Annotated in this window: 109 protein-coding genes and 2 pseudogenes (2 of these 111 running past the window's edge); 63 read left to right on the top strand and 48 right to left on the bottom strand. The window is 66.9% G+C overall.

The features are described 5' to 3' along the window. Positions 1–397, top strand: partial view of a PaaI family thioesterase gene (locus tag OG804_RS15575; protein ID WP_328387201.1) — the 3' portion only. Its footprint begins 65 nt before the window's first position; 397 of the gene's 462 nt are visible here — the last part of the coding sequence; the start codon falls outside the window, past its left edge; its stop codon occupies positions 395–397. 86 nt (positions 398–483) lie between these two features. Here the strand turns inward: OG804_RS15575 and OG804_RS15570 are convergent, their stop codons facing one another. Then, on the bottom strand, positions 484–846 hold the full coding sequence (locus OG804_RS15570) for a hypothetical protein (protein WP_328387199.1): 363 nt from the start codon (positions 844–846) through the stop codon (positions 484–486). Positions 847–1,369: 523 nt separating this feature from the next. Here OG804_RS15570 and OG804_RS15565 point away from each other — a divergent pair. Further along, positions 1,370–2,470: a CobW family GTP-binding protein gene (locus OG804_RS15565; protein ID WP_328398156.1), complete on the top strand. Its 1,101-nt coding sequence runs from the start codon at positions 1,370–1,372 to the stop codon at positions 2,468–2,470. Here OG804_RS15565 and OG804_RS15560 read toward each other — a convergent pair. Genes OG804_RS15560 through OG804_RS15550 form a run of 3 tightly spaced genes read right to left on the bottom strand, consistent with a single transcriptional unit; the run spans position 2,422 to position 5,154 of the window. Continuing rightward, a complete protein-coding gene (locus tag OG804_RS15560; RefSeq protein WP_328398154.1) occupies positions 2,422–2,877 on the bottom strand; it encodes a molybdenum cofactor biosynthesis protein MoaE in 456 nt (151 codons plus the stop codon). The two genes, OG804_RS15565 and OG804_RS15560, sit on opposite strands and share 49 nt — an antisense overlap. Next, complete coding sequence (gene moaCB / locus OG804_RS15555) at positions 2,870–3,934, bottom strand: bifunctional molybdenum cofactor biosynthesis protein MoaC/MoaB (protein ID WP_328398152.1); 1,065 nt, start codon at positions 3,932–3,934, stop codon at positions 2,870–2,872. The genes OG804_RS15560 and moaCB overlap by 8 nt, the downstream gene beginning before the upstream one ends. After that, positions 3,931–5,154, bottom strand: a complete 1,224-nt coding sequence (locus tag OG804_RS15550; protein WP_328398150.1) for a molybdopterin molybdotransferase MoeA — start codon at positions 5,152–5,154, stop codon at positions 3,931–3,933. The genes moaCB and OG804_RS15550 overlap by 4 nt, the downstream gene beginning before the upstream one ends. A 158-nt stretch (positions 5,155–5,312) precedes the next feature. Here OG804_RS15550 and moaA point away from each other — a divergent pair, with 158 nt between their 5' ends. Then, entirely contained in the window at positions 5,313–6,371 is a 1,059-nt protein-coding gene (gene moaA, locus OG804_RS15545) for a GTP 3',8-cyclase MoaA (protein WP_328398148.1), read from the top strand. Further along, a complete protein-coding gene (locus tag OG804_RS15540) occupies positions 6,364–6,606 on the top strand; it encodes a MoaD/ThiS family protein (RefSeq protein ID WP_328398146.1) in 243 nt (80 codons plus the stop codon). Before moaA ends, OG804_RS15540 begins: the two co-directional genes overlap by 8 nt. Before the next feature lie 10 nt (positions 6,607–6,616). Here the strand turns inward: OG804_RS15540 and nadE are convergent, their stop codons facing one another. Both nadE and OG804_RS15530 read right to left on the bottom strand, forming a co-directional pair. Further along, positions 6,617–7,441: an ammonia-dependent NAD(+) synthetase gene (gene nadE, locus OG804_RS15535; RefSeq protein ID WP_328398144.1), complete on the bottom strand. Its 825-nt coding sequence runs from the start codon at positions 7,439–7,441 to the stop codon at positions 6,617–6,619. Positions 7,442–7,452: 11 nt separating this feature from the next. Then, positions 7,453–8,082 (bottom strand): TetR/AcrR family transcriptional regulator, encoded by a 630-nt coding sequence (locus tag OG804_RS15530; protein WP_328398424.1) that lies wholly within the window; start codon positions 8,080–8,082, stop codon positions 7,453–7,455. 195 nt (positions 8,083–8,277) lie between these two features. Between OG804_RS15530 and OG804_RS15525 the strand changes: the two genes are divergently transcribed. The 8 genes and pseudogenes from OG804_RS15525 to OG804_RS15490 all read left to right on the top strand — a co-directional run. Beyond that, positions 8,278–8,847, top strand: a complete 570-nt coding sequence (locus tag OG804_RS15525) for an NAD(P)H-dependent oxidoreductase (RefSeq protein WP_328398142.1) — start codon at positions 8,278–8,280, stop codon at positions 8,845–8,847. A gap of 524 nt (positions 8,848–9,371) precedes the next feature. Next, positions 9,372–9,602 (top strand): glutaredoxin-like protein NrdH, encoded by a 231-nt coding sequence (gene nrdH / locus OG804_RS15520; protein WP_328398140.1) that lies wholly within the window; start codon positions 9,372–9,374, stop codon positions 9,600–9,602. A 118-nt stretch (positions 9,603–9,720) separates the two neighbouring features. After that, entirely contained in the window at positions 9,721–10,170 is a 450-nt protein-coding gene (gene nrdI, locus OG804_RS15515; protein ID WP_328398138.1) for a class Ib ribonucleoside-diphosphate reductase assembly flavoprotein NrdI, read from the top strand. Further along, positions 10,167–13,553 (top strand): class 1b ribonucleoside-diphosphate reductase subunit alpha, encoded by a 3,387-nt coding sequence (gene nrdE / locus OG804_RS15510; RefSeq protein ID WP_328398136.1) that lies wholly within the window; start codon positions 10,167–10,169, stop codon positions 13,551–13,553. The genes nrdI and nrdE overlap by 4 nt, the downstream gene beginning before the upstream one ends. A gap of 92 nt (positions 13,554–13,645) precedes the next feature. Continuing rightward, a complete protein-coding gene (locus OG804_RS15505; RefSeq protein ID WP_328398134.1) occupies positions 13,646–13,900 on the top strand; it encodes a type II toxin-antitoxin system Phd/YefM family antitoxin in 255 nt (84 codons plus the stop codon). After that, entirely contained in the window at positions 13,893–14,312 is a 420-nt protein-coding gene (locus tag OG804_RS15500; protein WP_328398132.1) for a type II toxin-antitoxin system VapC family toxin, read from the top strand. Before OG804_RS15505 ends, OG804_RS15500 begins: the two co-directional genes overlap by 8 nt. An 81-nt stretch (positions 14,313–14,393) precedes the next feature. Further along, entirely contained in the window at positions 14,394–14,939 is a 546-nt protein-coding gene (locus OG804_RS15495) for a hypothetical protein (RefSeq protein ID WP_328398130.1), read from the top strand. A gap of 281 nt (positions 14,940–15,220) precedes the next feature. Next, positions 15,221–15,526: pseudogene (locus tag OG804_RS15490) on the top strand (aromatic-ring hydroxylase C-terminal domain-containing protein); the annotation flags it as partial. A 92-nt stretch (positions 15,527–15,618) separates the two neighbouring features. Here OG804_RS15490 and OG804_RS15485 read toward each other — a convergent pair. Continuing rightward, on the bottom strand, positions 15,619–16,101 hold the full coding sequence (locus tag OG804_RS15485; RefSeq protein WP_328398128.1) for a MarR family winged helix-turn-helix transcriptional regulator: 483 nt from the start codon (positions 16,099–16,101) through the stop codon (positions 15,619–15,621). Positions 16,102–16,177: 76 nt separating this feature from the next. On the opposite strand from OG804_RS15485, the gene OG804_RS15480 reads away from it, so the two are divergent. From OG804_RS15480 to eccCb, 3 genes are all read left to right on the top strand, one after another. Continuing rightward, positions 16,178–16,684 carry a carboxymuconolactone decarboxylase family protein gene (locus OG804_RS15480; protein WP_328398126.1) on the top strand — a complete coding sequence of 169 codons (507 nt, stop codon included), beginning with the start codon at positions 16,178–16,180 and terminating at the stop codon, positions 16,682–16,684. Positions 16,685–16,952: 268 nt separating this feature from the next. Further along, positions 16,953–17,312 (top strand): effector-associated constant component EACC1, encoded by a 360-nt coding sequence (locus OG804_RS15475; RefSeq protein ID WP_328398124.1) that lies wholly within the window; start codon positions 16,953–16,955, stop codon positions 17,310–17,312. Then, positions 17,305–21,660: a type VII secretion protein EccCb gene (gene eccCb, locus OG804_RS15470; RefSeq protein ID WP_328398122.1), complete on the top strand. Its 4,356-nt coding sequence runs from the start codon at positions 17,305–17,307 to the stop codon at positions 21,658–21,660. Before OG804_RS15475 ends, eccCb begins: the two co-directional genes overlap by 8 nt. A gap of 135 nt (positions 21,661–21,795) precedes the next feature. Here eccCb and OG804_RS15465 read toward each other — a convergent pair whose 3' ends face one another. Further along, entirely contained in the window at positions 21,796–22,359 is a 564-nt protein-coding gene (locus OG804_RS15465; protein WP_328398120.1) for a TetR/AcrR family transcriptional regulator, read from the bottom strand. An 84-nt stretch (positions 22,360–22,443) separates the two neighbouring features. Here OG804_RS15465 and OG804_RS15460 point away from each other — a divergent pair, with 84 nt between their 5' ends. Together OG804_RS15460 and OG804_RS15455 are read left to right on the top strand one after the other, a co-directional pair. Then, a complete protein-coding gene (locus OG804_RS15460) occupies positions 22,444–22,872 on the top strand; it encodes a hypothetical protein (RefSeq protein ID WP_328398118.1) in 429 nt (142 codons plus the stop codon). 13 nt (positions 22,873–22,885) lie between these two features. Further along, complete coding sequence (locus OG804_RS15455) at positions 22,886–24,073, top strand: FAD-dependent monooxygenase (protein WP_328398116.1); 1,188 nt, start codon at positions 22,886–22,888, stop codon at positions 24,071–24,073. A 101-nt stretch (positions 24,074–24,174) separates the two neighbouring features. Here the strand turns inward: OG804_RS15455 and OG804_RS15450 are convergent, their stop codons facing one another. Further along, on the bottom strand, positions 24,175–25,170 hold the full coding sequence (locus OG804_RS15450) for an LLM class F420-dependent oxidoreductase (protein ID WP_328398114.1): 996 nt from the start codon (positions 25,168–25,170) through the stop codon (positions 24,175–24,177). Positions 25,171–25,867: 697 nt separating this feature from the next. Between OG804_RS15450 and mgtE the strand changes: the two genes are divergently transcribed. From mgtE to OG804_RS15405, 9 genes are all read left to right on the top strand, one after another. Next, positions 25,868–27,232, top strand: a complete 1,365-nt coding sequence (gene mgtE / locus OG804_RS15445; protein WP_328398112.1) for a magnesium transporter — start codon at positions 25,868–25,870, stop codon at positions 27,230–27,232. Between the two features lie 122 nt (positions 27,233–27,354). Continuing rightward, positions 27,355–28,206 (top strand): Fic family protein, encoded by an 852-nt coding sequence (locus OG804_RS15440; RefSeq protein ID WP_328398110.1) that lies wholly within the window; start codon positions 27,355–27,357, stop codon positions 28,204–28,206. Positions 28,207–28,654: 448 nt separating this feature from the next. After that, on the top strand, positions 28,655–29,038 hold the full coding sequence (locus OG804_RS15435; protein WP_328398108.1) for a hypothetical protein: 384 nt from the start codon (positions 28,655–28,657) through the stop codon (positions 29,036–29,038). Further along, positions 29,035–29,424: a hypothetical protein gene (locus OG804_RS15430; protein ID WP_328398106.1), complete on the top strand. Its 390-nt coding sequence runs from the start codon at positions 29,035–29,037 to the stop codon at positions 29,422–29,424. Before OG804_RS15435 ends, OG804_RS15430 begins: the two co-directional genes overlap by 4 nt. 294 nt (positions 29,425–29,718) lie before the next feature. After that, complete coding sequence (locus tag OG804_RS15425) at positions 29,719–30,720, top strand: AraC family transcriptional regulator (RefSeq protein ID WP_328398103.1); 1,002 nt, start codon at positions 29,719–29,721, stop codon at positions 30,718–30,720. 454 nt (positions 30,721–31,174) lie between these two features. Then, positions 31,175–31,732 carry a DUF3558 domain-containing protein gene (locus tag OG804_RS15420; RefSeq protein WP_328398101.1) on the top strand — a complete coding sequence of 186 codons (558 nt, stop codon included), beginning with the start codon at positions 31,175–31,177 and terminating at the stop codon, positions 31,730–31,732. A gap of 39 nt (positions 31,733–31,771) precedes the next feature. Beyond that, entirely contained in the window at positions 31,772–32,245 is a 474-nt protein-coding gene (locus OG804_RS15415) for a hypothetical protein (protein WP_328398099.1), read from the top strand. Further along, positions 32,242–33,381: a hypothetical protein gene (locus tag OG804_RS15410; RefSeq protein WP_328398097.1), complete on the top strand. Its 1,140-nt coding sequence runs from the start codon at positions 32,242–32,244 to the stop codon at positions 33,379–33,381. Before OG804_RS15415 ends, OG804_RS15410 begins: the two co-directional genes overlap by 4 nt. A gap of 126 nt (positions 33,382–33,507) precedes the next feature. Then, positions 33,508–34,284: an ESX secretion-associated protein EspG gene (locus OG804_RS15405; RefSeq protein WP_328398095.1), complete on the top strand. Its 777-nt coding sequence runs from the start codon at positions 33,508–33,510 to the stop codon at positions 34,282–34,284. 68 nt (positions 34,285–34,352) lie between these two features. Here OG804_RS15405 and OG804_RS15400 read toward each other — a convergent pair whose 3' ends face one another. After that, on the bottom strand, positions 34,353–34,943 hold the full coding sequence (locus OG804_RS15400) for a hypothetical protein (RefSeq protein WP_328398093.1): 591 nt from the start codon (positions 34,941–34,943) through the stop codon (positions 34,353–34,355). Beyond that, positions 34,940–35,185: a hypothetical protein gene (locus OG804_RS15395; RefSeq protein ID WP_328398091.1), complete on the bottom strand. Its 246-nt coding sequence runs from the start codon at positions 35,183–35,185 to the stop codon at positions 34,940–34,942. The genes OG804_RS15400 and OG804_RS15395 overlap by 4 nt, the downstream gene beginning before the upstream one ends. A gap of 302 nt (positions 35,186–35,487) precedes the next feature. Between OG804_RS15395 and OG804_RS15390 the strand changes: the two genes are divergently transcribed. Continuing rightward, a complete protein-coding gene (locus tag OG804_RS15390; RefSeq protein ID WP_328398088.1) occupies positions 35,488–36,360 on the top strand; it encodes a helix-turn-helix domain-containing protein in 873 nt (290 codons plus the stop codon). A 5-nt stretch (positions 36,361–36,365) separates the two neighbouring features. Continuing rightward, positions 36,366–36,551 carry a DUF397 domain-containing protein gene (locus OG804_RS15385; RefSeq protein ID WP_442941881.1) on the top strand — a complete coding sequence of 62 codons (186 nt, stop codon included), beginning with the start codon at positions 36,366–36,368 and terminating at the stop codon, positions 36,549–36,551. A gap of 253 nt (positions 36,552–36,804) precedes the next feature. Here the strand turns inward: OG804_RS15385 and OG804_RS15380 are convergent, their stop codons facing one another. The 8 genes from OG804_RS15380 to abc-f all read right to left on the bottom strand — a co-directional run bounded on the left by OG804_RS15380 (position 36,805) and on the right by abc-f (position 46,276). Beyond that, positions 36,805–37,179 carry a hypothetical protein gene (locus OG804_RS15380; protein WP_328398084.1) on the bottom strand — a complete coding sequence of 125 codons (375 nt, stop codon included), beginning with the start codon at positions 37,177–37,179 and terminating at the stop codon, positions 36,805–36,807. A 281-nt stretch (positions 37,180–37,460) separates the two neighbouring features. Next, positions 37,461–37,934, bottom strand: coding sequence for a GNAT family N-acetyltransferase (locus tag OG804_RS15375; RefSeq protein WP_328398082.1), 474 nt, complete (start codon positions 37,932–37,934; stop codon positions 37,461–37,463). Then, complete coding sequence (locus OG804_RS15370; protein WP_328398080.1) at positions 37,931–39,100, bottom strand: orotidine 5'-phosphate decarboxylase / HUMPS family protein; 1,170 nt, start codon at positions 39,098–39,100, stop codon at positions 37,931–37,933. The genes OG804_RS15375 and OG804_RS15370 overlap by 4 nt, the downstream gene beginning before the upstream one ends. A gap of 53 nt (positions 39,101–39,153) precedes the next feature. Continuing rightward, positions 39,154–40,965, bottom strand: coding sequence for a hypothetical protein (locus OG804_RS15365; protein ID WP_328398078.1), 1,812 nt, complete (start codon positions 40,963–40,965; stop codon positions 39,154–39,156). Between the two features lie 82 nt (positions 40,966–41,047). Then, entirely contained in the window at positions 41,048–42,532 is a 1,485-nt protein-coding gene (locus OG804_RS15360; RefSeq protein ID WP_328398076.1) for an FGGY-family carbohydrate kinase, read from the bottom strand. Between the two features lie 120 nt (positions 42,533–42,652). Next, positions 42,653–43,819, bottom strand: coding sequence for a macrolide family glycosyltransferase (locus tag OG804_RS15355; protein ID WP_328398074.1), 1,167 nt, complete (start codon positions 43,817–43,819; stop codon positions 42,653–42,655). 126 nt (positions 43,820–43,945) lie between these two features. Next, positions 43,946–44,560 carry a CatB-related O-acetyltransferase gene (locus OG804_RS15350; protein ID WP_442941880.1) on the bottom strand — a complete coding sequence of 205 codons (615 nt, stop codon included), beginning with the start codon at positions 44,558–44,560 and terminating at the stop codon, positions 43,946–43,948. A gap of 81 nt (positions 44,561–44,641) precedes the next feature. After that, positions 44,642–46,276, bottom strand: coding sequence for a ribosomal protection-like ABC-F family protein (abc-f, locus tag OG804_RS15345; RefSeq protein ID WP_442941839.1), 1,635 nt, complete (start codon positions 46,274–46,276; stop codon positions 44,642–44,644). A gap of 133 nt (positions 46,277–46,409) precedes the next feature. On the opposite strand from abc-f, the gene OG804_RS15340 reads away from it, so the two are divergent. Both OG804_RS15340 and rox read left to right on the top strand, forming a co-directional pair. Then, entirely contained in the window at positions 46,410–47,039 is a 630-nt protein-coding gene (locus OG804_RS15340) for a TetR/AcrR family transcriptional regulator (protein WP_328398068.1), read from the top strand. Positions 47,040–47,194: 155 nt separating this feature from the next. Next, entirely contained in the window at positions 47,195–48,619 is a 1,425-nt protein-coding gene (gene rox, locus OG804_RS15335; protein WP_328398066.1) for a rifampin monooxygenase, read from the top strand. 122 nt (positions 48,620–48,741) lie between these two features. On the opposite strand, the gene OG804_RS15330 is transcribed toward rox, so the two are convergent. Beyond that, on the bottom strand, positions 48,742–49,563 hold the full coding sequence (locus OG804_RS15330; RefSeq protein WP_328398064.1) for a mycofactocin-coupled SDR family oxidoreductase: 822 nt from the start codon (positions 49,561–49,563) through the stop codon (positions 48,742–48,744). A gap of 330 nt (positions 49,564–49,893) precedes the next feature. Between OG804_RS15330 and OG804_RS15325 the strand changes: the two genes are divergently transcribed. Both OG804_RS15325 and OG804_RS15320 read left to right on the top strand, forming a co-directional pair. Continuing rightward, positions 49,894–50,400 carry a nuclear transport factor 2 family protein gene (locus OG804_RS15325; RefSeq protein ID WP_328398062.1) on the top strand — a complete coding sequence of 169 codons (507 nt, stop codon included), beginning with the start codon at positions 49,894–49,896 and terminating at the stop codon, positions 50,398–50,400. 142 nt (positions 50,401–50,542) lie between these two features. Continuing rightward, positions 50,543–50,821 (top strand): hypothetical protein, encoded by a 279-nt coding sequence (locus OG804_RS15320; protein WP_328398060.1) that lies wholly within the window; start codon positions 50,543–50,545, stop codon positions 50,819–50,821. A gap of 122 nt (positions 50,822–50,943) precedes the next feature. On the opposite strand, the gene nrdF is transcribed toward OG804_RS15320, so the two are convergent. From nrdF to OG804_RS15300, 4 genes are all read right to left on the bottom strand, one after another. Beyond that, entirely contained in the window at positions 50,944–51,906 is a 963-nt protein-coding gene (nrdF, locus tag OG804_RS15315; protein WP_328398058.1) for a class 1b ribonucleoside-diphosphate reductase subunit beta, read from the bottom strand. A gap of 155 nt (positions 51,907–52,061) precedes the next feature. After that, the gene (locus OG804_RS15310; RefSeq protein ID WP_328398056.1) at positions 52,062–52,289 is read right to left on the bottom strand and encodes a hypothetical protein; all 228 of its coding nucleotides are present in this window, start codon (positions 52,287–52,289) and stop codon (positions 52,062–52,064) included. 119 nt (positions 52,290–52,408) lie between these two features. Beyond that, positions 52,409–53,335: a dioxygenase gene (locus OG804_RS15305; RefSeq protein WP_328398422.1), complete on the bottom strand. Its 927-nt coding sequence runs from the start codon at positions 53,333–53,335 to the stop codon at positions 52,409–52,411. A 296-nt stretch (positions 53,336–53,631) separates the two neighbouring features. After that, positions 53,632–54,711: an ABC transporter substrate-binding protein gene (locus OG804_RS15300; RefSeq protein WP_442941838.1), complete on the bottom strand. Its 1,080-nt coding sequence runs from the start codon at positions 54,709–54,711 to the stop codon at positions 53,632–53,634. Positions 54,712–55,005: 294 nt separating this feature from the next. Here OG804_RS15300 and ctaD point away from each other — a divergent pair, with 294 nt between their 5' ends. From ctaD to OG804_RS15255, 9 genes are all read left to right on the top strand, one after another. Beyond that, positions 55,006–56,745 carry an aa3-type cytochrome oxidase subunit I gene (ctaD, locus tag OG804_RS15295; RefSeq protein WP_328398052.1) on the top strand — a complete coding sequence of 580 codons (1,740 nt, stop codon included), beginning with the start codon at positions 55,006–55,008 and terminating at the stop codon, positions 56,743–56,745. A gap of 360 nt (positions 56,746–57,105) precedes the next feature. After that, a complete protein-coding gene (gene serB / locus OG804_RS15290; RefSeq protein ID WP_328398050.1) occupies positions 57,106–58,323 on the top strand; it encodes a phosphoserine phosphatase SerB in 1,218 nt (405 codons plus the stop codon). Positions 58,324–58,571: 248 nt separating this feature from the next. Continuing rightward, entirely contained in the window at positions 58,572–59,408 is an 837-nt protein-coding gene (locus OG804_RS15285; RefSeq protein ID WP_328398420.1) for an aminoacyl-tRNA hydrolase, read from the top strand. Between the two features lie 99 nt (positions 59,409–59,507). Then, positions 59,508–60,341 (top strand): ABC transporter ATP-binding protein, encoded by an 834-nt coding sequence (locus OG804_RS15280; RefSeq protein ID WP_328398048.1) that lies wholly within the window; start codon positions 59,508–59,510, stop codon positions 60,339–60,341. A gap of 130 nt (positions 60,342–60,471) precedes the next feature. Next, on the top strand, positions 60,472–61,305 hold the full coding sequence (locus OG804_RS15275) for an NUDIX hydrolase (RefSeq protein WP_328398418.1): 834 nt from the start codon (positions 60,472–60,474) through the stop codon (positions 61,303–61,305). Between the two features lie 11 nt (positions 61,306–61,316). Then, the gene (locus tag OG804_RS15270) at positions 61,317–62,105 is read left to right on the top strand and encodes an enoyl-CoA hydratase-related protein (protein ID WP_328398046.1); all 789 of its coding nucleotides are present in this window, start codon (positions 61,317–61,319) and stop codon (positions 62,103–62,105) included. 127 nt (positions 62,106–62,232) lie between these two features. Then, complete coding sequence (locus OG804_RS15265) at positions 62,233–63,210, top strand: class I SAM-dependent methyltransferase (protein ID WP_328398044.1); 978 nt, start codon at positions 62,233–62,235, stop codon at positions 63,208–63,210. Continuing rightward, complete coding sequence (locus OG804_RS15260; RefSeq protein WP_328398042.1) at positions 63,210–64,409, top strand: class I SAM-dependent methyltransferase; 1,200 nt, start codon at positions 63,210–63,212, stop codon at positions 64,407–64,409. Before OG804_RS15265 ends, OG804_RS15260 begins: the two co-directional genes overlap by 1 nt. Positions 64,410–64,468: 59 nt before the next feature. Beyond that, positions 64,469–65,080: a GNAT family N-acetyltransferase gene (locus tag OG804_RS15255; protein WP_328398040.1), complete on the top strand. Its 612-nt coding sequence runs from the start codon at positions 64,469–64,471 to the stop codon at positions 65,078–65,080. 35 nt (positions 65,081–65,115) lie between these two features. Here the strand turns inward: OG804_RS15255 and OG804_RS15250 are convergent, their stop codons facing one another. Then, positions 65,116–66,582 (bottom strand): hypothetical protein, encoded by a 1,467-nt coding sequence (locus tag OG804_RS15250; RefSeq protein ID WP_328398038.1) that lies wholly within the window; start codon positions 66,580–66,582, stop codon positions 65,116–65,118. Further along, positions 66,579–68,606, bottom strand: a complete 2,028-nt coding sequence (locus OG804_RS15245; RefSeq protein ID WP_328398036.1) for a hypothetical protein — start codon at positions 68,604–68,606, stop codon at positions 66,579–66,581. Before OG804_RS15245 ends, OG804_RS15250 begins: the two co-directional genes overlap by 4 nt. Before the next feature lie 448 nt (positions 68,607–69,054). Between OG804_RS15245 and OG804_RS15240 the strand changes: the two genes are divergently transcribed. Further along, entirely contained in the window at positions 69,055–69,597 is a 543-nt protein-coding gene (locus OG804_RS15240; RefSeq protein WP_328398034.1) for a DUF1697 domain-containing protein, read from the top strand. Positions 69,598–69,603: 6 nt separating this feature from the next. Here OG804_RS15240 and OG804_RS15235 read toward each other — a convergent pair whose 3' ends face one another. After that, entirely contained in the window at positions 69,604–70,344 is a 741-nt protein-coding gene (locus tag OG804_RS15235; RefSeq protein WP_328398416.1) for an acyltransferase, read from the bottom strand. A 144-nt stretch (positions 70,345–70,488) separates the two neighbouring features. Between OG804_RS15235 and OG804_RS15230 the strand changes: the two genes are divergently transcribed. Further along, positions 70,489–71,799: an outer membrane protein assembly factor BamB family protein gene (locus tag OG804_RS15230; RefSeq protein ID WP_328398032.1), complete on the top strand. Its 1,311-nt coding sequence runs from the start codon at positions 70,489–70,491 to the stop codon at positions 71,797–71,799. A 52-nt stretch (positions 71,800–71,851) separates the two neighbouring features. Here OG804_RS15230 and OG804_RS15225 read toward each other — a convergent pair whose 3' ends face one another. Genes OG804_RS15225 through OG804_RS15215 form a run of 3 tightly spaced genes read right to left on the bottom strand, consistent with a single transcriptional unit; the run spans position 71,852 to position 75,443 of the window. Then, entirely contained in the window at positions 71,852–73,105 is a 1,254-nt protein-coding gene (locus OG804_RS15225; protein ID WP_328398030.1) for a glycosyltransferase family 4 protein, read from the bottom strand. Further along, entirely contained in the window at positions 73,102–74,643 is a 1,542-nt protein-coding gene (locus OG804_RS15220) for a glycoside hydrolase family 57 protein (RefSeq protein ID WP_328398028.1), read from the bottom strand. The genes OG804_RS15225 and OG804_RS15220 overlap by 4 nt, the downstream gene beginning before the upstream one ends. Continuing rightward, positions 74,640–75,443 (bottom strand): class I SAM-dependent methyltransferase, encoded by an 804-nt coding sequence (locus OG804_RS15215; protein WP_328398026.1) that lies wholly within the window; start codon positions 75,441–75,443, stop codon positions 74,640–74,642. Before OG804_RS15215 ends, OG804_RS15220 begins: the two co-directional genes overlap by 4 nt. Positions 75,444–75,637: 194 nt before the next feature. Between OG804_RS15215 and OG804_RS15210 the strand changes: the two genes are divergently transcribed. The 5 genes from OG804_RS15210 to OG804_RS15190 all read left to right on the top strand — a co-directional run bounded on the left by OG804_RS15210 (position 75,638) and on the right by OG804_RS15190 (position 79,965). Beyond that, complete coding sequence (locus OG804_RS15210; RefSeq protein ID WP_328398024.1) at positions 75,638–76,423, top strand: electron transfer flavoprotein subunit beta/FixA family protein; 786 nt, start codon at positions 75,638–75,640, stop codon at positions 76,421–76,423. A 37-nt stretch (positions 76,424–76,460) separates the two neighbouring features. After that, positions 76,461–77,417 (top strand): electron transfer flavoprotein subunit alpha/FixB family protein, encoded by a 957-nt coding sequence (locus OG804_RS15205; protein WP_328398022.1) that lies wholly within the window; start codon positions 76,461–76,463, stop codon positions 77,415–77,417. A gap of 585 nt (positions 77,418–78,002) precedes the next feature. Further along, complete coding sequence (locus OG804_RS15200; RefSeq protein ID WP_328398020.1) at positions 78,003–78,569, top strand: hypothetical protein; 567 nt, start codon at positions 78,003–78,005, stop codon at positions 78,567–78,569. A 189-nt stretch (positions 78,570–78,758) separates the two neighbouring features. Then, complete coding sequence (locus OG804_RS15195; protein ID WP_328398018.1) at positions 78,759–79,601, top strand: SDR family oxidoreductase; 843 nt, start codon at positions 78,759–78,761, stop codon at positions 79,599–79,601. Positions 79,602–79,641: 40 nt separating this feature from the next. Then, positions 79,642–79,965: a hypothetical protein gene (locus OG804_RS15190; protein ID WP_328398016.1), complete on the top strand. Its 324-nt coding sequence runs from the start codon at positions 79,642–79,644 to the stop codon at positions 79,963–79,965. Positions 79,966–80,401: 436 nt separating this feature from the next. Here OG804_RS15190 and OG804_RS15185 read toward each other — a convergent pair whose 3' ends face one another. Together OG804_RS15185 and OG804_RS15180 are read right to left on the bottom strand one after the other, a co-directional pair. Continuing rightward, the gene (locus OG804_RS15185) at positions 80,402–81,256 is read right to left on the bottom strand and encodes a cupin-like domain-containing protein (protein WP_328398015.1); all 855 of its coding nucleotides are present in this window, start codon (positions 81,254–81,256) and stop codon (positions 80,402–80,404) included. 501 nt (positions 81,257–81,757) lie between these two features. Then, complete coding sequence (locus OG804_RS15180; protein ID WP_328398013.1) at positions 81,758–83,206, bottom strand: MFS transporter; 1,449 nt, start codon at positions 83,204–83,206, stop codon at positions 81,758–81,760. Positions 83,207–83,323: 117 nt separating this feature from the next. On the opposite strand from OG804_RS15180, the gene OG804_RS15175 reads away from it, so the two are divergent. Further along, the gene (locus tag OG804_RS15175; protein WP_328398011.1) at positions 83,324–84,211 is read left to right on the top strand and encodes a helix-turn-helix transcriptional regulator; all 888 of its coding nucleotides are present in this window, start codon (positions 83,324–83,326) and stop codon (positions 84,209–84,211) included. A gap of 24 nt (positions 84,212–84,235) precedes the next feature. On the opposite strand, the gene OG804_RS15170 is transcribed toward OG804_RS15175, so the two are convergent. From OG804_RS15170 to OG804_RS15145, 6 genes and pseudogenes are all read right to left on the bottom strand, one after another. Next, positions 84,236–85,150, bottom strand: coding sequence for an MsnO8 family LLM class oxidoreductase (locus tag OG804_RS15170; RefSeq protein WP_328398009.1), 915 nt, complete (start codon positions 85,148–85,150; stop codon positions 84,236–84,238). Further along, on the bottom strand, positions 85,147–85,665 hold the full coding sequence (locus OG804_RS15165) for a hypothetical protein (protein ID WP_328398007.1): 519 nt from the start codon (positions 85,663–85,665) through the stop codon (positions 85,147–85,149). Before OG804_RS15165 ends, OG804_RS15170 begins: the two co-directional genes overlap by 4 nt. Beyond that, a complete protein-coding gene (locus OG804_RS15160) occupies positions 85,662–86,471 on the bottom strand; it encodes an alpha/beta hydrolase fold domain-containing protein (protein WP_328398005.1) in 810 nt (269 codons plus the stop codon). Before OG804_RS15160 ends, OG804_RS15165 begins: the two co-directional genes overlap by 4 nt. Before the next feature lies 1 nt (position 86,472). Beyond that, positions 86,473–86,559 carry a hypothetical protein gene (locus OG804_RS15155; protein ID WP_328398414.1) on the bottom strand — a complete coding sequence of 29 codons (87 nt, stop codon included), beginning with the start codon at positions 86,557–86,559 and terminating at the stop codon, positions 86,473–86,475. Between the two features lie 244 nt (positions 86,560–86,803). Then, positions 86,804–86,881 (bottom strand): annotated as a pseudogene (locus OG804_RS15150) (short-chain dehydrogenase); the annotation flags it as partial. Between the two features lie 356 nt (positions 86,882–87,237). After that, the gene (locus tag OG804_RS15145) at positions 87,238–88,095 is read right to left on the bottom strand and encodes a LysR family transcriptional regulator (RefSeq protein ID WP_328398003.1); all 858 of its coding nucleotides are present in this window, start codon (positions 88,093–88,095) and stop codon (positions 87,238–87,240) included. Between the two features lie 111 nt (positions 88,096–88,206). Here OG804_RS15145 and OG804_RS15140 point away from each other — a divergent pair, with 111 nt between their 5' ends. The 3 genes from OG804_RS15140 (at position 88,207) to OG804_RS15130 (ending at position 91,537) form a co-directional block, all read left to right on the top strand. Further along, positions 88,207–89,511 (top strand): NAD(P)/FAD-dependent oxidoreductase, encoded by a 1,305-nt coding sequence (locus tag OG804_RS15140; protein WP_328398001.1) that lies wholly within the window; start codon positions 88,207–88,209, stop codon positions 89,509–89,511. 258 nt (positions 89,512–89,769) lie between these two features. Further along, entirely contained in the window at positions 89,770–90,597 is an 828-nt protein-coding gene (locus OG804_RS15135; RefSeq protein ID WP_328397999.1) for a GNAT family N-acetyltransferase, read from the top strand. A 76-nt stretch (positions 90,598–90,673) separates the two neighbouring features. Beyond that, the gene (locus tag OG804_RS15130) at positions 90,674–91,537 is read left to right on the top strand and encodes a lysophospholipid acyltransferase family protein (RefSeq protein WP_442941879.1); all 864 of its coding nucleotides are present in this window, start codon (positions 90,674–90,676) and stop codon (positions 91,535–91,537) included. Between the two features lie 108 nt (positions 91,538–91,645). Here OG804_RS15130 and OG804_RS15125 read toward each other — a convergent pair whose 3' ends face one another. Further along, entirely contained in the window at positions 91,646–92,218 is a 573-nt protein-coding gene (locus OG804_RS15125; protein WP_328397996.1) for a hypothetical protein, read from the bottom strand. A 282-nt stretch (positions 92,219–92,500) separates the two neighbouring features. On the opposite strand from OG804_RS15125, the gene OG804_RS15120 reads away from it, so the two are divergent. The 4 genes from OG804_RS15120 (at position 92,501) to OG804_RS15105 (ending at position 94,918) form a co-directional block, all read left to right on the top strand. Further along, positions 92,501–92,677, top strand: a complete 177-nt coding sequence (locus tag OG804_RS15120; protein ID WP_328397994.1) for a hypothetical protein — start codon at positions 92,501–92,503, stop codon at positions 92,675–92,677. A 113-nt stretch (positions 92,678–92,790) separates the two neighbouring features. Then, positions 92,791–92,937: a hypothetical protein gene (locus OG804_RS15115; protein ID WP_328397992.1), complete on the top strand. Its 147-nt coding sequence runs from the start codon at positions 92,791–92,793 to the stop codon at positions 92,935–92,937. Then, positions 92,931–93,803 (top strand): phosphatidylinositol mannoside acyltransferase, encoded by an 873-nt coding sequence (locus OG804_RS15110; RefSeq protein WP_328397990.1) that lies wholly within the window; start codon positions 92,931–92,933, stop codon positions 93,801–93,803. Before OG804_RS15115 ends, OG804_RS15110 begins: the two co-directional genes overlap by 7 nt. Positions 93,804–94,771: 968 nt before the next feature. Further along, on the top strand, positions 94,772–94,918 hold the full coding sequence (locus tag OG804_RS15105) for a hypothetical protein (RefSeq protein ID WP_328397988.1): 147 nt from the start codon (positions 94,772–94,774) through the stop codon (positions 94,916–94,918). Between the two features lie 333 nt (positions 94,919–95,251). Here the strand turns inward: OG804_RS15105 and OG804_RS15100 are convergent, their stop codons facing one another. Continuing rightward, entirely contained in the window at positions 95,252–96,583 is a 1,332-nt protein-coding gene (locus tag OG804_RS15100) for a competence protein CoiA (RefSeq protein ID WP_328397986.1), read from the bottom strand. 1,035 nt (positions 96,584–97,618) lie between these two features. On the opposite strand from OG804_RS15100, the gene OG804_RS15095 reads away from it, so the two are divergent. The 3 genes from OG804_RS15095 to OG804_RS15085 all read left to right on the top strand — a co-directional run bounded on the left by OG804_RS15095 (position 97,619) and on the right by OG804_RS15085 (position 104,021). Continuing rightward, positions 97,619–98,095 carry a hypothetical protein gene (locus tag OG804_RS15095; RefSeq protein ID WP_328397984.1) on the top strand — a complete coding sequence of 159 codons (477 nt, stop codon included), beginning with the start codon at positions 97,619–97,621 and terminating at the stop codon, positions 98,093–98,095. 725 nt (positions 98,096–98,820) lie between these two features. Continuing rightward, entirely contained in the window at positions 98,821–102,234 is a 3,414-nt protein-coding gene (locus OG804_RS15090; protein ID WP_328397982.1) for an AAA domain-containing protein, read from the top strand. After that, positions 102,231–104,021: a S1 RNA-binding domain-containing protein gene (locus OG804_RS15085; protein WP_328397980.1), complete on the top strand. Its 1,791-nt coding sequence runs from the start codon at positions 102,231–102,233 to the stop codon at positions 104,019–104,021. Before OG804_RS15090 ends, OG804_RS15085 begins: the two co-directional genes overlap by 4 nt. A gap of 754 nt (positions 104,022–104,775) precedes the next feature. On the opposite strand, the gene OG804_RS15080 is transcribed toward OG804_RS15085, so the two are convergent. The 4 genes from OG804_RS15080 to OG804_RS15065 all read right to left on the bottom strand — a co-directional run bounded on the left by OG804_RS15080 (position 104,776) and on the right by OG804_RS15065 (position 109,395). After that, positions 104,776–106,731: a DUF3732 domain-containing protein gene (locus OG804_RS15080; RefSeq protein ID WP_328397978.1), complete on the bottom strand. Its 1,956-nt coding sequence runs from the start codon at positions 106,729–106,731 to the stop codon at positions 104,776–104,778. Continuing rightward, complete coding sequence (locus OG804_RS15075) at positions 106,728–107,210, bottom strand: three component ABC system middle component (RefSeq protein ID WP_328397976.1); 483 nt, start codon at positions 107,208–107,210, stop codon at positions 106,728–106,730. Before OG804_RS15075 ends, OG804_RS15080 begins: the two co-directional genes overlap by 4 nt. After that, positions 107,197–108,423 (bottom strand): ABC-three component system protein, encoded by a 1,227-nt coding sequence (locus OG804_RS15070; RefSeq protein WP_328397974.1) that lies wholly within the window; start codon positions 108,421–108,423, stop codon positions 107,197–107,199. The genes OG804_RS15075 and OG804_RS15070 overlap by 14 nt, the downstream gene beginning before the upstream one ends. A 168-nt stretch (positions 108,424–108,591) precedes the next feature. Next, on the bottom strand, positions 108,592–109,395 hold the full coding sequence (locus OG804_RS15065; protein ID WP_328397972.1) for a hypothetical protein: 804 nt from the start codon (positions 109,393–109,395) through the stop codon (positions 108,592–108,594). A gap of 907 nt (positions 109,396–110,302) precedes the next feature. Here OG804_RS15065 and OG804_RS15060 point away from each other — a divergent pair. Then, positions 110,303–110,953: a DUF6192 family protein gene (locus OG804_RS15060; protein WP_328397970.1), complete on the top strand. Its 651-nt coding sequence runs from the start codon at positions 110,303–110,305 to the stop codon at positions 110,951–110,953. Between the two features lie 46 nt (positions 110,954–110,999). Further along, positions 111,000–111,407, top strand: coding sequence for a hypothetical protein (locus OG804_RS15055; protein ID WP_328397968.1), 408 nt, complete (start codon positions 111,000–111,002; stop codon positions 111,405–111,407). Between the two features lie 228 nt (positions 111,408–111,635). Here OG804_RS15055 and OG804_RS15050 read toward each other — a convergent pair whose 3' ends face one another. The 4 genes from OG804_RS15050 to OG804_RS15035 all read right to left on the bottom strand — a co-directional run bounded on the left by OG804_RS15050 (position 111,636) and on the right by OG804_RS15035 (position 113,992). Next, positions 111,636–112,490: a nucleoside hydrolase gene (locus tag OG804_RS15050; protein ID WP_328398412.1), complete on the bottom strand. Its 855-nt coding sequence runs from the start codon at positions 112,488–112,490 to the stop codon at positions 111,636–111,638. Between the two features lie 117 nt (positions 112,491–112,607). After that, positions 112,608–113,084: a DUF4254 domain-containing protein gene (locus OG804_RS15045; RefSeq protein WP_328397966.1), complete on the bottom strand. Its 477-nt coding sequence runs from the start codon at positions 113,082–113,084 to the stop codon at positions 112,608–112,610. Positions 113,085–113,088: 4 nt separating this feature from the next. Continuing rightward, positions 113,089–113,541, bottom strand: coding sequence for a hypothetical protein (locus OG804_RS15040; RefSeq protein ID WP_328397964.1), 453 nt, complete (start codon positions 113,539–113,541; stop codon positions 113,089–113,091). 151 nt (positions 113,542–113,692) lie between these two features. Then, positions 113,693–113,992 (bottom strand): hypothetical protein, encoded by a 300-nt coding sequence (locus OG804_RS15035; protein ID WP_328397962.1) that lies wholly within the window; start codon positions 113,990–113,992, stop codon positions 113,693–113,695. Between the two features lie 164 nt (positions 113,993–114,156). Here OG804_RS15035 and OG804_RS15030 point away from each other — a divergent pair, with 164 nt between their 5' ends. Together OG804_RS15030 and OG804_RS15025 are read left to right on the top strand one after the other, a co-directional pair. Continuing rightward, on the top strand, positions 114,157–115,014 hold the full coding sequence (locus tag OG804_RS15030) for a helix-turn-helix domain-containing protein (protein WP_328397960.1): 858 nt from the start codon (positions 114,157–114,159) through the stop codon (positions 115,012–115,014). A gap of 9 nt (positions 115,015–115,023) precedes the next feature. Continuing rightward, positions 115,024–115,343, top strand: partial view of a DUF397 domain-containing protein gene (locus OG804_RS15025; RefSeq protein WP_328397958.1) — the 5' portion only. 61 nt of this gene lie beyond the right edge of the window; only the first 320 of its 381 coding nucleotides appear in the window; it begins with the start codon at positions 115,024–115,026; its stop codon lies off the right edge, out of view.

Here is a 115,343-nt window from a genome sequence, read left to right as displayed (position 1 = left end):
GGTCGCGCACCGGATGGGCGTGCACGCCGAGGAGGTGCGGCGCGGTTATGCCGCGGCCACTGTGCCCGTCGAAGGGAACGGCAATCATTTCGGCGTCATGTACGCCGGGGTGCTGTTCACCGTCGGGGAGATCCTCGGCGGCGCCATCGCGGTGGCGAGTTTCGACTCCACCGCGTTCTATCCACTGGTGAAGGATCTGCGGATCGTTTTCCGTAAACCGGCGACCACGGCGGTGCGCGCTCAGGCGACGCTGGACGAGGCGGAGATCGAGCGGATCTCCACGGAGGCCGCGGCGAACGGCAAGGCCGATTTCACCTTGCGGGCGGTGATCACCGACGCCCAGGGCGTGGTGGTCGCCGAGACCGAGGGGCTGTACCAGCTCCGCGCCCATTCGTGACGGCCGGATCGGCTGCCACGACAGAGTGAACGCCGTAGCGGCCCGGCTCCCGATGAGGGGGAGCCGGGCCCGCTATCGGCGCGCGGTCAGAGTCCGGCCGAACCGGTCGGGGCCGGTGGCACCATTCGCCAGGGGCCGCAGTTCTCGGATTTGAAACCCGCGTCGGTCGGTTCGATGGTCACCCGGATCGGGCCCAGCTTCGTGTAGTTGTTCTCGATGATGTAGCTCATATTCGTGTTGTCGCCCTCGATCAGCCGTAGCCGCCGCCAGTCGCAGCTCGCGGCCGGATCGAGGGGTCCGGGCGACTCCCACGTTCCGGGCCGGATATCCACGCCGACCCGGTAGACGCCGTCGTGCGGTATGGAATCCGCGGGCTCAGCCGCCGCGATACCGCTGCCCAGCACGGTCGCCGCCGACAACACGGCGATCAGAAACGTGCCTGCACGCATTCGATTCTCCTCGGTATTTCTTTATCTTGTCTCTCTGCACAGCCGAGATCCCCCGAGATCTCTCCGGCACGTTTACCAGAGTCGCGCTACCGATTTCGGAGTTTCGACATATTTCGGTAGATCCCACGGGAAATGGCTGGTTATCGATCGGCACTATTCCGCCGACGCATTATTTGAAACATATCCAATTCTGTCGAAATGCAAGAGTGACCCCTTGCCGGATCACCCGCGGCCGGACAACACGGCAGTCGCATCACGCCGCCTCGCGCACGACACGGCCGTTCCCGTAGCTCCGGTGCGGATCCGTACACCGAACCGCCGCACCTTCCCTGCGCCGAGTCCAGCGAGGCCCACAAAGGTTGCGGCCCGGCCCGCGTTTCAGCGCCCGAAGCGCATGCGGCGCAGCCGCGAGTCTCGGGCGCAGAAACGCGGGCCCTCAGGGGCCGCAACCCGCGCGCCGCAGGCGCGCCAACAGACACAGCACCGGCGTCGCCGCAGGCGGCGCCGAACTACACTGCTCCGGGTGGCTGAGCGCATACCCGTGGTGATCGTGGCCGGTTTTCTGGGTGCTGGAAAGACCACGCTGCTCAACAACTTGTTGCGCAACAATCGGGGCACCCGGATCGGTGTGGTGGTCAATGATTTCGGCGCCGTGAACGTGGACGCGATGCTGGTGGCCGGACAGGTCGATGCGATGGTGTCGGTCGGTAGCGGTTGTGTGTGCTGCGCGGTGGATGTCACCGAACTGGACGAACTGTTCACCCGGTTGACCGACCCCCGGGCCGGGATCGACGTGATCGTGGTGGAGGCCAGCGGCCTGGCCGAGCCGCGCAACCTGGTGCGGATGGTGGTGGGCAGCGAGAACCCGCGCATCCGGTACGGCGGGCTGCTCGAAGTGGTCGACGCCGGGGAATTCGGCGCCAGCCGGGCCCGGCATCCGGAGTTGGCGAGCCATCTGCGCCTGGCCGACCTGGTGGTGGTGAACAAGGCCGACCGGGTCGGCGCCGACGAGCTGGCGTTGTTGCGCACCGAGATCACGGAGCTGACCGGTGGCGCGCCGGTCTATGTGACCTCGCGCGGCCGGATCGATCCCGGGCTGCTGTTCGATCCGGGGCGCCATCGCGGACCGCGGATCGGGGATCAGCTGAGTTTCGACGAGCTACTGCTCGACCACGACCAGCACGAGGGGGAGCACCGGCATCTGCACGACGACTACACCAGTGTGGTCTTCACCGCCGCGGCGGCGCTGCATCCGCGCCGCCTCATCGACTTCCTGGAGAACCCGCCCGCCGGGCTCTTCCGCGCGAAAGGGTTCGTCGCCTTCGCCGTGCCGGGTCACGGCCGGTTCGTGCTGCACCTGGTGGGGCGGGCGATCACCCTGGAGCCGACGAACCGGGCCCGGGGCGAGGGCACCGAGCTGGTGCTCATCGGCGCCGGTCTCGATACCGGGGCGGCGCTGGACCGGCTGGCCGGGACCGCGCACACCGGACCCGAACCTCTCGACGACAACGCGATGCTCGGCGTCTGGCGCTATGTTCCCGATTCCGGCCGGGATGAGCCCGCGCACATCGGTGTTCACCCGCAGGCGTTGACCCATTCGGACAGCCCGTCGGCGAACAGTTGACGCTTCCAGATCGGCACTTCGTGCTTGATCCGGTCGACCAGTGTCGAGCACGCCGCGAAGGCCTCGGCCCGATGCGGCGCGGCCACCGCCGTGACGATCGCCAGGTCGCCCACCGACAGCTCACCGATGCGGTGCACGGCCGCCACCGGCAGACCGGTCGATTCGGCTACCGAGGCGCAGCATTCGCGCAGGAACCGGATCGCGTCGGGATGCGCCGAGTACTCCAGTGCCGAGACGGCCTGCCCGCTGTCGTGGTCGCGGACCACGCCGCTGAACACCACCACGGCCCCGTACCGGTGTCCGCGGACCGCCGCGTCGACGGCTGCGGGATCCAGTGGCCGATCGCTGATCTCGGCGAGTCGGACGCCGCCGGTCGTTTCGGGGACTCCGGCCGATAGTTCAGGCATGTGCGCTCTCGTTTCCCGAATTCGTACCCGGATCGCGGCGCCCGCTGTCGTGCGCACCGCCACCCGCCACCTGCGCGAGCAGATGCGTGAGCAGTGGTTCCAGTACCGCGATACCGTCTTTCACGCCGCCGGGGGAGCCGGGCAGATTCACCACCACCGACCGGCCGGACAGGCCGGCGACACCGCGGCTGAGTGCCGCGAGCGGGAATTTCGCGGTACCGCGCTGCCGGATGGCCTCGGCCACCCCGGGCAGTTGCCGGTCCAGCACCGCCGCGGTCGCCTCCGGGGTGCGGTCGGTCGGCGAGGCGCCGGTGCCACCGGTGGTGACCACCAGATCCGGGGTGGTCCGCAGTGCGTCGGCCAGACCGTCGGCGATCCCGGCGTCGGGGTAGACGAGCGGTCCGCGCACGGTGTACCCGAGGTCACGCAGCCAGGACACCAGCTGCGGGCCGGTGGTGTCGGTCCGGGTTCCGGCCGCCGCCCCGGTGGACGCCACGAGAACCACGGCGGTACCGCTCGCGTCGCTGCGCGGTGCGAGCGCGGGTGCCTCGGGTTCGGTGTGCCGCACCGAAGGTCGGGCGGGTTCGTCGGTCCGGGTCCAGTGCCCCCGTTTGCCGCCGGTCTTGTCGAGCAGCCGGACGCCGTTGAGCACCGCGGCCGGGTCGAGCGCTTTCACCATGTCGTGCAGGGTGAGTCCGGCCACGGCTACGGCCGTCAGCGCTTCCATCTCCACTCCGGTGGGGCCGGTGGTCTTGGCCGTGGCCTCGATGGCGATGGTGGAGTCGGTGAATCCGAACTCGACCTTCACCGAGGAGAGCGCGAGCTGATGGCACAGCGGAATGAGGTCGGAGGTCTTCTTGGCTCCCGCGATACCGGCGAGCCGGGCGGTGGACAGTACATCGGCCTTCGGCATGTCGTCGGCGCGGACCAGCGCGACCACCTCGGCGGTGGTGTGCAGCTCACCGGCGGCCACGGCCGTCCGGGCGGTATCGGCTTTGGCGCTCACGTCCACCATGCGGGCGCGGCCCGCGGAATCCACATGCGACAACTCGCTCATAATGTCCACACTCGCACAGACGCTCCGGGCGGGAGTTCGGTCACCGCGGCCGGGATATCGATCAGCACATCGGCGGCCGCCATGCTCGCGACGAGATGGGATCCGGGTCCCGACACCACCTCCACCGCGTGCGGGCGCGCGCCGTTCCACACCAGGCGGCCGCGCAGGAACTGGCGGCGGCCCTCCGGCGAGCGGCGCACCGCGCCGAGCAGCGGCAATTCGTATTCCGGCGCCGGTCCCAGCCCGGACAGCCGGCGCAGCATCGGCCGGGCCAGCACCTCGAACGACACCACCGCGCTCACCGGGTTGCCCGGGAAACTGAGGACCGGCACCCCGTCCACCACCGTGAGTCCCTGCGGTCCGCCCGGTTGCATCGCCACCGATCCGAATTCGCCGCCGAGCGGGGTGAGCACCTCGCGTACGACCTCGAAATCGCCCTTGGAGACCCCGCCCGTGGTGATCACCAGATCGGCGGCGGCGGTCGCGGCGTGCAGCAGGCGCCGGAAGTCCGCGGGCTCGTCCCCGCTGTGCTCGACACCGGCCACCGTGACACCGTTGGCGGTGAGCGCCGCCGCGAGCGCGATCCCGTTGGAGTTGTAGATCTGTCCCGGCCGCAGCACGGTTCCCGCGGCGGCCAGTTCGCTGCCGGTGCTGATGACCACCGCCCGTACCGGCGTGAACACCGGTATCCGGTCCAGCCCGGCGGCGGCCAGCGCGGCGATATGCCGCGGCGCGAGCATGGTGGCGGCGGGCACCAGGTCGGCGCCGGCGCGGATGTCGGTGCCCGGTTCCCGAACGAATTCACCGGCCGAACGGCCCCGCGCGATGTGCACCGAGGTCGCGTCGGAGGTCGTATCCTCTACCGGGACAACACATTCCGTGCCACTGGGTAAGGGAGCGCCGGTCATCACCTTGCGTGCGGTACCGGGCGCCAGCGCTTCGCGTCCGGGATCGCCGGCGGCCACCACACCGGTCAGCGGAAGGGTCACGGGAGTGACCGCCACATCCTGGGCCCGCACCGCGTACCCGTCCATGGCCGAGTTCCGGAACACCGGGAGATCGATCGGTGCGCGCAGATCCTCGGCGAGCTGGCGGCCGAGTGCGTCGGCCACGGACACGTACTCGACCGGCCGGGCGGCGAGGGGGCGCAGCAGCTGCTCGATGGTGTCGCGGTAGTCGTCGGCCGACCGGACCGGACGACTGGCGGGCCGAGAAATCATAGATCCAGACTAGTGGCGCGGGCCCGACGAGCGCCGCCCTGTGGGCGTCGGATGGAGCGCGCGACGGCTCGTCGCCGCCGCCGGCTCGGCCGTTGCGAGAACGGCGGATCTCGGCGAGGCCCCGTGCCGACGGCGACCCGGTGTACATAATGGAGGGCGTGACGCTGGTCGAAATGGGGATTCCCACGGTGCGGTCGGGGCGCCCATCACTCGATGGACGTCCGGAAACGCCGCTGCTGGTGGACCGGTTCGGCCGCATCGCGCGGGATCTGCGGGTGTCCATCACGGAGAAGTGCTCGCTGCGCTGTACCTACTGCATGCCCGAGGAAGGTCTGCCCGCCATCCCGGCCGACGAACTGCTCTCGGCCGCCGAGATCGTCCGCCTGGTCGGCCTCGCCGTCCGTGAACTGGGTGTGCGCGAGGTCCGGTTCACCGGCGGCGAGCCGCTGATGCGCCGCGATCTGGAGGAGATCGTCGCCGGCTGCCACGCGGCCGTACCGGAGATTCCCCTGGCCATGACCTCCAACGGGATCGGGCTGCGCCATCGGGCTGCCGGTCTGGCCGCGGCGGGGTTGAGCCGGGTCAATATCTCCCTGGACACCGTGGACCGGGACGGGTTCGCCCGGCTGACGCGGCGTGACCGGCTGGACTCCGCGCTTTCCGGTATTCGCGCCGCGGTCGCGGCCGGACTGTCACCGGTGAAGGTGAACGCGGTGCTCATGCGGCAAACCCTCGACGGATCCGCGGACCTGCTGCGCTGGTGCCTGGACGCGGGGTGCGAACTGCGCTTCATCGAGGAGATGCCGCTCGACGCCGATCACGAATGGGCGCGGGCCAATATGGTCACCGCCGACGAACTGCTCGAGGTGCTCGGCGCCCGATACCGGCTCACCGCCGTCGGTCGCGCCGATCCGGCCGCCCCCGCGGAGACCTGGCTGGTCGGCGAGGGCCCCGCGACCGTCGGCATCATCGCGTCGGTGACCCGGAAGTTCTGCGATACCTGCGACCGCACCCGGCTCACCGCCGACGGTATGCTGCGGTCCTGCCTGTTCAGCGATCAGGAGTTCGACCTGCGCGCGAGTCTGCGCGCGGGCGCGAGCGACGACGAGCTCGCGCAGCTGTGGCGCGGGGCGATGTGGCAGAAATGGGCGGGTCACGGTATCGATGCCGCGGACTTCGTCCCGCCCGAACGCACGATGGGAGCAATTGGTGGTTGAGGTCCGCTACTTCGCCGCCGTCGCCGACGCCGTCGGCAAGAGCACCGAAACCCTCGACCTGCCGCCCGGTGCGACGGTCGGCGATCTCCGTACCCGGCTGACCGCGACCTACGGTCCCGGCCTGGACAAGATGCTCGCCGTCTGCGCGTACCTGATGGACGACGAGCTGACCCGGGACAGCGCGGCGACGCTGACCCCGCGCGTCGATGTCATGCCGCCTTTCGCGGGCGGCTGATCCACCGCGTTCAGCGCCACCAGTCGTCGAGCGGGGTGACCGGTACGGTCCGCTTGTGCCGGGTGTTGCGGAAGATCGTCTCGACCCGCTGCGCGACCTCGTCGGTCACATCCTTGCCTTCGAGATAGTCGTCGATCTCGTTGTAGCGCAGGCCCAGTGCTTCTTCGTCGGGCAGGGCCGGTCGATCGTCCTCCAGATCGGCCGTCGGCACCTTGGACCACAGCCGCGCCGGGGCGCCCAGTTCCTGCAGCAGTGCCGCGCCCTGTCGTTTGGACAAACCGGTCAGCGGGGTTACGTCCACGCCGCCGTCACCGAATTTGGTGAAGAACCCGGTTACCGCTTCGGCGGCGTGATCGGTGCCGACCACCAGCAGGTTCTCCTGCCCGGCGAGGGCGTACTGGATCACCATCCGCTCCCGGGCCTTGATATTTCCGCGGACGAAATCCCGTAGTTTGCCGACCTTGAGCGCCGAAGCCACCTCGGCCGCCACGGCATTGGCGCCGGGCCGGACGTTCACCACCACCGATTCGTCGGGGGCCACGAACGTCATGGCGAGCCGGGCGTCGGCTTCGTCGGCCTGCACACCGTAGGGCAGCCGGACCGCGACGAATCGCGTCTCGTGGCCCTCGGCGCGCAACTCTTCGGTGGCCAGCTGGCACAGCCGTCCGGTGAGTGCGCTGTCCTGGCCGCCGCTGATCCCCAGCACGAAACCCTTGGCGGGGGTGGCGCGCAGATAGGCCTTCAGGAAATCGATCCGACGCCGAACCTCGTCCTTCGGTTCGATCGCCGGCAGCACACCCAGTTCGGAGATGATCTGTTCACGCAGGTTTCCCATGCCGGATCACTCTACTGCGCGCCGGGTCCGGCGACTCGGCGAACCAGGGCTTCCCAGTTGTCGCCGATCTGTTCGCGGGTGTAGCCGAGGGTGCGGATCTGGTGCAGGACGAGGCCGGCGCCGAGCGCGGCCAGCAGAGTATCGGTCAGCAGGGCGATATCGCCCGGGGTTGCCGCGTCGCGCAGCAGCATCGCCACGTGGGTGTTCAGCACGCGGTAGGGCTTGCTGCTGTAGTGGTGTTCGGAGGACCCGAGTTCGGCCGCGCGGTGGAGTTCGCCCTCCACCTGGATATCGAGCAGCCGGGCCCGCCCGAAGGCGACCAGACGATCGATCGGTGGCGCTCCCGGGCCCAAGGGCGGCGGACCGAAGATGAACGCCTGCTGCGCGAGCGTCTCGGAATGGTCGAGCAGTGCGTACATCAGACCGGTCCGGTTGCCGAAGCGCCGGAACACCGTGCCTTTTCCGACTCCGGCGCGTTTGGCCAGGGCGTCCATCGTGAGCGCGTCGACTCCGTGTGCGCGGACGAGCTCCTGGGCGGCGTCGAGCAGTCGCCGCCGGTTGCGCGCGGCGTCGGCGCGCTCGGCGGGTTCGGCGGTGCCGGGTAGCTCGGGACCGACGCGATCGGCCGGGTGAACCCGCAAGGTCGGGGGCACGGTGGATTTCGCTGCGGCCGCGGGGGACGGCAGCGGTTCGCCGGGGCGGTCGGGTCCGGCGGGATCCGAACGGAGTGTGTCGTAGTTCACGGCGGCGCGCGTTCCTCCGAGGAATGTAGCGGACCGTGGTCCGGTTGATCAGGGCAGTGCGATCATCACACAACTAGTACCGCAGGAGTGAACATGAGCCAGGCCCGTATCGTCGTCCTCGTCGGCAGCCTTCGTGGCGCCTCGATCAGTCGGCAGATCGCCGAGGCGGCGGTCTCGACCGCGCCCGACGGCGCCGAGGTCGCCATCTACGAGGGTATCGGCGAGATTCCCTTCTACAACGAGGACATCGACACCGCGGGTTCGGTACCGGCCGCCGCCCAGGCGCTGCGCGACGCGGTCGCGGCGAGCGACGGGCTGCTGTTGGTCACCCCGGAATATAACGGCAGCGTCCCCGCGGTGCTGAAGAACGCGATCGATTGGCTGTCCCGGCCCTACGGCGCGGGTGCGATCGGCGGTAAGCCGGTGGCCGCCCTCAGTGGTTCGATCAGCCCCAACGCCGCCAAGTGGGCGCACGGCGACATCGTCAAGGTCGTCGGCGTCGCCGGCGGCAAGGTCGTCGAGGAAGCGCACCTGCACTACGCCGGCTGGGGCGAGCGTTTCGGCGCGAACCATCCGCGTGAGGACGCCGAGGCGCAGCGCGAGCTGGGCGAGGCGCTGAAGGTGCTCGTCACCGCCGCCAGCGGGGAGCTCGTCTCCGCCTGATCCCGCGGTACTGCGCGAGGGCCGCCCCGTCATCGGACGGGGCGGCCCTCGCGTGTGTGTCGGGAAGTGATTCGAGGGTCCACTGGGGTTCCGGCGACTGGTGTGACAGACGTACTCTCCTGCGTTTGCTGAAAAGGAACTGGCTCGGTCTGTTTGTGATCTGGACCACGGTGTACGCGGCGTGTCGAGTTGCTGTCCTGCGGCTTACAGCGGTGAAATCACATGGTTGTGACTCGCAACATCTCGTGTTGTTTTTATTGTCGGCCACTAGGTGTAGTGTCATCGATGCCTGGAGACGGCGGTGCAAGACTCCCGCCGGCGAGAGGCGGAACCGGCCCGGACATGGAGTTTCAGGGCTGGTCCTCGGAGTTTGCGCAGGATCATCCGATCGTGCCGATGGCACCGCACCCCATAGGGATCCCCGGCTGGATCGGGCGTGCGGGCAGCATCGGCCCGGAGGCCGGCGGTCCGTCAGCACGCAGGGCCACGCACCCCGCACATTGGCACAGGAGAGAGGGACTCGAATGATCACCGTGTACACCAAGCCCGCTTGCGTCCAGTGCAATGCCACCTATAAGGCCCTCGACAAGGTCGGGGTGGAGTACCGCGTCATCGATATCTCCGAGGACGCCGACGCCCGCGACTATGTGATGGCGCTCGGCTACCTGCAGGCCCCCGTCGTCGTCTCCGGCGACGAGCACTGGTCCGGCTTCCGGCCGGATCGCATCAAGGCGCTGGCCACCGTCGCCGCCTGAGTGCGTCGGGCCCGGAGGTGGCAGCCGAGCGTTGCCACGCAGGGCCCGCGCTCGGGCGCAATGGACACAGCCTGACCGAACACACGCCCGCATCGGGTCGGGGAGCAGGGGAGGTGAGATGTCGGAATCGAATACGCTGGTCTACTTCTCCAGCGCTTCGCAGAACACGCACCGATTCGTCGAGAAGCTGGACATCCCGGCTCTCCGGATCCCCCTGCACACCACCGACACACTGCGGGTCGACGACCCCTACGTGCTGATCGTCCCCACCTACGGGGGCGGTCGGCAGGTCCTGGGCTCGACGCGCTCGGACAAGGAATTCGTACCGCGCCAGGTCGCCAAGTTCCTCAACGATCCGCACAACCGCGCACTGTTGCGCGGGGTGATCGCCGCGGGGAACACGAACTTCGGCGACACCTTCTGCTTCGCAGGTGATGTGATCTCGCGCAAATGCGGGGTGCCCTACCTGTACCGCTTCGAACTCATGGGAACCGCTGAGGACGTCGCCCGCGTCCGCGAGGGATTGGGATTGTTTTGGCAGCAACAACGACAGCATCAGCAGGTATGACGGCCCGGCTCGAGCAGCCCGCGCAGCGCGAAGGCGTTCCCGGTGAGGTGCTGGACTACCACGCCCTCAACGCGATGCTGAACCTGTACGGACCGGACGGCAGCATCCAGTTCGACAAGGATCGCGAGGCCGCCAACCAGTACTTCCTGCAGCACGTCAACCAGAACACCGTCTTCTTCCACAACCTCGACGAGAAGCTCGACTACCTCGTCGAGGAGAAGTACTACGAACCCGAGGTACTGGACCAGTACAGCCGGGCTTTCGTGAAGAAGCTGTTCCAGCAGGCGTACGCCGCGAAGTTCCGGTTCCCCACCTTCCTCGGCGCGTTCAAGTACTACACCTCGTACACGCTGAAGACCTTCGACGGCAAGCGTTACCTGGAGCGGTTCGAGGACCGGGTGTGCATGGTCGCGCTGACGCTGGCCGCCGGTGACGAAGTGCTCGCGGGCAAACTCGTCGAGGAGATCATCGACGGCCGCTTCCAGCCGGCCACCCCGACCTTCCTCAACTCCGGCAAGAAGCAGCGCGGTGAGCCGGTGTCGTGCTTTCCGGCGGGTACCCCGATCGATACGAGTGACGGCCCGCGACCGATCGAAACCCTGCGTGCAGGGGATCGAGTTCTCTCACACGACGGCTCGTATTCGTTGGTCGAGGAACTGATCGAGAATCCCAACGATCAGGCGCTGGTATCGATTTCGCATTTCGGACACAAGGAGCCGATCCGGTGCACCCCGGAGCATCCGATCCTGGTCTGGACTGCCCGTGACGTGGAAACCCTGATCGACGGCGACGGCGCGGACCCGTTCAATGGGTTCGTGTGGCTTGCCGCGCAGGATGTTCAGCCGTCCGATTTCATTGTGACGGCGGCGCCGCTGGACACGCGGGACCCTCGCGTGTTCGATCTGATGGACTTTGTCGGTGCGGGCGTCTACGAAGAGGTCGACGGCCTGATCCACAAAGTCGACGTGGATGCGAAACATCGGAACAAGCAGCGTCATAGCCAACGCTTCGTCGCTGTCAATCGCCATGTCGAAGAGTCCTATGAACTCGGTTTGATTCTCGGCTGGTACCTCGCTGAGGGGCACGTGTCCAAGCGGTCGAGTGTCGAGGGCATCCAGCCGAACGGCGTCCACTTCACACTCGGTGCGCACGAAGTCGAATATCACGTCGAACTGGGCATGGCTTTCAAGCAGGTGTTCGGGGTCGATCTGTCACTTCACACGAACCACTCCGACCACTCCACCAGGATGGTGTGCAACAGCAAGGTCGTCGCGTCACTGCTGCTGTCGATGGCCGGAACCGGCTACAGCACGAAGCGGTTGGCACACGATGTGATGACTGCGGACGAAGATTTCCAGCGTGGTCTACTCGCGGGGCTGTTCCGTGGTGACGGGTGCAGTACCAGCGGTGGGATGGTTCTCGATCTCGTGAACCCCGAGTTGGTCGATCAGGTGCAATCGCTGCTGCGGCGGCTCGGCATCATCTCGGTTGTCCGGACCTACATCAATCAGGCCGGAAATCCGACTGGTCAGGTATTCGTGCCCGGCTTGCCCGGCACCAACGAAGAGTTCATCTTCGACACCGGCAAGAACCTGCACAACTACACCGGCCGCAAAGGCACGAAACGGTCGACCTACCAGACTGTGCACGGTCGCCACGTGTTCGGTATCCGTGCGATCGAACGCACAGATGAGACGCCCGAGAGGGTGTACAACCTGCACGTAGAGGGCACGCACACCTACGCAATTCGCGGTGCTGTCGTGCACAACTGTTTTCTTCTTCGCATAGAGGACAACATGGAGTCCATCGGGCGCTCCATCAACTCCGCGCTGCAGCTGTCCAAGCGCGGCGGCGGGGTCGCGTTGCTGCTCAGCAATATTCGTGAGCACGGGGCGCCGATCAAGAAGATCGAGAACCAGTCCTCCGGTGTCATCCCGATCATGAAGCTGCTGGAGGATTCGTTCTCCTACGCCAACCAGCTGGGCGCGCGGCAGGGTGCGGGCGCGGTGTACCTGCACGCGCACCACCCCGATATCTACCGTTTCCTGGACACCAAGCGGGAGAACGCGGACGAGAAGATCCGCATCAAGACCCTCTCGCTGGGTGTGGTGATCCCCGATATCACCTTCGAACTGGCCAAGAAGAACGAGGACATGTACCTGTTCTCGCCCTACGATGTGGAACGCATCTACGGTAAGCCGTTCGCCGATATCGACGTCACCGAGAAGTACTACGAGATGGTCGACGACAAGCGGATCCGCAAGTCCAAGATCAAGGCGCGTGAGTTCTTCCAGACCATCGCCGAGCTGCAGTTCGAATCCGGCTACCCCTACATCATGTTCGAGGACACGGTGAACCGGGCCAACCCGATCGCCGGCAAGATCACCCACTCGAATCTGTGCTCGGAGATCCTGCAGGTCTCAACTCCGTCGATCTACAACGACGATCTGACCTACTCGCAGGTGGGCAAGGACATCTCGTGCAACCTGGGGTCGCTCAATATCGCCAAGGCGATGGACTCCCCGGATTTCGCCCGCACCATCGAGGTGGCGATCCGGGCGCTCACGGCGGTCTCCGATCAGACCCATATCTACTCGGTGCCCTCGATCGAACAGGGCAACAACTCCTCGCACGCCATCGGCCTCGGGCAGATGAACCTGCACGGCTTCCTGGCGCGGGAGCGGATCTACTACGGGTCCGAAGAGGGTCTGGACTTCACCAATATCTACTTCTACACGGTGGTCTATCACGCGCTGCGTGCGTCGAACCTGATCGCCCGCGAACGCGGTACCTACTTCGGCGGGTTCCCGGAGTCGAAGTACGCGACCGGTGAGTACTTCGACAAGTACACCGACAGTGTGTGGGAACCGCAGACCGAGCGGGTCGCCGCGCTGTTCGCCGAGGCCGGTATCCGGATCCCCACCCAGGACGACTGGCGGGAGCTGAAGGCCGCGGTCATGGAACACGGTCTGTACAACCAGAACCTGCAGGCCGTCCCGCCGACCGGTTCGATCTCCTACATCAACCACTCCACCAGTTCCATCCACCCGGTGGCGTCGAAGATCGAGATCCGCAAGGAAGGCAAGATCGGGCGCGTCTACTATCCGGCCCCGTACATGACCAACGACAATCTGGACTACTACCAGGACGCGTACGAGATCGGCTACGAGAAGATCATCGACACCTACGCCGCGGCCACTCAGCACGTGGACCAGGGCCTGTCGCTGACCCTCTTCTTCAAGGACACGGCCTCCACCCGCGACCTGAACCGGGCCCAGATCTACGCCTGGCGCAAGGGCATCAAAACCCTCTACTACATCCGCCTGCGGCAGATGGCGCTGGAGGGCACCGAGGTCGAAGGTTGCGTGAGCTGCATGCTCTGAGTCCTCGGATCATCCATCCATTGCGGTCGCCGGCCCTGTGCTCGTACGGAGGAGCGATAGCAGCCGATAGCATCGGCCGCCATACTGGATGTATGACGAGGACGATCAGCCAAGCCGAGCTACGCAACGGCAGCGCGGGCGTGATGGATGCGCTGGAGGCGGGTGATGATTTCGTCATCACCCGCAACGGTCGACCTGTCGGCGAACTGCGTCCCATCACCCCGCGGCACAACCTGACGACCGCCGAACTGAAAAAGCGACTCGCCAGGTTTGCGAGCACCGCGGACGCCGCCGATGAACGTGCGGAAATCGACGCCGCATTCGGAGAGGACAGGCTCGATGCCTGAACCGGGTGCGAAGTTCCGCTACCCTGTCGGCCTGTTGGATACCTGTGTACTCATCGACTTGACCACCATCGACGATGCAGACCTCCCGATCCAGCCGAAAATCAGCACGGTGACGCTCGCGGAACTGGGCCTGGGCGTGGCGTTGGCATCGGATGTGGAAACTCTCGCGCTTCGTACCGAAAGACTCCTGGAGATCGAGCACGCTTTCGACGCACTGCCGTTCTCCTCCACGGCGGCGCGACGGTTCACCTCGATGGCGAAGTTGGTGCTCGCGGCCGGACGAAATCCCGAGCCACGCAAAATGGATTTGATGATCGCTGCCATCGCCTCGTCGAATGATCTGCCGTTGTTCACCCGCAACGCGGACGACTTCAAAGGTCTGGATCCGTTGCTGACGATGGTCGCGCTCTGAAGGTTCGGAACGGTAGGGCTCCTTATCCGTTGCGGCGGTTCCGGCGAGACCGGAACCGCCGCAACGGGATACGGTGCTCCCATGAACGACAGCACTGATGGTGGCGAGCCGTTCCCCGAAGTGTGCGACCCTGTCTCCGGAGCGCGCTGGCGCGGCCGGCTGTGGGACAACCCGGGTCTCGGCTGGGCCCCGAGGCTCGACTGGTACCTGAGAATTCCGGGTTGGCCCGACGGGAGCTCCTGGGTGAACGTCATGATCGACGGAATTCCGCTGGACGTACCCTCCTGGCGCGCACTCGAAGGGGCGCAGGTCGAATGCACCGAATTCGGGGAGCCGATCGAGGCCACGGCGTACGTCGGTTACCACAACGGCTTCGATTATGTGCGCATCCACGTTCTCCGTCAGGCCGGTGCCTGGGCGCGATTCGATATCGAGCTGGGTGGCTGCGAGAGCGACAGGCTCGAACTGCGCGAGGGCGAGATCATCGAGACAGGCTGGCTCAGCGCGATAGTGGATGCCGAGTTCGAAGGTATCGAGCCGGCCGCGGATCGGGAGCTGACCGAATTCACCGAGACCGGAGGTCTGGTGTTCGACGAGGACGCCGGTCTGTACAAGCCGGCGGCGTAGCGAGCCGATCCATAGCTGCTGTGTGTCGAATGCCGGGTGTGCTGCATGCTCCGAGCGGAGCGCGCGATCCGTTTTCGGCAGACGCAAAGGCTGTGGAATCCGTTGCGCACCATATTATTCAGCGGCCGCGGTAGGTACGCGCTCGTCTCGCAGCTACTCGGCAGAGGTGTCGTCGGTGAGGGTGTCCAGATGGGTCGAGAGATCGTCGACGAGGCGGCCGAGTAGGTGAACGATCTCGCGCTGGCCCGGGAGCGCACGACACCCGCGTTCGCCCCGGTGATCGAGCGCCCGACGCTGTCGGTGTGGATGCGTCGTCCGGCCGCGAGGTCCGGGTCTTCGATCTGCTGCGTGGCCCGCAGTGGACCCTGCTCACCTTCGACCACGGCGACCCGGCCCGCCGGATCAGGGGCTACGGTGCCTTGGTTACCGCGCCACGCCGGATCCGGATCACCACCGACCGCACCGCGACCGGCCGCGATACGATGATCGATACTGCCGGCCGTGTCCACCGCCACTACGACATCGCCGGCGACACCACGGTGCTCATCCGGCCCGATGGGTACATCGCCGCTCGCGACGCGGCCTGACGCCCCGGGGCGGGCGCCGGGCACAGCGGCCCTGCGGCGTCGAACTCTGCTGCCGCACGGTGTCGCAAGTTCACCCGGATCGAGTCGTCGGCTCATTCTCCCATCCATTGAGTCGCGTCCAGCCGGAATGCCTTCGGCGCCGCGACGGTGTGCAGACCGTCCTCGATCGCGCGCAGACCTTGCTCGCCCAATGTCTCCGACCATTGCGCGCGCAGCCGGTCGAAGATCGCGGCCGAGCGGGCGAGCATCTCGTGCCCGTGGGCGGTGAGCCGGACGAGCCGGCGGCGCGCGTCGGCGGCGTCGGCGGCGCGTTCGGCGTAGCCCAGGGCGACGAGGCGGTCGACCGTTTTGCCCGCGGCCTGCTTGGAGATGCCGAGGCGGCGGCCGATATCGCTGGCCGTCGCCCCGTCGGGTCCGATCGCCTGCATGGCGAAGCCGTGGGCGGGGCGCGCATCGGGGTGGCCCTGTCGGGCGAGTTCGTCGTGCAGTTCGTCGATGAGGGTGCGGAATCCGGCCAGTAGCAGCAGGGGGAGTTCGTAACCCGCCCTGGATCGGCCGGCATTCGCCCCGGTCATCGCACGACCTTGGCATAATGGACAACCTGGTTTACTATTATTTCGTCAACCATGTTGTCCATGTTAGGAGGGCGAGATGTTCGCCGCACACACAGTGGAAACCGCTCCGGAGGGATCGCGCCCGGTCATGGAGGCGTTGGCCGCGGCCTCGGGCGGTGTCGTGCCCGACGCTGTCGCCCGGCTCGCCGCCTCACCGGAACTGCTCACCGGTTTTCTGGATATGACCGCGCGCTTCGACCAGTGCACGCTGGATCCGGTGGCCCGGGAGGTCGTCATCATGACCGTCGCGGTACGCAACGACTGTCGTGTCTGTATCGCCATGCACACCGGAAAGCTGCGCAAGCTCGACGCGGCAGCCGATCTCGTCGCGGACCTGCGTGCCCAGCGACCGCTGGCCGACGAGCGCCTCGAGGCGGTCCGCGTGTTCACGCTCGACGCCCTGGCCACCGCCGGGGGTGTGGACGCACCGGCCGTCGAAGCCTTGACGGTGCACGGGTACACCGAGCGCAACGCGCTGGAGATCATGCTGGGCATCGGGACCTATACGATCTCGACCTTCGCGAATCGCCTGGTCGGAGCGTAGGAAGCCGTCGGCCGGCGGGGGCCGCGGAGTCGTACGCGCGGCTGTCGGCGGATGGGCGGGCGACGAACCCGATCCCGATGGTGAGGTCTCGATGCGCGCTTGCCCGGCGGGCGGCGGGCGGCGGACAATTTGTCCACGATCAGCTCCGGAGCCGATCTGATCGCCCGGGAGCAGCGAACAGCGCTCCGCGCCACGATCGTTCCGGGCCGGACAGCGGTCGGCGCTATTGTTGTCGCACAGTGAATGGACCGCGGGGAGGGGAGTGGCTTTGGCCGAGGTCTTGTTCGTCATCGACGGTGGTGCGCACCGGAGTCCGGCGCGGCTCGATCAGCTGACCGGCGAACTGCGTGCCGATCTGGAGGAGATCCGCGGGGTCGGTGTGCGCCCGGTGACCGGCCCCGCGGCCGCGGACGCGAAATCGGGTGTCGTCGAACAGATAGGCCAATTGGCGGTGTCCGGCGGTGCGCTCGGGACGGCGGCGTGGCTCATCCGCGATATCGTCGCGGCGTTCATCGCGCGCTCCGGGACGCGGTCGATCACCGTCAAGAAGGGCGACGCGGAGGTCACCATCACCGCGGCCTCGGCCACGCAGATCGACCGGCTGATCGACCTGCTCGGCGATGACTAGTCCGGCCGGTTCGCGTACCGCGCTCTTCATCGCCAACGACACCTATCATTTCAGCGGTCTTTCCCGGCTGTACGCACCCATCGCCGATGCCGAGCAGTTGCGTGAGCTGCTGCGCGACCCGGAGATCGGCGGCTTCCGGCCGACCGAGTTGCTGGTGAACGAGTCCAAGGCCGAGGTCGAGCGCAGTATCGAGCGATTGTTCCGTGGCGCGGGTCCTGAAGACGTCGTCCTGCTGTACTTCTCCGGACACGGGCTGCGAACCCGCCAGAATCTGTATCTGGCCACCACGAACACCGATCCGCAACTGCTGAGCAGTACCGGCACGTCGGCTTCCTTCATCCGGGAGCTGGTCAAGGAATCGGCCGCGGCGGCCAAGATCATCGTGCTCGACTGCTGCTACAGCGGCGCCTTCCTCGGCCCCGACGTGATGAAATCCACCCCGACCATCGACGACGTGGGTCAGGAACTCGCCGCGGGAGAGGGCATCTGCGTGCTGACCGCGGCGAGTGCGGTGGAGACCGCCGAGGACGGTTTCGTGACAGCGGAGCAACCCACTCCGCTGTCGGTGTTCACCGCGGCCATGGTGAAAGGAATCAGAAGCGGGCTCGCCGACAACGGCAGGGGACTCATCAGCACCCACGACCTGTGGAACTACGTCAGTGCCGAGGTACGCACCCGCACCAGCAGGCAGACACCGAACCACTACGGCGTCCTCGGCCGCGAGGTGCACATCGCCAGAGTGCGGCGTCGGTACCCGTACACCGCGGACGCCGGGGAACGGGTGCAACTCGGCGACCTGCTCGGCCGGCTCGAACGTGACCCGGCGCTGGGGCTGCGCGCCGAATCCTGGTGGGGTACCGGGCGATTACAGGTGCCGGTCGGTCAGGAACATCGTTCCGACGGCGTCCAGGGCGAGACGGTGTGGCTGGATCTCGCGGGTACCGACGGCAACCTCCTGGTGGTGGGCCGGGCGGGTGCGGGAAAGAGCACCCTGTTGCGGACGTTGGCCGGATCGCTGGCGCTGACGCATACGCCCAGCGAGGTGCAGATCTACGTGCTGGAGTCCAGCAATCGGTTGGGCTCGATCGCCGCGCTGCCGCATATCGACCAGGTGGCCGCGGACGACGAACCCGAACTGGTGCGGACCGTGCTGCACCGGATCGTCACCGAGATCGGTGACCGGAAGAAGCTCTACCGCGCCCACGATATCGACTCGCCGGCGAGTCTGCGCGCGGCGCGGTCGTTGCCCGCTGTCGGTGCGGTGGCCGATATCTTCCTGCTGCTGGATCGCTGGGGTGATTTCAGCGATCAGATCCCCAACTTCGCCGAGACCGTCCGCTACATCGCCGGCGCCGGACCCGAATACGGCGTGCACGTGGTGGCCGCGGCCCGGGACTGGGCCGAGATTCCCGACTGGCTCGCCGACCTGCTGCCGGCTCATATCGAGCTGCGGCTGCACCGGCCCGCGGAATCGCGGGATCATCCCGAACGTGCCGCGCACCTGCCGCCGGGGCCGGGATGGGCCCTGTACCGCCAGCGGCCGTTCCGCATCGCGATGCCCGATCTGCGCGAACTCGCCCCGGAGACCATGGGCACCGCGGATCTCACCGACGGCGCCGCCGAACTCGTCAGCCGGGTCGTCGACGCCCATCCGCGAAATATCGACGAACCGGCTCCGGTGCGCTCCCCGTTCGACGGCGAAGTCGATTTCGCGTCCCTGTTCGGCCTGTCCCACGGCGGTGCGGTCGATGTGGACAACGTCTGGCAGCCGCGCTGGCGCCGCCGGTTGCGCATCCCGATCGGGGTGGCGCCGGACGGGCATCCCGTGGAACTGGATCTCAAGCAGGCGGCCGAGGACGGGATGGGGCCGCACGGTCTGCTGGTCGGCGCCGCCGGATCGGGCAAGTCGAGTCTGCTGACCACCATCATCGCCGGTCTGGCGGTGACCCATTCGCCCGGCGCGGTGAATTTCCTGCTCGTCGAGACTCTGGGGGAGGGAGTGTACGACCGGCTGGCCGCGCTGCCGCACGTATCGTCGGTGGTCGCGCTGCACGATTCGGATCTGTCGCAACTCAACCGGCTGGAGCAGGCGATCGCCGGTGAGATCGCCCGTCGGCAACAGCAGTTGGCCGATGCCGGGCAGTTCGCGAGCCTGCTGGATTACGACGAGGCCCGGGGGCGAGGTGAGCGTCTACCGCCGATTCCGGCGCTGATCGTCGTCATCGACGGATTCACCAATCTGCTGGCGCCGCCGCATTCGGAGTTCATGGACACGCTCGTGACGATCGGCCGGGTCGGTAGATCGGTGGGCGTCCATCTGCTCTTGTCCACGGCGCGGCTGCACCCCGACACATTGCGGGGGCTGGACTCGTATCTGACCTATCGGATCGGTCTGCGCATGTATTCGGCCACCGAATCGCGCGTGGTGCTGGGCGTTCCCGATGCCTACGAGCTGCCGGGCTCCCCCGGGCACGGATATCTGCGCACCGAGGACGCCGGGTATCAGCGTTTCAAGGCCGCCTACGCGTCCTTGCCGGAGCAGCGTCCCGGCCGGATGACGGGTTCGGGCGCCGAACAGCGGACGATCGTGGAAGCGGTGGTGGCGCACCTGGCGACGAAAGAGCTTACGGCGCATCGTATCTGGCTCCCGCTACCCGAGCGGGTTTTGCTGAACCAGGTGCTCGCGCGCCCGGAGGTGGGCGAGCAGGGCGGCCCGGACGGCGGGAGCCTGCGGGCCGCGATCGGGCTGATCGATCGGCCCGATCGCCATCGGCAGGAGGGTCTGGTCGTGGACCTGTCCGGCAAACTCGGCAATATCGCGGTGGCGGGCGGGCGCGGCGCCGGGAAGTCGACGACACTGGCGACGATCGTGCTGTCCCTGGCGGCAACGCATACGCCGGAGCAGACCCAGTTCTATGTGCTGGATTTCGACAATGCCCTGAGCTCGCTGTCGGGGCTGCCGCATGTGGGAGTGGTGGCCGGGCGCGCGGATCTGGACCGGGTACGCCGCACTCTCACGGAATTGGAAACGCTGCTGGTCGAGCGCCAGCGGCTGTTCCGGACTCGGGGCATCGAGTCCATGGCCGAATTCCGCTCCCGTAGCGGCGAGCTCCCGGCGGCCGGTGCGAGCGGTGAAACCCGGCGCGCGACCCAGTTCGGCGATGTGTTCCTGGTCGTGGACGACTGGCGCTACACCCGCGGGCGTGACGATTCGCTCGACGAGCGGCTGGCGGGTCTCGTGGTCGAAGGTCTGCCGTACGGAATTCATCTGGTCGTCGCGGTGACCCGCTGGATCGATATCAGGCCCAGCCTTTTCGAGCGATTCGGCACCCGCGTGGAACTGCGCCTCGACGACCCGCTCGAATCGCTGTTCGACCGGAAGGCCGCGGCGCTGGTTCCGGCCGGCGCGGGGCGCGGTCTCGTCGGGACGGGGGACGAGGTCGCCACTGTGGTCGTCGCGCTGCCGGCACTGCGGACGCACGCGGGCGACCGGCCCGAGGATTCGGGACCGGCCGCGCTCACGGTGGCGGCCGGGTTGTTGACGGAGGCCTACCCGGGCCGCCGCGCCCCCGCGATCCGGATGCTGCCGGACCGGATCACGCGCACCGAGGTCCTCGCGATCGCCGAGGCGGCGGGCGTCGAGCGCGGCGGACTGCGCGTGGCCGCGGGGGTGCGCGAATCGGATCTGCGGCCGCTGGTCCTCGATTTCGCCGAACAACCGCATCTGCTGATCCTGGGTGACCCGGCGGCGGGCAAGACGACGATGCTCGCCACTGTCATCGCGGGAATCGCGCAGCAGGCCACCACGGACGAAGTCTCCTTCGTCGTCGTCGATCCGGCGCGCGGTCTGCTCGAGGCGTACGGCGCGGTGTCCAATATCGTCCAATATCTGCCGTCGCTGGGTTCGGTCGGCGCGACGGTCCAGCAGATCGCCGATCTGTTGGCGCGCCGCGTCCCGGGGCCCGACGTCACCGCGCAGCAACTGCGGGAGCGCACGTGGTGGACGGGCCCACGGATTTTCGTCGTCGTGGACGATTACGAACGAGTGGCCGCCGCGTCGGCCAATCCGCTGGCCCCGCTTGCCGCGTTCCTCGCTCAGGCCGCCGATATCGGCCTGCATCTGATCATCGCGCGGGCCGCGTCCGGCGCCTCCCGGGCCTTGCACGACCCGCTGCTGAGCCGGCTGCGTGATCTCGGCGCCGACGCGCTGATCCTCAGCGGTCCCGCGGACGAAGGACCGCTGATCGGAAATGTGCGTCCGGGGCCGCAGCCCTGCGGTCGCGGCACCTATATCAGCCGGTTTCGTCCACCGGAGCTGGTGCAGATCGCCGACGCCTTCGAGGTGTGAGCGGTACCCGCGGGGGGGGGGGGGGCTTCGACGACGCATTGTGCGCGGGGGGCGACCGCCGTCACGACCCCGGCGGACTCCGCGCCCGTCGGTAGGTGTGAGTTCCCGTCGGCAAGGTGGCGGGAGGTCGGCGAATCAGGTTCGGGGGTGCAGTCCGTCCATGGCGATGGCGATGAAGCTCTCGGCGAGCTGACGCGAGGCATCGTCCGATCGTGCGACTGCGTAGCTCATCTCGCCCAGCAGCACGGCGATGACGGAGGTATCGATGTCGCGCCTGACCGCGCCGTTCTGCCGGGCCCGGTCGATCATGTCGTGCAGGGTCTGGTGAAGGACGGCCCGGCGAGCGGTGGTCAAGGGGACTTTGAGCCCTCTGAGCTGCTCGCTTATGACCCAGTGCGCGGACTGGAACTCGATCATGTCCAGCAGAAAGACGCGCAGAGCCTGCCCGGGGTCGCGTTCGGACAGTGTGTCCTCGGCCCGCTGAATGAGCGGATCGAGGAGGTCGGCCACGGCGGCGTCGATGAGCGCTTCCTTGTTGCCGAACGCCCGTACGACGGTGCCGGCGCCTAGGCCGGCCTGGCGAGCGATGGCTTCCACCGTGATCGAGGCCTCGCGCTGGGCGAGCAGCGTCTTGGTGGCGTCGAGGGCGAGCCGCCGATTGCGCACGGCGTCCGCCCGCTTGGGTTGATCGCCTGTCACGGGAGGAGTTGACATCTGGAACGGCCCTTCCATATCTTTAACTGGAATGCTTATTCCAGTAATCTTATGAGTCCAGGAGAACCCGTGCAAGCTCTACTCGCCTCTCCCCATGCCTCGGCGGGCGTGACCTTCGGGGACGTCCCCGACCCCCGGCCGAAGCCGGACCAAGTCCTCATCGAGGTCGAACTGTTCCCGATCGTGGCCCGCGCCCTCGACCACGCCGCCACGCTGCCTGCGGGCAGCGTGCCCGGATCCGACGCGGTCGGCACGGTGGTGCATCCCGCCGCCGACGGCTCTGGCCCTGCTGTCGGGACCCGAGTGGCCACACTCGGCACGAGCGCCGCGTGGGCCCGGCTGCGCGCTGTGCCGACCGATGAGCTGGCCGTGGTGCCCGAGGGTTCGACCTCGTCGCGAGCGGTCGGCTCACATTGCTGGATGGCGAGCGCGCCGGGTGGGACGCCATCGAGTCGATCGCGCGGCGTCTGCGTGGCACGGACGCTCCGCGCCGGATGATCGTGAGTGCGCTGTGAACAAGCGGATTTTGATTTCAGGTGCCAGCATCGCAGGTCCGACTCTCGCGTTCTGGTTGGCCAGGTACGGCTTCCAGCCCACCGTGGTCGAACGAGCGCCTCGATTGCGCGCGGGAGGCAACGGCGTCGACGTGCGCGACCAGGCCATCGAGGTGGTCGAGCGGATGGGGATCATGCCGCAGATCCGGGCCGCGGGAGCCGACGTGGTGGGTATGGCCTTCCTGGACGGCACGGGCCGGAGCCGGGCCCGGATGGACCTGCAGGGCACCGGCGATGAGGTCGAGATCATGCGCGGAGATCTGGCGAGGATCCTGTACGAGGCGACCGGCGGCGACATCGAGTACATCTTCGGCGATTCGATCCAGTCGTTGGAGCAGGACGCCGACGGCGTACGGGTCACGTTCGAACGCGGTGAGAATCGACGGTTCGATCTGGTCATCGGCGCCGACGGAATCCATTCCACCGTCCGCCGGCTGGTGTTCGGCCCGGAGTCGCGATTCCTGAAATACATGGAGCACTACGTCGCCTTCGCCGAAGCCGATCCGGCCCTGGGGGAGAACCGCTGGGTCACCGCCTACAACGAGCCGGGGCGGATGGCGGGGGTTTACCGATCGGGCAACCATACGGGAGCCAAGGCCAACTTCATCTTCCACCGAGCCGAGCCGCTCGACTACGACTACCGGGACGCCGAACAGCACAAACGACTGTTGCGCGCGGCGTTCGCGGACATGTCCTGGCAGGTGCCCGAACTGCTCGCCGGCGCGATGGCCGACCCCGATCTGTACTTCGACTCCCTCGCGCAGGTCCGGATGCCGTCATGGTCGGCAGGCCGGGTCGCGCTGGTCGGGGACGCCGCCTACTGCGCCTCTCCGGTGTCGGGATGCGGTGCCCGCCTGGGACTTATCGGCGCTTACCGCCTGGCAGGGGAGCTCGCCGCTGCGGGCGGTGACCATCACCTCGCCTTTCAACGGTACGAGGAGGACTTCCGAAAGGCGGTCGAGCGGATGCAGCAGGTCGGCCCGAACCTCCGTCTCATGGTCCCCAAGAGCGCCGTGGGCGTCCGATTGAGAAACGGCGTCGCACGATCACGGATTCTGGATTCACTGGCGGGAATGGAACGCATCACGCGGCCCAAGACGGCCGATCCGCTGCCGGACTACCAATATCGATCCGGCGCCGCGTAGCCCTGTGACGTCCGAGACGCCCAGCACGCTGACATTCTGGTGGGAACCTCAGTGCGGACAGGTGCGTCGGTCACCGCGACCGGCGCACCTGGTCACGTGGGTCAAGCGAGGGCCGGGATCACTTCGCGTTCGAAGAGCTCGATCCCGCTGGTGTCGTAGGCCGCCTCCGGGAAGTTGAGGATGGTGTAGCCCAGACCGCGATCGCGCACCGCGGACAGTTTCTCCACGATCTGCTCGGGGGTGCCGACGGCCGCGCCGTCGTTGTACAGGTTCTCGACGTAGGCGCGGGCCTTCTCCGCGCCCAGTACGGGCGCGAGGCGCGCGGCGTGCTCGGTGCGCCGCCGCTCTACCTCGGCTTCGGTGGCGCCGATCGCGACATTGAAGTTGGCGCTGCGCACAATGGCGTCGAAATCGGTGCCGACGTCGGCGCAGTGCTGGCGCAGGATCTCCGATTTACGGGTGAACTCCGCGAGATCGTTGCCGGCGAAGTTCGTGTAGTTCGCGTATTTCGCGGCGATACGCAGGGTTTTCTTCTCCCCGCCGCCCGCGATCCACAGGGGCAGGCCGCCCTCCTGCGCCGGAAGCGGCCGCACGATCGCGCCGTCCACCTGGTAGTACCGGCCGTCGAGGGTGGCGACGCCGTCGCGCCAGGCCTGCCGGAAGATCTGCACGCCCTCGTCGAGGCGGCCCAGCCGCTCCCCGGCCGAAGGGAACCCGTAGCCGTAGGCCCGCCATTCGTGCTCGTACCAGCCGCCGCCGATCCCCATCTCGGTGCGCCCGCCCGAGATCAGATCGACGGTGGCCGCGACCTTGGCCAGGTAGGCGGGGTTGCGATAGCTGATCGCGGTACACATCTGGCCCAGTCGCACTCGCGAGGTGGTGGCGGCGAAGGCCGACATCAGCGTCCACGCCTCGTGGGTGGCTTCCTCGCTGGGCTCCGGGACGGTGTGGAAATGGTCGTACACCCACAGCGACTCCCATACGGGGTTGGCGTCGGCGCGTGCCGCGAGACCTCGCATCACCTCCCAGTGGGCGGCGGGTTCGATACCCACCAGGTCCAGGCGCCACCCCTGCGGGATGAAGATTCCGAAGCGCACAGCACTCTCCTCAGATGTCGGGCCCGGAGGCCGCAGATGAGACAACTCGACCTCCACTCTGTCGAGTGGTCGCCGTGTCGGCAACGGTTGCGCGCTGAACGCGCCCAATCCTGGGCATCGACAGCACCTCTGATACCGCGTCGTCTCCTGATCCGCACCGGCTCGTGTGGTTGCCCGAACTCGCCGGTCCCGCCGCGATCGACTTCGCAGAACTCCCTCATGGTGGGTGCGGATTCGGCTCCTTCGCGGTCGGAACCCGAAAGCCCGCGCGGTACGGACCGAACGGTGACCCGTCGCCGTCGACGAGCATGTCCGCTACCTCCGACCCGGAGTTCGGCCGGTGGGGCTGTTCGCCACCGACCGGACCTGCGGACACGCCCGGGAGGGAGAAACGCCGGTGGTGGAGGTCGCGATGCGGAATTCCCAGCGATGGGATGTATATTTCTCGGGAATACGTTCGTGTTCATAGGCTGTGTCGAATCCAGGCAATCGGGCGTGCACACGCACGCACGGTGACGACCGAGAAGGAGGTGGTGTTGCAATGCGCAGCGAACCTCCCAGTCGAAGGCCGCGCGGCGTCGTCCGCCCGCAATCCCGCTAGCAGCAGCGACTGCCGGCGGTAGCGGCCCGGCTCGGCGCCTCGCGGTGTGACTTCCTTCGAATCACTCGCTACTCACTGCTGTGCCGAGGACTTCTCATGTCGCAGATCGAACTCATCGAAGTGCCGACGACGCTGTCGGAATCCCTCCAGGACGTGGTCGAACGCCATCGCGTCGAGGCCGCCCTGAACTGGCTGGACAATCATCCGCCGCATGTCATCGCCGACGAACTCGCGCGCATGGACGCCGTCGCGGCCGGGGTGGCGTTCCGCCTGCTGGACAAGGATCTGGCGCTGGCCGTGTTCGAGGAACTCGAACCGGTCGACCAGCAGCAGATCCTGCAGGGGCTGCGCGACCAGAGCTTCCGGGAGCTCGTCGAGCGGATGGCCCCCGACGATCGGGCCCGGATGCTGCGCGAAGCGCCCGCCAAGGTCGCGAAGAAGGCGCTGGCCGGGCTGAGTCCGCGCGAGCGCCGGATGACCGCCGCATTGCTCGGCTACCCGGAAGGGTCGGTCGGGCGGTATATGACACCGGAAGTCGTCGCCATCCCGGGCAGCCTCTCCGTCGCCGACGCGCTGCGCACCGTACGCATCAAGGGCGGCAACGCCGAAACGGTCTACACCCTGCCCGTGGTCGACGCGAGCCGCCGCCTGCAGGGCATCGTCGAACTCCGCGAACTGGTGCTGTCGGGCCCCGAGAGCATGGTGGCGGATCTCGTCGTCACCGAACCGGCGTTCGTGCGGGCCACCGATTCGGCGGAGAAGGCCGCGCGGCTCATGCGGGAGACCAACGTCATCAACCTGCCGGTGGTCGACAGCGAGGACCGGCTGGTGGGGTTGCTCACCATCGACGACGCGGTCGAGGTGATCGAGGCCGCCGACAGCGAGGACGTCGCGAAGCAGGCCGGTTCGGCGCCCTGGGAGGGCCACTACATGGCCGCCGGAGTGTTCCAGCTGGCCCGCTATCGCGCCCTCTGGCTGATGCTGCTGCTGGTGGCGGCGACGCTGACGGTCAGCGTGACCGGTTTCTTCGAAGCGACGCTGGAGCAGGCGGCTCAGCTGGCGCTGTTCATCCCGCTGCTGATCGGCGCGGGCGGCAACGCGGGCGCCCAGGCGGCCACGGCCTGCGTCCGCGCGGTCGCGGTGGGCGAGGTGCGCGGCGGCGACCTGTTCAAGGTCATCTGGCGGGAATGCCGGGTGGGTCTGGTGCTCGGGACGATGCTGGCGGTGGTGGGTGTGGTGATCGGCGGTCTGTTCGTCGGGCCCCGGGTCGCCGTGGTCGTGGGCATCACCCTGGTACTGATCTGCGCCTGGGCCGCCACCATCGGCGGCACCATGCCGCTGCTGGCCAAGCGGCTGCGGATCGACCCGGCGGTGGTGTCGGCCCCCATGGTCACCACCCTGGTGGACGCGACGGGACTGATCATCTACTTCACCACCGCGAAACTGGTCCTCGGCATCTGAGCGCGCCGGGCGTTCCGTGGGTCGGGACGTCCGGCATGCTCCGCGTGGGCGTAGGTCGTGGACAGACGATCCCGGCCCGTACCTGCTCGGCTTGTACGCTGAATCCAGCCGGTTCAGGCCCGATGGCGTCTGCACTGACCGATGACGTGGTCAAGACCAGCGAGATCGAGGGCGACCTGCTCGACGCCGCCTCGGTTCGTTCTTCCATCGCGCGTCACCTCGGCGTTGATATCGGCGCGGTCGTTCCTGCCGACCGGCATGTGGACGGCGTCGTAGAGATGGTTCTCGACGCTACCGGGCGCCACGACCACCCGGTCACTGCCGAACGGCTCTTCGGCTGGCACGCTGGGTTGTTTCCCACCGGATACTCGGGTATCTCCCGTCTCCGTATCGGCGCCTGGCGCAACGACTCCGCCGGGCCCATGCAAGTGGTATCCGGCGCCTACGGTAGGCAGCGGGTGCACTTCGAAGCCCCGCCCGCCGCCGGGCTGGACGCCGAAATGCGGCAGTTCCTGGACTGGGTCAACAGCGACGCCACTGAACCCGCGATTGTCAAAGCCGGTCTCACGCATCTGTGGTTCGTCACCGTGCATCCCTTCGACGATGGCAACGGCCGTATTGCCCGCGCGCTCGGTGATCTGTGGCTGGCACGCGCCGACCACGGTTCCCGACGTTTCTACAGTCTCTCGGCGCAGATCCAGCGCGACCTGGCCGCGTATTACAAGATTCTGGAACGCACACAAAAAGGCACACTCGATGTAACAGAGTGGTTGATCTGGTTTCTCGAGGCACTACACCGCGCGATCATCCACTCCGACACCATCGTCGACGCGGTTCTGGTGAAGTCCCGGTTCTGGCAGAACTGGCGCTCGAGCCCATACGCGAAGCCGGGTATCGCCTTCTCTTGGCGGGTCGAGCAGGCCGCAACCGGCGTCCCGCTGATCTATACCTCGGCGCACCGCCCACCGCGGTAACAAGGGCGGACCAGAGCCGCTGTGTCCATACTCCGATCCCCGCGGCGGGGGAGATGTGGATGCCTCCGAGCGGGGAGATGTGGGCGGTATCGGATAAGCGCGGACCGGGCTCCCGGATAGGCGCGGGTGCGTAGCGCGCAGGCGGTCGGCCGCCGCATTCTTCTCCGCGGAGGGGATGTCCCCGGCGCGGTGTGACCGCCGATCACGGAATGCGAAGACGCAGAACATGATCCGCGCACTGCCCGCCGGGAGGAAGCGAGAGGGATATCAACAGGACGACAAGTGCGGCGACGCCCGGAGTGACGGGGAACGCGAGGACAGTGCTGAAACCGGGACGTGGTGCCTGCGAACCGGTCGACAGATCCGCAAGCATCGGCCCCACGCGGGCCGCCACCTACGACGCCTCTCGCCCGACGCCGCGCGCGGGACGAGGTTCAGGGAGTTCGAAATGACCGATCGATTGTTCGCCGGAATCGCCGGCGCGCTCGCGGTGACAGGCGCCGCGATCGTCTGCTCGGCCGGGCCCGCCGCGGCCGAGGAGTACGCGCTGCCGTGGAACGGCGTCGTCGGGCGGGTTTTCAGCGCCGCCACCGACGGACCCGCCCGCTGGACGGAGGCGACGGTGTGGGCGCCCGCCGACCGGGACGCCGTGCTCAAATACACGACCCACAACCAGTCGTTCACCGGATATCACTATCTGTTCGCGCACGTGAAGAACGATCCCGCTCTGCAGCACAGCGTGAAGGTGGACACCTGGATCACCGGGTTCATGATCTGCAAGAGCGAGGCCGCGAACGCCGAATGCTCGGCCTGGAAGGACTTGCAGAAATGACCGGGAAATCGGTGAAACTTGTCGCGGCACTGCTGTGCACGGGGGCCGCCACGGCGTGGTCGGCCGGGCCGGCGGCAGCGGCGGATCACGTTGTCGAATGGCGAGGGGTCGTGGTCACCGTGTCCGGCGCGAACTCGGAGGTGGTCCAGGTGCGGACACCGTTCGGGCTGCTCGGGCAGGCGAAATTCACCTACGCCCAGGACGAGCAGCACACTGTCTATTCGTACGCGGGCGCCCATTTCCCGTTCGGCTCGGATGTACGACAGGTGGTGCCCGGGCGGATCACCCAGGTGAGCGCTTGCGTAGCGCAACCGAGCTCCAGCTTTCAGGAGTCCTTCTCGGCGAAGCCGCCCGGCTGGAACTGCTCGCCGACGCAGGTCATCTAGCGATCCTGCCGTTCGGCGCGTAAGGGATCGAACCGCCGGGTGAGCCGCCTTGTCGTTGTCCGGGAGCCCGCGACAAGGTGGCAACCCATTGCCCCGCAGCGCACTTCGAGATGACGAGTAGGTGTGAAGCCCGTGCCCACGGCACCCCACGCGGTATTCTGCGTTTTCGTGGACTCTGCGGTGGCGGTCCGTTGCCCTGATGAAAAGCTCGCGGGACTCGGGCGGTGCCGAAAGAAGCGCGACCGTGTGACTCCGGGTGGTCGCACGTCGGGCTCGGGTAGTGGGGAATGAGACGTGAACAGAAGGGCGCTGCCGCTGGCCGGCCACAGTGTGCTGCGGACCCTTGATGTCGACGAAGCCCGTGACGTCATCGGCAAGGTGCTGCGCGCGCCCCACGATGTCCGGGTCACCGGTGGGGCCCGCAGGTTCGAAGCCCGGCAGAACGCGGTGTCGCTGGGACGGGTCGCGTTCGCCGCGCTCGACTACGGCGCCGGCGCCGAGGTGGTGGTGACCCCGCATCACACCGACAACATGTATCTGGTGCACATTCAGTTGGCCGGCGCCGTCGGCGCGGTCAGCGGCGCGGTGCGTGCGACCGCGACCCGGGCAGCGGCCACGGTGGCCCAACCCCGCGAACCGTTCATGCTGGATTGGCCGGCCGAGAGCCCGATGCTGCTGGTGTGGTTCGACGCGTCGTATGTGGAGTCGACATTGCGGCAGATGATCGGCGCCGAGTTGACACACCGGCTGCGATTCGAGCTGGGGCAAGACCTCACCACTCCCGCGATGCGGGCCTGGTGGGAGCAGGTGCGGTTGGTGGTCCGCGAAATCGACCACGGTCAGCGCATCGCCACCCACCCCCTCGCGGTACGTCATCTGCACGACCTGATGACCACCGGCCTCCTGCTCGGCGCCCGGCACTCGTATTCCGATCAGCTGCACCGCGATACGCCCACGCCGGTGGCGGCCACGGTAGCGCGGGCGGTCGATTTCATGCGGGTGCACGCAGCGGAACCGATGACCGTGACCCGGCTGGCGGCCGCCGCCGGAGTCGGGGTGCGCACCCTGCAGGAAGGTTTCCGCAGACATCTGGACACGACGCCCACGGCATACCTCCGGCGGATCCGGCTGGAGCACGTTCGGACCGAGCTGCAGCAGGCCGACGCGCGGGAGACGACCGTGTCCGCGATCGCACTCCGCTGGGGCTTCACACATTTCGGCGATTTCGCCCGGTCCTACCGGATGGCCTACGGCGAACGTCCCAGCGAAACTCTGCGGAAGTCGCGGCTCCGGTAGCGGGCACTGGCAGAGTCGGCCCTGCGGTCCCGGACCGTGGGCGCGCTGGCTCGGAGGTCGCCGCATACCGTTTACGGACAGCGGAGCCGGGCGGCCCTGGGCGCGAATCACGACGCCGCTCGCCCGCGACGCCGCAGCCACGGTCGGAATCTCCGGCGCGCCGCAACTACTGAACGACTTTCCTGGCCGGTGCCCGGGCGCTGAGTTCACGGCCGAGGACCGGCTCGCAGCGGTGTGAGGCGGCAACCATCTGCCGTGGCCAGCGTCGCACCGAACTCGAAGGCGTGCACAGCGAGGCATCCGACAAGGTGGCCGTGCAGGTCAGGGTGGGTGGGCGGTTGCGGTGAAATCGACGCGCCGGTAACGTCGGGCCGAGCCGGCAAGCTTGGGGGCGGAGACGCCGGTCCTCCCCGTACCGGACGAATGGTGTCATCGGCGGTGGAGGGCAGGGTTGATGGCCACATCGGGTCGGGGGCGCTTGATCGCGCTGGTGTGTGGAGCGGTGTTCGTGCTGGCGGGGTGTGAATCTTCCACCCAAGGTGAGACAACTACCGAGGGTTCGGCGACTCCGAGTATTGCTGCTGATGTCCCCGCAGGGTTCGATCCGTGTATCGACATTCCACAGGACGTCCTCGACTCCGAGGGCTTGGAAGATCCGATGCCGCAAAATTCGGATACGTCTGGCGGTAAGTGGGAAGGGTGCATGTGGGTACAGACCGACGGCTACACCGCCAGCATCCAGACCACCAATATCACTCTGGATATGGTGAAGGGCAAGAACTTTCCCGAGGCAACGGTGTTCACCGCGGGGGGCCGACAAGCGATCTCTGCGCGACAGTCTGAAGCTCACCCGAAGGCATCTTGCGTTGTCAATGTGGAGATGAACGGTGGCAGCCTGGAATTCGGTCTGACCAACCCTCCATCCCGGGACAAGACTGGCCATCTCGATACGTGCGATTTGGCACGCGCACTGGCAACCAAAATTGCGCCGACGATTCCTGCTGGTGCATGATGCGCCCCTTGTCTGGGGTCATTCCGTGGGAGGGAAGCTATGAGTGACGATCCAGCACCGCGGCCGATGACAAATATGCTCAATGCTGCGAACGAAGGTCAGATCTCGGTGAGTATGACGCCGGAGGACTTCATCTATCTTGATCGCGATTGCGACCATTTCAAGAAGACTATCCAGCAGATACAACGCCTTGCTGAAGCTGTTGCAACGCAAAGTCATTGGGGTCTGGGAGAAGCAAATGATGAACTCGTGTCTGCCCGGGCCATGGTCGGACGGTACAAAGTAAAGGCGCAGGGTGCACCTGACGGTAATGGTGTCTGGGAGATCATGGAGCAGCACTACCAGATCGTCGAGGACATTCAGAACGTCTACCGGACCATGCGTGATCAGATGATGCAGGCCGACAGCGACTGGGCCGCCACGTTCACGTCATTGAACACGACCCTCCCGGAACGTCCTCCCGTCGGACCGGTTCTCGGCCCGTACATCCTTCCCGATGGGACCGCCAGATGAGTAGACCTCCGGAACACGAGAAATCGACCATCCCGCACGGTGGGGAGAATCCCGACAAGTGGGAGCACCCTCAGATCAACGACGCGTTCAGCCCACTGATGGTGAAGGATGCGACGGATCAGGCCGACAAGTACTGGCAGATGCGTCAGCTGTGGGAGCAGGGTGTCGAGACCTTCATTCGGTCCACCCAGGCCTCGCTCGCGCAGGCGTGGTCCGGCCCGGCCGCCGAGCAGTCCAAGCAGGCGATTCAGGACTACATCGATAATCACGCCCGCCCGGTGACCCCGGCGTTGGAAGAGTTGTCGGGCGGCGTTCGCGCTGCGGCCGATGCCATTGTGAAGACCAAGAACAGCCTGGGCGACCCCCTGACCACTTCCGGATTCAAGGGCTTCCTCAACGAATTGTTCAACGACGGCGAGATCTCGCGGCGGACCCAAGAGGCGCGGGCGGCCATGACGACCAACTACGTCACTCCGTTCGCGGGCCTGGATTCCAAGGTGCCGGTGATTCCGGTGCCCGTCGGCCCGACCACGTCGACCGATATCCCGGCACCGCCGCCCGGCGGGTACAACAACGAATCGACGAATCCGACGTCGACCGATTCGGGCAACCCCAACGGCACCACCCCGGGCGGCACTCCTGAGGGAGAGACCCCGGCCGAGACCGAGGAGCAGCCGCAGTCCGAGACTCCCGGCGAGCAGACCGATCAGCCGACCACTGCTGATCCCGGCGACACCGCCACCGATCCGGCCGCCACCGAGACGCCGACCGGTGCTCCCACGATTCCGGCGAGTACCGCGCCCGCCGGGGTGAACACCCCGAGTGCCCCGGGTCTCTCGACTCCCGGTTCTCCCGGCGCCACGACCCCGGAGCCGGGACGTACGGTCCAGGGCGCGCCCAATGCCACGGGTACTCCGGTGGGTACCGGCGCGGCGGCCGCGAACGCGGCGGCCGGCACGCGCGGTATGAACGGTATGCCGATGGGCGGTGCGGGCGGCGGGCGCGGTGGCGGCAAGGACGACGAATCCGAGCGCAAGACACCGGACTACCTGGTCAATCAGGAGAACACCGACGAGTTGCTCGGTGAGATGCCCCGGACCATCCCCGGCGGTGTGATCGGTGCGAACCCCGACTAGCGCCGACGGTTTTCGCCGGAGCCGGTGAGCGGCCGGTGACAGGGTGGGTCCGCTCCGGCGCGGGACCACCCGGGTATCGCTGAACCGCCGGGAATTCTGCGCCGAACAAGAGAAGGTGAACGATCGATGCCCGAGTGGACCTGGGAGCCGGACGATTTCGCGGCGTTGTGGTACAGCGACGCCTACGATCGCTTCCCCAGCCCGCTGCGCTACACCAGCCGCTTCGCCTTCAACGACGACGCGCGGGCGCATCGTCTCGCGGTCCGCGCCGGGTATACGCGCGAGGAACTGGCCGGGATCCAGGTGGCTCTCGATACGCTGGGCGCCTCGGAGTTGCGGATCGAGATCCTCGGCGCCACCTCGGCGCACAAACGCAGCACCGGACCCGGCGATATGCGGAAATACCGGATCGTCGGGGCGCGTACCGAGGCGCACGCGGTGACGTTCAGCCAGGCCGGTACCGACACCGAGCACGGTCCGATCCACGTGCGGCTGTTCCGTCCGGAGACGCTGGCCGCGCGCCTGGTTTCGGCCCTCCCGGTCTGCGTGCCCGGCACCGCCGAACCGGCCACCTTCCACCCCGAGGATCTCGGACCGCGCGGCGACGACTATTTCGAAGACGGGCGGCGGACCCGGGCGCGTGAACAATACCGTCGGCTGCTCGGCCGGAAGGCCGACGGCGGCGGTTGCGCTGTCCTGCTCACCGGGCGTTTCGACGCGGCCGCCGAACCGAGCCGGGTGCTGGAGTGGTACGACATCGCCGGTGACGGCCGCTATACCGAACAGCGCGGCGCCCATGTGACGGTCCGGCCGGCCACGCCCGCCGAGTTCACCCGCCACTTCACCACCTGGCTGGACCGCGCCTGGCGGCTGCTGGAGGAGGACCGCGAACACTCCTGGTGAGCTGCGTACCGAACCGAATGTGCCGCAACGGATCTCGCTGTCCGCCGGGTCATCGCGCGACGATGCGTTCATCTGGTCGAGCCCGTGCAAGGCGGCGCGGCGCTTCGCAGGCGGAGCAGGGGGGCGTGGTTGGCGTCGTCGAGGGCGAGGGCGGCGGTCCACAGGGAGGAATCGAGCGATTCGGGAAGGCTCCAGTCCGCTGGGTCGAGGGCGGGCAGCCGCAGGCATACCGGGTCCAGCTCGGGCAGGTGGCGGGGCGCGACGGCCCACCACTGCCGTCCGGTGGCGTCGATGGTGGCCGCGACGAGAAGGTCGGTGGCGCCGGGGAGCCGTTCGGCCGCACGGCGGACCTGCTGCGGGATGTGCCGGTTCGCGGGCCGGTACGCCAACTGGTCGGCGAAGACCACGAAAACGAACCCGAAACCGAACATGCCGGGCCCCAACACCGTGCGCAGCTTCGCGGCGTGCACGTGGATCGGATTCGGCTCGTCCGGGCCGCGGTCCCGGCTGAAGTCGACCCGGACGCATTCGGCGTGGACAGTCGCACCGTCGTAGTGGAATCCGTAGAGGACGGGCAGCGGCTCGGTCGCCACGGACAGCAGATAGCGGGCGGTGATCTCCTCGACGGATTCGTCGTCGGGGTACCGGATCGGTGTCATCCGCACAGTCCTTCCGGGACGGCCCGGGCCCAGAACTCGTGCCGGACGGCGTCCCACAGCGTGGTGAGCTCCGGGAACCGCTCGCGCATATCCGCCAGATCCGGTGCGGTGGCAGGACCGGCGGCCGACAGCAGGATCTGTGCGCCGGAGGTGTCGCAGACCCGCAGCATCCGGATGCGCCGATCGAACCGCCACACCGCGAGCCACTCATCGGCCCGGGTGCGACGGACGGGCGGACGCACGGCCGAACCCCAGTTCCCGCCGAGCGGATACGCGCCTGCGGGCAGCCGATCCCGAACCGGTTCGAGGGTGCGGAGATTCGCTCCCAGGTGTGGTCGGCAACCGGGAAATTCCTCTATGTGCCAGGGGCTTCCGTGTGTTCGTGGCATGTGGTTATGTTGCTGCGCGTCAGGGGCTCGGCGAATCTCGACGAGAAGCATTCACAGGATCTGCGTATCGGCCCAGCACGTTTCTCAGTGCCTGCCTACGATGATTCTCGACCGGAGAGACGCCGAGCGGTTCACTCGAGAAACGGGGAGGCGCGATGCCGAGCAAGGCGGATCTCAGCGGTACGACATTGCCGCGCAGGCAGTTGGGGCGGGCGTTGCGCGACGCCCGCCACGCACGAGGGTCGACGCTCGAACAGGTGGCGGGGGAGACGGAGTTCAGCCGGGCGACGCTCAGCCGGATCGAGCTGGGGCAGTACGACAAGATCAAGGTCCGGGAGGTCGAATACCTTTCCAGGTATTACGAATTGCCGGAAGACCGGGTCGAATTTCTGATGTCGCTGGCGGCGCAATCGAATACGAAGATCTGGTGGCAGGGTTATCAACCCTATCTCCGCGAGAGTTTCGCCACGTATCTTGAATTGGAGACGTATGCGACGGAGTTCCGGTTCTTCCAACCGCTCGTAGTCCCCGGGCTGCTCCAGACAAGTGACTACGCCAGGGCTGTCTTCTGCGCCTATGCGCCGGAGGATCCGCCGTCGGAAATCGAAAAGCGGGTCGAGTTGCGAAGCCAGCGCCATAGGCGTCTGCTGCGTCGCCGGTCGAGGATGCAGCTCGAATGTTTGTTGCACGAAAGTGTGCTGTACGCGGTGGTCGGATCGAGTCGAATCATGGCTGCTGAGTGCCGATTCCTCGCCGATCTGAGCACCCGTGACGATGTCGCGATCCGAGTCGTACCCTTCTCGGCCGGACTTCCGACGGGAAGGGTTGTCCCGCCCTTCAATATTCTCGACTTTCCCGACCGTGAGCCTCCAGTGGTTTATGCCGAGGGAGCGATCGGCTCGATGACTTTCGAGGATGTCGACGATGTGAGGCGTTACCGCACCCTGTACGACGACCTCCGCAACGCGGCGCTCGGGGAACAGGAATCTCGAGATCGAATCAGGAAGATAGCAAGGAGACACGAGTAGTGGACATGGATCTATCCGGTGCACAGTGGTTCAAGTCGTCGCACAGTGGCGGTAATGATGATTGTGTCGAAGCCGCTTGGCTGGGCACAGAGCAGGTCGGCGTTCGGGACTCGAAGAACCCGACCGACCCCGCCCTGATCTTCACGCAGGCGGCTTGGCGGGCCTTCACCACGGCTGTACGGGGCGACTGATTTCTCACCGCCCGACACGGATTCGCGTCGATCACCACGCCGACATCGTGGGTCGGTGCGCTACGACTCCGTTCGATTCCGCACGCCGATTTCGTTCATTGCCGCATGACGACAAGGCATTTCGGAGCGGATCGGCGCAAGGGTGGTCAGTCCGGGGAACCCGTTCGGACTGCTGCGCCATCCGACGGCTGCTGAACGCGATCACTGCGCTCGCAGCCATATTGTCGACGACAGCGCCCGGGCAGGACGAACGTCAGGTACGCCATACAGCTGTGAACTCGTACCACGGGCCACCGAGGTGAGTCGCGGTGAAGTCGTCGAAACCGACCGGTGTGCCATCAGGTGAGTACGCCCAGCCACTGCTCACCGAGGGCCCGAGTCCGCCGCCCTGGATGAAGTAGACGGTTCCGTCGGGGTCCTTCCTGGCATAGCTGATGTCGAACCGGCCGATTTCGACATGGGAGCGTGCGGGTTCCGGACTCGCCAGCAGGTCCAGGGCCACCCGCTCGAACTGCGGACAGGTGTCTTCGAACGACGGGCGGGGCAGGAGCGTGACAGTGCCCGCGGCAGCGAGAATCATCGCGGGGGCCGCCGCGATCCACCATGACCATCTCCGGTCCCTGCCCACGACGCGCAGTGTGCGTATCGCCCACACGGCACCGCAGCTGAGGAGCACGAATACGGCCGCAGCGCCGAACAACAGCGGATCAGCCCAGGCGTGGGGGGCCGTAGCGGGACGGCCACCAGTCGTAGTAGAGGCACACCGACACAACAACTGCGACGAAAGTGATCGCCAAGTGGAGCGGGCCCGTCACCTGACGGAGCTTGCCGCACAATCGGATACCAGGGTGTGGTGGCAAGACCTCGTGCACTTCCTCGGCTTTCACACGCGGGCTGACCGGATCGGGATCAGAGCACCAGGTCGTAGACGGCTCGGTCCTTTCCGGGGCCCTTGAAATCGGTGACCACCGAAACTCCGTGCACGGTGTAGTCGCCTTCCACGTTCCGGAATCCGAGCTCGGTCCAGGTGGCGTGCGCGGCGGAATTCTCCGGTTCGGACGTGAGATACAAACGTTCGCACTGCCATTCGGCGGCACGGAACCGCACAGCCTCGATCAGTGCCCGGGTCACCCCGCGCCTGCGGAAGTCCGGATGTGTCATCACATCTTGTAGGTAGACCTGGCTCGGGTCTTCTTGGCTTCTGAACGCGATCACCGCCCCCGCCACGGTGTTGTCGATGAGGGCGACCGGGCAGGACGAGTGGAACAATCGAGCGTAGAGCCAGTAGTCGGATGGGGTGCGCGGGCGGATATACGGCTCACCGAGCTCCATCAGCGCCAGTACGTCGGGAATGAGTTCGACGGTCAGCGTGCTCACTTTCACCGGTTGTCCTCCTGCCCTTGGATCATCCTGACCATATGCTTCGCAGCCCGGGCTGGATCTACCGCCTCTGCGATGCTCCGGCCGATGACAATTATGTCCCAATCGGTGCTGTTGATGATCGGCTGGTCCCTGGTGCTGAAGCCGCCTGATACCGCTACGGGAAGTCGAGTCCAGCTGCGTACCGCCTGAGCCTTCCCCAATGGCTGTTGTCCTCGGACGCCTTGGTCGATGTTGGTGGTCACGGAGAACCCATCGACACCGGCGCGCTCCATTTCCTGCACCCAGGACTGAGTGGTTTGCGCCGATGGCACGTCCAGCAGTATCGGTGCACCGAGTCGCCGACCCGCGTGTACCGCCGCCGATACGCTCATCACGGTCGCCGGACCGATCAGGAAGACGACGTCGGCGCCGGCCTCTACCGCGAGCTCGACCTGGTCCTGCCCCCAATCGGCGGACATCATCTCAGCGACGACCAGCACGTCGGAAACCTGCCGCTTGATGCGTTCGACGGCCCCGACACCAGCGGCTTTGATCAGTGGATCGCCGACTTCGATGAAATCCACCCCCGCCTGTGCCGCCGCTACGGCGACCTCGACGGCACGGTCGAGGTCGTGCAGGTCCAGGGCGACCTGAATCGCACGGCCGCCACGCAGGCGTCGATATCTTTCTCGCGGGTTGAACGTCGCGGCCGCCCCACCGGCCGGATCGGTACGCGTCCGGCGGTGGATGGCCTCTGCCTCACGTCGGGCGAGCCAGTTCGGCGAGTCGAGACCCAAGGTCACGAGGCGACCGAGCTCGTCGTCGGGGAGCTGGATCCACTGAGTGCGCTGCTCCCGCAGCAATCGCGCCAAGGCCATATCTGTCGCCGTAGCGGGCACAACAGGGTTTCCGGCGTGATGAATGAGATGTAATCGCGCCACCAGCTTAGCGATCCGCTCTGGGCACTGGTTCCACGTACCGTCCGCTGTCAGGGCCGCGATCACTTCGGCGGCATGGGACGACAGTGGCACCTGGTTGCTGTCGAGGAGCCCTTGCATGACTGATCCCCGGACATGCCAGTTCGCATCGGAGAGCAACGCCTCGAATTGAGCCCTTCTGGCATCCGTAGGATTCTTGCCGACGGACCTCGCGGTGGCAGCACGCACCTTGTAGTCCTCGTCGGACACCAGCCGGTCGATAATATGCGATGTCAGGCTGTCGTTCAGTGTTCCGGCGTCGGCTATGCCCTCGTCTCGAGATCTCGGATGTCCAACGTCGCCTCCAGGTGGGCCACAGCGTCTGTCCAAATTCTTGCACCGAACCGGCTGAGAGCATTCAGCAGCCAAGGCGCGTACCCGTCACCCAGCGCTGCCACGATATTCGGGATTCTCAGCAGCGACCGTGCCACCTCGATCGCCTTATCGCTGGAGCAGCGCTTCGCACAGGAGATCAGCACCTCGTCACTGGCGAACTGAGTACCCGCACGGGCGAGCCGCAGCATTGTCGGCAGCGTTGTGGACACCCCGATGCTGGGCGCCAGCGCGAAAGCGGCCGCGAGTTCTGGTGAATGAGCGTCGATCGCGTAGACGACGAACTCGAACAGCCCTCGGGCGGTGGCCGACGTCGTGCTCTGAATCGCCAGCTCGTTCAACGCGGCGATCGTCGCACTGGTGCGCCCGCGCGCCACCATCAGCTGTGCTATGCGAGTCGCGAGCGCGTACTCACGAATGATGTCGTGACCGAAAGCCAAACGACCCGACGAGGCCGACTGCGTCAACGGTGACAGGTCGACGGCCGAAATCATTCGGGCGGAGACGTCATGACCGGGTGAGTCCGTATTCGTCGAATCGACGAGTTGGCCGGGCACCAGATGACCGAGCTCTCGTTCGGCGAGATCCTGCAGAACCTCGAGCGCCCGGTCCACGTCCTGGCCCGATGCTCGCAGGATGGAACGGACACAATGATCGATCAGGCGGAAGGCGTTGATTTCTCGAAGATCCGTGCCGCTGCCGGCCGTCTTGACCAACTCCATGTACAGCGGAAGGCGGGCCAGCTGTTGGATCGACTCGGGCAGGTCCGTGAACGACGGCTCGGCGTCTCCGCGCGACCTGTTCCACGCCTCTCTCGCGGTTCGCGTATCCCAGTCGGGGACCATATAAGAGGTGCCAGGAGACGGCTCGTACAGGGACGCGGCCAGAACTGGGAACGGGGAGAATTCGACATCGGGGGGTGTGCGAATCGCCAGGGCGAACCGAAATCTGACAGCGCTGACCTGCCGGAGGACGCTGTCGATCTGGCGGCCGATTCTGTCCAGCTGAGCTTGTGAACTGAGGCCGTCGATGATCACGACGAACGGGCGTGATAGGTGCGCGCATGCCCCTTCCAAGGTGAGCAGGGCATCGTCGCCGTCCGGGATCGATGCGTATCGAAGGATCTCCGAACCCAGGTTCGTGCGGGTGGTATCCCACGAGTCCAGAGTATGGAGCTGGAAGTCCGCCTCGTTCGCCACTGTTTGCGCGAGGTGGCCCACGAGCATGCTTTTTCCCCGGCCGCCGCCGCCTTTTATCGCGTAGACCCGGGACGGCGAGTCGAGGAATTCCCGGAAATGGTCGGAATCCGCACGGTTCGGGAGGTAGGGCAAGCGCTGCTGCCGGTGACCGATCGAATCCACGAGAATCCGGGTGCGCTCGGCGGAGTTGGCGCCCAGTGTGGTCGCACCGTCGTGTGAACTGTCTTTCAGCGCAAGGTTGCGGTAGGCCGGATTCGGCGCCAGGACGAGATCATCGATCCATTCGCTCGCGCGCTGATGGGGGCGCGGAACTCCACGAGCGGGCAGGACCCGGCCGAGGTATTGATAGGCATCGCGCAGCGTGAGCTCCGGTGGCCCCTGCGGATCCCCCTCGTTGAGCAAGCGGATGAATTCACCGGTGAACGCGGTGTGGGCTTCTCCTGCAGGAGCGAGAGCGAGCTCATCCCGTGCCGCAGAGGTGAGCACACAGCCGCCGTAGACCTGCGTGAGGTCGGGAACATCGGTGTTCGAGTCACCCAGCACATAGTGGGCGCCGCCCCCATAGGTTCGATGTAAGCATGAAACAGATTGTGCGACAACATCTCTCCTCAATCTGTTTCGCGCTCTATCGGGAGGTCCGGCCGGATGCCGCTCGGTGCTGCTGTTCCGCGAGGAAATGCGCAGTCTCGCTGGTGGTCTCATACAGCGAGCGATAGTGCCGGTAGAACGATGCGTAGTTCGAGCCTGTGCTCGGGTCGGGAACAACGGTATCTGTGATCGGGTTCCAGGCACTGGTATCAACGCCCATCGCCTCCGCTGCCAGCTTCGCATCACCGAGACACGCTCCGATGGTCTCGGCCGGGATCTGCTGGGCCGAGCCGGTGACGTCGCTGACGATTCGAGTCCATAGTCCGCCCCGGGTTCCGCCGCCCACCGCGACCAACCTGGTCGCCCGGGCTCCGGCCTCGGTCATGGCCTCGAGATTGTGCCTGACGCCGTACGCGATGCCCTCGAGTACCGCACGATAGAGCTCCGCGCGGCCGTGCGAAAGAGTGAGACCGGCGATCATGCCCCGGGCGTCGGGATCGAACAGCGGCGTCCGTTCGCCGGCGAAATAGGGCAGGACGAGCAACCCGCGACTACCCGCCGGAACGTCTGCGGCCGCCGCGCTCAGCTCGGCGAACTCACCGCCGAACAGGTTGCGAAGCCAGTCTGTGACGGCGCCCGAGGTAGCCATACCGGCCGCGAGCATATATGTCGCGGGCAGGGTTCCGTCGACATTCCACAGGCCAGGGTGCGGATGCGGAGTTGTGACGACCTGGCTGAGGAACATGGTCGTCCCGTACATGAGCATGGTGTCTCCGGGTGCGGACACACCCACGCTGACGGCCTCCGCCCACGCGTCTATAGCGCCACCCGTCACGGGCAGGCCCGCGGGTAGTCCGGTGGCGGCGGCAGCGGCATCGGTAACCCATCCGATCACCTCGTTGGACCAGCACAAATCGGGAAGCGCGATCCCAGGGGCGATCTTCTCGGCCCAGTCGATGGACCATTCTCGCCGGTGGAGGTCGTAGAGCGGATTGCACTGGCTCGCCGACTGGTGGTCGAGAACATATGCGCCGGTGAGGCGATGGATCAGAAATGAACCCGCCATCAAGATCAGCTCGGTACCGTCGAACACCCGCGGCTCGTGACGTGCCAGCCAGCGTAGCCGCGGACCGAGCGCCTGACTGGTCAAAGGCGATCCGCCGTGGGCCAGGATCGCGTCCGCGCCGAATTCTTCGTTCAGTTCGGCTACCTCGGAGGTGGCGCGGGTATCGATCCCGTACAGGATCGCGGGGCGCAACGGCGTGCCCGCGCGATCCGTCGGCAACAGACACGGCCCGATTCCACTGACAGCCAATGCGTCCAGTGGCTTACCGACCGCGATCAGCTCACCGACGATCGAGACGAAGTCCGACCACCAGACCGATTCCGCATCTTGTTCGGCCCAGCCGGGGAAGGGCGTCGATACGCTGTGCGCACGTACGGCCTCGGCGACGATAGTGCCGTCCGACGACACCAAGACACCCTTGGAACTGGAGGTGCCGATATCGATTCCGAGGAACACGTTATCGGCCGACCCTGTTGGCGAGCCCGCGCCGGACCGTCGTACGAATTCTCTTACCGCGGTGTCGACTCGGATTCATGGGGTCATTGTGCTCCCAAAGTTCGCTGCCCATGGCGATTGTCAGCTCAGCATGTTCTCGATGAGGTCGGCGGCACGCCCGGTGCCGCCCTCGGCTCGCGTTTCGGCGCGTAGCCGCGCCGACCGGTCGGCGACCTCCGGGTCGGTGACGAGCTCGTGCAATGCCGACCGAAGGTTCTCGGCGGTGGCGTCCTCCGTATCGATGCGCCGGGCCACGCCCAGTTCCACCAGCCGGTCGGCGTTCATGAACTGTTCGGCGCCCTGCGGTGCCGCGATCATCGGCACACCCGCCAGCAGTCCTTCGCTGGAGCCGCCCATCCCGGCGTGGGTGACGAAGGCGTCGGCCTTCTCCAGGATGGCTCGCTGCGGGACCCAGGAGTGCATTTCGATATTGCCCGGGATCTCGCCGAGTTCCGCTGGGTCGGTGTACTTGCCGATCTGGAGGACCACGTGCCAATCGGGCAGGTCGCCGAAGGCGGCCAGGCACTGACGGTAGAACTCCGGTTGCCGGGTGTAGGCGGAGCCCAAGGAGATCAGGAGGACGTTCTCGGCGTCGGCGGGACGGGTCCAGTCGTCGAGGGGGCCGAGACAGGGGCCGACGAAGGTGGTGATCTCGGTGTCGACCTGGTCGGCGTGCGGTTGCATCGCCCGGGGGATCAGGGCCAGGGCTCGGCTGGGCGGGCCGGAGAAGGCGTCCACATCCGTGGTCGTCGCCCCGCAGCCGGTCAGCCATTGTTCGAACTTCGCCCGGTGGGCGTCCGCGCCCGGCAACTGCCGGATCTGTGCCCCCACCTCGTCCTCGTAGCCCTTCCAGCCCACAAAGGTCGGGGACAGCTGCACCACGGGGCGGTTCTGCGATTCGGCGAGAGCGCGTGCGGCGTAGGCACCGATGTCGTAGAGGTAGAGGTCCGCCGGGTCCGCGTCGTAGGCCGCGCGCAACTGCGGGAGGGCCGGGACGGCGTTGTCCAGGAAGAGGTCCATTGCCGCGATGGGATCGTCGGGCCAGTTGTTGTCGGCGACCGGCAGGGTGGAGGTGCATTCGACCAGTTCGGCGCCGGTGGCCGCGACCAGATCGCCGACGGTGGGATCGTTGGCGTAGGTCACCCGATGGCCGCGGGCAACCAGCTCGCGGATGATCTCGAGGCTCGGCAGGACATGGCTGACGATCGGGATGCCGATCATGGCGATATGGGTACGGCGAACAGGCATGGGCGGTCCTCGTTTCGGGATCCGGGGTGACAGGGCGGGGCTCAGATCAGGGGACTCGGCGCGGCGGCCGCAGGCGCCGGAACGCGGGCCGTCGCCGGACCGGCGCACGGAGATTTCGGCTACCGCTCATCCGCGTGCGGTTTCCGGGGCGGCGGCTGCGAGATCGGCGACACTGCCGGACATGATCGTGGGCACATGCGCGGTGATGTGCTCGACCGGCCAGTCCCACCAGGCGATCGCGAGCAGTCGGGCGATATCGCCGTCGGGATAGCGGGTGCGGATGAGCTGGGCCGGGTTGCCGCCGACGATGCCGTAGTCGGGAACGTCGCGGGTGACCACGGACCCCGCGCCGATGATGGCGCCGTGGCCGATCCGCACGCCCGGCAACACCGTGACGCCGTAACCGAACCAGACATCGTTGCCGACGACGGTGTCGCCGCGGTTCGGCAGCTCCGCGAGCAGGTCGAAATGATCCGACCACGCGCCGCCCATGGTGGGGAACGGGAAGGTCGACGGGCCGTCCATCCGGTGGTTCGCGCCGTTCATGATGAACCGCACCCCGGTGCCCAGCGCGCAGAACTTTCCGATGACGAGCTTCTCCGGGCCGTAGTGGTACAGCACGTTGCGGGTTTCGAATGCGGACGGATCATCGGGGTCGTCGTAGTAGGAGAACTCGCCGACCTCGATCAGCGGCGAGGTGACCAGCGGCTTCAGCAGTATTACGCGGGGCTGGCCGGGCATCGGGTGCAGGACGGTCGGGTCGGGTAGAACATCGGGCACAGCGAACTCCTTCGGGTGAACGGATGATCGGGGCGGCGCACGTCAGACGGTGTCGGCCGGGACCAGCGCGCCCAGGTCGAGGTGGGCGCCGCGCCAGCGCTCGCGCAACCGCCGGTCGTGGCTGACGACCACGAGGGCGCCCCGGTACTCGGCCAGTGCGGCTTCCAGTTCCTCGACGAGACCGGGTGAGAGATGGTTGGTGGGCTCGTCGAGCAACAGCACCTCCGCCGGTTCGCTGACCAGCCGCGCCAGCGCGAGACGCTGCCGCTGCCCGGTGGACAGGTTCGCGACGTGCGTCGTGAACTGGGCCCGGGTGAAAAGTCCCAGCGACAGCAGTGTTCCGGTGTAGTCGGTGAGCTCGCCCGGCCGGCCCGCGGCGAACGCGGCCAGCAATGTCTGCCCGGGTTCGGCGGGGCGCGGCTCCTGCGCGAGATAACCGACCCGGCCGCGGCGCACGACAGCGCCGCTGTCCGGTGCGAGTTCACCGGCCAGAATGCGCAACAGCGTGGTCTTGCCCGCGCCGTTCGGGCCGGTGATCAGCAGGCGGTCACCCGCCGCGACGGTCAGATCGGTCCGGTCGAGGCGGCCCGCGACCGCGATACCGGTCGCGTCGAGCACCGCACCGTGCACCCGGCCGGCGCGTGGAGCGGCGGCGAACCGCAGCGGTTCCGGCGGCGGCGGGACGGGGTCGGCGAGCAGGCGGCGCAACCGTTCCTCGGCATTGCGGACGCGGCCGGCCAGCGACTGCTGTACCCGTCCGCCCGCTCGGTCGTAGGCCATCTTGTTGTTGTCCTTCATCGCCCGTCCCGGAGCAACCCGGCGCGCCGTGGTCGCGATGGTCTCGCGCAACCGGTCCGTATCGGCCTGCCATTGCGTATGCGCCTGGACCCACCGCTCCCGTGCGGCCGCCTTCTCGGTCAGGAATCCCTTGTAGCCGTTGCCATAGCGGACGACACGCTGCCGGTCCGCGTCGACCTCCAGCAGGCCGGTCGCGATCCGCTCGAGGAAGACCCGGTCGTGCGATACCGTCACCGTCGTGCCGCGGCGGGTCCGCAGATGCTCTTCCAGCCAGTTCAGGGCGTTGTCGTCGAGATGATTGGTCGGCTCGTCGAGCAACAGCACCTCGGGTGCGGCCGTCAGCACGGCGGCCAGGCGCAAGCGGACCTGTTCGCCGCCGGACAGCCCGCCGACCGCGCGGGCGCGGGGGACCAGCCCGAGTCCGAGGCCGTGCAGAGCACGTTCCACCCGGGCGTCGGCGTCGTAGCCGCCGCGCAGTTCGAAGATCGTGGACAGTTCGCCGTATTCGGCCAGTCCGGACTCGTCGCCCGCGGTCATCGCGACCTCGAGCCGGCGCATGCGCGCCTCCAGGTCGCGCAGGTAGCTCAGGGATCGATCGACGACCTGCTGGACGGTCAGGTGTGCGGGGAGTTGTTCGTCCTGCGCGAGGTAACCGACGCCGCCTTCGGCGTGCACGACGATCTCGCCCTGGTCGGGCTGTTCACGCCCGGCGAACAGGCGTAGCAGGGTCGTCTTGCCGGACCCGTTCTCGCCGACGATCCCGGTGCGTTCACCCGCGCCGAGCGAGCAGCTGACGGCGTCGAGAACGCACCGGCCGTGGAAGGACTTGCTGACCGCGAGCGCGGTGATCTGCGTGGGCACAGGGATTCTCCGAAGCATTCGAGGACGACGCGGCCGGGCGGGACCGCAGGGCCGGGGGAACGCTTCGGAAGAACATCGACAACCTCACTAGTGCGACGAATGTTGCATTAGGATGATGCCACAGCTTTTCCCACTGAGCAATCGGATACCGATGACGAGTTCACCCACCGCACCCACCGCCGCCGCGCGGTCCGTACCGCAACCCCGGCCGGGCGGCCGGACCGCCCGCATCCGCGCCCAGGTCATCGACGCTGTCCGCGCGGAGCTGACCGAACACGGATACGACGCGCTCACCGTGGACGCGGTCGCTGCCCGCGCGGGCGTGCACCGCACCACGGTGTACCGGCGCTGGCGTGATGTCGGCGGCTTGATCGCCGACGTCTTCGACGCGGCCGGCGGCGACGACTGGACCCCCACCGACACCGGCACCCTCCACGGCGACCTGGCGGCCCTCAACCAGGAGATCCAGGATTCGCTGACCGAAGAGCCGTCACTCGTCGCGGCCCTGATCGCGGTGTCGTTCCGGTCCGAAGAGGCCGCCCGCGCCCAGCAGCGACTCTGGGAAGACCGGTACACGCGGTGCGAGACGGTCGTCGAGCGCGCGATCACGCGCGGCGAGATCCCGCCCGGCACCGACGCGCGGGCCCTGCTGATCGCCGCGACCGCGCCGCTCTACCACCACCTGCTGTTGCTGGGCACCCCGGTCGATCCGGACCTGCCGGGTCGCGTGGCCGACAGCGCGGCGTTCGCCGCGGCCGCGGGCGCGTTCCGTACCCGGTAGCCGCCGGCGCACCGGGGGGCTTGCGGCCAGGGTCGGGTAGTGCTGCACAATCTCCCGCCATAGCAGGTGGTTGCGGGCACATGCGCGGGAGCACACAGGTGTGCTGCGATCACGCGCGGCAGCCGGCCGAACGCGACGTGTCGAATGGGGTTCTCATGATTGATGTGATCATCGCCGGTGGCGGGCCGACCGGCTTCGTGCTGGCGGCCGAACTGCGGCTGCACGACGTGCGGGTACTGCTGCTGGAGAAGGACGTCGAACCGACGAAGGTGGTCCGCTCGATGGGCCTGCACGCGCGCAGTATCGAGGTGCTGGACCAGCGTGGACTGCTGGAGCGGTTCCTCGCGCTCGGCCGGCGGTCTCCGGTGGGCGGCTTCGCCGGTATCCGCAAACCGGCGCCCGAACGGCTGGACACCGCGCATCCCTACATTCTCGCCATCCCGCAGCCCGTCACCGACCGCCTGCTCGCCGAACACGCCGCCGAAGCCGGCGCCGACATCCGCCGCGGCCACGAACTGTCCGGGCTGAGCCAGGACGACCAGGGGGTCACCGTCGAACTGGCCGACGGGACGCAACTGCGTTCGCGCTATCTCGTCGGCTGCGACGGCGGCCGCAGTACCGTGCGCAAACTGCTCGGCATCGAGTTCCCCGGCGAGCCCAGCAGAGTGGAGACGCTGATCGGCGAAGTGGAGCTCACCGCGCCGCCGGAGACGGTGAACGCGGTGGTCGCCGAAGTCCGCAAGACCCAGTTCCGGTTCGGCGCCGTACCTCTCGGTGACGGGCTGTACCGTGTCGTCGTGCCCGCCGCGGGGGTGGCCGAGGATCGCGCGGTCGCGCCGACACCGGACGAGTTGCGCCGGCAGCTGCGCGACATCGCCGGCACCGATTTCGGGATGTGCTCGCCGCGCTGGCTCTCCCGCTTCGGCGACGCGACCCGGCTGGCCGAGCGCTACCGGAGCGGCCGGGTACTGCTGGCCGGCGACGCAGCGCACATCCATCCGCCGACCGGCGGTCAAGGGCTCAACCTCGGTATCCAGGACGCGTTCAACCTCGGCTGGAAACTGGCCGCCGCGGTCGCCGGCTGGGCGCCGGAAGGACTGCTGGACAGTTACGAGACCGAACGGCGACCCGTGGCCGCCGCCGTGCTCGACAACACCCGCGCGCAGATGGAATTGATAGCGGCCGAGCCCGGCCCCCAGGCGGTGCGCCGACTGCTGTCGGAACTGATGGACTTCGAGGACGTGAACCGTTACCTGGTCGAGAAGATCACCGCAATCGGTATCCGCTACGACTTCGGTGCGGGCCCCGAGTTGCTGGGCCGGCGGCTGCGGGATATCGCATTGCGGCGCGGCCGCCTCTACGAACAGATGCACGCCGGGCGCGGTCTGCTGCTCGACCGGACCGGCCTGCTGTCGGTGGCGGGGTGGGCGGATCGGGTCGACCACATCGTCGACGACGCGGCAGAACTGGATGCTCCCGCGGTGCTGTTGCGGCCGGACGGTCACGTGGTGTGGGCCGGTGCCGATCAGCGGGAATTGCTCGGCCGGCTGCCCGCGTGGTTCGGCGCGCCGACCGGCTGATTCCGCGCAGGTCCGGGGAGGCCGACTCGGCCGAGACAACATGCCGGACAAGGGCATTCAGCTCCGGGATCTGTCCGCGCAGTTCGGCGAGGGCGGGGGTCCCTCGCCGCGCGCCGCCGCGCTCAGATCGTGCCGGCGCTCATCCCGCCGGAAATGGTGAGCGCCTCACCGTTGTATCGGCGGCCGGACTCGGAGACCAGCAGCAGGATCAGCTCCGAGACCTCCGCGGGCTGGATCAGCCCGCCCCCGGCCTCGAACATCGCCATCGCGTCCGCCTCGGTCGGATTCTCGATATCGGGCAGCAACTCCCGGTAGGTGGCCGGATTCAAGATCATGTCGGTCTGCACGCCCGAGGGCAGGACCGCATTGACGGTGATGCCGTGCTCCGCCACCTCCAGCGCCAGCGATTTCACCAGGCCGACCACACCCCATTTGGCGGCCGCGTAATGCCCCGACTTCCGGGCCCCCATCCGCGCCACGATCGAGGAGGTCGCCACGATCCGGCCCCACCCGCGCTCGACCATATGCGGCACGACGGCGTGAAAGCTGTGGAAGACGCCCGTCAGATTGACATCGATCATGTCCTGCCAGGTCTGTTCGGGCATCTCGGCGATCAGCCCGCTGGAGGCGACACCCGCGTTGGCCAGCAGAATATCGATTCGACCGAATTCGGCGATCGCGCGTTCGGCGACAGCGTCCATCTGCTCCCGGCTGCGCACATCGGCGGTGACGGGCAGACAACGACGTCCGGCCCGGGTCACCAGCGCCGCCGTATCCGCCAGGTCCTGTTCCGAAGCCAGCGGATAGGGGACGCTCGCGACGGGTCCGCCGATATCGCACAGCACGATATCGGCGCCCGCCGCGGCCAGCGCCGTCGCGTGCGCACGCCCCTGCCCCCGGGCGCCGCCGGTGATGACCGCGACCCTTCCGTCCAGCTCGCCCATGATCCTCCTTCGTCCGTTCCTTCTGCCCCATCGTCACATCCGCGGCAGCTGTCGCGCCGCAGGTTCGGGCCGGTCCCCGGCGAGTCCGGCTGTCCGCGTGCCGATCGGCGCGCTGGGACCGGTACAGCTCGGTGTTCCTGTCCCGCCCGGCGCCCGGCGCCCCGTCGCCGCTCGCCATCGGCCCGGCCGCAACGTCGGGGCGATATCCCACCAGCGCAACGACAGTGACCTGCGCAACGAGCGGTTCGACGCAGGGCCGGACCGATACACTGCGCGAAGTCCGAACCCCCGGCTCCCGGCAGCCGCTCGAACCTTCCACGAGGAGGCCGCATGTCACGCGCACCCCGACCGCAGTCCACGGAAGCCGATCTGGCGCAGCGGGTAGCGCGGTTGGAGGCGGTCGAGGCGATCAAGGCCCTCAAACACCGCTACCTGCGGGCCTGTGATGCCAAGGACCCGAAAGCGTTCCGGGAGTGTTTCGTCGCCGCGGGCGCCGCGGTCGACTACGGCGTGCTCGGTTCCTTCGACGCCGACGGTATGGCCGCGGTGTTCGAGAAGATCGCGTTGCACAAGGTCGACGGGAAGAACGTCATCCTCGATATGCATCACGGGACGCATCCCGATATCACCGTCCACGACGACGAGCACGCGTCCGGGCGGTGGACGCTGAAGTTCCGTCAGGTGAACCTGATCGAGCAGACGGAGACGGTGATGACCGGCGAATACGACGACGAATACCGCGTCGAGGACGACCGGTGGAAGATCGCGGCCTGCCGGTTCCGTCAGAATTGGTCGATCACCCGGCCGGTCGACGACACCTGTCGCGTCGCGCAATAGGGTCGTCGCCCGGCGCGCTTCTCGTCAGCGACTCACGGGACGGGAACGCCTTGTCGAAACTCGATACACGACGCGCCGAAGATCCGAACTCACCGAACTCGGCCTCGGCAACACCCGAGCCGCGAAAACCTGGAGCAAACTGATGAGCGTGGACCTGTCGTTCTACCGTTCGAAGACGTCCCAGCGGCTGCGCGCCGAGGGTCGTGTCGAAGGCCTTGTCGAGGGTCGTGTCGAAGGCCGCGTCGAGGGTCGTGTCGAGGAAGTGGTCGACAAGATCCTGCGGCTATTGGAGGCTCGCGCGATCGTCGTCCCCGAGTCGGCCGAGGAACGCATTCGACACTGCACGGACCTCGAGGTGCTCGACCGTTGGTTCGACCGCGCCATCACCGTTTCGGATATCGCGGAAGTTTTCGCGGAGTAGCCGGGTCGGGGCGGATCCCGGGTGACCTCCGGTCGAGGACCGGCCGTGCGACATTCCAGTCCACGGCTCGGTCCACCTCCGGGTCCGGTTCATCCACGGACCCGGCCCGGCATCCGTTCGGATCAGAAGTTCCAGTCCTCGTCCTCGGTATTGACCGCCTTGCCGATGACGTAGCTCGACCCGGAGCCCGAGAAGAAGTCGTGGTTCTCGTCGGCGTTGGGGGACAGGGCCGACAGGATGGCCGGGTTCACCTCGGTCTCGTCCTTCGGGAACAGGCCCTCGTAGCCCAGGTTCATCAGCGCCTTGTTGGCGTTGTAGCGGAGGAACTTCTTGACATCCTCGGTGAGCCCGACCTCGTCGTAGAGATCCTGGGTGTACTCGACCTCGTTGTCGTAGAGCTCGAACAGCAACTCGAAGGTGTAGTTCTTCAGATCGTCGCGTTCGGCCTGGGTGACCTGCTCGAGTCCGCGCTGGTACTTGTAGCCGATGTAGTAACCGTGCACCGCCTCGTCCCGGATGATCAGGCGGATCATATCGGCGGTGTTGGTGAGCTTCGCCCGCGACGACCAGTGCATCGGCAGGTAGAAGCCCGAGTAGAACAGGAAACTCTCCAGCAGAGTGGAGGCGACCTTGCGCTTGAGCGGATCGTCGCCGCGGTAGTAGTCCAGCACGATCTCGGCCTTGCGCTGGAGGTTGCGGTTCTCCTCCGACCAGCGGAAGGCGTCGTCGATCTCGCGGGTGGAGCACAAGGTCGAGAAGATGGAGCTGTAGCTCTTCGCGTGCACCGATTCCATGAACGCGATATTGGTGAGCACCGCCTCCTCGTGCGGGGTGAGCGCGTCGGGGATCAGGCTCACCGCGCCGACGGTGCCCTGGATGGTGTCCAGCAGCGTGAGACCGGTGAACACCCGCATGGTGAGTTGTTTCTCGTCGGGAGTGAGCGTCGCCCAGGACGGGATGTCGTTGGACACCGGGACCTTCTCCGGCAGCCAGAAGTTGCCGGTGAGCCGATCCCAGACCTCGGCGTCCTTCTCGTCGGGTACCCGATTCCAGTTGATGGCCGAAACCCGATCGATGAGCTTCATCCTGCCTCCACACCCTTCCCAGCGACTCCGACGGACTCGTAACACTACCCCTTGGGGGTGAAATCATCGAGCAGCACCACCGGTTGTGTTCAACGCGTCGAAAGGACTGGAAGATCCGGATTTTCGGCGCACGGCGACCGCGGCGCCGAGCGTACTCAATCGTCCGTGGGAGGTTCCTGGCGGCCACCGTCTTCGTGCTCGCCGGACGGTGACGGCGACATGGCCAGCCCGAAGGCGATTCCGAAACCGGCGCCGAGGGCGATGCCCAGGGCGAGATTGTTCAGGACCGCCAACCCCAGCGGAACCCCGATCGCCATGCCGATGGCGATCCCGACGCTCAGGCGGTACGCCAGTGAGCGATGACCGTGCGCCTTGTCGCCCATAGCTCGACGGTACTCGGGGAATGGGCTTCCACCTGCGATTACGGTCCCTCGAAATGGTGAAGGCCGGTCGGAGCGGGGTGAGCCCGGTGCGCGTGTCGCGCGCCGGGATCACCGCGGCGTCAATTACTCGGCGGCGGGCCGGGAGGAGCACCCGAAGGCCGCTGTCCGCCGGGCGGGCCTCCGTTGGGCGTGCCTCCGTTGGGCGGGCTCCCGTTGGGTGGGCCTCCGTCCGGCGGGGCGCCACCCGGTCCCCCTCCTTCCGGGGACTGGTTCGCGGACTTCTCGGCCACTCCGATGGTCAGCGAGATGTCCATGCCGGAATCCGGAGTGCCGGTGACGGTGGCGAGTTCGGCTTCCCAGCCGTCACCGAAGACGTTATCGGTGGCAAGGGTGACCTCGGACAGGTTCGTGAGGCTGCGGGCATAGCCCGAATCGGTGTTGTAGACCTTTTCGCAGACGTCCTGTGGAAGTGCGATCTGCGAGGTGAGGCGGGCGTTCTCGCCGGCCACCGCGGTCTCGAGGCTGTCGTAGACCTCGAAATGGATATGCGGCCAGCGGCCCGCGTAGCAGGCGGGAAAGATCGACGTGAAACTCACCTGCCCGGAATCATCGGCGATCTGCACCCCGCGCAGATAGTTCTGTTCGGTGATGTCCCGGCCGTACAGCGAATACTCGCCGTCCCGGTCGCAATGCCATATGTAGAGCGCCATACCTTTGCCCGCAGCACCATTCTGTGCCAGGTCCTGCAGCGTGAGCCGGATGGTGGCGGGCACGCCCTCGGCGGTGCCGGAGTAGGGGCCGAAACTACTGGTGATATCGGAGCGCACGACACCGGATTCGACGAGCACGTTAGGGCCGTTCGAGCCGTCACCGGGATACGGTCCGGCGGTCTCCTGCGGGGCGGCGGCCACCGTCCCGGTGTCGGCCGCGGCGGAAGTCGCGGCCGATCCGGCGGGAGCTGAGCCGTCATTGGATGCGCAGGCCGCCGCGACCGACGCGGTCCCGGCTGCGCCGAGCAACCAGAGGGCCCGCCGCCGGGAGAACATCACCGACAGATCGTGGGCGAGCCCCAGATCGTGTTCGTGCCGTTCCTCTCGCGGCCCTGATGGACGTTTCCGCACTGCGCACCTCTTCTCGACGATGGGTGACTGCGACGGTAGAAACACTGCCTTGCCGATGGCTGGGTCCGCGCTGTGAGTCTGCTGTGCGCGTCACCGCCACCAGCCCGGGCACCCCCCACAGGCCCCGGTGCGCACCCCGCCGCGCCGATTCCACCGCGACCACGAACGCTACGGCCGCCACCCGCGCAGCCGACCCCCGCGCCACCGTGCACTACAGGACGTCACTCCATGACGTAGGCGTTGAGCGTGTTCTCGATATCGGTGAGGACCGCGCGCGCCGCCGTCAGCCCGGTGGTGTGCCAGAGGGCGTCGTCGACGACGAAGGTGCGGTTGTCGCCCACCGCGCCCAATTTCTCCCACTGCTCCGAGCCCATCACCGATTCGCCGTGGTCCCGGCCGTCGGGACCCGCGAACATCACCATGATCAGATCGCCTTCGGCGGCGACCGGATCGGATTCGTCGATCGGCGCGGAGGTGTCGCGCTGCGCGGGCGGGCGGGTCGCGCCGGTATCGGCGAGGATCTGCGCCGCGAACGTCTCACTGCCCAGGAATTCGCTGCCCGAGGCGGTGAAACGGACGAGGGACGCCTGAGTGAAGCGGGCGTTGATGGTGGCTCCGGTCGCGGCGGCTCCGGTGTGATAGGCGTCCAACGCCGCCGCACCGGCTCCGTGCCGGCCCAGCGCGCCCGCGAACGCGCTGAACTGCTTCTCCCAGTTCTGCTCCGCGCCGATCAACACCGTCGGGGCGATCGCGCTCAACGCGGCATAGTCGGCCCGCCCGGCAGGTGTCTCGCCGATGATCAGGTCCGGGTTCAGCTGGGCGATGAGGGCAGGGTCGGGGTCGGCCGCGACACCGACACCGGGCACGTCCCGCACGCCGTAACCCAGGTAGCCCGGCTGCGGTGTGGGTCCCGCGACCGTGGTCGCGCCGACGACCCGCTCCCACAGCCCGACCGCGCAGGCGGCGTCGAGGGCCGAAGCGCCCAGCACGACGATCCGCTGCGGATCGGCGGGCACCTGCGACTCCCCGGCCGAATGCCGGACGGTGCGGGTGGCGCCCTCGGCGGGATCGGGCGCGGTGGGTAGCGAGCAGGCCTGGGTGGTGTCGCGTTCGACGCCGACCACGCCGGCTCCCGCGATCTTCGTGGTGGCGCGGACGATCGAGGCCGAATCGTCGGGATGACTCGCGCACGCGGACACCGTCAACGCGGCGCACGCGAGCGCGGCGCCCAGCAGCCGGCGGGCACGGCCGGTCCGGGGATCACGCACGGCTGGAGAGTGGACAGCGGAGCTCACCGGCATGCCGGGAAGGGTACATGCCCACCGGGATTCGACGCGCGCCAGCGTTGGGCGCGGATCGGCCGCCGGCCGCGCGACCAGCCGCTGGCCCGCTCGGGGCGGTCGCGCGGACCCGGCACAAGGGCAGAACGACGCCCCTGAGTACGACACAGAGTAGGACCCGGACGCCTCGCACTCGACGGACGGTTTACGATTCGAGAAGCGCAAGCTAACCGTTGGCCGCCCGGGCGCACCGGGCAGCGGGCAAAAAACAGTGGAGCCTGCGGAGCGACCCTAAAGGCACCTTCAGGAGGATCAGTGACTGCCGTAGAGCCCAAGCCAGTCCCACAGGGGGTGGAAGCGACTCGGCCATTCCCGGCGCGGACGGGGCCGAAGGGGTCGTTCATATACAAGATGGTGACCACCACGGACCCGAAGGTCCTGGGCGTCATGTATCTGACCACCTCGATGGCGTTCTTCCTCATCGGCGGCCTGATGGCCCTGATGATGCGCGGTGAGCTCGCTCGCCCGGGTCTGCAGTTCCTCTCGCCCGAGCAGTTCAACCAGCTGTTCACCATGCACGGCACGATCATGCTGCTGTTCTACGCGACCGCGATCGTGTTCGGCTTCGCCAACATCATCCTGCCGCTGCAGATCGGCGCCCCCGACGTCGCCTTCCCGCGCCTGAACGCCTTCAGCTACTGGCTGTACGCGTTCGGCGCCACCATGGCGACCGCCGGCTTCATCACCCCGGGCGGCGCCGCGGACTTCGGCTGGACGGCGTACGTGCCGCTCACCGATATCCTGCACTCGCCGGGTGTGGGCACCGACCTGTGGATCCTGGGCCTGGCCGTCTCCGGTCTGGGCACCATCCTCGGCGGTGTGAACATGCTGACGACGGTGGTCTGCCTGCGCGCTCCGGGCATGACCATGTTCCGGATGCCGATCTTCACCTGGAACATCGCCGTCACCAGCGTGCTCGTGCTGCTCGCCTTCCCGCTGCTGACCGCCGCCCTGATGGGTCTGGCCTACGACCGGCACCTGGGCGGGCACATCTACGACCCCGGCACCGGCGGCATCCTGCTCTACCAGCACCTGTTCTGGTTCTTCGGGCACCCCGAGGTGTACATCATCGCGCTGCCGTTCTTCGGCATCGTGTCCGAGATCTTCCCGGTGTTCAGCCGCAAGCCGATCTTCGGCTACACCACCCTGGTCTACGCGACGCTCGGTATCGCGGCTTTGTCGATCGCGGTGTGGGCGCACCACATGTACGCCACCGGCGCGGTCCTGCTGCCCTACTTCTCGTTCATGACCTTCCTGATCGCGGTCCCGACCGGTGTCAAATTCTTCAACTGGATCGGCACCATGTGGAAGGGACAATTGACGTTCGAATCGCCGATGTTGTTCTCGGTGGGCTTCCTCGTCACCTTCCTGTTCGGTGGTCTGTCCGGTGTCATCCTGGCCAGCCCGCCGCTGGACTTCCACGTCACCGACTCCTACTTCGTGGTCGCGCACTTCCACTACGTGCTGTTCGGCACGATCGTGTTCGCCACCTACGCCGGTATCTACTTCTGGTTCCCGAAGATGACCGGTCGCATGCTGGACGAACGCCTCGGCAAATGGCACTTCTGGACCACGTTCCTGGGCTTCCACCTCACCTTCCTGGTGCAGCACTGGCTGGGCGCCGAAGGTATGCCCCGCCGCTACGCGGACTACCAGGCCGGTGACGGTTTCACGACGCTGAACACCATCTCCACCATCGGTGCCTTCATTCTCGGCGCCTCGATGCTGCCGTTCCTGTGGAACGTCTTCAAGAGCTACCGCTACGGCGAAGTGGTCACGGTCGACGATCCGTGGGGCTACGGCAACTCCCTGGAATGGGCGACCAGTTGCCCGCCGCCGCGGCACAACTTCTACGAGCTGCCGCGGATCCGCTCCGAACGTCCCGCGTTCGAACTGCACTATCCGCATATGGTCGAGCGGATGCGCACGGAGGCCCACGTCGGTTTCACGGGTGGAGCCAAACACCACCCCGAGGAGACGCTGGTCAAGTCCTAGCTGCTGCGCGTGTGCACCCGTCGACCCGGTCGACGGGTGCACACGCGTTTCCGGGGTGCGTCGCGGGCTGCTGGACTCGACACGGCGGGTCGGGGCGGGCACCGATCTCGCGACCCTCGGCTCTCTCGTCCGATACGGCAGCACATACATTGTTGGGGGCTTGCCAGAGGTCTTCGGGTCCGGCGACCGTGCGCAGCGTGGCGCTCCTTCCCGGTGGTCGGCATCCGTGGTCGGGGCCCGCCCCGGTTCTGGAGCGACGCAGCGAAGGAGCGCAGCGACTGACCGTAGGAGTGAAGAACCGGGGTTGACAGGGCCCCGACCCGCGCCGCCGAAGGTGGCGCCGAAGATAGGGGAGTTGTTTTGGCCGAGACCACCGTGCTGGTCACCGTGACCGGGCCCGATCGTCCCGGTGTGACGTCGGTTCTGCTGGCGGCCATGTCGCGGCACCGGGTGAGTCTGCTCGATATCGAGCAGGTGGTGATCCGCGGCCGACTCACGCTGGGCGTGCTCATCAGTTGCCCGTCCGACCCCGAGGCGCTGCAGGACGAGCTCGAGGAGGCGATGAACACCGTCGACATGCAGGTGGATGTCGATATCGACGCCGATGCCGCGCGGGCTCCGGTGTCCACCCACGCCGTGGTGGTGCTGGGGTCGCCGGTCACCGCGCGGGCCTTCAGCACGGTGTCGCGGGAACTCGCCGCGCTCGGCGTGAATATCGACACGATCCGCGGCATCGCCGACTACCCGGTGACCGGTATGGAACTGATGGTGACGGCCCCCGACCGAGCCGGTGACACGGATTCACGGTTGCGCACCGCGCTGGCCGAAGTCGCCGTCACCGAGCGGGTCGATATCGCGGTGGAGCGAGCCGGGCTGGCGCGGCGGGCCAAACGACTGATCGTGTTCGATGTGGATTCGACCCTCATCCAGGGCGAGGTCATCGAGATGCTGGCCGCCTACGCCGGAGTCGAGGAACAGGTGCGGCAGGTCACCGAGGCGGCCATGCGCGGCGAGATCGACTTCGCGGAATCGTTGCGGCAGCGGGTGGCGACCCTGGCCGGACTGGACGAATCGGTGATCGCGGAGGTCGCCGCGACGATAGAACTGACACCGGGAGCACGGACGACCATCCGCACACTGAAGCGGATCGGGTTCCGGTGCGGGGTGGTCTCCGGCGGATTCCGGCAGGTGATCGATCCGCTCGCCCGTGAACTGGAACTTGATTTCGTGCAGGCCAACGTACTGGAAGTGGTCGACGGGAAACTCACCGGCCGGGTGGTCGGGCAGATCGTCGACCGGGCCTACAAGGCGACCGCACTGCGCGCGTTCGCGGCCGATTCCGGGGTACCCATGGAACAGACGGTCGCGGTCGGCGACGGCGCCAACGACATCGATATGTTGAACGCGGCCGGCCTGGGTGTGGCGTTCAACGCCAAACCGGCGTTGCGAGAGGTGGCCGATACCGCGCTCTCGCACCCTTACCTGGACGCCGTGCTGTTCATCCTGGGGGTCACCAGGGACGAAGTCGAAGCGGCGGACGCCAGGGACGGGCTGCTGCGGCGGGTCCCGCTCGGTTGACATGTGTTCATGGCCCGCATGCGGTAAGGCGGGCGGGCCCTCGTGACCCGGAACGATGGGTGCGGGCGATCCGAGGGCCAGGGGTCGATGCTCGGGGCTCGTCACCTTCGGCGGCTGCGGTTCGGGTGCGGAACGGCGGGGCGCGACCCTTTGCCGGGCTTGCTGAACTCGGCACCACGGCGGGTCGTGGTGCGGCGCGTGGGTAGGCTGTCGTCCCGTGATGGTCGGGTGCTGGGAGGGTTGGTGTGATGCCGGATAGCGGGTTGACGGATGTAGCGGTGAACGGCCGCGAATCGGATGTGGTTCCGGATCTCCCGGACGACGAGGAACTCGACTTCTTCACCGACCCAGGCTTTTCCGAGCGTCACACCGAACTCGCCGCGGGGTACGGCGGCCTGGGCGATCCCGACGATCCGGCCGAGGTGCAGGCCATGCAGATGGTGCTGTATCTGCCGAAGGCCGAACTGCCGGCGCGTAGCGATGTGCTGGCCGCCGCGGCGGCCGCGGCGGTCGCACTGTGTCTGGACCCGCGGGTGGGGTCCGAAGGGGAATGGGAACAGCGGTATCTGGCGTGGAAGCGGTCGCGGATCAGGAAGGTGGCGCGGCGGGCCCGCGGCGCCCAGTGGGCGGCCGCGAACGAGGTGGCGGGGGTGACCGTCGAGAGCGGCGGCGCGCTGGTGCGGGCACTCGTTCCCGGGCCGGTCGGTTCGGTCGACGCCCGGATCAGGCGGCTCCAGATCGGCGGCACCGATCTCGAATCCGATGATCCCGGCCCGGTTCCGCTGGATGTCCCGGTGTTCTGGGTGAACGCGGAACTCGGGATGACGGTCGGCAAGGCCGCGGCGCAGGTCGGGCACGCGAGCATGCTGTTCGCCGGTGCGCTTCCGGTCGAACAGGCTCGGACGTGGGCCCGGCGCGGCTTCGCCTGTGCGGTGCGCGAGGCCGGGCCCGACCAGTGGGAGATGCTGCGGGCGGCGGTCACCCGCAGTGCGGCGACCGCGGTACGCGACGCCGGTTTCACCGAGGTCGCCCCTGGTTCGACGACGGTGATCGCGACCCGGCCCGCGCGGCCGGACCAGTGGTAGCAGGACGCGGCGGGACCGGCGCCCGATGAGAGCACCGGTCCCGGTGATCCGGCGAATCGCGGGTGCCCGGTGCCGCGATCACGTTCGCCTCGAGACAAGATGGAGCCCGTGGCGCACCCCGATCCAGATTTGCTCATCGACTTCACCAACGTTTCCATCCGCCGCAACGGGCACACCCTCGTAGGCCCGATCACCTGGCAGGTCGAACTCGACGAACGCTGGGTGATCCTGGGTCCCAACGGTGCCGGTAAAACCTCGCTACTGCAGATCGCGGCGGCCGAGACGCATCCCTCGTACGGCACCGCCTACGTACTCGGTGAACGACTGGGCAAGACCAACATCAGCGAACTGCGCCCCCGGATCGGACTGTCGTCCGCGGCGCTGGCGGCCCGGATCCCCGCCGAGGAACGGGTCGCCGATCTGGTGGTCTCGGCCGGCTACGCGGTCTTGGGCCGGTGGCGCGAGAAATACGACGACGTCGACACCGACCGTGCGATCGATATGTTGGAAAGCCTGGGGGCCGAGCATCTTCTGGACCGCACCTACGGCACGCTGTCGGAGGGCGAACGCAAACGGGTCCTGATCGCCCGGGCCCTCATGACCGACCCGGAACTGCTGCTGCTGGACGAACCGGCGGCAGGCGTGGATCTGGGCGGCCGCGAGGAGTTGGTGGAGAGCCTCGGCGACCTGGCCGCCGATCCCGACGCGCCGGCGCTGGTCCTGGTCACCCATCACGTCGAGGAGATCCCGCCCGGATTCACCCACTGCATGCTGCTCAGCGAGGGCGAGATCGTCACCCAGGGCCTGCTCGACGATGTGCTGACCGCGGAGAACCTGAGCGAGGCGTTCCGCCAGTCGATCGCCCTGGACCGTATCGACGGCCGCTTCTTCGCCCGCCGGGCCCGCCGGTTGGGGCGGCACCGCTCACGGTAGCCGCGGTACCTCGACTCCCGCGCCGCCGGACACTGTAAAAATCGGCCCGGCTAGTGTGCGAAGGGTGAGTGAGACGACTGTGCCGGACTCGATCGACGAGGTGCCCGAGGCCAGGGACGCTTCGACCGTCATGTTGGTGCGCGACGGTGCCGAGGGCCCCGAGGTGTTCCTGCAGCGGCGGGCCGGAGCCATGGATTTCGCGGCCGGAATGACCGCTTTTCCCGGTGGACGGGTGGATCCCGTGGACGCCGAGGTCGCGATCGAATGGGCCGGTCCCGCGCCGCGGTGGTGGGCGCAGCGGTACGGGGTGTCCGAGGCGCGGGCCAAGGCACTGGTCTGTGCGGCGGTGCGGGAGACCTTCGAGGAGTGCGGGGTACTGCTTGCCGGGCCCACCGCCGATACCGTGGTCGCCGATACGGTCGGCTATCGCGGGGAGCGGGCGCGCATCGAGGGCCGCGATCTGACGCTGTCGGAGTTCCTGGCCGAGCAGAACCTGGTGCTACGCGCCGATCTGCTGCGTCCGTGGGCGCGCTGGATCACCCCCACGGTGGAACGCCGCCGCTACGACACCCATTTCTTTGTCGCCGTACTGCCCGAGGGCCAGCTGGCCGACGGCGCGACCTCGGAAACCGATCTGGTGCAGTGGTCCACTCCGGCTGCGGCGCTGGCGACCTGGAAAGCCGGCGAGCACGTCCTGCTCCCACCGACCTGGTCGCAGCTGACCGCGCTGGCCGCCTATTCGAGTACCGCCGAGATCCTGACCGCCGAGCCGCGGATCGACCCGATCCAACCGGTCTTCGGCGAGGTCGACGGGAAGAAGCTGCTGCAGTTCCCGGACAATATGCGCTATTTCGCCGAGCTCCCGGATCCGTCCCGGCTGGTCGGTTCCAAGGGGATGCGCGATACCGATCCGTCGCTGCTGGGTGGTTCGAGGAATTCCGGCGGCACCGCGGACGCCCGGTAGCGTAACCGCCCATGGCGGAATACGTATCCCTGTCCCGGCTCGGCTCCGATCACCCGGACGGGGCCGAGCGCGGTGTGGCGGTGCTGCGGATCGCTCGTCCTCCGATGAACCTGCTGAACACTCAGTTGATCCGGGAGATCGCCGAGGCCGCCGCCGCCTGCGGCGCCGACCCCGCGATCGCCGCGCTGGTCGTCTACGGTGACGAGCGGGTGTTCTGCGCGGGCGACGATCTGGCCGAACTCGCCGAGCTCCCGGCCGAACAGGCCGCCGCCATGGCCGCCGATCTGCAGGCCGCCCTCGGCTGCCTGGCCGCGATTCCGCAACCCACGGTGGCCGCGATCAGTGGTTACGCGCTGGGAGCGGGGCTCGAACTGGCCCTGGGCGCGGACCGGCGGATCATCGGCGACAACGTGAAACTGGGTCTGCCGCAGATCGAGGCCGGGCTGATCCCGCTCGCCGGTATCCGGCGGCTGTCGCTGCTGATCGGTCCGGGGGCCGCCAAGGACCTGGTGTTCAGCGGGCGGTTCGTCGAACCGGACGAGGCGGCGCGACTCGGCCTGGTGGATCAGGTCGTCGCTCCCGACGATGTGCTGGAGTCCGCGCTGTCCTGGGCCCGGCAGTTCGTCACCGGCCCGGCCCGGGCGCTGGCGGCGGCCAAAGCGGTGTTCGAGGCCGGACCGCACGGTCACGAGCGGGCCCGTACGGAGTGGGCGGAGCTGTTCACCACCGCGGACCAGCGGATCGGAACCCGCTCCTACCTGCGCGACGGTCCGGGAACGGCCGAGTTCACCGGCCGCTGAACGAGGCGCGGACCACCGTGACTATCCGGCGGCATCGGACCCCCGACCGAGAAGGCCAGGCGTCCCTCCGGCCGTGCGCGGACTGCGGCTGGGCTCCGCCCAGATGCACCCATTAGGCTTTCCCTCCATGACGGTACGCCCCGACGACCCCGCACCACATCCGCACGCCACCGCCGCGGAGGTCGAAGCTGCATTCGAGGACACCAAGCTCGCCCAGGTGCTCTATCACGACTGGGAAGCAGAGACCTACGACGACAAATGGTCGATTTCCTATGACGAACGCTGTATCGAGTACGCCCGCGGCCGGTTCGACGCCGCGGTCGGCGAGGTGGATCTGCCCTACGATCGGGCCCTGGAACTCGGTTGCGGAACCGGTTTCTTCCTGCTGAACCTCATGCAGTCCGGTATCGCGAAGAGCGGATCGGTCACCGACCTCTCGCCCGGCATGGTGAAGGTCGCACTGCGCAACGCCGAACATCTGGGTCTGGATGTGGACGGCCGGGTCGCCGACGCGGAAACCATCCCGTACGAGGACGACACCTTCGACCTGGTGGTCGGGCACGCGGTTCTGCACCACATTCCGGATGTGGAGCAATCGCTGCGGGAATGCCTGCGGGTGCTGCGGCCGGGCGGCCGGTTCGTCTTCGCCGGCGAGCCCACCACCATCGGCAATGTCTACGCCCGCAACCTGGGCAATATCACCTGGAAGGCCACCACCGCCCTCACCAGGCTCCCGTTCCTGCGGGATTGGCGCCGCCCCCAGGAAGAGCTGGACGAATCGTCGCGTGCGGCCGCGCTGGAGGCCGTGGTCGACCTGCACACGTTCGATCCGACCCAGCTCGAGGACATCGCCCGTTCGGCGGGCGCCGTCGAGGTCGCCGCACACACCGAGGAGTTCGCCGCGGCCCTGTGGGGCTGGCCGGTGCGGACCTTCGAGGCCGCGGTCCCGGACGAGAAGCTCACCTTCGGCTACCGGATGGCGATGTACCGCGCCTGGCTCGGCTTGAGCTGGGTGGACGAGAACGTGATGCGCCACGTGGTGCCGCGCCAGTTCTTCTACAACGCCATGATCACCGGAGTGAAACCGGCCGCCGGCGCGAGCTAGTGGGGTACGGCTTCAGTGCGGCCGAAATCGCCTACCTGGGTTCGGTGCCGGGTACGGCCGCGCTGGCCGAGGTCGCGGAATACGAGCTCAGCGCCGCGTCGCAGGTGCGTGACGCGGCGAGCGTCCGGCGCCGGCACGGTGACCGGGCGCCCGCGCTGATCGAAACCGTGCGTCTGCGCCGCCGGGCGGCGGCCAAACTGTCCGGCGCGCGCGACTGGCTGCTGACCGATGACGCACTTCAACAGGCCACGCCCACCCTGGTGGCCCGGCATCGCGCCCGGCGGCTCGCCGGTCGCGACGTCCACGATGTGACCTGCTCGATCGGCGCGGAACTGGTCGAGTTGGCCCGGCACTGCCCCCGGGTCGTCGGCAGTGACCTGGACCCCCTCCGGCTCGCCATGGCCCAGCACAACCTGACTCGTCCGGTACCGGACGCGGCGGCGGCCGGGCAGCGCGCGACCGTGCTGCTCGCCCGCGCCGACGCGCTGGCGCCGTGCACATCCGGGACGGTCGTCGTCGCCGATCCGGCGCGGCGGTCCGGCGGGAAGCGCACCCACGACCCGCGCGCGCTGCAGCCGCCGCTACCGGATCTGCTGTCGGTGTACTCCGGTCGCGATCTGGCCGTGAAATGCGCTCCGGGATTGGATTTCGACCGGCTCGACTGGGACGGCGAGATCGAGGTGATATCGCTGGACGGCGCCGTCCGGGAGGCTTGTCTCTGGTCGGCGGGACTGCGCGAACCCGGTGTCACCCGCCGGGCCACCGTTCTCGGCACCGCGGGCACGGCGACCACGCTCACCGATGCCGATCCCGGCGAGATCCCGGAGCGGGAACCGGGGGAGTGGATCATCGACCCGGACGGCGCGGTGGTGCGGGCCGGATTGGTTCGCCACTACGCGGCCCGCCATGGTCTGTGGCAGCTGGATCCGCGGATCGCCTATCTCACCGGCGACCGTCTCCCCGCGGGCGTGCGGGGCTTCCGGATCATCGGTACCTGTGACTTCCGGGAGAAGGCGCTGCGGTCCGAACTCCGCCGCCTCGATTGCGGTCGGCTCGAGATCCTCGTGCGCGGAGTGGAGGTCGATCCCGATGCGCTGCGCCGACGGGTGAAGCCCACCGGTTCCCGGCCGTACACGATCGTGATCACCCGGATCGGCCGCACGGCCACGGTCTTCCTGTGCGAGGCCTCGCGCCTGTGAAGCGGTCCCGGAAGAAATGAGGACCCCGTGAACTGGTCCCGGAGGAAATGAGGACAACGATGCGAAGCGAGTACTGGCAGCGTCCACCCACGCTACGCGGCGACCACGTACTGCTGCGCCCGCTGGAGTCCGGCGATGCCGGCGAGTTGGCGGCCGCGCACGACGATCCCGAAACACTGCGTTACTTCCCCTACGGCATCGAATCGCAGCCGCCGTCACCGGAAACGGTCGCCGCCGCCCTGTCCTCCGGTCGTCAGGTGCTGGTGCCGGTGGATCTGCGTGACGGCCGGATCGTCGGAACCACGTCGCTCTACAACATGGACGAGCAGCACGGTCGGGTCACCATCGGCTACACCTGGTACTCGCGCGCGGTGCGCGGCACCGTCTGCAACCCGGAGAGCAAACTGCTGCTGTTGGACCATGTCTTCGCCACCCTCGGCGCGGTCCGGGCGGAGTTCACCGTCGACGATCGGAATCTGCTGTCCCGCAAGGCCGTCACCGCTCTCGGGGCGGTCGAGGAGGGCGTACTCCGCCGGCATGGCCGCCGTCGCGACGGCACTCGCCGGGATACGGTCGTCCACGCGATCCTGGCCGACGAGTGGCCGTCCGCGCGAATCCGGTTGAACGAACGCATCGCTCGCCGCGCGGTCTCCGCCGGGCCGACGCCGTAGGCCGCGCCGCCGGGTCTCGACTGTTATCGGACCGGTTACGGAAGTCCGAGATATCGCGGTGGCGCTCCGTCCAATGCCTCGAGGATCGGAATGGGCTTATTCGTCGGCAGGCCGTTCTCGTCGAACGAGAGCACTCCGCTGGCCCCGAGGATCGCGGTCTGGTCGTGCAGGCTGTTCATCGCCTGGAGGACCTGGTCCGATTGCACGTTGTCCGCCGCGTATCCGGCCGCCCGCCGGATCGCTTCGACAGCTGTCACCGCGGCGTCGTGTTCCATGACGGCGGCGAAGTCGTCCAGATTGTCGTCGGAGAGGTCCCGATAGCAGACGGGTCCGGTACAGCCGAGCGAGAACTGTTCGACGGAGTACGGATTGAACAGCTCCGGGTGGTCCTGCCAAGCCTGCCGATGGACGAGTCCGGTGTACAGCACCGAGACCTCGGTCCCCAACGCCATCCGGGCGGGGCTGTCCGAGAGGCGGTAGTACGCCATATCGTCGGCGGTGACCACTCGGATCGGGGTATCCCCGCAGCGGCGTCCGGCGAGCTGGGTCAGAAATTGCAGTGCGTGCGCGGCCCGGCCCGCGAAATAGACGGTGTCCGGGGCGTTCTGGCAGATATTCGGCATCATGAAATGGAACGCGTTGTCCAGGTTGCCGATTTCGGAGTCGTAGATCTCCTCCCTACCGGCGAAACGCTGCGGATCGTCGGGGAAACTACTCGCGAAGGCTTCGGCGAGGGTGCGCCCGTAATGGTCGGCCGGGCTGTCGTCGCGGACGATCAGGATTCGTCGGCTGAGCGTGGACAGATACTCGGCGGCGGTCCGCGCGTGCTCCGCGGCGGACGGCGAAACCCGCAGGAATCCGCGCAGTGCCGGCAGATCGTCCGCGGTGAGCGTGGAGCCGACGACCGGTATCCGCAGTTCGGAAAGACGTTCGATGGTCCGGAACGCGTTGTCGACACTGAACGAGATACCGGTGACCGCGACGATGCGGTCGGCCGCGCGCCGTGCCTCGATCGCGCCGACCGCGGTTTGCCATTCGGCGAATTCGATCCCGGGGTTCCCCAGCAACAGTCTGATCTTGGGTGTATCGCCCCAGGTTCCGGTCCGGTTCGCCGCGAGTTGGGCCAGATGCGCGCCTTCGAGCCGATGCCGGATACCGGACACGGTCGCGATGCGCTCGGGCTTGTCGCCCGTGGTCATCGGCGACAGCAGCACGATGCTCACATACGGTTGCCCGGAGGTCTCCACCGACCGGTTCTCGTCGAGGATGCGGTGCTCGATATCCGTGAGCTCCGCATCGAAGATCGTGCTGCCGTCGGTGATCCCGACGCATTCGTCGTTCGGCCCGCTGTGGACGACCCCCGCTCCGCAGCTGTTGTCCGACCGGAAGACCGTGGGCAGCCAGGTCACCGCGCCGACGACCAGTATTACCACCACGACGAGGGCGGGTACCCACCACCATTTCCGGTAGCCGGGCGGTGGGGGTTGGATCAGGGTGCTCATCGGTACCTCTCCGCCCGTTCGTACAGCAGCAGCGCCCCGCGGCCGAGTCCCCGGGCCAATTGACGGAACTCGTTCTCGATGGTGCGATCCAGGGTCCGCTGCGGGTCACCGAGCGGGTCGTTGGAGACCCACAGCGCGGTGATCAGCCAGGCCATATCGTGTTCGGGTTCCAGACCGTTGTCCCGGACGATCGCCTCGACCTGCGCGAACGGGGTTCGCTCGGCGTCGACGCGGCGCGGAGCGGAGGTGATCAGATCCAGATCGGACAGCCAGGCGGTGGCGGTGGTACGGCCGAACTCGGAGTGTCCGGGCAGGAACGGCCGGCTCAGATATTCGATGGCGCCGTCCAGGCGGCCCAGCGCGAGATCGTGGTAGAGGGCCTCGGCCTCGGCCGCCGTCTCGCCTTCGGTGAACTTGCGCCGGTACACCTCACGGCAGATCGTGTGGGCGCCGTCCCAGCTGCGCGGATCGTCGGGTTCGCGGTCGGCGAGCTCACAGAGCAGGATCCGGCGCAACCAGATGTCGAGCACCATCTCCGGTTCCGCACCGTCGACGGTGCGGATCCACAGTCGATTGCGTACTTCCTGCAGCAGCGCTTCGCCGTCGGGCAGGGTGGAATCCAGGACCTCCGGTTGGTACAGCACATCCACGGTGCGTCCCGCCGCGGACGTCACCAGATCGCGCAGATTCTCGGCTTCCGGGAAGTCGCCCAGGAGCCGCTCGCGGGCCCGCTCGAGCACGGTGCCCGGTACATCGACCGGTTCCGGCAGCGGATCGTGCCGGGTGCCCACGGGGGTGGTGAGAACGGTGCGCGCGCCAGTGAGGGCGTCGTCCGCACCGGACTGACCCAGTGCGGCGATGACGTCCACGGTCGCGGCGGCGTTTCCGCCGGTGAGGCCCCGGACGAACGCCGCGACCCGGGGGACCGAACGCATGCGCTGGTCGGCGGTGAGGTCACCGGTGGTCTGCGCGCTCAACCGGCTCAGATCCACCAGATACCACGGGAACCAGGAGGTCGCCGGATTGTCCGCCGCCGCCCAGTCCGCGAGGACATCGGGCGGGTTGCGCGGGACGGGCCACTCGAGACCCCCGGTTCGGTGTTCGGGTTCGCGGCGTTCGGTGTCGTCGCTGAACCGATGGATACCGGGACGGTGCCAACATTCGCTCCACGCCGGCAGCCACTGCGCGCTGGCGGCGACGACTACCAGCGGATCGGGTTCGGCGCCGTTGCGTCGGCGCGCCTCACGCAGGGTCTGCAGGAAGAGTCGTCCCGCGGGGGTGTGCGCATTGTCCAGCAGTAATACGGAGTTGAGCGTGCGCCGCGATCCGCGCACGCCGGCGTAGGCGTGCCGCAGATCGTGCAGGAACGCCATACCGAAGATGGCGTCGGCCTCGGCGCGGGACTCGTCGTCGCCGTGCGCCCATTTGGCGAGGTCGATGAGCATGTCTTCGCGCCGGATCTGATCGCCGGTCAGCCGTGGGCCCTGGCTGATCCGACGCCTGATGTTGAGCCGGTTCAGGCTCTGCAACAGGGATTCCACGGCCATGCCCACCCACGGGGACAATCCTTCGGGCACCTGTCCCGCGGCGTCGAGGATATCGGTGACGCCCTTGCTGCGCGCCTCCATCGGCTGGGCGCTGGAGACGACCTGACGCAGATTCTGCAGCGCCGTCCGGCGATTGTCGTCGTGGGTGTGCAGTGTGCTGCCCACCGCCACCACACACAGCCACAGCTGCGGAAAGGCGATCCGGCCGAACTGCCGTCGGTGCCGGCCGAGTTCGAAGGCGAGCTCCCCGAACACCTCCCGGGGCGCCCGATCGCCCAGGCTCAGATCGACCCGGGCCAGTGGAAGTTTCGCGCAACGCTCTGCGAGCGCGTGCAGCAGAACGGTTTTCCCGCTGCCGGGCGGCCCCACCGCGACCACCACCGGCAGCAGCCGGCTCCGCCCTTCGGGCCGTTGGACCAACTGCTCGATCAGCAGTCCGGTGATCGGCTCCAGCCCATGCAATTTCGGGCCTTCCACAGGTTTCCCCTCCCGGATCGGCATCGATATCCGGCATATCGATTTCCGGCACCGCACGGACGCCCCGGCCGTCCCGGCGTGCGCAGGGTGAACCGGTCGAAGATATCGATCAGTACAGCCATCCTAGGCAATTACGTTGCTGCTGTTGGGCTCCGCGGAAAAGCCGAATGTGAAACGGTGACATGCGGTGCGGACGGGCGAGCCCGAGCTCCGGGCAACGGTCAGATCCTCGACCAGGAGGCCGACAACGACGACAACCAGCAGAGGGGGCTCGGGGGATACTGCACGGTGCACACGAGACCGGCGTTTCCGGGTGCCCGCTGCTCGGCGGCCGGCTCCGACCGGAGTTCGAGCGGCAGGGCCGAAGCGGTGGCCGGGGCTGGGCGGGAGCTCCGACGTCCCCTGGATGTGCGGGGCGGGTGTCGGTGTGCCGGGGTACGGTCGCCACATGACGGTGTACGCGGCATTGCTACGCGGAATCATGCCCAGCAATCCGAATATGAGCAACGAGAAACTGCGCGGCGTGTTCACCGGACTCGGATTCACCTCGGTGGCTTCGGTGCTGTCGAGCGGCAATATCGTCTTCGCCGCCGAGGAAGGCGATATCGCCGAGCTGGAGGATCGGATCCAGGAGTCCCTGAACGCCGAACTCGGCATTCCGGGCGGGACGATCATCCGCTCCGAGGCCGAACTGCGCGAGTTGCTCGACCGTGACCCGTTCACCGGTTTCACCCACGGTCGCGACACCTACCTCACCACGACCTTCTTCAAAAGGCCCGGCGCGCCCGCGCTGCCCGCGGACGACGATCCGCTCACCACGATCATCGGCTATGACGCAGAGGCCCGCGCTTTTCTGGCGGTGATCGACAACAGCACGCCGAAGACCCCGAATTTCATGGCATGGCTCGAACGCGCCTACGGCAAGGACATCACCACGCGCACCTGGCTCACCGTGCAGCGGATCGTCAAGAAGATGGACGCGGTGCAGTAGGGCCGTTCACACGTCCTGCGCGACCCCGTTCTTCTTGCGTTCGATATCGGCCAGGGCCGCCTCCCGGGCCGCGCGCGCGGCGGCCTGGGCTTCCCAGCTGGATTTCCGGTTCTTCACCACCCGGGCGGGGGCGCCGACCGCGATGCTGTAGTCCGGGATCTCGCCCTTGACCACCGCGTGCGCGCCGAGCACGCAGCCGCGGCCGACCCGGGTCTCCCGCAGGACGGTGACCTTGGCGGCGATCCAGGTATCCGGGCCGATCCGGACCGGGCTCTTCACGATGCCCTGGTCCTTGATGGGCAGGGTGATGTCGTCCATCCGATGATCGAAGTCGGTGATGTAGCACCAGTCGGCGACCAGGGTGGATTCCCCGATCTCGATATCGAGGTAGGTGTTGACCACGTTGTCCTTGCCGAACACCACTTTGTCGCCGATCCGCAGCGAGCCCTCGTGGCAGCGGATGGCGTTGCCGTCGCCGATATGGACCCAGCGGCCGATCTCCAACCGGCCCAGCTCAGGGGTGGCGTGGACCTCCACATTGCGCCCCAGGAACACCATGCCGCGCAGGATCACGTGCGGATTGGCGAGACGGAATTTGGCCAGCCGGTAGTAACGCACCAGGTACCAGGGGGTGTAGGCGCGATTCGCCAGCACCCAGCGTAGCGAGGCGAGGGTGAGGAACCGGGCCTGCCGCCGGTCGCGTCGCCGGGAGCCCTGCCACCGTGAGCGCAGCGGTGCGCCCCACATGCTCGTCACGAACGTCTCTCCTCGGATCCTGTGCCCATTACTGCCGACAGCCTACTTTCGTGCTCGGGAGCCCCGGCCTATACCCTTCCGTTAATCTCACACACAGGTGGGCCCGGGGAGCAGGACGACGGAGGAGACCAGCAGGTGCGTATCGGCGGCGGCGTACGGACCGTGTCCTGGCTTGCGGTGGCGGTGGCCGCGATGGGGGTGCTCACCGCGTGCGGCACCGATGTCGACGACATCACCGTCGGACGGGGCCTGGGCTGGCCGGCTCCCGGACACGAGAGCCGCAACAGCGGTACCACCCCGGTGGCAGGTTCGCGGGCACTGAGCCTGCAGTGGTCCCGCCCGGTCGGGGGGCCGGTCGCCGCGCCGCTGACGGTCGGCTCGGAGGGCCAGATCTTCGTCACCAGCCGCACCGACGCGGAATGCGACATCTTCTCCTACCAGATGCGCACGGGACGTAAGCGTTTCTGTAATCCGTTGGGCCCCAATGCCATCTACTCGCCCACGCTGCTCGACGGCGCGAGCAACGTGTACGTCGGTCTGGACAGCGGGGTGGAATCGGACAATCAACTCGGTCAGCCGCGCTGGCGCACCCCGGTGGCCGGGGTGCCCACCGGTATGCAGTTCACCGGCGACGGCCATCTGCTGGTGATCACCCAGTCGGGTCAGGTGGACGTCCTGGAACGGCAGACCGGCAAACGGATGGTGCCCACCCAGCAGTTGCTGCCGCAGCCCGATTTCCTGCAGAGCCCCGATCTGGACTGGCCGGCTGCCGGTACCGGTCTCGCGGACTGTCGTGACGGCGGCCCGGACTGCGCCGTCGCCACCGTGGCCGCGATGGACACCGGTTCCGGGCGCATCTACGCGACGGTCCGCAAACCCGGCGAAGCCAGGGCTGCTCTGGTGGCGCTGCGCTACGCCGACGGAAAGGTCCGGCAGGAGTGGAGCCGCGAGATCCTCGCGGACGGCAGCGCCACCGACCCTGCCCTGTCCGCCGACGGCGCGACGCTCTACGTCGGTGACAACAGCAAACGCCTGATCGCCGTGAACACCGCCGACGGCACCCCCAAGTGGGAGGCGCAACTGGATTGGCAGCCGCGCCGCGGTATCTCGGTCTCCGACGACGGCCTCATCATCCCGGCCGGTGACGACGGCTATCTGCTGGCGCTGCGGGATAACGGGAACAGTTTCGAAAGGGTCTGGGAACGTAAGGATCTCGCGCTGCGGGGGAGCCCGGTGCAGAGCGCGGGCGGCACCGGGTACGTCACCGCCGCCATCGGCACGGGGCTGAACCTGGTGACCTTCGATACCGGAACCGGGGCCACCCTGGACTCCGATGTATTGCCCGGCGCGCAGGGCAGCACCACCGGCACCGCGGTCGGCGCCGAGGGCGAGGTCGTGGTCGCCACCCGGATCGGCGAGATCTTCGCGTTCGGCGAGAACGACTGACCCTCCCGCGCTGCGCCCACCCGACGTCCGTGCGTCGGGACGGCCGGTCGGGCTATTGCGGATCTCGTTCCGGCAGCGGTCGTTCCACGATCACCGGCCGGCCGAGCGGATTGCGCACCCGCCGCTTGGCGTCGGAATAGATCCCGGCGGTCTCCGCTGCCACCACATCCCAGGCGAAATCCGCGGTCAGCCGTTCCCGCGCCGCGAAGGCACGGTGCTGCGCGGCGGCGGGATCGTCGAGTACCGAGATCGCCGCCTCCACCAGGCCGTTGACGTCCGCGGGTTCGAACGACGCCCCGGTCACGCCGTCGATGACGGCCTCACCGAGCCCGCCCGCCGTCGACGTGACCAGCGGTGTTCCGGCCGCGGCGGCCTCCAGCGCGACGATCCCGAACGGTTCGTAACGGCTCGGCAGCACGATCGCGTCGGCGCCGTGCAGCCAGCCGAGCAGTTCGGTGTGATCGAGCTGTCCCGCGAAATGCACCGCCCGCGCGACCCGATGTGTCCGGGCGCGTTCGCGCAGCCACTCGAACTGGGTGCCGACCCCCGCTATGGTCAGCACGGTGCCGGGATGGGCCCGCCGGATCCGGGGCAGCGCGGCGATCGCGTCCTGCACACCCTTCTCGTATTCGAGCCGTCCCACGTAGAGCAGCCGGGGCGGGCCGCCGCGCGGTGAGCGGGTGCGGAATTTCCACGCCCCCACATCGATTCCGTTGCGGATCACGTGCACCGGCACCCGGTCGGGTCGATAGAGCCGTTCGACTTCGTCTTTCATCGACGCGGAGCAGGTGATCAGCACATCGGATTCGTTGGCCAGCCACCACTCCACCGAATGCACTTGACGGTTGACCCGGCCCGCGACCCAGCCGCTGTGCCGTCCGGCTTCGGTGGCATGGATCGTCGAAACCAGTGGAACGTCGTAGTATTCGGCCAGCGCGATCGCGGGATGGGCCACCAGCCAGTCGTGCGCGTGCACCACATCGGGGGTCCAGCCCTCGCCGATGCCCGGCTTGTCCAGCGCGATACCGGCCCGCACCATCGCGTGTCCCATGGCCAGCGTCCAGGCGAGCATGTCCTCGCCGAAGTCGAAGATCGGCGGATCCTCGGCGACCGCCACCACCAGTACACCTTCGGCGACGAACGAATGGGTGGGATGGGTGGCCGGGCTGGTGCCGGTGGGTCGCCGGGCCAGTACCACCACTTCGTGACCGGCCGCGGCCAGCGAGGTCGCCAGGTGGTGGACATGCCTGCCCAGTCCACCGACCACCACCGGTGGGTACTCCCACGACACCATCAAGATTTTCATCGCGGTCCTTCTGCTGGGGTGACGCGTAGCCTACGCGCGTCCAAGGCCGGGAATACTCCGTCGGCCACCGCCCATCCTGCCGCCAATTGGCGCGCTCTGCCGAGCTGGCCCGCACCGACGGCGCCGGCGATCTCGCGGACCGCGTGCGCGTGCTCGTGGGCGCGGTCGCGGGCGTAACCGGCGGCGGAGTCCTTGCTGACCATGAACGCCCAGTCGCTGGACACCGCCAGGATCGCTTCGCGCAGTAGCTGATCGGCGACCGGGTCGCGTCCGGTCGGCGCCGCGGCGCGCATCTTGGCGGCGGTGTCGAGCGCGAGCCGCACGATCTCTTCGTTCAGATCGACCAGGTCGCTGACCTGGTCACCGGCCCAGACCCGCCAGTCCTTGCCCGAGCCCCACGACGAATCGTCCAGCGGCACCGGCTCGCCGACGTAACCGCGGTCCCGGGCGTCGGCGAGGGTGCCGACAGTGACCCCGGCCTCGGGCAGCGCCCGCAGCACCTGCGCCAGCCATTGCGGGCCCTCGTGCCACCAGTGTCCGTACAGTTCGGTGTCGAACGCGGCGACCACGAGCGCCGGACGCCCGATACGTTCGGATTCGGCGATCAGCCGCTCCCGGACCGTTTCGACGAAGTCCGCCACATCGCGTTCGATCTGGGCCGCGGCGAGGTCCGGGTCGTAGGGCGCTTTATCGGGTCCGGCCACGGTTTTGCCGGTGACCCGCGCGGGTTTGAGCCCGGTGGCGTGGTCGTAGTGGTGGAAGTCCCGGTACGCCCCGTGCCCCGGGTAGCCCGATTTCGGCGACCACACCCGGTAGCTGACCGTGAGGTCGCGGCCGAACGCCAGTACCGGGGAGTCGCGTACCGGCCGGCCGAGGGTGGTGTCGCCGCGCAGCGCGGGTCCGTCGACCATGAAATGCGTCACACCCGCGGCGGCGTAGCCCTGTTCCATTCCGGGGGTGAACCCGCATTCCGGCGCCCAGATCCCGGACGGGGTGTGCCCCCAGCGCAGGCGTGCGTCGGTGAGCCCCTCGCGCAATTGGAAGTCCCGCAGCCGTTCGTCCAGCAGCGGCTGGAACGGGTGAGCCAGCGGACCGCCCAGGAGTTCGATGACGTCGGCGTCGAGCAGCTGCCGCCAGACCGGTGCGGCGCCGTGCCGCCAGTTCTGCTCGAATTCGGCCAGTGCGGCCGCGGCGAGCCGGTGTTCGTGGCTGCCCAGCGCGGTATTCCCGGATTTCGAGGCCTCGTCGGCGCGCAACTGCCAGTTGCCCAGCCAATGGTGCATACCCGCCAGGGAGTGCGGGTCGTCGAGCTGCGCGGCCAGGACCGGGGTGATCCCGAGGGTCAGCAGATGCGAGCGGCCCTCAGCGGCGAGGGCGCGCAATACGTCGACTACCGGTAGATACGACGCGGCCCAGGACTGATAGAGCCATTCCTCACCGACCGGCCAGCGGCCGTGATGGGCGAGCCAGGGCAGATGGGAATGCAGGACGAGCGTGAACTGTCCGGGTACCGCGTCGCGGGTCGTCCTGCCGCTCAAGGCTTCACCGCGACGGCCACCAGATCCAGGCTGGCGTCGATGTTTTCGGGGGTCAGCTCGAAATCGCCGACCGAGATCGCGGCGACGTCGGCGGTGAGTTCGGCCGGCCAGGGCTCACCGGCCAGTGCGCGTTCGATCTGCGCGTCGATGAACGAGCCGCCGTGTTTGGCGTCGAGCGCCCGCAGGCTCGGCCCGTGGTGGACGCCCGTCATCAGGTCCACCCGGAATCCGGCGTCGACGAGGAGTTCGGTGAGTTCGGCGGCGCTCAGTTCGCGGGTGTGAAAAGGGTTGAGCGGGGTGTCGCGGCCGGGGGAGAAGGTGATCCGGTTCGGGGTGCTGATGAGTAGTTCGCCGCCCGGGCGAAGCACCCGCAGGCATTCCCGCAGGAATTGCAGTTGGTCCCAAAGATGTTCGATCACTTGGAAATTCACCACGGTGTCCACGGCGGAGTCGGCCAGCGGCAGCGTGGCGAGGTTGCCGCGGATCATCGCGACACGTGGATATCGCGCGCGGACGTGCGCGGCCGCGCTCCGGTCGTAGTCGAGCCCGACCACCGCCGTCGCGACCCCGGCGATCATATTCGCGCCGTACCCCTCGCCCGAGCCGGCTTCGAGGACGACCCCGTCCGCGCAGCGCGACAGCAGACGGTCGTAGACGATCTCGTGCCGGCGGAACCAGTAGTTCTCCTCCGCGATGCCCGGCACCGTCCGCTCGCCGGTCAACGGCAGCGGTTCCAGTACGTCCAGCGGTTCCAGTACTTCCTCGGCGGCCGGTGCGGCGGGAATCACAGCCTCGCTCATTGCGACGAGGTTACTGGTACGGCCCGGTACGGGAGACGCCCGGTGGCCCCTCCGGGACGCCCGCCGCGTAAGTTACCCACCAGTAACTTAACGTAGGGTAATGTCTCGCCCTGAGCTACTCACATGGACGTACGGCCGTTGGAGATCGTGCGACCGCCCCACAGGTAACCAGAACAGGAGGTCGACGAAGACCGATGCCGAATATCGTCGTACTCATCAAGCAGGTGCCCGATACCTGGTCCGAGCGCAAACTGACCGACGGTGACTTCACTCTCGATCGTGAAGCCGCCGACGCGGTGCTCGACGAGATCAACGAGCGCGCCGTCGAAGAAGCCCTCCTGATCAAGGAGGCGCAGGGCGGCGAGGTCACCGTGTTGGCCGCCGGACCGGATCGCGCCACCGAGGCCATCCGCAAAGCGCTGTCCATGGGCGCCGACAAGGCCATCCACATCAACGATCCGGCCATCCACGGCTCCGACACCGTGCAGACCGCCTGGGTGCTCGCCGGCGCGCTGGGCCAGGTCGAGGGCGTCGAACTGGTCATCGCCGGTAACGAGGCCACCGACGGCCGCTCCGGCGCCGTCCCGGCCATCATCGCCGAATACCTCGGCATTCCGCAGCTCACCCATCTGCGCAAGCTCACCGTCGACGGCGAGAAGATCACCGGCGAGCGGGAGACCGACGACGGTGTCTTCAAGCTGGAGGCCTCGCTCCCGGCCATCGTCAGCGTGACCGAGAAGATCAACGAGCCGCGCTTCCCGTCCTTCAAGGGCATCATGGCCGCGAAGAAGAAGGAAGTGCAGACCTTCACCCTGGAAGACCTGGGTATCGACCCGTCGACCGTGGGCGTGGCCAACGCCGGCACCTCGGTCACCGCGTCCACCCCGAAGCCGCCGCGTACCGCGGGCGAGAAGATCAGCGACGAGGGCGACGGCGGCACCAAGATCGCCCAGTACCTGGTCGGCCAGAAGATCATCTGAGACCCGCACCCGCAGCAACTTCTAGGAGAAGAGACAAATGGCAGAAGTACTTGTGCTCGTCGAGCACGCCGACGGTGCGGTCAAGAAGGTCAGCACCGAACTGCTGACCGCCGCCGCCGCCCTGGGCGAACCGGCCGCCGTGGTGACGGGTCCCTCCGGCACCGGCGACAAACTGGCCGACGCGCTCACCGCGGCCGGCGCCGCCAAGATCTACATCGCCGAATCCGATGATGTGGACGGCTACCTGGTCACCCCGAAGGTCGATGTGCTGGCCGGCCTCGTCGAGTCCGCGTCCCCGGCGGCCGTGCTGGTCGCCGCGACCGCGGAGGGCAAAGAGGTCTCCGGCCGGCTCGCCGCCCGGATCGGGTCGGGCCTGCTCGTCGATGTCATCGACGTGAAAGCCGACGGCACGGCCGTGCACAGCATCTTCGGTGGCGCGTTCACCGTCGACGCCAAGGCCACCGGCGATGTCCCGGTCATCTCGGTGCGCCCGGGCTCGATCGAGGCCAAGCCCACCGCCGGCGCCGGTGAGAAGGTCACCGTCGAGGTCCCCGCGCAGGAAGACGGCGTCGTCAAGGTCACCAGCCGGGAGCCCGTCGTGGCCGGTGATCGTCCCGAACTCACCGAGGCGAATATCGTCGTCTCCGGTGGCCGCGGTGTCGGTTCGGCCGATAACTTCTCGGTGGTCGAGGCCCTCGCCGATTCGCTGGGCGCGGCCGTGGGCGCGTCCCGTGCCGCGGTCGACTCCGGCTACTACCCGGGTCAGTTCCAGGTCGGCCAGACCGGTAAGACGGTCTCCCCGCAGCTGTACGTCGCCCTGGGTATCTCGGGTGCGATCCAGCACCGGGCCGGTATGCAGACGTCCAAGACCATCATCGCGGTCAACAAGGACGAAGAGGCGCCGATCTTCGAGATCGCCGACTACGGCATCGTGGGCGACCTGTTCAATGTCGCCCCGCAGCTGACCGAAGAGGTCAAGAAGCACAAGGGCTGATCACTGGCGGCGTCGTCCGCGGATAGTCGCAGCTGTGCCCGGCCGGATAACCCGGCCGGGCACAGCTGTTTCCAGCGTGCACCGGGGCCCGCCGGTGCTCAGCTCCCTGGAGTGCCGGCGAGAATTCTGGAACCGGCGAGCAGATCCGCCAGCGGGAGCAGGCTGCGGCGGGCGGTGCGGCTGGGCGTCCACCAGTGCCTTCATCGATGTCTACCGCCATGCCCTCGGACGCACGCCCGGCAGTTCGCGGCGGCGGAGCTCCTGGGCGGCGACGCGGTGCGCACCGCAGGGTCGAAGCCGCGTCAAATCCGATTCGGATCGGTCGGCGGCGACCCGGAATAGAAATTCGTCCGACTTCTTCCGGTCCCGCAATTCAGTGGCGACAATTACGGTACAGACCATTCGGAAGCGTTGCCGCGGAACAGTTTACGAATCACTTTCGTGTCCTCTGATTCGCTGATGAATACAGTGGAATTCGCTATGCTGTGCGCGTCGATCGGCGGGGTCGGCGCGACTGCGTGATGATCGGGCGCCGATCTCGACAATTCAACAGGGGCCGCGGTGGCGGTAGAAAAAGGGGGAACTGTGCACGGCCGTAGCGAGTTCGGACCGTTGCCGGACTGCCGGACCGTATCGACCGTGTTCGCGCGCGCCGCCGAGTTCGGTGCGCACGGCGCCGCCGATTTCGGCTGCCCCATGCTCGATTCCGTCGCCGGGCTGGTCGATGCGCACCGGCGGATGGCGGTAGTGCAGCCGAGCTGGGACGATGTGGTGCTCACGTGGGTTCCGGGACAGGTCGGCCCGGAACTACCGGAAATGGACGTCCACGCGGATCCGTTCACCGGCGTATGGGAGGACGCGCAGCGCCACATCCTCGCGATAGATTTCGAAGCGCACCGAGTCCTGGGGGAATCCGCCGGAGGCGCGGTGCGACACCACGAGGGGCTGGGCTCGGTTTTCGCGCGCATGGCGCACCTGTACACGATCTCGTTCGATCGGTTCATATCGGACGGACCCGAGGCGCCGAACCGTCGGCAATTGATCCGCGCGTATATCGCCTACGAAAACCTCGCGCGTCGACTGGCCGACGGAAAAAGATGTCTGCCGCCGTTGTTCGGCGGTTCGGTCGCCGATGATATCGGCGACCGGTGATCCGCCCATCCGCGAGTGAGTGTGGATCGGCGGCGCGGCACCCTTACCCGGGTAAGGATGCTTCCGGATGAGCGCCACCCGCGGATCATGCGGAAATCAACCCGTGGACCGATGCCTCGGTGCGGGCCGGCCGTGAGGATGGTGATGTCGTCCGCCGCTGGGGCGGGTACGGGGTGAAGCGGAGGGTTCATGAAACTGGAAGCCGGGCAGGTCGGCGTCGTCACCGGCGCCGCGAACGGAATCGGCCGGGCGGTGGCCGCCGCACTGGTCGACCGCGGCCTGCGGGTCGCGGTGGCCGACGTGGACGCCGACGCCCTGGAACAGACCGCGGCAGACCTCGGCGATCAGGTGATCGCGGTGCCCACCGATGTCGCCGAGCTCGACCAGGTGCGCGCGCTCGCCGACCGGACGCTGGCCGCGTTCGGCCGGGTGGACCTGGTCGTCAACAATGCCGGCGTGGGCGCCGGCGGACCGAGTTGGGCCATCGACCCGGCGAACTGGAACAGGGTCTGGTCGGTGAACGTGGGCGGTGTGGTCAACGGTATCCACGTGTTCACCCCGCACCTGATCGCTGCCGGTCACGGCCATATCGTCAATACCGCGTCGCTGGCCGGGCTGACTGTGGGCATGTTCGGCGCGCCCTACGCGGCGAGCAAGAGCGCGATCATCGCCATCTCGGAATCGCTGCGCGGCGAACTCGGCCTGATCGCCCCGGATGTGGGCGTCACAGTGGTGTGCCCGGGTCCGGTGGACACTCAGATGTTCCGTGGGCTCACCGAACTCGCGGCGCCGGACGGCGCGGCGCAGCAGTCGGAGACGATGCCGCCGGAGGTCCTGGCCCAGCTCGCGCCGATGATGGACGCGATCGCCGAGATGGCGAAGGATATCGTGCCCACCGGCCGGGCAGCGGAGATCATTCTCGCCGCCGTCGAGTCCGGGAAGCTCTACGCGACCACGCATCCGGTGATGGCCCACGCGGCACGGGAACGGGTCGACACGATCCTGGAATCGTTCGGCTCGCCCGCCGGATGATGAGCCACCGTGAGTCGGATCGCCGGACCGAGGAGGCGGTATGACACAACCCGAGGCGCTGGCCCGTCCGGAGTGGCGCGGCACCGGACACCCGCGATTCCCCTTGGCCGCCGCAGTGGAGGGCCACTGGTGGGTCCTACGCGCGAACATATTTCCCGATCACTGCCTGTGGACCTTGTTCGTCGACGGAGTGGTGCGCTACGACATCGAGAAGGTACCGCGCAGTTGGGGTCGGCTCGATTCGGGCACGGCGCCGCCGCTGGACGCCGCCACCGCCGAAACGGTACTGGCTCCGGTGCGGCATCTGGTCGCCTACGGCAGTGAGGTCGGCCGGCCGTGTGACAGCCCGTTCTGCTGCGACTGATGCCTCGGCGCCCGGGCAGGGACACGGTTCCCAGCGAACTCCCAGCTCGGCCCCCAGCCGGCACACAGCGAGCCGAACTAACGTCGCCGACGTCGGGAGCCGATCGGGGCGGTCGGCGAAGGCCAGGGTGCGACAAGGAGTTCCACGATGAAGTCGAAGCCGGCGAGTAAGGCTTTCACGGCCCTGGTCTGCGGAGTCGCAGTGGTGGGGGCCGGCGTGGCGGAAGCCGTGCTCCACCAGCGCCGGCCTCGTTGACGGTAGTGGATCCTGCCGCCCCGAGGCGGCACAGAGCCGACCCGAGGTGCTCCCTCGCCACTCGGGTCACCGGTGGCTCGCCGCGCCGAACCGGCGAGCCCACCGCCGCCCCGGCAGCCACTGCCCGGCTGCCGGGGTCTGCCCGTCCGCACGAAGCGTGCCGGACGGGCAGGCCGGTATCTCAGCCGGCTGCCGGCTGCCGGCGCAGCACCGATTTCAGCCGCGCGGCGCCCCGGAGTACCGACCGTATCGTCTGCGGGAAGAACGCGGCCCGCGCGAACTCGAGGTACCGAGGGTTGTACCGGGCGACGTAGGAGATCGACGCGTCCACCGATTCCACCTGATGCCACCAGAACACCGGGATGTACAGCATGTCCCCGGGGTCGAGTACGACGTCGTAGCTGGACGCATTGCGCAGGCGCGGATAGCTGTCCATATCCGGGTCGAACTCGTCGGCCGGGAGATCGGTGTACGTATCGGCGATATCGCGCGGGATCCGCCCGTACACATTCTTGTACTCGTCGGGGGCGAACAGCCGGACGCGTTCGCTGCCGTGCAGCTGGACCAGCAGCCCGTGCCACGGCTCGTTGCGCAGCGGTGTCAGATCGCCCGCCTGTCCCATCCAGACGCGGCCGGTGGCCGAACTCTGCGACCGGACGCCCACCCGAAGCGGAAGTTGTTCTGCCAGCAGGCCTGCCTCGGTGGCTGCCCGGGGCGTCTCCCGGGTGAACACCGTGCTCGTACTCAGCAGGGCGGATGTTTTCTCGGTGCCGTACTTCTCCCGCACTTGCTCGGGCTGGTAGTCGCCGAAGACCGGCCAGGCGGCAGCGGTACCCCGGAACACCACCGGTTTCTTCCGGTCGAAGGCGGGCTCCAAGGCGATCTCCGGGAGGGCGGGGACCTCCACACCGTGGCGTCCGGGAGCGGGTTTGCGTATCGCGTCCCACAGACTCCGCCCGAGCCATAGCGCGAAACTCGCACCGACGATCGGCACGAGTGTTATCGGCCGTTCGGCATAGCCCTTTGTCGCGACCACTGCTTCTCCTGTCGAACGTTCAATCGCTGGCGGGATTTTCCTCGACTACGGCGTTGCCGACCGGCCCGTGATCCAGCGCGTCTCGCACGCGCAGGGTTTCGGGAAAGGGCGGGAGAAAGCTGTTCCGGCCCATCGAGACACGGGCCGGCCGGTAGTCCGCACGCCATTACTTCGGGCCGGCGCTGCGAAATGTTTCACCGGGTGCTCAGTTCGCTTGCCGCAGCGGTGGACCGGGTGTCGACAAGTGACGGCCTCGGGCGCAGTGCGGACCCTCGAGCAGCGAGCCGGGAATCGGGGTACGGCGGGTGTCGGTGCGCAGGACCGCGGACACCCTGGATCGCTCGCCACTCGGGTCGCTGACGGCCCGTCGTGCCGAATCGGCCCCGCCGACCGATGCCTGGTCGCGGGGCATCGGTCGGCGGGGCCCGGCCCGGCCCGGTACGCGCTGCGCGTACCGGGCCGAACGTGGTTGTGCCCTGTCCGTATTCACCTGGTTTCCGGTCAGGCATCTGCCATGGCCCGAGTTTTCGGCAGGTGCAGGAACAGGGAGATCAGGATCGCGGTGCCGAGGGCGAGGGCTGCGTTGATTCCGATCGCGAATTGCAGTCCCGGGAGCAGTGTGGTCGCGACCACGCCGGTGGCCAGTGCGGACATGACGGGGGTGCCGAGGGCGATGCCGACCTGCTGGCTCATGGTGACCAGCCCGGTCGCGAGGCCCTGCTTGTCCGAGGGCACCCCAGCGGTGGAGGCGACGGTGTAGCCGACGATCGCGATCAGGTTCGCCACGCCACCGAGGAATGTCAGGATCAACACCGGGATAAGCCATGCGCGGCTGTCACCGGCGAAGGCGAGCGGCAACGTCGCGACAGCCTGGACGATCAGCCCGGAAACGATCGCCGTCTTCGCGCTGGTCCTGCCGATGACCTTCGGGGCGATGAGACCGCCGAGCACGGTACCGACACCGAGCACGCCCAGGATGAGCCCGGCGGTGATCGCCGAATAGCCCAGGATTTCCTGCAGGTAGAGGGTGAGCAGGAACACCAGCGAGGTGAACGTACCGAAGGCCAGGAGACCCGCGGTATTGCCCCAGCCGATATTGCGACGCTTCAGCAGCGACGGCGTGACGAGGGGTTCCGCGACCCGGCCCTCGATCTTCAGGAACACCGCGAACAGGATCAGCGCGGCCAGGATCGGCCCCCAGGTTCCGGGGTGCGTCCAACCGGCGTGTCCGGCGTTGTCGATACCGAACACGAGGGCGACCAGCATGAGGGTGATGGTGACCGCGCCCGGCACGTCCAGCTTGGGCCGCGTACCGACGGCGGGTTCGCGCAGTACGAACGGGGCGACGACGGCCACGGCGACGGCGATGATGACATTGATGAAGAACGCCCACCGCCACGACACGGCACCGGTGAGCAGGCCGCCGAGCACGGCCCCGGTGGTGAAACCGGCTGCCATGAGCGCTCCGTTGAGGCCGAGCGCGCGGGAACGAGCGGGGCCCTCGGGGAACATCGTGGTCATCAGCGACAGTGCGGCCGGGGTGACCATCGCGGTGGCGATGCCCTGTCCGACGCGGGCGATGATCAGCGGCAGCGGCGCGGTCGCGAGACCACCGGCGAGGGAGGAGAGGCCGAGCAGGACGATGCCGATCATGAACAGCCGCTTGCGGCCGAACAGGTCGGCGACGCGGCCGAAGAACAGGGTGAACCCGGCGGCGCAGAGCGCGAACGAAGTGACGATCCACTGCAATCCGGAGGTGGCGAAGCCGAGTTCGGTGCCGATACGTGGGAGGGCGACATTGAGGATGGAGAAGTCGACAGCAAGCGTGAAGTTCGCCATCAGAAGGACGGCCATCGCGACCTTCTGCGCCGTGGTGAACTCTCCGGCAGCCATGGAGACCTTCGAAGCGGCGGCCGGAACTGGTGGTGGTGAGGTGACGATTTCGCTCATGCCTCTCAGATTCGAGGAACGCGAGCAGGTCAACCAGCACCCCCGGTTGCGGTGTCTGGCCGTGCCTACCACTGGCGGGGATAGGCTGGGCCGCGGCCGGTGCGCGACAATCGGTGTATGGAACGACATTCACTCCACGGGGGCATCGACGTTGCCGAACCCGATCGTCCGGTGACCGAACTGGGGGAGTTCCTGCGGTCGCGGCGCGACCGGATCACCCCGGATGAGGCCGGAGTGAACAGCTATGGCAGGCGCCGGGTGCCGGGACTGCGCCGGGAGGAACTCGCGCAACTCGCCGGAGTGTCGGTGACGTATCTGACCAGGCTGGAACAAGGGCAGTCGCAGAACGCCTCCGACGCGATCATCGACGCGCTCGCCCGCGCCCTGCGGCTCGATTCGGACGAGCGGGCTCACCTCTACGCGCTGGCGCACCCGGCACCGGCCGATCGTCCCCGCGCGGGCACGACCGAGGTCGCCAAACCCGGTGCCGAACTGCTTCTGCACGCGATGGGTGATGTGCCGGCGGTGCTGCTGGGCCGGTTCAACGACGTCCTGGCGTGGAACCACGCAGGTCACCGGCTGTTGGCCGGACATCTCGATTGCGAGGCACCGCATCGTGCGGAGGACCGGCCGAATCTGCTCAGGTTGTTGTTCCTCGATGAGCACACACGCGACTTGTACGTCGACTGGACGGATGAGACGGCTCGGGCGGTCGCGTCCATGCGGTATGTGGCCGCGCAGTTCGCCGACGATCGACGTCTCGCGGAGCTGGTGGGCGAGTTGAGCGTGAACAGCCCCGAGTTCGCCCGCCTGTGGGCCGGACACGATGTGAAACTGTGCACCAGCGGCTCGAAGCGATTCCGTCATCCCGAGGTGGGCGACCTCGACCTCGGGTTCGAGGTGCTGCATCTGCCCGAAGGCAACGGCCAGCGCATCCTCACGCACACCGCCGAGCCCGGCAGTGCTTCTTTCGCTGCGCTGCGGCTGCTCACCTCGACGCTGTAACGCGGGTTGCTGTCCGACGCTCGGTCAGGACCGGAACCGCTCGGCCAGCAGGCGGTAGGAGGTCAACCTGTCGTCGGGGTCGCTCGTCAGTGTGTTGACCATGATCTCCGCCGCTCCGTGCGCTTCGGCAAGAGTTGTCAGCTCGGCGTACACCCGGTCCGGGGTTCCCGAGATGATCGCGGTGGCGCGAGCCTTCGCGCGGGTCTGTTCGGCCTCGGTCCAGTGATACCTCGCTGTTGTGTCGATGGACGGGATGGGTCCGTCGTATCCGAGGTCCTTGCGGACCCGCCACAACACCATCGCCTCGGCCAGTGCCCGCGCACGTTCCGGGCTCTCGGCGGTGACGACGCGCACCGCGAGCGTGGTGTGTGAGGCGTGTCCGTGGGCGTCCGCCGCGGCCCGGTAGGCAGCCGTCGCCGTTTCGCCGCCGCGCGGGACGAAGAAGTGCCCGTGCACATAGCCTGCCCCGGCCTCTCCGGCGCTCGGCGCAGTCGAACCGCCTGCGCCGAGCACCCACAACCTGCCCGGCGGTTCGGGCGAAACGAGGCCGTGCCGACGGCCGAACGTGCGGGCGAGAGCGGTGATCTTCTCGGCGTAGTCCGGGTCGTGCAGCGCTGCCCTTCCCACGCCCGTGTCGACTCGATCGCCGTGCACATCGGTGAGCAGGCCCATGACCTCGGCGACCTTGGCCGCCGGGTACAGCGGTAGCAGGATGCCGCCGGTACCGACACGAATATCGGTGGTGCGCTCCAGAGCGAGAGCGGTCATCATCTCGGGTGCGGTGCCGGCGAACGATTCCGAGCGATGGTGTTCGGCGAACCAGATGCGGTGATAGCCCAGTTTCTCGGCTGCTACCGCCAGCCGCAGGCCACTCGTCGCGGCTTCCCGGGCGGGCGTGTGTTCGGTGATCGGCACCTGATCGAGGACGGAAAGTCTCATGCCGGCGCTCCCTGTTCGGTGCTCGGGTGGAGGGCGGGCACGATGCGCCAGTCACCTCCGGCCCGGAAGACCAGGTTGTGGATCTCGGCGCCGGCGATTGCGCGCAGTACCGGAATCAATTCGGTGGCATGGTCGGATTCGGCGACGTTGAGTGGCCATTCGCGGATGGTGGCTCCGCGTAGATGGGGATGGTGTACCCCTGCTCCGTACGTCGCGATCACACTGATCGGCGACAGTTCCGCGGCGCGTTGTTCGGGCCAGGACAGCATCCAGGAGGCGATGAGCCCGCCGCGCTCGTCGCGGTGCAGGCCGGTGGCGTCGATCCGTCCCGTCCCGTTCAGCAGATGGTCGTCGAACTCGGCCAGCACCTGCCGAGCGGGAGGGTCGAGCAGTGTGACGGCCGCCGCGAAAGCGGATTCCTTACCGGCGCGCGTGTACTGGCCGAAATGGTTACCGTCGCGGAGGTCGGTGAAATGGCGGATCAGCGCGTCCATGGGCGCGGGTGTCACGGTCATGATGAGGTTCCTTTCCCGGGGTTCGGCCGGAGGCCGGTAGGAGTCGGTTCGGCGAGCATGGTGGCGACGGCCCGCAGGGCTCGGCTGCGTGGCCGGAAAAGATCGCTGTGTCCGACGCCGGGAAGCGTCCGCAGCCGGGTCGGCACGGCATCGGCGTCGAGGCGTTCGGCGTAGCAGGTCACGTCGTCGCGGACCGGATCGTCATCGCCCACGACCAAGGACACGGCAGCGAGCCCGGCGAGGCTCGCGGCCGCGAGCGGTGTCGGGTGGATCAACGGGTGGTGCGTACCGGTTCCGAGCCAGAGTCGCCAGGCCGCCCGCAGATCGGACCTGTTGGGAAACGCGTCAGGAGAGGCCTGATAGGAAGGGCGGGCGCAGTCGGGATCGAGCGGCGGGTAGGCCAGCACCTGTGGCGGCACACGTCCGCCGGTATCGCGTCTGGCGAGGGCCGCGACAGCGGCGATGGTGCCGCCCGCACTGTCACCGCCGACTGCGACGGGCAGGTCCGCCGCTTCGCGCTCGGCCCAGTCGAGCGCCGCCGATACATCGAACACGGCGGTCGGGAAGCGGTGCGCAGGAGCGAGCCGATAGTCCACCGAGACCACGGTCCAGCCCGACAACGCGCAGAGCTGCGCGGTGATCGATGCCCACCGAACGGTCGAGCCGTGCTGCCAGGAGCCGCCGTGCGCCCAGACCAACCAGCCACGAGCCGGGCCGGCTGGTTCGTGCACGAGCAGCTGAACCTCGGCACCGTCTTCGCTGGTGATGCGTCGCCGATGTGCCCGAGCCGGGCTGGTGTCGCTCATATCAGAGCTGCCGGAGGGCGCCGCCGTCGATGGACCACTCCGCTCCGGTCACTTGAGCGGTGCGGGGCGAGAGCAGATGGACGATCACGCCCGCAACCTCCTCGGGGCGACCGATGCGGCCGGTCGGCAGCCGCCGCTCCTCCCGGATGAACCGGTCGACGGCGGTATCGGGGTCGGTGTCGAAACGGGCGGCGAGTTGCTCGGCGAATCCACCCGGGGCGTCGAACAATGCGGTACGGGTCGGCGGCGAGGAAGTCCGCCGTATCGGGAAGCAGGCCGGGTTCCGGTGCGCGCCGGGCAACAGCGACCGGGCGAGCGCCTTCGGCCGCGAGTTCACGGACAGTGGCCAGACCGATGCCGCTGGTACCGCCGGTGACGATGACGACGTGGCCGTCGAGATTCAGGTTCATGAGAGTGGCTCCTGCGATGTCGGGGCTGCACCGGTGTGGGATCGACGCCGAGCGAGACGGGCAGCGATGACGAGAAACAGCGTGATCCGGGCCGGTCGCCGCGGAGGCGATCCGGCTTGTGTCCACTCTCTGCTGGATGTCCGACGGCAACCAGCACCCGCTGATGCCTAGCCCTGTCAGGGATACCCACGCGGCAGCCGGCCCGGACGGACCCGGACGCTGGTCTGGGTGCGATCCCGGTTGCGGCCATGAGGGTTCGACCGCGAGGGCTACTCCGAATCAGGAGGACGCCTTCGCCCAGCGGCCGCGCGGGGCAGGTCCCGGAAACAGCATCCGTTCGCTGTGCCGGAGTTGTCTCAGGCGCAGTGCAGCCCTTCGAGCAGCGAGCCGAGGATGGGGGTGCGCCGGGTGTCGGCGCGCAGCACGGCGGAGACCGGGATGCGCAGGCGGTGGCAGGCCAGCGGAAGTGCCGCGATGCCCGCGGTGGAACTGTTGGCGTAGAGGACGGTCCAGGCGTCGGGGTGGTTGATCAACTCCATGGTGGCGGTGTGGTCCGGGGGGATGGGCGGGCCGAAGGTGGGTCCGGTGGGGAGGTCAGCGAACGCGGTCCGGATGACGTTGTGCAGGAGGAACTGTTCGGACTCCGGCGGCAGGAGCAGCGGGTAGTGGCTGAGCTCGGCGAGGGTGACGTCGGTACGACCGGCCAGCGGATGCGCGGGAGCGGTGGCGAGAGTGAGGTCTTCCACCCATAGCTGTTCGACCACCAGCCCGGCCTGCTGCACGCTGCCGCGGATCAGCGCCAGATCGCAGTCACCGTCCGCGACGGCGGCGACCCGCTGGCGGAAGGGTTTGATGACGAATTCGATCTCCGCGCCCGGGTGCGCGTCGCGGGTGCCGGCGATGGCCGATAGCGAGCGGGTCGCGAAGGACATATTCGCCGCGAGCCGTATCCGGGGTCCGGTGGTGCGGATGGAGGCGCGGATGGCCGATTCCAGACCTAGCATCTGCTTGGCCAGCGGTAGTAATCTTGTGCTCGCGTCGGTGGGGACGACCGATCGTGTCGAACGCTCGAACAATTGGACGCCCAGGTCGTGCTCGAGCCGGGCGATCTGATGGCTGATCGCCGACTGTGAGATGAAGCACCGGGCCGCCGCCCGGCTGAAGCTGAGCTCCTCGCACACCGCGACGAAGTACGTGAGCTGGCGAAGTTCCACCTCGATCTCCATTCATGACCAGAACAGATAAGAGTCATCTCAAGTATGCGCCCTGAACCCTGAAATATCTGCGTTCCCGATGACGGTTCCTAATGAGTGAAGGAGGCTGTCATGCACAAGGTCACTGGGATCGGCACCGGCGTGGAGTACGCGGATGTCGTGATCGTCGGTTCGGGGTTCGGCGGGCTCGCCGCGGCCAAGCAACTGGCCAAGGCGGGAAGGGACTATGTCCTGATCTCGAGCACGCCGGAACATCTGTTCCAGCCGCTGCTCTATCAGGTCGCCACCGGGGTGTTGGCGTCCGATGAGATCGCACCCCCGATCGCGAACATCCTGCGCCGGCACAAGGAAGCGGATGTGCGACTGGGTCAGGTCGTCGCCATCGAGCCCGATGCCGCCGTCGTGACGTACCGGACAGCCGAGGGCGACCGGCAGATCCGCTACGGATCGCTCATCGCCGCGACCGGAGCCAGCCAGTCGTATTTCGGGCGCGACGATTTCGCCGACAAAACCTATTCGCTGAAAACCATCGACGACGCCAAGCTACTACGGGCCCAGATCGAACGGGTCTTCCGGGAGGCCGCCAAGGCCGACGAGGAAACGCGTCGCCGGTTGCTGTCCTTCGTGGTGGTCGGGGCCGGAGCCACCGGTGTCGAGGTCGCGGGGCAGCTGAAGGAACTGGCCAAGCGGTACTACCACCAGGAAGCCTCGGTGACCCTGGTGGAGGGCGCGGGCGCGGTACTGCCGCCGTTCGGTGGCGGGCTGTCGGAATACGCGAAGAAATCGCTGACCCGCAGTGGGGTCGAGGTGCTGCTCGGCACGTTCGTCACCGAAATCGAGGACGGACAGGTCACGGTCAAGGACAAGGACGGGACGCTGCGGCAGCTCGACGCCGAGACCATCGTCTGGTCGGCGGGCGTGCAGGCCGGCGGATTCGCGAAACTGCTGGCGGCGGCCACCGGCTGCGAAACCGATCGCGCCGGCCGGCTGCTGATCAACCCCGACCTCACCGTCGCCGGTTACGCCGATATCTACGCGATCGGCGATATGACCTCGCTCAACGGCTATCCGGGCCAGTCGCCGGTGGCCATGCAGGAGGGCCGCCACGCGGCCGACATCATCAGCCGTGACAAGCACCCGGGTACCCCGTTCGTGTACTGGGACAAGGGCAGCATGGCGGTGATCAGCCGGTTCAGCGCGGTCACGAAACTGAACGACCGCGTCACCTTCCGCGGCGTGATCGCGTGGTTCATCTGGCTGGCGGTGCACCTCTTCTATCTGGTCGGCTTCCGGAACCGGTTCGCCGCGGTCCTGTCGTGGCTGGTGGCGTTCATCGGCACCGGGCGGCCCGGGTTCCAGGAAGTGGACAAGCAGCACCTGGAACGGGTTCGCGAACCCGAACGGTTCGTCGCCTAGCGTCCGTGGGCGGGCCTGGTCGAGTGAGGTCCGCCCGCGGCGCACAGCGCCGGTGACGCCGCGGCGCACAGCTTCGGTGACAGGCGAATTCCAGGTCGTGGTCGGCCCAACTCCGGGGGCCGGATCTGTGGCACGGACGAACACGCGGATACCCGGCGGTGAACGTCTGGTGTGACCTACGTCTCGTTAACCGAACCGGCATGCGGGCGACACGTTACGGACGCCGTAGCGCAGTGTCGGACTGGCCTGCTTGGCAGCATGGCTATTACGTCCGTGCTGACGGCCCCGGCTCGACCGGCCGGCGGCGAGGATCACCGCTCCCGGTACGCATTGATCGTTTCCTCCGACACCGACCATCGCATCGCGGCGCAGCGGTTGCGGTACAACGTTTTCGCCAATGAGCCCGGTTTCCGGATTCCCGACGACGGGACCGGCCTGGACGCCGACAGTTTCGACCAGCACTGCGATCACATGCTGGTGCGTGACGAGTCGACCGGCGAGTTCGTCGGCTGTTACCGGATGCTGCCGCCGGACCGGGTCGCTGCGGCCGGCGGTTACTACACGGCCACCGAATTCGACCTCACCCACCTCGATCCCGACGGTCTGCGGATCGTCGAAATGGGCCGCGCCTGCGTGGTCCCCGAACACCGCAACGGCTCGGTGCTCACCCTGATGTGGGCCGGGATCCTGCACTACATCCAGCTCACCGGATACGACTGGGTGATGGGATGTGCCTCGGTGCCCATGCAGAACAGCCCAGACGAACCGGCCGGTGTCAATGTTCGCGGGGTCCGTGACCTCCTGCTCGGCAAACACGCCTGCGCGCCGGAGAAGCGGGTGCGGCCCTACCGTCCAGTGGCGGTCGACGGGGTGACACTCGACGACCTTCCCGCACCTGCCCGCCCGAAACTGCCGCCCCTGCTCAACGGGTACCTGCGGCTCGGCGCCGAGATCTGCGGCGAGCCCGCGCACGATCCGGATTTCGCCGTCGCGGATTTCGTCGTGTTGCTGGGGCTCGACACCATCAACACCCGGTACCTCGACCGGTTACGCGGCGCGGCCGCGAATTTCGACGGCGGGCGGTGATCTGATGGAGATCGCCGCGAACCCGGTCGCGCAGGTACCCGCTCCGGATGCCGGTCCGCCCGTACGGCACGCCTGGATGCCGGTGAGTCCGTGCGGGACGGGCTGTGTGCAGAATCGTCCCGACATCGGTGTGGTGCGCGCGGGACTCCGCGCGGCAGCGGCGGTATCGGTGCTGCTCGCCTACCCGTTCGCGCATATCGTCACGCCGGCGACCCGGCGTTCGGGAGTGCAGCGGCGATTCGCGCAGGCCCTCCTGCGTGCCTGCGGTATCCGGCTGCGCGTGGTGGACCGGCGAACCGGAGCTGCGGCGGTCGGAGCGCGGTTCGCCGGGCCGGGGGCCGGGGTCCTGGTCGTCGCTGGGCATATCGGGTGGGCGGATATCGTCGTGCTCGCCGCGGTGCAGCCGCTCGCGTTCGTGGCGCGGGCGGATCTGATCGACTGGCCGGTGCTCGGAAAACTCGCGCGGGTGCTGCGGGTTGTTCCGATCGAGCGGGAGCGCCTGCGCCGCCTGCCGCAGGTGGTGGAGCAGATCGGGCAGCGGCTCGCCGCCGGGGAACGGATCGGGTTCTTCCCCGAAGGCACCACCTGGTGTGGTCGTGCCTATGGGACATTGCGCCCGGCGTTGTTCCAGGCCGCCGTCGACACCGCGACACCGGTGCAGCCGGTCCGGCTGCGGTACCTGGATTCGCACGGTAATCGGTCCACCGTCCCGGGTTTCGTCGGCGACGACACTCTGGTCGGCTCGGTGGTCCGGGTATTGCGGGCACGGGGTCTCACCGCCGAGGTCGTCCTCGCCGCGGTCGAACCGGCGGGGACGGATCGCAAGGAGCTGGCGCGTCGGTGTGAGCGCGCGGTCCGGGCGGAAGACCTCTCGGATGCCGCGCACGCCGTGCTCGCGGCGGCGGGCCGGCAACTGGCCGAGGCGGTCGTGCCCGGGTGATCGGCCGGTCGGTTCGAGCCCGGCCTGTAGCGGTCCAGTCCTTTTCTACTGTTCGATAACGACTCACTCATCTATGTACCGCTGTTCAACGGCTACTCGAGTGCTGTGTCAGCGGGCGCTGCCCGTGCCGAGGAAGGGCGGCAGGCCGGGGAGCGCGAAGGGCAGGCCCGGCAGTGCGGGGAGATGGACCTGGGGCAGCAGGCTGGGCGCGGGCGGCGGGATGTAGGGGTTGGGCACGTTCCAGACCGGAGGGTTCTGGCTGCCGCCGCCGTGGTTCTCGCGGTTCCAGTCGACTGGCTCGTCGTAGTCGCGGCCGCGGTTGCTGTGGGAGTCGCGGTCGGGGTAGTTGTTTCCGCCGCTGTTGAGGTGGTCTTCGTAGCCGTCGTAGTTCTGGCGGTTGTGGTCTTTGTAGCCGTATTGGCCGTTGTCGTCCCAGCCGAAGTCGCCGTTGTCGCCCCAGTCGTCGCCGTCCCAGGCCTGGTGATCGTTGTCGTCCCAGCCGTTGCTGTCCCAGCCGTTGCTATCGCCGAAGCTGTCGCTGGAATCGCTGATCGGGGTCGCCTGGCCGGGGTCGGCGAGGGCGGGGCCGGCGGTGACGGCCAGGGGGGCGAGGGCGATGACCGCGATCGCGGCGATTCGCGCGGCGAGGCGGCGGGTGCGCTGTTCGGGGTTTCGGTTCATCGGTGGGTCCTCACTCGTCACGCCCCGGTCTGGCCTGGGGGGCGGTCGCACCTTTGCGGTGCTTTATTGGAACATCGCCTACCGTACCGCTATCCAACGGTACGTTCAATAGGTGGGTGTCAACCGGGGTGACCGGCACTACTACCGCGGTGACTCGGAATGTCCGGTCCCGGCGACGGGCGTGGGGGATTGCGACTACGGTGGGTATGAACACGATCGAGCAGCCGTCCGGCTGCCGATTCCGATGAATGCCCCTCCCGAGCAGGTCTGGAGGTGATTTCTGTGACCAGGGAACTCCAGCTCGGCCAGTGGCTGCATCGGGTCCGGATGGTCTCGCGGCGGATCCTCGCCGCGACCGACGACGACAGCCGCCGTCGGACCGATCGGGGCGGCAGGCCGCCCAACAGCCTGGTGGAACGAGGTATGGGCAGAATTATGCGAAGTAGGTTGCGCCGCTGACTGTTATCACCGGTGAGACCGCATGAGCCGGTAGGCCGGACGAGTAACTTGTTCCAGCCGCCCGCGCAACGAAAACCCGCAACACCCAATCACCTACGACCGGAGTACCGACTGTGCACAACGACGAACCCGGACTGTTCAGCCACGTCCCCGCCGAACCGGAGCCCTACGCGCCGCCGACCGTGGATCATCAGCCCCTCTTCCTGACCGCCACACCCGAACAGGACAACGCCGCGCCGTCGGACGACGGCAGTTGGTAACCCTTTCCGCCCGTGTGCAGGACCTCGGCTACGCGGCCGGCTGGCGGATGGTCCGCGCGCTACCGCACCGCTGGGCGGTCTGGCTGTTCGACGCCGCCGCCGATCGTGTCGCCCGCCGCACGGGTGGCCCGGTCCAGTTACGGCGCAACCTCGCCCGAGTGCTCGGTGTCACGCCCGAAGAGGTCCCGCAGGATCTGATGCGGGCAAGTCTGCGCTCCTACGCCAGGTACTGGCGGGAGGCTTTCCGGCTGCCCGCGATGGACCCCGAAGAACTGGCGCGGACCATCGAATCCTCGGCGACCGGGCTCGACCACATGCATCGCGCGCACGCCGCCGGTCGCGGCGTGGTCATGGCCCTGCCGCACAGCGGCAACTGGGACCTGGCCGGGGTCTGGGTCGTGCGCCGGCTCGGTACTCCCACCGTTGTCGCCGAACGACTGAAACCGGAATCCCTGTTCCGGCGATTCGTCCGCTTCCGCGAGCACCTCGGATTCGAGATCATCCCGCTGACCGGCTCCGAGACGCCGCCGTACGCACAACTCGCCGACCGGCTGCGCGCGGGAGGCCTGGTCGGCCTGCTCGGCGAGCGCGATATGTCCGGCGCGGGCGTCCCGGTCACGTTCTTCGGCGAGCCGATGACCATGCCCGCCGGTCCGGCCCGGCTCGCGATCGAGACGGGCGCCGCGCTGCTGCCGGTGCACTGCTGGTTCACCCCGACCGGCTGGGGCTTCTCCGTCGGTGAACCGATCGACACTTCCCGCGGCCTCCAGCACGCCACTCAGATCCTGGCCGACCGTTTCGCCGCCTCGATCGCCGCCCATCCGGCCGACTGGCACATGCTGCAGCGACTCTGGAGCGAAGAATGAGCCCGCCGCCGCCGTGCGGATCGGCGCACTGACCTCACGGTATGAATCCGCACGTCAACCGCCCGGGAGCAGGGGGGAATAACGGGCGACCCGTGACAGCTATCCTTTACTGGTCATGAAGTCGGCACAGCGTTTCCGCAGGTCCCCGACGTCGCCCAGTATTTCCCATGATTTCCCTGTTTGTGCAGTTAGATGGCACTTTGCGGGTCCCGACGCTGTTCCTTCGTGCCCCTGGCTTCCCATCCTGACCCGTGTGAAATCTGTAGAAAATTTGTAGCGCCACGCACCGGGCAACAGGCGGAACCGGCGGGGCGCCCCTGGGGATGCTGTCCGGGCGGGTCGGATTTCCAACCGGCTGGGCGACTCGGCGGTCGTTCGTCACAGGTACCGATACTCGGTTGGACACGCAAAGCAAGGTCAACCGGGAAACGTCTTGGTCATGGTGGATTCGTGTCCGATCTGACGATTGCGATGATCGAGTGGGCCGGCTGACTGCGCGTGTCTCGGCCTCGTCAGTTAGATGCCCGGCTTCGGCGAGTCTGCGGAGGATGACCTGCCGTTCACAAGTGGGCATGCGCTCGGTGCCTGTAGCCCGCAACGGAGGTTTCAGTTTCAGCCCGGCGTGATCGATGCAGTGAAGCGGCGCGTGCGCCGACGACGCGGTCGCGGACCGGATTCTCGACCGGGAGGCGTGCGGCAGGGGCGGATGGGACTACGATGGTGAGAACACCGTCGAGCAGCCGATCGGCTGCCGAGCCCGACAGGACCTCTTTCGAACTGCCGCAATCCCGCCACCTCCGCGACGGGTTGCTCCACTCGGCAGTCCGGCGCGGAGCGGCCTTGGGTTCGGATGGGTATCCCCGAAAGGCCCCGGACCGCCGGTCGGCCCGACCACCACGGGACGCGCATCTCGACCTTGCCTGCCGCGACTTCCACCGGCAGCGCACACCGAAGATCGGAGCACGAACATGTACGACGACAATGCTGGACTGTTCAGTCACGTCCCGGCCGAACCCGAGCCGTACGCGATACCGGCCGATGCTCCGCAACCGGTGTTCCTGACCGCGGTGCCCGAGCCGGACGCCGCCACCCGCCCGGACGCCGGTTCCAGGTAGGCCGGTTCCAGTCAGGGCCGGCGCGCTACTGATTCGGTAGCAGGCGCCGGATCGGCAGGTAACACCAGCACTACTTGTGGCGACCGGCCAGAACAGCCGCCAACTCGAGCCCGACCCGCCGTGAGCTCCTGCGCATCGCCACAACCCCAGATCCCGCTGCTGTCGGCCGAGCTTTACAAGATCGCCAGCATGAGGTGTCGGCGCGCCGCACCGGAATGGGTGTGTGGGGGTCAGGGGTTCGAGTCCCCTTAGCTCCACAGAAATAGCAGCTGGGTGCCAGTGCTGGGTGCGATATATACGCTGCCTACGTCCGCCCGGCGCAATGAGCACATGTCAGAACAGGAGCAGCTGGTCGTTGTCCGGAACCTTTTGCCGGTTGACTCGATGAACATGGGCCTGATCGCCTGTGATCGCTGACGCGGCGCGCGAACTGTTCGATGGTGTTGCTGGATCGTGTAGAGGAGCGGCAGGTCGCCTGGTTGCTGGTGGCTGGTAGTTGCCGATCTGGGGCGCCGGCGGGCAGCTCGGGATTTCTCCAGGAGCGGTGTCTGGCGAGAGTGTGTGGCTGCAGTTGACGCAGGTGAGCGGTTGCCGAAAGTTCCGGGTTCGCCGGAATTGAGGGGCGTCGGTGTATGCCGGGAGATGGCCGTTCTTTACGAACGTGTTCTGGAGCCGGACCCAGCGCAAGTGAGCGAGCGCCTCGGGGTCGGCGATGGGTGGGGGCCCGGTAGTGCCGACCACAGTCGGGACGGGACTGGAGGTCCGGGAGGGATTTATGTGCACCGGCTCGGTTGCCGGAGTGGGGTGATTGTGCTGGTTGAGGCGATGCTGTCGACGTGTTCGCAGGAGCTCGCGTTCGTGGTGTAGCGCGTCGGTCAATGACTGGTGCAGCTGGGTGGGGATCGCGAGGCCGCGCGGTGTCAAGGTGAGGTCGTCGAGTCGGCATGGGTGTGCGAGCAACTCGTCGTAGACGCACGGCGGCAGGTGCGGCACCTGGTGGGTGGCATTATCCTCGGTCGGCGGTTCTGGCCATAGGGTTCGATGCGGTGCCCCGATCATCACGGACGCGGACCGCTGGGCGGGATCCAATGTCCACAGGTGTTGACGGCTGTCGGGCTCGCTGAGCACGATCCAGTGCGGACGGCTGGTGGGATGCCAGAACCAGACATCGACGACTCCGTTGCGTCGGTAGTCGTGATGTCTTTGGCTCCACTCCGCATCTGTCAGCGGCCCCCTCTGGACTTCGAGAGCTACTTCCCGGCGGTCGGCGAATACGACGCGGACATCGGCGCGGCGTTCCCGGCGGGGCATCCACACCTCGGTATCGGCTTCGACCACACCCGGCTGACGGAGAGCCCACTCGGCCAGCACGGCCTTGCCGGTCAGATGCCACAGTGTCTCAGGATGATGCCGGCTGCCGACGGGCGCGAACCCGGGTGGATGGGCGAAGTGCGGTCGGCGTTGCCCACCCACGCGGGCGCGGACCACCACGGGTACTTTGTCGCCGAACTCGGTGAAACAGGCCGCGCATACCAGCGACCTGTCACCGACGAGGCTTTTGCGCCTGAAGTCGTGTACGTGCGGGTCGGCGGGATCTGTCGGCGCGCAGACGTACTGCCCGCACGAGAGATCGAGCGCGACGGTGAGCTGGTCGGAGAAACCCACTCGGACACCCCTGTCGAATAGACGGTGAGCCCTCCGGCAGACGCGGGAAGGCTACGGAGGGCCGCTCTATTCGAGAAAAATGGGTTCGGCTGAATTCAGTTCAAAGAGCCTGGAACGGCTGAAGTATCTGTATGGGTATGTTTCGCCGAGTGGGTGTGAAGGTTTGAGTAGGTGCTGTGCGGCCTGTGCTTTAGAGTAGGGCGTTACGAAGTCGCTGTCGAGAAGAACTGTTGCGCAACATCTTCGACAACTTTCCATCCGACAACACCGCCGCGGAGGCCGCAGCCCTGATCGAGGATCACGTAGCCCCGTGGGGCCGACCCCAACATCGACTGCTTATCAAGCCCACTTCTCGCCCTCGGCCATCGACACCGGGCGGGGCGAAGCTGGCCGCCATGGGTGCAGGGTGCCGGAGGGAGCCCGCTTTTCGAGGCTGGGGGTGCCGAAGTTGGCGGATGAGTCAGAATCTCGGGCGCAGGGTAGGACTTGAATCCCTCAGTGCGGCAGATTTACCGATTCGGTGTGTTCGATCACATCGAACGGTAGACGATGTTGATCGAGAGGATCAAGCGCTGGTTTGCGGTGGCGCACGGTGGGTGTAGATCCCTCTATCGTGCCCCGAAGGTGGGCCGGACGCTAATCATCCGAACCCGCAGGTGGTTGATGGTCCCGGACTGGGCTTCAATCCGATAGATTCGGCTGGGCGGCGGGGTCGTTCTGATGACGGTCAGTTTCGTGGGTTGATGGCTGGTCATGAGGGTGGGGCGACGACGGTGTACGGGTTGGGGGGATTCGGTTGTTGATGAATTTGCCCCTGAGCCGGAGAGAGCGGCCGGCAGGTGAAGCTACGCGAAAGAGCTTGCGTGATCTGGCATCCTTGAAGCGTGCAGGCAGAAGACATTGCGAAGGAGCTCGCCGCTCATACGGAAGCGCTCAAGTTCGAAGTTGACACCTTGGCGCGGTGTTTTGCCGGGAACCGATTCTTCAGTGACAAGAACAATCCGTCATGCGCACTTCGGCTACCTCATGTCCTGCATGGCGCAGGTCGATGCACTATCGGTGCTTGAACAAGGCGCTCTGGGAGGGCAGCAGACGTCGAGGATGATGGGCTTCCTGGGCCGCTACATGCTGGTGGGAGGTCCCGAGGATCACCGGGTCGCGCTTGAGTTGTTCAGGCACAAGCTTATGCACCTCGGCAGGCAGGCGTTCGTGTTCGATACGACGACCGACATTGCCTACACCTGGCGGCTCCAGTTCACCGACATCGAGGAGATCCGGCTGCGTCACTTCACCCTCAGTGTCCTCGACCCTGCAACCGAGCCTGAGATTCTGTCGTTTCGGCCGAGCATGCCGACGGCGGTCAAGGCGCTCAATATCCATCTGCCTTCGCTGGCCAATGACATCCATCGACTCAGCGAGTCGTACTCGTCTGCCATGCTGGCTGACGCCGGGCTACGGCAGAAGGCCGAAAACGCCTACCCGGACATTCGTTCACAGGAGTTCAACGGCTGAAGGTGCACGGACCGATGCTCGACCTGCGGCAATCGTTGTCGCAGGTTGGTGCCCTCGGCAGGAAACACAAAACATGGGCAACTAGAAAACGCCTGGTCATTATGGGTATGTACCCCATGTGAGAGATCGCGGTGTCGTGTCCGCTCGGTCGACTTGGAGGTGTTTGGCGCTGCTCACGAAATCTATCGGCTGAAGATGCGGGGCCCGCGATGGGTGCCGTAGTTCTCCCGTCCCACTAGGTTTGGAATGGCTGACGGATCTACTCGGCGCGCGTGGACGGCATCAGCGCGGTTGGCTACCGCTGTGCCGATGTCGCGGTATTTGACGGTAGGCAGGATCCGAAACGCTTGGTCCGCACGGATCAGATAACTCGCGTGGACAGCCGCGTGGTCCCGAATTGGTCCCAACACTGCATGTCGTCGAATAAAGCAACCCTTCCCGACGCAGTTCAGGAGGGATTTCTTGTGTCGGGCAGGGCAGTCAGCACATTTGACGAGCACGAATCCTCTTCGTCTTGTTTGGACCAGCAACGCCTGACAACCATCACATCGTGTAGGCCCTGCCCGGCTCATCTACTGGCCGGCCCCGACATCGTGGCCCGGTCTGTGTACACCGAGGACTGCGCCCGTGCGATCATGCGCGCCTGTGTCACCTCCGGTCGCTTCCGAGTGTCGGTGCCAAGAAGTACTCTCACGGGCACGGTTGCGAGATAGGGGAGTTGCTCAATGACACGTCTAGAGATCGCCGGGCGGTACGTCGAGATCAAAGGAACACGGCGTGTCGGCGGGCAGTCAGAGGTATTCCAAGCCACTGACCTCGATCAGGGTGGCCGCCGGGTGGCGGTGAAGATCGTGCCGGCAAAATCTGACGAGATCTTCCGGATCTACTTCGAGCGGGAGACTGCGGCGTTACGCACATTGAGCCACCCCAACATTGCATCACTGCTCGACAGCGGAGTCGATGAGTCCGCTTCTGTGTATTATGTTGTGCTGGAATGGATTCCGGAAACCCTCACGACGTGGTTGGCGAGCCTTTCGGAGCTGCCGGGTTGGGACGATGTTGCCGATGTCGTCGCTCTTCCGCTGGCTTCCGCGTTGGCGCATTCACACTCACTGTCTGTGCTACATCGTGATGTGAAACCGGGAAATGTGTTGTGGGACGGCGGCAAAACAATGCTCGCCGATTTTGCCTTGAGCAAGATCAAGAATCAGATCGCTGGCGCGAGTGACGCTACGGTGCTGGGGCCGACGAGCGCGCCGTGGGCGCCGCCCGATCGCACCTCGCGGGGGTCGGCACGATTCGATGTGTATGGACTGGCTGCGACGCTGCTGCAATGCGTAAGCAAACAGATATTCTCCGACTATCACCACGTCGCTGCCGCCTTGGCCGACGCGGATACACCACCATCTATTACCGATCTGTTGCGCCGCGCGCTCGATCCCGATCCGGCACGGCGGCCGGCGGACGCGCAGGTCTTTTATTATGAGCTGCAGGCCATTCAGGCCGAGCGCGGCAGGAAGTGGCATCGCGCCCTGCAGATTCCCGTTGTGTTGACGAAGACCGCCCGCGAGGCGCTACAGCAGGCTGGCGAAGGACGTGCGGCAGAAGATTTGATCGATCAGCGGCTCGGGACGGCTACGTATGGGGTTCCTCGTTTGAAGACCCTGCCTGACGGGCGCACGAGTTTGACTGCCGATGAGTTTCAGCTGGTGGGTGACCAGGTGAAGCTGATACTGGTCTACGAGGGTGACACCAAGCTGGTGTGCAAACGAGCAGAGGTGAGCAACTTCGAGGAACTCGAATACCTTCGGAGGCTCCCCGAAGCCGTGATGATCGATTCGCGCGACTTGGTTTTCACCGCACGTCCGCCGATCCGTCCGCAGGAGTCCGCCCGGGCTGCATTCGATTTGCGCAACCGGTTGCGCAAATCTGTGCAGGATGCTGGTGACCGCTCCAGCGACCGAGCAGCCAATGCGCGACTGGACACCTGGTCGAAACTCATTGATGCCAAGGAACAGTTGGAGAAGCGGCTCGAAGAGCCCATTATCTACACCCGGGTCAGCAGTTCTGGCGTGGAGTTCATGCTGCAGACGACTATTCCGTTGACGGCGTCGATTCTCGACCAGGAACGTATCGCGCGACCGAGCGAGGATGTGCCGGCCAGTAAAGGTGTGCACGTGATTGTCGACGACGTCGACGACGAGGGAACGGACTTCACCGTGCGTGCATTGAGCCGCGGCGCCGACATTCCCTTCAATGGTGTACTGGTGCGTGACCGCACCCCATCGCGCGCGGCGATCCGCCGTCAGAAAAGTGCGCTGGCCTCTTTGCGGGAGGGCAGCGCTGCGCGCCCCCATCTACGGGAGTTGGTGCTCGACCCGTCGCAAGCGCAACCACCTGAACCTGTTGAGTTTCAGGCTTCTGCAGCGGATTTGGACGAAGATAAAAAGGTTGCTGTGTCCAAGGCTCTCGGGTCGGCAGACCTGTTTCTCGTCGAGGGGCCGCCGGGGACCGGAAAGACGTCGTTCATCTGCGAGCTGGTCAACCAGTACCTGGCAGAGAGGCCGCGAGACAAAGTGCTGCTGGTCAGTCAGATGCATGTGGCGATCGACAACGCCGTAACCCGACTCTACAAGTCGGGGGTCACCTCGGTGGTGCGTTTATCCAGCAATGACGACCGCGTCGACGCCGAGGCTAGTCATCTACTGCTGAGTAACAAACTGGCGGTGTGGGTTGCTGGGGTCGCTGAGCGTGCCGCAGTAGGTATGGCCGCGTTGGCCGAACGGGAAGGTGTCCAGATCGAGCACCTGACGCTGGCGCTGGCGACTGAGGAAGCCCTGGCGACGCTGCGCCGCCAGCAGGACTATGTCGAGGTTCTGGGGCCGATTACTGACGAGGACCGCCTCGACAATGAGGACCTTCCCGAGGATCGGGCCGAAATGCTCGCCGGCTATCAGCGTGCGATCGAGCGGACTGAGGAAGCGGTCGTGGCGGTGAGAGCTGCTGCGGGTGAGGCTGGCGTGGATGTGCCCGAAACGCTCGACCAGTCCACGCTGGAGACGTTGGTGGAGGAAGTTCTTGGAGGTGGGACGGTAGAGCGGCAGCTGCGTCAACTTGTTCAGACCCAGGGGGACTGGCTGGCGAGCCTGAACGACCCAGCGGCGGCCGAGCCTATGTTTCTCCCCACCCAGAGTGTCGTTGCTGGAACATGCATGGGGTTTTTGGCTAACTCAACCATCGGCGCCATGCAGTTCGACCTGTGCATCATCGACGAGGCGTCGCGCGCGACGGCAGCGGAGCTGCTGGTGCCGATGACACGGTCCAAGCGGTGGGTGATGGTCGGGGACACCAAACAGCTTCCGCCGATGGTAGAGGAGGTGCTTGAGCACGGCGACATCGTCACGACCTTCGATCTGGATCGTGATGTGGTGTCGAGGTCGTTGTTCGACACCCTACTCGACGAGGTGCCACAAGCATGCCGCACGAGTCTGGTCACCCAGCACCGGATGGCAGTGCCCATCGGTGAACTCATTTCGCAGACCTTCTACGGAGGGACGCTCATCCATGAGCCACTGCCGGTGCTGGACCTGAACACCATCGACGAGGACGACCGGCTGGTGTGGTTTTCGACCAGCCACCGCAGCAACCGCTACGAGGAGGCAAAATTTCCGGGCAGCGCAAGTGCTTTCAACAAGCTTGAGGTAGAGAAGATTGCCGAGATGATCAAAAGTCTCAACGAGCAGGCCGTTCGCGGACGATTCAGGCGGCTGTATGGGCACAAATTGGAAGTCCTGGTGCTGAGCGGCTATCAGAAGCAGCGCACGGAGATTCAACGTGCCCTGCGCCGCCTCGGTGTCTTCGGCAGCTCCCATATTGATGTGCAGGTGAAAACAATTGACGCCGTGCAAGGCAGGGAATCGGACGTCGTCATCTTCTCGGTCACCCGCAGCAACTTGACTAGCGAGTTCGGCTTCCTGGGGCAGCCATATACGGGTCGAATGAACGTCGCACTGTCGAGGGCCCGCGAAGCCTTGTGGATCGTCGGTGACTCGGAGTTCTGCGCGAGCCGCGAGGGTCCATTGAAAGACGTCGTTCACCACATCATGTCGAGTTCAGGCGGAAAGGTGCAGTACCTATGAGCCGCGACATCTTCGCCGCCGCTGCCCGTCGGCATGCCCACCAGCTGCCGGGCTACATCCTGCTGGCGGCCGAACCCGCTGCCGTCCCCGCCTCATCGCTGAACCTGGACATCCTCGCGGAACAACCCGAAGAGCTTGAGGCTGCACAGAAGTACGCGCTGCGCGCCATGTTGAACGGTATCGATACGGTCGATGACCTGCAGCTGTTCCTGGGCTTGGACCGCTCTGACGCGCTCAGGACGATCGCTGGGCTGTTGGAAGCGGAGCACATCGACTACAGGCCACCGGAGCTGGGGGAGCTGCGGCGGCTGACGCTGCTGGACACTGGACGTGAAGCCGCGCGCGACGCTCAGCTGCGTCGACCGGCGCCAGCATCGCTCCAAGTTGTCTACGACCGTCTCGGCATGCGGCTGACCGGTTGGCGGAGAAAGACCCTCACACGAACTGGGCAGGCCAAAGCTGATCCGGGACGGATCCTGTTGCCGCCAGCGAGTAGTAAGCTGCTGCAGCTTGAGGACCTCAGTGTCGACGAACTGACTGCAGCGCTTGGCCTCCGGCGAGAGAATGTGCGGGTCCTGGGCATTGCCGGTGTCACCGAGAACCGCAACTATTACTACAATGCGATCCTGTTGGTGTACAAGGACATTGAATCCAACGCCCTGCGCCTGGGGGTCGATATTGATGGCTGCTGGAGCGAACTGCACGCCACTGTCCTCGACACCATTGGGGCCGTTGATCGGCTCGGCCTGACCACGGCACCTCCGGAAAACCCGTACGTGCCCATCCCGGACTCAGAGGCGACCGGTGTCCGGCTGTCCCGCGATGAAGTGATCGCTATCCAGAAGGCGTTGGTCGAGGAGGAGGCCAGTACTGACAGGGCTGAACTGAACCGTGTGCAGATCCGATGGCTCGGTGTCTATGAGCATCCGCAATGGCTTGAAGAGGCCGTTACGAACTCGCAGCGCCGACTGCTGATTATCAGCCCGTGGATCACTCGTAGCGTCGTTACCTCACGATGGGTGCGGCAGCTGGAAACTCTTGCCCGTACCGCCGATGTCACCATTTTCTGGGGCTTCGGGGACAACGAAAAAACCGATACCAACGCTCTGGGGGACCTCCATGAAGCGGCGCGGCGCTCCAGGCGGCTCGCGATTGTCAAAGTCGATGACACCCACGCAAAAGTGCTTGTCAGCGATGAATATTACATTAAGACCAGCTTTAACTGGCTGTCCTTCCGTGGTGATCGGTCCCGCAAATACCGGCAAGAAGAGGGCGACCTGGTCCAGGACCAGGAACTCGCTGACCGTCAATACGACAGGTACATGACCAAGAACTGCGGACGGGCGACTGAAGTCGTCGGCACGTTGCCTGCACGATACCGCCAGCTCGTTACCGCGAGCATTGCTGCGGAGGAGTCGGCCGCCGCGCAGCAAGCGGCAGCCGCAGTTGCGGTCGGTCAGCCCGTCGGTCGGTCCCTACCCAAACCTGCCGCGCCGCCGCGATCCCGCGACGAAATACGAAGAGTTGCCCTGCGTAAAATCACTGTGGGGCAGACCATGTCGGGAGTGATCAAGAATGTGACCAACTTCGGCGCGTTCGTGGACCTAGGTGATGCCGTCACCGGGTTGATCCACATCTCGCATCTTTCTGCGCGGCGTCCTGGGCATCCTACCGAGGTCGTCAACGTCGGGGACAACGTGACAGTGGCTGTCCTTAACGTCGACTTCGACAGAGAGCGTGTCTCGCTCAGCTTGAAGGCCGAGAGTCGTACTGGCCGGAAACGCTGATAAACGACAACTGCTCGGTGCAACCTGTACAAGGAGCGAGTATATGACAACGGGGTGATGTGCTAGTTCAAGTGGTGATGGCGCTCGCCGAACTGAACTCAGATGGGCCAGGGGCCCGGTTAGCGGCAGATAGTGCCCTCGGAGGATTCGAACCTGTAACGCCGAAATTCGCCCCGACCTGCGAAGACGACTGTCCAGGTTTGTGCCCTCGGCGGGGCACGTCGAACATGGGAACGCGGGTGACCTGGCGATCTACTCTGGTCAACTGGTAATCGAAGCGGATTTCGCCCTGGGCTGAGCAACGGTGCGGTGTTCAGCGCGTGGCCATCATCGGTGACTACTCAAGTTTGACGCACATCCCCTCTGTGGTCGACTGCCGTCCCCGCCACCACCGTCGAGCGATGGTCGACAGCAGGACTTGAACCCCGAACCCGCAGTTCGGAAATGGGAACCTTGAACCGTCGGGGCGAGATATCCGAAGCGGACATGTGGGCACGTAGTTGGTCGAACTATCTTCCCACGTGGGCCGCTCTCGGTTGGGGTTGGATGTTGTGGCCTATATCGAGACCCAGGCGTATTTGTTCTGGAGGTAGGTTTCGATTCCGTCCCGACCGGATTCATGTCACCAACCGAATTGTTTGTAGACGCTGAAGGGCGCGGAGTGGTCGAAGTCCATGGCAGTTCAGTGAGATGGCGGCGGCCTGGAGTTGCTTGGCGAGGGTGCCCGGGCCGACGCTGATCATCGCGCGCCGGATTATTCGTCCTGGTCCTCGTCGTCGATCGGTTCAGTGATCCATTCCGGAGGTACGAGGGCTTGGCTGTTGCTGTAGCGCCAGCGTTCGACGACGTGGTCACGGAAGAGTGGCTCTGCCAGGTCGGCGTGTTCGACGACGATGACCTGGAGGGCACCGTCGAGGGCCTGGGTGGTGTTGACGATGGTCTGGTAGACGTTCAGTAGGTGGCTGAGGTCACGTGTGGGTTCGCCGTAATCGGGTGGGAAGTACACCTGGGACGGCTGGTCGAGGATCAGCGTCCGTGGGACGGGTCCGCGATGTTCACCAAACCACTCGTGCAGGCTCAGCAGCGTGGCGATGTGGTAGCCGAGGTGGTTCTCGGCGCTGCCCATGTCGGCGAGCCGGACGGGGCCGTCGTTGGTGTCGGCGACGACGGTCAGCCGGTTGACGTCGAGACGGATGGGGGTTTCTGAGTGGTCGAGCCCCAGCGCAGCTGCCTTGGTGCGGATGTTCTGGCTGATCAGCGACAGGTAGCTGGTGAGCCGGTCGTCTTGGGTGTCGTCGCTGAGGAGATCCTCCAGTTCAGCGATCTGCCGTTGTAGGTCCTCGCGGCGGTCCTCGACCTGTGGGGCACTGACGTGTTGGGCGGTGGTGTCTAGGTAGAGACTGATGCGGCCACGCACATGGGCTGCGCGCTGCGTGTCGTCCGGCTCCTGTTGCAGCGCGCGCAGTCCGGCGCTGATCTCGTTGATTTCGTCCTGGTTGCGGGTGAGAGCTGCGCGCAGCCGCTGTAGTTGTTCCTCTTCCTGCGCCAGCTGCCGTTGCAGGGCCGGTGTATCGCTGCCGATGACGTGGAGGTCGCCGTCGAGGCGTTCGAGGTCGTGCATGATGGCGGCCACCGTGCTGTTGGCCGAGGCGATCGGGCTCTCACACACCGGGCAGTGAGCGGCCTGAGAGGCATCCTGGTCCACCCGCATCAACCCAAGCGACGCGAGGCGGGTGCGCTGCTCATGTGCATGTCCGGCGAAGTCGTCGTTCTCCTCGAGTGCGCGTTTGAGGTCGGCGATGCGAATCCGGGACTGCCCCACGGCACGGCGCAGTTGGGTACGTCGACCAGTGGCGGCGGCCAACGGATCGTTGTCGTTGTCCGCTTCGGGCACGAGCTGGATCCTGCCTTCGAGGGCGGAGCGGAGCAGGCTGGCGACTTCCACGGCGGTCGGCTCGCTGTCGCGACGTTGAAGCAGCCCTGCCTCGACCGCCTCGGCCAACAGCGCTCGGGCCTGGCCCGAAGCCGGGCCGAGGTTGCGACTTTGGGCGAGTTTGGCCTCAAGGTCGGAGAGGTCCCGGCGCAGCAGCCGCAACCGGCCGCGCAGCGCAGCTTGTTCGGGGTCGACGGCGCCGAGGAAGTACGGGATCACACCGCGGATGGTGTTCGGGCGCCACTCCTTGCCCTGGGAGTGGAACAGCAGATCGGGGTTGGCGACCTCGTTCTGTCCCTGGAAGCAAAAGTACAGTGCGTGACGGATCGAGGGGGCGATGGTCTGGGCGCCGGCGGCGGGAACCTTGACGGTCCGGTCGATCCCGGAGAAGTCGCTTAGGAGGTCCTTGGCGACGTCCAGCGGTGTCGTGAAGGACAGCTCCTCCAGCGGGGGAGGTGGGGTGGCAGGGGCCTGGGATAGGACGCACAGCACCGTGCTGATGGCGGCTCCGCGCTCGGGGGCACGCCGAGCGACGAAGAGCTGCTGGCCCGGTTTAACGAGGGTGACGGCGTAGACGCCCACATACTTGCGGACCTTGCCAGCCTTGACAGGGTAGTCGGAGCTGGCCAGACAGTAGTCGATGATCGTCAGCAACGCGCTCTTCCCGCGCCGGGAGTCGCCTGTGACGATATTGAGGGTGCCGGTGCGGAAGGGGACCGTGCGGACCTGACCGGGCTGCTTTCCATAGACGGTGACCGCCTGGACCTGAAAAGTCACGCTCGAACTCCCAGGAGTGTCAGGACGGTGCTGATGCTGCCGGTGCTGGGCAGCCAGCGCCCGAGGTGTTGGGCAGCCTTCTGAATCGCGGTGTGCTGCTCGGGGCCGTCCTTGAGGGCCGTCACCGCCCGCGGTGTCACGGTCAGCCCGGTGCCTTGCAGTCTGAGCACACCGCTCTGCAGGGCGAATTGCAGTCCCGGCCGGACGACGGTGGCGAGGGCGGTGGCGTTGAGGCCCATCGCTACGCGCACGGCCTCGTTCTCGTCGAGCCAGCCCATCAGCCCTGTTCGGGTGGTGGCCGGCAGCACCGCACGGATGGATGGCTGGAGGGCCATGACCGCGGCGGTCACGGCGACCGGAATTGGGCAGGCGGAGAGGTACTTCTTCTCGTAGCCCTGCACGGCCCGGACGCACACGAGTGCGGTGAAGGCCGGGTTGAACAGGGCGCGCTCCTCCCGGCTGAGGTCAAGATCGGCCATCTGCGGCTCCGGTCGGCTCCAGCAGGGCAGCCAGGCGGGCGGTGAAGTCCGGGTGCCACCCGACCTGCAGCTCGTCCGCGAGCATCTGGTAGGAGCCCTTGGTGACGAATACCTCTTCGCAATTGGGGCGGATGCGCATCCGGGCGTCGTGGTCGACCCAGCGATAGATCAGCTTGGCCTGCCGCTTCATCTCTTCTTCGGTGGCTTCCTCGCCGAGTTCCTCGCGCATCTCTGCGAAGCGCGACTCCCACTCCTGCACGAGCCTGCGCTCATAGGCGCCGATCTCCCCGGTACGCACCAGATTCTCGTTGGCCCAACGGGATCGTTGGGCGAAGGCCCGCACCCAATCTCGCACCGCGTAACCAATTCGTTCCGTGCCTACGCCGATCAACCGCAGTTGATGGACGAAGATCTTGTCGGCGGCATCGACGGCGGCCGGGTCGGTAGCTGTCAGATCGAAGATGTCGCGATCGATAGGCAGGTTGTGTTCACCGATCTGGCTCCGTAGATCGGTGAATAGCTCATCGAACTCGGCGCCGGTCACGGGATCCGACCCTGGGGAACTCATCTGGACGGACGCCCGTTCGAAAAACCAGCCCTCCAGGCGCTGAAGAAAGGCATCGGCGAAGCGTCGCTCGACGGCCAGACTCGCATAGCCCAGCAGGTCATTCCTGATCTCGTCCATGCCCGGTGCATCACCGATGACTTCTATGCGACTGACGAGTTCGGCCCGGCGCCGCTCGTCGAGCGCGTCGAATGCGTCGAACGCCTTGGCGAGGGTCTCGCTCTTCGACGACTGGCGGGCTTGGACGAGCAGGTCGGCGGCGGCCTGCTTGTCGCGGTGCCCGGTGGCCTTGGGCTGCAAGAAGAATCCCGCGCTTCCCTCAGGCAACTCTGCGGTGGTAATCAGGTAGAGGCTTGTCTCGGCAAGGTCGATGCGCTTCTCGGTGACCGCCTGCGACCAGACCCTGATCGTTTTCCATAGGTCCGACGACAGGTCCGTCAGCCTCACGTTATCTGCCCGCTTCTTCAGCTGGGTCAGCTCGGTGCGCGACCCCATCTGGGCCTGGACATCGTCGGTTGCCTCAATCGCTACACTCCACTCGATCCCGCCCCTGGAGAGCTCTACGCACCGCTGGAGAGCCACACGGAGTTGGTAGAGGTAGCCGAGCGCTGACGCCGATGCCTCGAAGGGATTTACAGGGCTGTTCATGCACCCATCGCCTCCCTCTGGTTGCCGAGTACGACGATCATTCCATGGCTGCGCCGCAGTTTGACTACGGATTGCCGAACTTGCCTGACCATTACGAGTGATGACCAGCCACCTGTGGTAGCCGGACGACTTCGACGCAGGCAACCTGTCGCCCCGCCGACTCGACGGTCAGCGAGCTACAGACTCGGTCGGAGTGCTTTGGATGTCCTGGACGCTGTGATGTCCCAGTGCAATCTGATGGCGCTGTGTGAATGACGGCGATACCGCTTCCGCTTCCGCTTGTTCCCAATGCCGCTCGTTCGGGTCGGGCACCCACAGGCCATCGATGTGTTGACTTCTGTCCGACAACGCGCGAGCCAGCTGCGCAAAGTCCCACAGCGACGAATCATTCACTTGCATCGGTGAACCGCTCGTGTGATAGAACTCGACGCCTTCGCGCAGGACGTGGTCGAGTTCAGCGCACAACCCACATGCGATGTCGCCTTCTGCGAGGGGCGTGGCACAGAATTGCAGGTAGATCCCGATCCTCTGCATGAGAGCCTCGGAAATGAGAAAGGGGAGCGGACGGTGAGCGAGGTGAAGCAGCGCGAGCCTCGCACACGTCGTTGCATCGGCGCGGCTCGGGACGCTGATGTCGACCGGACGTAGCCTGCGCAATGGCTGCATCCGCAGGCGCATCACCTCGGGACCATCTCCGACGTAGGGGTATTTGGTGATATCGCGGCGCTCGTGGTGGCGGTGCCAATACTCGCCGTCGTACTCGACAATCAGTTCGTACCGCTCATGGTTGCCGATGCGGCGATGCCGGGGGGTACCGACGACGCGACGCTGGTACTCACCCTCGATCAAGAACACCATGTCTGGTCGGACCGAACCCGAAGGACCGAGTACACCCGTTCCGAGCACCACGTTCAGCGCTGCGAAGACATCGATCTCAGAGATCGACGATCCAGGCTTCGGTTCCCTGTCCAACGGTCCGCGGTATCGCCCACCAAACATCGGACCACCGTAATGCTGAGGTCTGACACCAGTCGGGCGTTACCGCCGACCGGGCACAGGCCAGCGGTTCCCCTGTTCTTGCCATCTGCATCCAGACCAGCTCCCGTGACCTGGGCCGCCTCGACGTCTCCCGCACTGGACCTGGCCGGATCCACAAACGCCGGTTGTTGATCGTGGGATCGAGCCCGCAGGTGCGGTAGCGCCGGGCAAGTTCGCGAATGCTTGAGCCGGTGTGATCCTTTTCCGGGTGACTTAATTAGGCTGGTCAGATGAAAGGCGTACCCGATACAGAGCCGCGGTCGTCACGGGCGGTCGGGTTCTGCCCTGGTTGCGGGAAGCGCCTATCGAGTCGTCGGCGTGCGGATGCACGGTATTGTTCCGCGACGTGTCGCTCGCGCTGTTGGCGGTGGCATCAGCAACGTACGCGGCGGATCGGTTCCCTGCGAGACAAGGCCGCGCGTCGGCGCTGTCGGGAATGCCCGAACACCTGGGTTGTGGGTATCGACCACCGCGCGGAAGCCATCTACTGCTCGCACCGTTGCTGAACCCGTGCGTGGCGGCGCGACCATAGCCGTTACGGGCATCCGACACCGTGACATGTTGCTGTAACGGCTACAGTGAGCCCATAAAATAGTTGTCTACCTGCATAAATAGTCGGCTTATGGGGGTTGTCAAAGCCTCGTGGCGAGGCGCAGAATCGTCCAGTGCGCCCCCGATCCGTTCAGTAACCGACACGCACCGGCGCCCGGCGATACAAGATCTGGGAACGGATCCGGACGAGCGTCAAGGAGTCCGTGATGGCAGACATGATCGGTGCTGTGACGAGGAAGCAATACGACCGGCTGGGATACCGGAAGCGACTCTCGCTGGTTACCGCTGGGTGGCATCCCGGTGGCCGCGAAGGTACCGGGTTGCCGGCGTCTCCTACTACATCCACAAGATCCTCGCTGGTGTCGGCGACCCCGACGATCCCGTAGAACGTCACGAACTGCTGCTCGACCCTCCATTGCTCGAACGCACCGGTGAGTATCGGTGGACCGTCGACTCTGCGGCTCGTTACGTCGGATGGCGCCCTTCGCACGCGGAGAGCGAGCAAGAACGGATCGACCGTATTCACGATCTCGCCAAGGACGACCAGGTAGCGACGTGGGTCATCACCGATTTTCTGCGCCGTCCCACTGTGGCCTACGAGGCAATGGAGGACCAGACCGCCCGCCACGCCGTCAACGCAGCCCAGATCGACCGATCATCCACGGCGCTGGGGAAGGCGCGCGAGCGGACACCCGAAATCCGGAGAACGGAGCACTCTGCGGACTATGTGGACTTGGTCAGCGCGTGCCAGCTATTCGTCTCGGCCGCTTCGCGTATCGTCCCGAATCTGCGCGGCAACGACTTCACCGAGGAAGAACGCCGCCGTATTCACAGCAACACGGCCCGGGTTCGTGCCACCGCGGACTGGGTCGAAAGCGCAGCAGACACGGGGAATGTCGGCATGGACGACGAACTGGCCCAATTGTTGAGGGGTGAATGACATGCCTCGTGGAGTTCCTCGCCATGTCAAGGGTGAACGTGTGCGGATGTCACTGATCGAATCCCGTCCCAACGGACTGTCCACCAAACACCTCGCCGACGTCTCCGGACTCTCCCTCAGCCAAGTCCGATCCGGCTTGGCCGAAGTCCGGGAAGAATCGGCCCTCGCCAACAGTGAGCCCCTCACATGGTCACGAAATGCCGGCTACCAGCTCTCCGAGTCACCGACAGTCTGGTGCGACTACGAGCACGGCGTGACCACCTCGCTGCACAACCGGCTGATCCGCTTCATGAAGGGGACCGTCCTTCCTCACGCGCAACGCCTGCCGGAAGACCCCCGGATCAAGTTCGTCGTCGCGCAGCTGAACGCCGCCGCGGCCTCGCTTCAGATGGTCATCAGCGATGAACAAGCAGTCTCGCGCCATCAGGCGGAAGTAGAAGCCGTGCAGCAATGATCGTACTGGTCACAGACCTTTCCGGCTCACGTTGACGATGAGGTCGCCGAGCTGGACCTGGATGCCGCAGGCCCAGGCAGCTCGTGCCGGGCTATCGCGCGGCCTGCCGGGGAGTAGGCCGACACGATGGCGGGGCTGCCTGATTCGGCCCGGGCTGGGCGTCGGCGACCGCGCGCCCGACGTCGAGGCTTGAACCGGTCGGATCCGCGAGTAAACCAGGGCGCGTATTCATACGCGCAGCGCATCGTACGTCCAGCTCAGGAATGCGGAATGGTCGACAGTGCTCGATATCTGCATCGGTCGTGCGTGGCGAGTGCGGGCCAGATGTGCGTTGGGGTGTATCTCGATTCGTTCGGTGTCGAAGGCAACGAAGGGCAGCCCGAGCGCGGCGCTGAGAACCAGGGGATGCCTCGTCCAGGCGATGGATTCGCGGGTGGACCATGCCCGTAGGTGGGTCGCCAGTAGATGCGCCCACGACGGTGCGGTGGCGTGTTCGAGCGCTCGCAGGAGCGGGGAGTTTGTAGGGATGTGCAGGGCGTCGGGATCGGTTCGGTCGCCGAGCACCAGACGCGGTGTGTGTAGCGCGCGCAGGGCAAGCCCTGCAGAGGTGGGATCAACGCGGAAGTGCTCCGGGACAGGCGCCCTGCCCCGATGGCCGTCCGGCGTTCCGCCCAGTTGGGTGACCATCACATGGTCGGTGATCTCGGGCAGGCGGGAGATAACAGCGGTGAGGTTGGACATCGGGCCCAACCCCGCCCACCGGGTCCGGCGGGCGGATTCGCAGAGTTCGACAATGGCAGCGATCATCTGATCGAGGCCGCGGACGCGTTCGAGGAAATCTTCACCGAACGTCGGGGTCGGGTGTTCGTTGTCGAGGAGGAATCGGTCCTCGCCGCCTAGATCGAACCCGGCGATCACCCGGATATCGGACCGGTCGAGCAGATCCAGCATGTGGCGGGCCAACTGCGCGCGGCGGCCACGAGTTTCGTCGGCGGTGACCACTACCAGATTCGGTACCACACGCGCCGCGATCACCAACGCCACGAGACCTCCCGGGTGCCAACCGATATCGGTATCGAGGATTACCAGCTCGTCGCCTGTTACGCCGGGGGGTGAGGCCCGGTGGCCGGTCGTGGGTAGGCCAGGGATGGGAATGAGAGGCTCCTTCCAGTGCGGGCGTCGGTAGCCGCCCGGGTTCGATCACGGGCAGGATGTGTGGGGGAGGCGTCGGGCTCGGTGGGCAACTGCGGTGGTCAGTTCGGTGTAGTCGTCGACCAGTTCGGCGAGGCGGTACCACGCGGCGTGTACGAACGGGCTGGACGGTTCGGCGCTCATCAGCAGGTGGTACGCCCGAACCTGCTGGGCGGCGAGCCGATCGATCACGGTGCCCAGGGATTCGAAGTGCAGGGTCGCGTTCGGATGTGGCGGCGGCGCATGCTCGGTTACCCAGCGATCGGCCTGCACCGACAATTCGGTGCGGTGTGGGCATGCCAGGCAGACGGGGCGATGAAGACGCTGCTGGTGCAGTTGCCCGAACCGGTAGGCGATCGGTGCGAGGGGATGGGGGCCGACGTGATGACCTCGGATGGCCGACAGCAGTGCCTCGCCGGTCGGGAACAACGATTCCGACGAGTCGGTGATACGGGCGGGTCGTGAGGTGCCGGTGCTGGCGTGCATCGGGTCACCTCCGTGACGTCAGCAGCTGGCGACGGGCAGTGGCAAGCACGGTCGACCGTGCGGGCAGCGCTTGTGCGGTGGTCGGGGGCCAGATCCAGTACCAGGTGAGGGGTTGGTCGGTCATCGGCAGCCACACCCGTTGTCCCGCGGTCAGAACTCGTACCCCTGCGCGGTGCAGTGCGGCACGGGCGGTGGCGCCGAGCGCGCCGCCTGTGCCGGGGCCGACGAGGAACACCCAGTCGCGGCGCGGTCGCTGATAGGTGAATACCGGCGCGGTGAGGCTGTGGTCGTGTTCGAGTTCGTGCCGGACCAGGGTGCCCAGTTCCGGTGGCATTACCACCGCACCCAGCGATCTGGACGCGGTTACCGCGACCCGGCCGAATGTGCAGGAGACCGGAATTCCCATCCCCCGGTAGATGTGGGCTACCTCGAAGGGGGTGTGGCAGTTCTCGAACATCAGGATTTGTCCTTCCGGTGAGGCCCGCTGGTGGCCACACGCAACGGAGACCCGGGTACCGGCTGTATCGGGACGACCCTGCGTTTGCCGCGGGCCGCGACCGCGCTGAATGCCAGGATCGTGTTCTGGATCGACCACGCCCGCCGTGCGTTCATCGCGACACCCCTGCCCAGGTCAGCGCCCGCGCTGCGAGCCCTTCCTTGCGGGGCGGCGGCCACGGGCACTCCAAGGCAGCCATGCCCATGGCTTCCAGCGCGGTCAGTCCCAGCTGCCCGGCGTGCGCCTGCAGGGCCGCCATGTCTTCGAGGGCGAGTAGCGCTGCTTCGGCTTGGTCGCGTGTCAGGGTTCGCCCGGGTAGATAGCTCACTACCCATCCGCCGTCGCCTGTGCTGCGCGCGTGGTGCGGTGTGTGGTCGCTGACGAGATGTTGTGACTCCTGCAGAACCGTCATGTTGATCACTGCTCTCGGTCGTCGTGTGGTGGTGCATACCACCCTGAATCGACCATAAGCAAATATATAAGCTGATACAAGAGCTTATGAAGTTCATTATGAGTACGCTTGTGGATGTGGTGGATACTGAGTCGCACGACCCTCAACCGCAGGAGGACCACACAGTGACCGTGAGCCGATCAGATCCGTCAGCACTGCGCTTCTTGATCGGTCACGAGCTGCGATCCGCCAGAGTGCGTGCCGGGGTCAGCCAGGCCGAAGCCGCCAAAGAACTCGGCTGCACCCAGCCGAAGATCAACAACATGGAGAACGGCAAGTACCAGCAGCAACCCGACGAAACCGCCACCCTCATGCGTCTCTACGGGGCAGAGGTCGATCAGATCGACCGGATCACGTCACTGGCCGGCCGAGCCGATCAGAGCACGTGGTGGGCGCCGTTCAGCGAAGTCCTGCCCGGCTGGTTCAAAACGTTCGTCGGACTCGAAGGGCTGGCGACGAGCCAATTCACCTACCAGGCGATGACCCTGACCGGCCAGCTCCAGACCGAGGGCTACGCCACCGCACTGCTCAGCGGGGGCCTGCAGATCGCCCCACTGGACCTACCCCAAACCATCCGAGCACGGATGGCCCGCCAACGGCTGACCAGCGAGGACAACCCGCTGTATCTGCAGGCCGTCATCGAGGAACACACCCTCGACCGGCTCGTCGGCGGTCCCGCCGTCATGGCAGAACAGCTCGGCCACCTCCTCGACCTGATGGACCGCGACAATGTCGAACTTCGCGTGATGCCGACGAGTACCCCGGTACACGCCGGTCTTGACGGTGACTTCACCCTGCTCCACTTCGACACCGCGCTGAGCCTCGGTTACATCGAGTACCAGACCGGAGCCCTGTACGTGCAGGATCGAGAGCAGGTCGCGATGTATAAAATGATTGCAGATCGGCTCCTCGCCCTGGCCCTGTCAGCTGAGGAGTCCGCCCAGATGATTCGTGGGCGCAGGGATCGCTTCGAACAAGCGTAGGAGAACGCAATGACTTCCCAGGACCGCCTGCACTGGCGGACCTCGAGCTACAGCGGAACCAACGGCGGCCAATGCGTCCAGGTCGCCTTCGGAAGCCGGACGGTCTTCATACGCGACAGCAAATACCTGCGCGACCCCGCCAACGATCCCGCGGCCCAACCCGTCATCGCCATCGACATCGCCCTCTGGCCACGTTTCCTCGAACATGTAAAGGCAGGCGGCAGCCACTCGCTCGGCGACGATCTCCCCGACATCGAACAGCGCGCAAACGGCTGCGTTATCCTGCGCAGTTCAGACACCGAAGCGTCCGTCATGGCCTTCACGCCCAC

The sequence above is a fragment of the Nocardia sp. NBC_00416 genome, assembly GCF_036032445.1.
Lineage (GTDB): Bacteria > Actinomycetota > Actinomycetes > Mycobacteriales > Mycobacteriaceae > Nocardia.
Note: the sequence above shows the minus strand (reverse complement) of the source record. Positions and strands in the feature narration are given on the sequence as shown.

Excerpts from the sequence above, each read along its gene's own strand:
- OG804_RS15125 (WP_328397996.1), bottom strand. The coding sequence starts at position 92,218 with ATGAACCGAAACCCCGAACAGCGCACCCGCCGCCTCGCCGCGCGAATC.
- OG804_RS15420 (WP_328398101.1), top strand. The coding sequence starts at position 31,175 with ATGGCCACATCGGGTCGGGGGCGCTTGATCGCGCTGGTGTGTGGAGCG.
- OG804_RS15255 (WP_328398040.1), top strand. The coding sequence starts at position 64,469 with ATGCGAAGCGAGTACTGGCAGCGTCCACCCACGCTACGCGGCGACCAC.
- OG804_RS15225 (WP_328398030.1), bottom strand. The coding sequence starts at position 73,105 with ATGAAAATCTTGATGGTGTCGTGGGAGTACCCACCGGTGGTGGTCGGT.
- OG804_RS15180 (WP_328398013.1), bottom strand. The coding sequence starts at position 83,206 with ATGAGCGAAATCGTCACCTCACCACCACCAGTTCCGGCCGCCGCTTCG.
- OG804_RS15550 (WP_328398150.1), bottom strand. The coding sequence starts at position 5,154 with ATGATTTCTCGGCCCGCCAGTCGTCCGGTCCGGTCGGCCGACGACTAC.
- OG804_RS15075 (WP_328397976.1), bottom strand. The coding sequence starts at position 107,210 with ATGGCCGATCTTGACCTCAGCCGGGAGGAGCGCGCCCTGTTCAACCCG.
- OG804_RS15560 (WP_328398154.1), bottom strand. The coding sequence starts at position 2,877 with ATGCCTGAACTATCGGCCGGAGTCCCCGAAACGACCGGCGGCGTCCGA.
- abc-f (WP_442941839.1), bottom strand. The coding sequence starts at position 46,276 with ATGCTTCGGAGAATCCCTGTGCCCACGCAGATCACCGCGCTCGCGGTC.
- OG804_RS15205 (WP_328398022.1), top strand. The coding sequence starts at position 76,461 with ATGGCAGAAGTACTTGTGCTCGTCGAGCACGCCGACGGTGCGGTCAAG.
- OG804_RS15430 (WP_328398106.1), top strand. The coding sequence starts at position 29,035 with ATGACCGGGAAATCGGTGAAACTTGTCGCGGCACTGCTGTGCACGGGG.
- OG804_RS15310 (WP_328398056.1), bottom strand. The coding sequence starts at position 52,289 with ATGGGCGACAAGGCGCACGGTCATCGCTCACTGGCGTACCGCCTGAGC.
- nrdI (WP_328398138.1), top strand. The coding sequence starts at position 9,721 with ATGTCGGAATCGAATACGCTGGTCTACTTCTCCAGCGCTTCGCAGAAC.
- OG804_RS15500 (WP_328398132.1), top strand. The coding sequence starts at position 13,893 with ATGCCTGAACCGGGTGCGAAGTTCCGCTACCCTGTCGGCCTGTTGGAT.
- OG804_RS15130 (WP_442941879.1), top strand. The coding sequence starts at position 90,674 with ATGCCGGTGAGTCCGTGCGGGACGGGCTGTGTGCAGAATCGTCCCGAC.
- OG804_RS15235 (WP_328398416.1), bottom strand. The coding sequence starts at position 70,344 with ATGTGGGGCGCACCGCTGCGCTCACGGTGGCAGGGCTCCCGGCGACGC.
- OG804_RS15525 (WP_328398142.1), top strand. The coding sequence starts at position 8,278 with ATGAGCCAGGCCCGTATCGTCGTCCTCGTCGGCAGCCTTCGTGGCGCC.
- OG804_RS15045 (WP_328397966.1), bottom strand. The coding sequence starts at position 113,084 with ATGCACGCCAGCACCGGCACCTCACGACCCGCCCGTATCACCGACTCG.
- OG804_RS15485 (WP_328398128.1), bottom strand. The coding sequence starts at position 16,101 with ATGACCGGGGCGAATGCCGGCCGATCCAGGGCGGGTTACGAACTCCCC.
- OG804_RS15355 (WP_328398074.1), bottom strand. The coding sequence starts at position 43,819 with ATGCCTGTTCGCCGTACCCATATCGCCATGATCGGCATCCCGATCGTC.
- OG804_RS15340 (WP_328398068.1), top strand. The coding sequence starts at position 46,410 with ATGACGAGTTCACCCACCGCACCCACCGCCGCCGCGCGGTCCGTACCG.
- OG804_RS15330 (WP_328398064.1), bottom strand. The coding sequence starts at position 49,563 with ATGGGCGAGCTGGACGGAAGGGTCGCGGTCATCACCGGCGGCGCCCGG.
- OG804_RS15190 (WP_328398016.1), top strand. The coding sequence starts at position 79,642 with ATGACACAACCCGAGGCGCTGGCCCGTCCGGAGTGGCGCGGCACCGGA.
- OG804_RS15215 (WP_328398026.1), bottom strand. The coding sequence starts at position 75,443 with ATGAGCGAGGCTGTGATTCCCGCCGCACCGGCCGCCGAGGAAGTACTG.
- OG804_RS15040 (WP_328397964.1), bottom strand. The coding sequence starts at position 113,541 with ATGTTCGAGAACTGCCACACCCCCTTCGAGGTAGCCCACATCTACCGG.
- OG804_RS15175 (WP_328398011.1), top strand. The coding sequence starts at position 83,324 with ATGGAACGACATTCACTCCACGGGGGCATCGACGTTGCCGAACCCGAT.
- OG804_RS15280 (WP_328398048.1), top strand. The coding sequence starts at position 59,508 with ATGGAGCCCGTGGCGCACCCCGATCCAGATTTGCTCATCGACTTCACC.
- OG804_RS15440 (WP_328398110.1), top strand. The coding sequence starts at position 27,355 with ATGGCGTCTGCACTGACCGATGACGTGGTCAAGACCAGCGAGATCGAG.
- rox (WP_328398066.1), top strand. The coding sequence starts at position 47,195 with ATGATTGATGTGATCATCGCCGGTGGCGGGCCGACCGGCTTCGTGCTG.
- OG804_RS15300 (WP_442941838.1), bottom strand. The coding sequence starts at position 54,711 with ATGCCGGTGAGCTCCGCTGTCCACTCTCCAGCCGTGCGTGATCCCCGG.
- OG804_RS15325 (WP_328398062.1), top strand. The coding sequence starts at position 49,894 with ATGTCACGCGCACCCCGACCGCAGTCCACGGAAGCCGATCTGGCGCAG.
- OG804_RS15090 (WP_328397982.1), top strand. The coding sequence starts at position 98,821 with ATGACACGTCTAGAGATCGCCGGGCGGTACGTCGAGATCAAAGGAACA.
- OG804_RS15285 (WP_328398420.1), top strand. The coding sequence starts at position 58,572 with ATGCCGGATAGCGGGTTGACGGATGTAGCGGTGAACGGCCGCGAATCG.
- OG804_RS15410 (WP_328398097.1), top strand. The coding sequence starts at position 32,242 with ATGAGTAGACCTCCGGAACACGAGAAATCGACCATCCCGCACGGTGGG.
- OG804_RS15480 (WP_328398126.1), top strand. The coding sequence starts at position 16,178 with ATGTTCGCCGCACACACAGTGGAAACCGCTCCGGAGGGATCGCGCCCG.
- OG804_RS15105 (WP_328397988.1), top strand. The coding sequence starts at position 94,772 with ATGTACGACGACAATGCTGGACTGTTCAGTCACGTCCCGGCCGAACCC.
- OG804_RS15210 (WP_328398024.1), top strand. The coding sequence starts at position 75,638 with ATGCCGAATATCGTCGTACTCATCAAGCAGGTGCCCGATACCTGGTCC.
- OG804_RS15270 (WP_328398046.1), top strand. The coding sequence starts at position 61,317 with ATGGCGGAATACGTATCCCTGTCCCGGCTCGGCTCCGATCACCCGGAC.
- nrdE (WP_328398136.1), top strand. The coding sequence starts at position 10,167 with ATGACGGCCCGGCTCGAGCAGCCCGCGCAGCGCGAAGGCGTTCCCGGT.
- OG804_RS15495 (WP_328398130.1), top strand. The coding sequence starts at position 14,394 with ATGAACGACAGCACTGATGGTGGCGAGCCGTTCCCCGAAGTGTGCGAC.
- OG804_RS15405 (WP_328398095.1), top strand. The coding sequence starts at position 33,508 with ATGCCCGAGTGGACCTGGGAGCCGGACGATTTCGCGGCGTTGTGGTAC.
- OG804_RS15055 (WP_328397968.1), top strand. The coding sequence starts at position 111,000 with ATGTCACTGATCGAATCCCGTCCCAACGGACTGTCCACCAAACACCTC.
- OG804_RS15135 (WP_328397999.1), top strand. The coding sequence starts at position 89,770 with ATGGCTATTACGTCCGTGCTGACGGCCCCGGCTCGACCGGCCGGCGGC.
- moaCB (WP_328398152.1), bottom strand. The coding sequence starts at position 3,934 with ATGAGCGAGTTGTCGCATGTGGATTCCGCGGGCCGCGCCCGCATGGTG.
- OG804_RS15385 (WP_442941881.1), top strand. The coding sequence starts at position 36,366 with ATGGATCTATCCGGTGCACAGTGGTTCAAGTCGTCGCACAGTGGCGGT.
- OG804_RS15320 (WP_328398060.1), top strand. The coding sequence starts at position 50,543 with ATGAGCGTGGACCTGTCGTTCTACCGTTCGAAGACGTCCCAGCGGCTG.
- OG804_RS15415 (WP_328398099.1), top strand. The coding sequence starts at position 31,772 with ATGAGTGACGATCCAGCACCGCGGCCGATGACAAATATGCTCAATGCT.
- OG804_RS15085 (WP_328397980.1), top strand. The coding sequence starts at position 102,231 with ATGAGCCGCGACATCTTCGCCGCCGCTGCCCGTCGGCATGCCCACCAG.
- OG804_RS15250 (WP_328398038.1), bottom strand. The coding sequence starts at position 66,582 with ATGAGCACCCTGATCCAACCCCCACCGCCCGGCTACCGGAAATGGTGG.
- OG804_RS15275 (WP_328398418.1), top strand. The coding sequence starts at position 60,472 with ATGTTGGTGCGCGACGGTGCCGAGGGCCCCGAGGTGTTCCTGCAGCGG.
- nrdF (WP_328398058.1), bottom strand. The coding sequence starts at position 51,906 with ATGAAGCTCATCGATCGGGTTTCGGCCATCAACTGGAATCGGGTACCC.
- OG804_RS15140 (WP_328398001.1), top strand. The coding sequence starts at position 88,207 with ATGCACAAGGTCACTGGGATCGGCACCGGCGTGGAGTACGCGGATGTC.
- OG804_RS15390 (WP_328398088.1), top strand. The coding sequence starts at position 35,488 with ATGCCGAGCAAGGCGGATCTCAGCGGTACGACATTGCCGCGCAGGCAG.
- OG804_RS15240 (WP_328398034.1), top strand. The coding sequence starts at position 69,055 with ATGACGGTGTACGCGGCATTGCTACGCGGAATCATGCCCAGCAATCCG.
- OG804_RS15350 (WP_442941880.1), bottom strand. The coding sequence starts at position 44,560 with ATGCCCGGCCAGCCCCGCGTAATACTGCTGAAGCCGCTGGTCACCTCG.
- mgtE (WP_328398112.1), top strand. The coding sequence starts at position 25,868 with ATGTCGCAGATCGAACTCATCGAAGTGCCGACGACGCTGTCGGAATCC.
- OG804_RS15305 (WP_328398422.1), bottom strand. The coding sequence starts at position 53,335 with ATGTTCTCCCGGCGGCGGGCCCTCTGGTTGCTCGGCGCAGCCGGGACC.
- OG804_RS15265 (WP_328398044.1), top strand. The coding sequence starts at position 62,233 with ATGACGGTACGCCCCGACGACCCCGCACCACATCCGCACGCCACCGCC.
- OG804_RS15170 (WP_328398009.1), bottom strand. The coding sequence starts at position 85,150 with ATGAGACTTTCCGTCCTCGATCAGGTGCCGATCACCGAACACACGCCC.
- OG804_RS15195 (WP_328398018.1), top strand. The coding sequence starts at position 78,759 with ATGAAACTGGAAGCCGGGCAGGTCGGCGTCGTCACCGGCGCCGCGAAC.
- OG804_RS15400 (WP_328398093.1), bottom strand. The coding sequence starts at position 34,943 with ATGACACCGATCCGGTACCCCGACGACGAATCCGTCGAGGAGATCACC.
- OG804_RS15165 (WP_328398007.1), bottom strand. The coding sequence starts at position 85,665 with ATGACCGTGACACCCGCGCCCATGGACGCGCTGATCCGCCATTTCACC.
- OG804_RS15505 (WP_328398134.1), top strand. The coding sequence starts at position 13,646 with ATGACGAGGACGATCAGCCAAGCCGAGCTACGCAACGGCAGCGCGGGC.
- OG804_RS15070 (WP_328397974.1), bottom strand. The coding sequence starts at position 108,423 with ATGAACAGCCCTGTAAATCCCTTCGAGGCATCGGCGTCAGCGCTCGGC.
- nrdH (WP_328398140.1), top strand. The coding sequence starts at position 9,372 with ATGATCACCGTGTACACCAAGCCCGCTTGCGTCCAGTGCAATGCCACC.
- OG804_RS15435 (WP_328398108.1), top strand. The coding sequence starts at position 28,655 with ATGACCGATCGATTGTTCGCCGGAATCGCCGGCGCGCTCGCGGTGACA.
- OG804_RS15095 (WP_328397984.1), top strand. The coding sequence starts at position 97,619 with ATGGCGCAGGTCGATGCACTATCGGTGCTTGAACAAGGCGCTCTGGGA.
- OG804_RS15035 (WP_328397962.1), bottom strand. The coding sequence starts at position 113,992 with ATGACGGTTCTGCAGGAGTCACAACATCTCGTCAGCGACCACACACCG.
- eccCb (WP_328398122.1), top strand. The coding sequence starts at position 17,305 with ATGACTAGTCCGGCCGGTTCGCGTACCGCGCTCTTCATCGCCAACGAC.
- OG804_RS15570 (WP_328387199.1), bottom strand. The coding sequence starts at position 846 with ATGCGTGCAGGCACGTTTCTGATCGCCGTGTTGTCGGCGGCGACCGTG.
- nadE (WP_328398144.1), bottom strand. The coding sequence starts at position 7,441 with ATGGGAAACCTGCGTGAACAGATCATCTCCGAACTGGGTGTGCTGCCG.
- OG804_RS15160 (WP_328398005.1), bottom strand. The coding sequence starts at position 86,471 with ATGAGCGACACCAGCCCGGCTCGGGCACATCGGCGACGCATCACCAGC.